This is a genomic window from Tolypothrix campylonemoides VB511288_2, from assembly GCF_045999855.1.
In the GTDB taxonomy this organism is placed as follows: domain Bacteria; phylum Cyanobacteriota; class Cyanobacteriia; order Cyanobacteriales; family Nostocaceae; genus Scytonema; species Scytonema bouteillei_A.
Window position 1 is genome coordinate 807,402 of sequence record NZ_JBFPMW010000002.1, and the last position, 115,343, is coordinate 922,744.

At 41.7% G+C, this 115,343-nt stretch carries 84 protein-coding genes and 2 pseudogenes (2 of these 86 cut by a window edge); 33 read left to right on the forward strand and 53 right to left on the reverse strand.

Annotated features, from left to right (window positions below; all coding sequences use genetic code 11):
• A protein-coding gene (locus AB0756_RS07945; protein WP_050046409.1) for a HEAT repeat domain-containing protein crosses the window boundary here: on the forward strand, window positions 1–450 show its final stretch. Its footprint begins 1,317 nt before the window's first position; only the last 450 of its 1,767 coding nucleotides appear in the window; its start codon lies off the left edge, out of view; the stop codon is at window positions 448–450.
• 284 nt (window positions 451–734) lie between these two features.
• On the opposite strand, the gene AB0756_RS07950 is transcribed toward AB0756_RS07945, so the two are convergent.
• The 3 genes from AB0756_RS07950 to AB0756_RS07960 form a co-directional block, all read right to left on the reverse strand.
• On the reverse strand, window positions 735–2,048 hold the full coding sequence (locus AB0756_RS07950) for a CO2 hydration protein (protein WP_038077930.1): 1,314 nt from the start codon (window positions 2,046–2,048) through the stop codon (window positions 735–737).
• Window positions 2,049–2,147: 99 nt separating this feature from the next.
• A complete protein-coding gene (locus AB0756_RS07955) occupies window positions 2,148–3,677 on the reverse strand; it encodes an NADH-quinone oxidoreductase subunit M (protein WP_050046410.1) in 1,530 nt (509 codons plus the stop codon).
• Between the two features lie 107 nt (window positions 3,678–3,784).
• The gene (locus AB0756_RS07960) at window positions 3,785–5,647 is read right to left on the reverse strand and encodes an NAD(P)H-quinone oxidoreductase subunit F (RefSeq protein WP_038077927.1); all 1,863 of its coding nucleotides are present in this window, start codon (window positions 5,645–5,647) and stop codon (window positions 3,785–3,787) included.
• Between the two features lie 728 nt (window positions 5,648–6,375).
• Here AB0756_RS07960 and AB0756_RS07965 point away from each other — a divergent pair.
• Both AB0756_RS07965 and AB0756_RS07970 read left to right on the forward strand, forming a co-directional pair.
• Window positions 6,376–7,554 carry a sister chromatid cohesion protein PDS5 gene (locus AB0756_RS07965; protein WP_137986476.1) on the forward strand — a complete coding sequence of 393 codons (1,179 nt, stop codon included), beginning with the start codon at window positions 6,376–6,378 and terminating at the stop codon, window positions 7,552–7,554.
• 551 nt (window positions 7,555–8,105) lie between these two features.
• On the forward strand, window positions 8,106–9,521 hold the full coding sequence (locus AB0756_RS07970) for an AAA-like domain-containing protein (protein WP_038077921.1): 1,416 nt from the start codon (window positions 8,106–8,108) through the stop codon (window positions 9,519–9,521).
• 127 nt (window positions 9,522–9,648) lie between these two features.
• Here AB0756_RS07970 and AB0756_RS07975 read toward each other — a convergent pair whose 3' ends face one another.
• Both AB0756_RS07975 and AB0756_RS07980 read right to left on the reverse strand, forming a co-directional pair.
• Window positions 9,649–10,980: an aromatic ring-hydroxylating dioxygenase subunit alpha gene (locus AB0756_RS07975; protein WP_038077916.1), complete on the reverse strand. Its 1,332-nt coding sequence runs from the start codon at window positions 10,978–10,980 to the stop codon at window positions 9,649–9,651.
• A gap of 119 nt (window positions 10,981–11,099) precedes the next feature.
• Window positions 11,100–11,591: a TerB family tellurite resistance protein gene (locus AB0756_RS07980; protein WP_038077914.1), complete on the reverse strand. Its 492-nt coding sequence runs from the start codon at window positions 11,589–11,591 to the stop codon at window positions 11,100–11,102.
• A gap of 298 nt (window positions 11,592–11,889) precedes the next feature.
• Between AB0756_RS07980 and AB0756_RS07985 the strand changes: the two genes are divergently transcribed.
• Window positions 11,890–15,534: an AAA-like domain-containing protein gene (locus tag AB0756_RS07985; RefSeq protein ID WP_038077912.1), complete on the forward strand. Its 3,645-nt coding sequence runs from the start codon at window positions 11,890–11,892 to the stop codon at window positions 15,532–15,534.
• A gap of 100 nt (window positions 15,535–15,634) precedes the next feature.
• Here the strand turns inward: AB0756_RS07985 and AB0756_RS07990 are convergent.
• From AB0756_RS07990 to AB0756_RS08085, 20 genes and pseudogenes are all read right to left on the reverse strand, one after another.
• Window positions 15,635–16,072: pseudogene (locus AB0756_RS07990) on the reverse strand (tryptophan synthase subunit beta); the annotation flags it as partial.
• An 88-nt stretch (window positions 16,073–16,160) separates the two neighbouring features.
• Window positions 16,161–16,643 carry a tellurite resistance TerB family protein gene (locus AB0756_RS07995; protein ID WP_038077910.1) on the reverse strand — a complete coding sequence of 161 codons (483 nt, stop codon included), beginning with the start codon at window positions 16,641–16,643 and terminating at the stop codon, window positions 16,161–16,163.
• A 412-nt stretch (window positions 16,644–17,055) separates the two neighbouring features.
• Window positions 17,056–18,630: a mechanosensitive ion channel family protein gene (locus AB0756_RS08000; protein WP_038077909.1), complete on the reverse strand. Its 1,575-nt coding sequence runs from the start codon at window positions 18,628–18,630 to the stop codon at window positions 17,056–17,058.
• A 17-nt stretch (window positions 18,631–18,647) separates the two neighbouring features.
• On the reverse strand, window positions 18,648–19,079 hold the full coding sequence (locus AB0756_RS08005) for a hypothetical protein (RefSeq protein WP_038077907.1): 432 nt from the start codon (window positions 19,077–19,079) through the stop codon (window positions 18,648–18,650).
• 152 nt (window positions 19,080–19,231) lie between these two features.
• Entirely contained in the window at window positions 19,232–19,714 is a 483-nt protein-coding gene (locus tag AB0756_RS08010) for a TerB family tellurite resistance protein (protein ID WP_038077901.1), read from the reverse strand.
• A 485-nt stretch (window positions 19,715–20,199) separates the two neighbouring features.
• A complete protein-coding gene (locus AB0756_RS08015; protein ID WP_038077899.1) occupies window positions 20,200–22,029 on the reverse strand; it encodes a HEAT repeat domain-containing protein in 1,830 nt (609 codons plus the stop codon).
• Between the two features lie 49 nt (window positions 22,030–22,078).
• The gene (locus AB0756_RS08020) at window positions 22,079–28,288 is read right to left on the reverse strand and encodes an AAA family ATPase (RefSeq protein WP_038077895.1); all 6,210 of its coding nucleotides are present in this window, start codon (window positions 28,286–28,288) and stop codon (window positions 22,079–22,081) included.
• Window positions 28,289–28,518: 230 nt separating this feature from the next.
• Window positions 28,519–30,078, reverse strand: coding sequence for an Hsp70 family protein (locus tag AB0756_RS08025; protein WP_038077893.1), 1,560 nt, complete (start codon window positions 30,076–30,078; stop codon window positions 28,519–28,521).
• Window positions 30,079–30,157: 79 nt separating this feature from the next.
• Window positions 30,158–30,955, reverse strand: a complete 798-nt coding sequence (locus tag AB0756_RS08030; RefSeq protein ID WP_137986477.1) for a helix-turn-helix domain-containing protein — start codon at window positions 30,953–30,955, stop codon at window positions 30,158–30,160.
• A 2-nt stretch (window positions 30,956–30,957) separates the two neighbouring features.
• Complete coding sequence (locus AB0756_RS08035; protein WP_038077890.1) at window positions 30,958–31,176, reverse strand: DUF2997 domain-containing protein; 219 nt, start codon at window positions 31,174–31,176, stop codon at window positions 30,958–30,960.
• 78 nt (window positions 31,177–31,254) lie between these two features.
• Entirely contained in the window at window positions 31,255–31,788 is a 534-nt protein-coding gene (gene cysC / locus AB0756_RS08040; protein WP_038077888.1) for an adenylyl-sulfate kinase, read from the reverse strand.
• A gap of 1 nt (window position 31,789) precedes the next feature.
• On the reverse strand, window positions 31,790–32,659 hold the full coding sequence (locus AB0756_RS08045; protein WP_038077886.1) for an STM4011 family radical SAM protein: 870 nt from the start codon (window positions 32,657–32,659) through the stop codon (window positions 31,790–31,792).
• Between the two features lie 38 nt (window positions 32,660–32,697).
• Window positions 32,698–33,954, reverse strand: coding sequence for a hypothetical protein (locus AB0756_RS08050; protein ID WP_050046412.1), 1,257 nt, complete (start codon window positions 33,952–33,954; stop codon window positions 32,698–32,700).
• A 129-nt stretch (window positions 33,955–34,083) separates the two neighbouring features.
• Window positions 34,084–35,445, reverse strand: a complete 1,362-nt coding sequence (locus tag AB0756_RS08055; RefSeq protein ID WP_050046464.1) for an STM4012 family radical SAM protein — start codon at window positions 35,443–35,445, stop codon at window positions 34,084–34,086.
• Between the two features lie 240 nt (window positions 35,446–35,685).
• Complete coding sequence (locus tag AB0756_RS08060; protein ID WP_237265833.1) at window positions 35,686–36,483, reverse strand: STM4013/SEN3800 family hydrolase; 798 nt, start codon at window positions 36,481–36,483, stop codon at window positions 35,686–35,688.
• Complete coding sequence (locus AB0756_RS08065; protein WP_038077881.1) at window positions 36,480–37,622, reverse strand: STM4014 family protein; 1,143 nt, start codon at window positions 37,620–37,622, stop codon at window positions 36,480–36,482. The genes AB0756_RS08060 and AB0756_RS08065 overlap by 4 nt, the downstream gene beginning before the upstream one ends.
• Window positions 37,623–37,637: 15 nt before the next feature.
• The gene (locus tag AB0756_RS08070) at window positions 37,638–38,816 is read right to left on the reverse strand and encodes a HEAT repeat domain-containing protein (protein WP_408103987.1); all 1,179 of its coding nucleotides are present in this window, start codon (window positions 38,814–38,816) and stop codon (window positions 37,638–37,640) included.
• Window positions 38,817–39,209: 393 nt separating this feature from the next.
• The gene (locus AB0756_RS08075; protein ID WP_202048575.1) at window positions 39,210–39,806 is read right to left on the reverse strand and encodes an IS630 family transposase; all 597 of its coding nucleotides are present in this window, start codon (window positions 39,804–39,806) and stop codon (window positions 39,210–39,212) included.
• Complete coding sequence (locus AB0756_RS08080; RefSeq protein WP_038092057.1) at window positions 39,758–40,156, reverse strand: helix-turn-helix domain-containing protein; 399 nt, start codon at window positions 40,154–40,156, stop codon at window positions 39,758–39,760. The genes AB0756_RS08075 and AB0756_RS08080 overlap by 49 nt, the downstream gene beginning before the upstream one ends.
• A gap of 29 nt (window positions 40,157–40,185) precedes the next feature.
• On the reverse strand, window positions 40,186–41,274 hold the full coding sequence (locus tag AB0756_RS08085; protein ID WP_167844625.1) for a leucine-rich repeat domain-containing protein: 1,089 nt from the start codon (window positions 41,272–41,274) through the stop codon (window positions 40,186–40,188).
• 310 nt (window positions 41,275–41,584) lie between these two features.
• Between AB0756_RS08085 and AB0756_RS08090 the strand changes: the two genes are divergently transcribed.
• Window positions 41,585–42,397: a hypothetical protein gene (locus tag AB0756_RS08090; protein WP_038081354.1), complete on the forward strand. Its 813-nt coding sequence runs from the start codon at window positions 41,585–41,587 to the stop codon at window positions 42,395–42,397.
• A gap of 85 nt (window positions 42,398–42,482) precedes the next feature.
• Here the strand turns inward: AB0756_RS08090 and AB0756_RS08095 are convergent, their stop codons facing one another.
• Window positions 42,483–43,187 (reverse strand): type II toxin-antitoxin system RelE family toxin, encoded by a 705-nt coding sequence (locus AB0756_RS08095; RefSeq protein WP_167844624.1) that lies wholly within the window; start codon window positions 43,185–43,187, stop codon window positions 42,483–42,485.
• Window positions 43,188–43,190: 3 nt separating this feature from the next.
• Entirely contained in the window at window positions 43,191–43,430 is a 240-nt protein-coding gene (locus AB0756_RS08100; protein WP_038081356.1) for a hypothetical protein, read from the reverse strand.
• Window positions 43,431–43,720: 290 nt separating this feature from the next.
• On the opposite strand from AB0756_RS08100, the gene AB0756_RS08105 reads away from it, so the two are divergent.
• Window positions 43,721–44,329 carry a hypothetical protein gene (locus tag AB0756_RS08105; RefSeq protein WP_038081359.1) on the forward strand — a complete coding sequence of 203 codons (609 nt, stop codon included), beginning with the start codon at window positions 43,721–43,723 and terminating at the stop codon, window positions 44,327–44,329.
• A 129-nt stretch (window positions 44,330–44,458) separates the two neighbouring features.
• Here AB0756_RS08105 and AB0756_RS08110 read toward each other — a convergent pair whose 3' ends face one another.
• The 4 genes from AB0756_RS08110 to AB0756_RS08125 form a co-directional block, all read right to left on the reverse strand.
• Window positions 44,459–44,935 carry a hypothetical protein gene (locus tag AB0756_RS08110; RefSeq protein WP_038081361.1) on the reverse strand — a complete coding sequence of 159 codons (477 nt, stop codon included), beginning with the start codon at window positions 44,933–44,935 and terminating at the stop codon, window positions 44,459–44,461.
• 666 nt (window positions 44,936–45,601) lie between these two features.
• The gene (locus AB0756_RS08115; RefSeq protein ID WP_038081365.1) at window positions 45,602–46,900 is read right to left on the reverse strand and encodes a HEAT repeat domain-containing protein; all 1,299 of its coding nucleotides are present in this window, start codon (window positions 46,898–46,900) and stop codon (window positions 45,602–45,604) included.
• Between the two features lie 50 nt (window positions 46,901–46,950).
• Window positions 46,951–48,216 carry an STM4015 family protein gene (locus AB0756_RS08120; RefSeq protein WP_038081367.1) on the reverse strand — a complete coding sequence of 422 codons (1,266 nt, stop codon included), beginning with the start codon at window positions 48,214–48,216 and terminating at the stop codon, window positions 46,951–46,953.
• Between the two features lie 68 nt (window positions 48,217–48,284).
• Entirely contained in the window at window positions 48,285–49,268 is a 984-nt protein-coding gene (locus AB0756_RS08125; protein ID WP_038081369.1) for a hypothetical protein, read from the reverse strand.
• A gap of 317 nt (window positions 49,269–49,585) precedes the next feature.
• On the opposite strand from AB0756_RS08125, the gene AB0756_RS08130 reads away from it, so the two are divergent.
• The 6 genes and pseudogenes from AB0756_RS08130 (at window position 49,586) to AB0756_RS08155 (ending at window position 55,163) form a co-directional block, all read left to right on the forward strand.
• On the forward strand, window positions 49,586–50,470 hold the full coding sequence (locus tag AB0756_RS08130; RefSeq protein WP_038081371.1) for an Rpn family recombination-promoting nuclease/putative transposase: 885 nt from the start codon (window positions 49,586–49,588) through the stop codon (window positions 50,468–50,470).
• Between the two features lie 66 nt (window positions 50,471–50,536).
• A pseudogene (locus tag AB0756_RS08135) lies at window positions 50,537–50,821 on the forward strand (DUF4351 domain-containing protein); the annotation flags it as partial.
• Window positions 50,822–50,882: 61 nt separating this feature from the next.
• Entirely contained in the window at window positions 50,883–52,112 is a 1,230-nt protein-coding gene (locus AB0756_RS08140) for a metallophosphoesterase family protein (RefSeq protein WP_038081374.1), read from the forward strand.
• Window positions 52,113–52,193: 81 nt separating this feature from the next.
• Window positions 52,194–53,111, forward strand: a complete 918-nt coding sequence (locus AB0756_RS08145) for a metallophosphoesterase family protein (protein WP_038081376.1) — start codon at window positions 52,194–52,196, stop codon at window positions 53,109–53,111.
• 4 nt (window positions 53,112–53,115) lie between these two features.
• Window positions 53,116–54,522, forward strand: coding sequence for an AAA family ATPase (locus AB0756_RS08150; RefSeq protein ID WP_038081378.1), 1,407 nt, complete (start codon window positions 53,116–53,118; stop codon window positions 54,520–54,522).
• A complete protein-coding gene (locus AB0756_RS08155; RefSeq protein ID WP_038081382.1) occupies window positions 54,519–55,163 on the forward strand; it encodes a retron system putative HNH endonuclease in 645 nt (214 codons plus the stop codon). The genes AB0756_RS08150 and AB0756_RS08155 overlap by 4 nt, the downstream gene beginning before the upstream one ends.
• Window positions 55,164–55,625: 462 nt before the next feature.
• On the opposite strand, the gene AB0756_RS08160 is transcribed toward AB0756_RS08155, so the two are convergent.
• The 3 genes from AB0756_RS08160 to AB0756_RS08170 form a co-directional block, all read right to left on the reverse strand.
• Window positions 55,626–55,925, reverse strand: a complete 300-nt coding sequence (locus AB0756_RS08160) for a CU044_2847 family protein (protein ID WP_038081384.1) — start codon at window positions 55,923–55,925, stop codon at window positions 55,626–55,628.
• 84 nt (window positions 55,926–56,009) lie between these two features.
• The gene (locus AB0756_RS08165; RefSeq protein ID WP_038081386.1) at window positions 56,010–56,858 is read right to left on the reverse strand and encodes an SWIM zinc finger family protein; all 849 of its coding nucleotides are present in this window, start codon (window positions 56,856–56,858) and stop codon (window positions 56,010–56,012) included.
• Between the two features lie 101 nt (window positions 56,859–56,959).
• Window positions 56,960–60,220 carry a DEAD/DEAH box helicase gene (locus AB0756_RS08170; protein ID WP_038081388.1) on the reverse strand — a complete coding sequence of 1,087 codons (3,261 nt, stop codon included), beginning with the start codon at window positions 60,218–60,220 and terminating at the stop codon, window positions 56,960–56,962.
• Window positions 60,221–60,727: 507 nt separating this feature from the next.
• Here AB0756_RS08170 and AB0756_RS08175 point away from each other — a divergent pair.
• Window positions 60,728–62,881, forward strand: a complete 2,154-nt coding sequence (locus AB0756_RS08175; RefSeq protein WP_038081390.1) for a polyribonucleotide nucleotidyltransferase — start codon at window positions 60,728–60,730, stop codon at window positions 62,879–62,881.
• A gap of 253 nt (window positions 62,882–63,134) precedes the next feature.
• Here the strand turns inward: AB0756_RS08175 and AB0756_RS08180 are convergent, their stop codons facing one another.
• Window positions 63,135–69,113, reverse strand: coding sequence for an amino acid adenylation domain-containing protein (locus AB0756_RS08180; RefSeq protein ID WP_038081391.1), 5,979 nt, complete (start codon window positions 69,111–69,113; stop codon window positions 63,135–63,137).
• Window positions 69,114–69,416: 303 nt separating this feature from the next.
• On the reverse strand, window positions 69,417–70,106 hold the full coding sequence (locus AB0756_RS08185; protein ID WP_038081392.1) for a DUF6875 domain-containing protein: 690 nt from the start codon (window positions 70,104–70,106) through the stop codon (window positions 69,417–69,419).
• 1,519 nt (window positions 70,107–71,625) lie between these two features.
• On the opposite strand from AB0756_RS08185, the gene AB0756_RS08190 reads away from it, so the two are divergent.
• Entirely contained in the window at window positions 71,626–71,892 is a 267-nt protein-coding gene (locus AB0756_RS08190; protein WP_038081393.1) for a DUF3146 family protein, read from the forward strand.
• Between the two features lie 77 nt (window positions 71,893–71,969).
• Here the strand turns inward: AB0756_RS08190 and AB0756_RS08195 are convergent, their stop codons facing one another.
• The 3 genes from AB0756_RS08195 to ntcA all read right to left on the reverse strand — a co-directional run bounded on the left by AB0756_RS08195 (window position 71,970) and on the right by ntcA (window position 74,752).
• Window positions 71,970–72,404 (reverse strand): pre-16S rRNA-processing nuclease YqgF, encoded by a 435-nt coding sequence (locus AB0756_RS08195; protein ID WP_038081394.1) that lies wholly within the window; start codon window positions 72,402–72,404, stop codon window positions 71,970–71,972.
• Between the two features lie 14 nt (window positions 72,405–72,418).
• The gene (locus AB0756_RS08200; RefSeq protein ID WP_038081395.1) at window positions 72,419–73,930 is read right to left on the reverse strand and encodes a DUF3084 domain-containing protein; all 1,512 of its coding nucleotides are present in this window, start codon (window positions 73,928–73,930) and stop codon (window positions 72,419–72,421) included.
• A gap of 153 nt (window positions 73,931–74,083) precedes the next feature.
• Complete coding sequence (gene ntcA, locus AB0756_RS08205; protein WP_033336565.1) at window positions 74,084–74,752, reverse strand: global nitrogen regulator NtcA; 669 nt, start codon at window positions 74,750–74,752, stop codon at window positions 74,084–74,086.
• Window positions 74,753–75,132: 380 nt separating this feature from the next.
• Between ntcA and fabI the strand changes: the two genes are divergently transcribed.
• From fabI to AB0756_RS08235, 6 genes are all read left to right on the forward strand, one after another.
• Window positions 75,133–75,909: an enoyl-ACP reductase FabI gene (gene fabI, locus AB0756_RS08210; protein ID WP_038081396.1), complete on the forward strand. Its 777-nt coding sequence runs from the start codon at window positions 75,133–75,135 to the stop codon at window positions 75,907–75,909.
• A gap of 300 nt (window positions 75,910–76,209) precedes the next feature.
• Window positions 76,210–77,187: an ABC transporter ATP-binding protein gene (locus AB0756_RS08215; RefSeq protein WP_038081398.1), complete on the forward strand. Its 978-nt coding sequence runs from the start codon at window positions 76,210–76,212 to the stop codon at window positions 77,185–77,187.
• A 322-nt stretch (window positions 77,188–77,509) separates the two neighbouring features.
• On the forward strand, window positions 77,510–78,955 hold the full coding sequence (locus tag AB0756_RS08220; protein WP_038081399.1) for an SLBB domain-containing protein: 1,446 nt from the start codon (window positions 77,510–77,512) through the stop codon (window positions 78,953–78,955).
• A 79-nt stretch (window positions 78,956–79,034) separates the two neighbouring features.
• Complete coding sequence (locus tag AB0756_RS08225; RefSeq protein ID WP_038081400.1) at window positions 79,035–79,553, forward strand: hypothetical protein; 519 nt, start codon at window positions 79,035–79,037, stop codon at window positions 79,551–79,553.
• Window positions 79,554–79,826: 273 nt separating this feature from the next.
• Window positions 79,827–81,476 (forward strand): alpha/beta hydrolase, encoded by a 1,650-nt coding sequence (locus AB0756_RS08230; protein WP_038081401.1) that lies wholly within the window; start codon window positions 79,827–79,829, stop codon window positions 81,474–81,476.
• 281 nt (window positions 81,477–81,757) lie between these two features.
• On the forward strand, window positions 81,758–82,639 hold the full coding sequence (locus tag AB0756_RS08235) for an SPFH domain-containing protein (RefSeq protein ID WP_038081403.1): 882 nt from the start codon (window positions 81,758–81,760) through the stop codon (window positions 82,637–82,639).
• A 30-nt stretch (window positions 82,640–82,669) separates the two neighbouring features.
• On the opposite strand, the gene folP is transcribed toward AB0756_RS08235, so the two are convergent.
• The 3 genes from folP to tpiA all read right to left on the reverse strand — a co-directional run bounded on the left by folP (window position 82,670) and on the right by tpiA (window position 86,133).
• Window positions 82,670–83,530 carry a dihydropteroate synthase gene (gene folP / locus AB0756_RS08240; protein WP_038081405.1) on the reverse strand — a complete coding sequence of 287 codons (861 nt, stop codon included), beginning with the start codon at window positions 83,528–83,530 and terminating at the stop codon, window positions 82,670–82,672.
• Window positions 83,531–83,599: 69 nt separating this feature from the next.
• Window positions 83,600–84,928, reverse strand: coding sequence for an RNA-guided endonuclease IscB (gene iscB, locus AB0756_RS08245; RefSeq protein ID WP_038081407.1), 1,329 nt, complete (start codon window positions 84,926–84,928; stop codon window positions 83,600–83,602).
• A gap of 479 nt (window positions 84,929–85,407) precedes the next feature.
• Window positions 85,408–86,133, reverse strand: coding sequence for a triose-phosphate isomerase (tpiA, locus tag AB0756_RS08250; RefSeq protein ID WP_050046418.1), 726 nt, complete (start codon window positions 86,131–86,133; stop codon window positions 85,408–85,410).
• 349 nt (window positions 86,134–86,482) lie between these two features.
• On the opposite strand from tpiA, the gene AB0756_RS08255 reads away from it, so the two are divergent.
• From AB0756_RS08255 to cobO, 8 genes are all read left to right on the forward strand, one after another.
• The gene (locus AB0756_RS08255; RefSeq protein WP_038081409.1) at window positions 86,483–87,961 is read left to right on the forward strand and encodes a GTP-binding protein; all 1,479 of its coding nucleotides are present in this window, start codon (window positions 86,483–86,485) and stop codon (window positions 87,959–87,961) included.
• Window positions 87,962–88,169: 208 nt separating this feature from the next.
• Window positions 88,170–88,832: a hypothetical protein gene (locus tag AB0756_RS08260; protein ID WP_038081410.1), complete on the forward strand. Its 663-nt coding sequence runs from the start codon at window positions 88,170–88,172 to the stop codon at window positions 88,830–88,832.
• A 22-nt stretch (window positions 88,833–88,854) separates the two neighbouring features.
• Window positions 88,855–90,183 carry a four-carbon acid sugar kinase family protein gene (locus tag AB0756_RS08265; RefSeq protein WP_038081444.1) on the forward strand — a complete coding sequence of 443 codons (1,329 nt, stop codon included), beginning with the start codon at window positions 88,855–88,857 and terminating at the stop codon, window positions 90,181–90,183.
• An 87-nt stretch (window positions 90,184–90,270) separates the two neighbouring features.
• Window positions 90,271–91,398 (forward strand): septum site-determining protein MinC, encoded by a 1,128-nt coding sequence (minC, locus tag AB0756_RS08270; RefSeq protein ID WP_050046419.1) that lies wholly within the window; start codon window positions 90,271–90,273, stop codon window positions 91,396–91,398.
• A 119-nt stretch (window positions 91,399–91,517) separates the two neighbouring features.
• Entirely contained in the window at window positions 91,518–92,324 is an 807-nt protein-coding gene (gene minD, locus AB0756_RS08275; protein ID WP_038081412.1) for a septum site-determining protein MinD, read from the forward strand.
• 29 nt (window positions 92,325–92,353) lie between these two features.
• On the forward strand, window positions 92,354–92,731 hold the full coding sequence (gene minE / locus AB0756_RS08280) for a cell division topological specificity factor MinE (protein ID WP_038081413.1): 378 nt from the start codon (window positions 92,354–92,356) through the stop codon (window positions 92,729–92,731).
• Window positions 92,732–93,083: 352 nt separating this feature from the next.
• Window positions 93,084–94,271, forward strand: coding sequence for a DUF4336 domain-containing protein (locus AB0756_RS08285; protein WP_038081414.1), 1,188 nt, complete (start codon window positions 93,084–93,086; stop codon window positions 94,269–94,271).
• A gap of 59 nt (window positions 94,272–94,330) precedes the next feature.
• Window positions 94,331–94,993, forward strand: coding sequence for a cob(I)yrinic acid a,c-diamide adenosyltransferase (cobO, locus tag AB0756_RS08290; protein WP_038081415.1), 663 nt, complete (start codon window positions 94,331–94,333; stop codon window positions 94,991–94,993).
• Window positions 94,994–95,031: 38 nt separating this feature from the next.
• On the opposite strand, the gene AB0756_RS08295 is transcribed toward cobO, so the two are convergent.
• The 4 genes from AB0756_RS08295 to AB0756_RS08310 form a co-directional block, all read right to left on the reverse strand.
• Window positions 95,032–95,616: a hypothetical protein gene (locus tag AB0756_RS08295; RefSeq protein ID WP_038081417.1), complete on the reverse strand. Its 585-nt coding sequence runs from the start codon at window positions 95,614–95,616 to the stop codon at window positions 95,032–95,034.
• Between the two features lie 613 nt (window positions 95,617–96,229).
• Entirely contained in the window at window positions 96,230–97,213 is a 984-nt protein-coding gene (locus AB0756_RS08300) for an RNA polymerase sigma factor, RpoD/SigA family (RefSeq protein ID WP_038081418.1), read from the reverse strand.
• Window positions 97,214–98,314: 1,101 nt separating this feature from the next.
• Window positions 98,315–100,045 carry a helicase HerA domain-containing protein gene (locus tag AB0756_RS08305; protein ID WP_038081420.1) on the reverse strand — a complete coding sequence of 577 codons (1,731 nt, stop codon included), beginning with the start codon at window positions 100,043–100,045 and terminating at the stop codon, window positions 98,315–98,317.
• A gap of 148 nt (window positions 100,046–100,193) precedes the next feature.
• Entirely contained in the window at window positions 100,194–100,991 is a 798-nt protein-coding gene (locus tag AB0756_RS08310; RefSeq protein WP_038081422.1) for a glutathione S-transferase family protein, read from the reverse strand.
• A gap of 298 nt (window positions 100,992–101,289) precedes the next feature.
• Between AB0756_RS08310 and AB0756_RS08315 the strand changes: the two genes are divergently transcribed.
• Window positions 101,290–102,144 carry a fasciclin domain-containing protein gene (locus AB0756_RS08315; protein WP_038081424.1) on the forward strand — a complete coding sequence of 285 codons (855 nt, stop codon included), beginning with the start codon at window positions 101,290–101,292 and terminating at the stop codon, window positions 102,142–102,144.
• A gap of 113 nt (window positions 102,145–102,257) precedes the next feature.
• Here the strand turns inward: AB0756_RS08315 and AB0756_RS08320 are convergent, their stop codons facing one another.
• From AB0756_RS08320 to AB0756_RS08330, 3 genes are all read right to left on the reverse strand, one after another.
• A complete protein-coding gene (locus AB0756_RS08320) occupies window positions 102,258–102,632 on the reverse strand; it encodes a response regulator (protein ID WP_038081426.1) in 375 nt (124 codons plus the stop codon).
• 140 nt (window positions 102,633–102,772) lie between these two features.
• A complete protein-coding gene (locus AB0756_RS08325) occupies window positions 102,773–102,910 on the reverse strand; it encodes a hypothetical protein (protein WP_153021534.1) in 138 nt (45 codons plus the stop codon).
• Window positions 102,911–102,913: 3 nt separating this feature from the next.
• Window positions 102,914–103,693, reverse strand: a complete 780-nt coding sequence (locus AB0756_RS08330) for a hypothetical protein (protein ID WP_038081427.1) — start codon at window positions 103,691–103,693, stop codon at window positions 102,914–102,916.
• A gap of 658 nt (window positions 103,694–104,351) precedes the next feature.
• Here AB0756_RS08330 and AB0756_RS08335 point away from each other — a divergent pair.
• Both AB0756_RS08335 and AB0756_RS08340 read left to right on the forward strand, forming a co-directional pair.
• Window positions 104,352–107,768 carry an ATP-binding protein gene (locus AB0756_RS08335; RefSeq protein ID WP_050046421.1) on the forward strand — a complete coding sequence of 1,139 codons (3,417 nt, stop codon included), beginning with the start codon at window positions 104,352–104,354 and terminating at the stop codon, window positions 107,766–107,768.
• 361 nt (window positions 107,769–108,129) lie between these two features.
• Window positions 108,130–110,544: a PAS domain-containing hybrid sensor histidine kinase/response regulator gene (locus tag AB0756_RS08340; protein WP_050046422.1), complete on the forward strand. Its 2,415-nt coding sequence runs from the start codon at window positions 108,130–108,132 to the stop codon at window positions 110,542–110,544.
• A gap of 112 nt (window positions 110,545–110,656) precedes the next feature.
• On the opposite strand, the gene AB0756_RS08345 is transcribed toward AB0756_RS08340, so the two are convergent.
• From AB0756_RS08345 to AB0756_RS08355, 3 genes are all read right to left on the reverse strand, one after another.
• Window positions 110,657–110,971 carry an RNA recognition motif domain-containing protein gene (locus AB0756_RS08345; RefSeq protein WP_038081429.1) on the reverse strand — a complete coding sequence of 105 codons (315 nt, stop codon included), beginning with the start codon at window positions 110,969–110,971 and terminating at the stop codon, window positions 110,657–110,659.
• Between the two features lie 182 nt (window positions 110,972–111,153).
• Complete coding sequence (locus tag AB0756_RS08350) at window positions 111,154–112,338, reverse strand: ARPP-2 domain-containing protein (protein ID WP_038081431.1); 1,185 nt, start codon at window positions 112,336–112,338, stop codon at window positions 111,154–111,156.
• Between the two features lie 58 nt (window positions 112,339–112,396).
• Complete coding sequence (locus tag AB0756_RS08355; RefSeq protein WP_038085074.1) at window positions 112,397–113,830, reverse strand: hypothetical protein; 1,434 nt, start codon at window positions 113,828–113,830, stop codon at window positions 112,397–112,399.
• Between the two features lie 132 nt (window positions 113,831–113,962).
• Between AB0756_RS08355 and AB0756_RS08360 the strand changes: the two genes are divergently transcribed.
• A complete protein-coding gene (locus AB0756_RS08360) occupies window positions 113,963–114,115 on the forward strand; it encodes a hypothetical protein (RefSeq protein ID WP_153021535.1) in 153 nt (50 codons plus the stop codon).
• A gap of 18 nt (window positions 114,116–114,133) precedes the next feature.
• Here AB0756_RS08360 and AB0756_RS08365 read toward each other — a convergent pair whose 3' ends face one another.
• Complete coding sequence (locus AB0756_RS08365) at window positions 114,134–114,517, reverse strand: alr0857 family protein (RefSeq protein WP_038085079.1); 384 nt, start codon at window positions 114,515–114,517, stop codon at window positions 114,134–114,136.
• A gap of 283 nt (window positions 114,518–114,800) precedes the next feature.
• Between AB0756_RS08365 and AB0756_RS08370 the strand changes: the two genes are divergently transcribed.
• Window positions 114,801–115,343, forward strand: partial view of an NACHT domain-containing protein gene (locus tag AB0756_RS08370; protein WP_167844623.1) — the 5' portion only. It continues 2,511 nt past the right edge of the window; 543 of the gene's 3,054 nt are visible here — the first part of the coding sequence; it begins with the start codon at window positions 114,801–114,803; the stop codon falls past the right edge of the window.

The following is a 115,343-nucleotide window of genomic DNA, read 5'->3' on the forward strand; positions in this document are numbered from 1 at the left end:
GAAGACTACGTATCCGAGGTGCGTTCTGCCGCTGTAGAGGGACTGGGTAAAATCGGTTCAGAAGCGGTTATTCCCAGCTTAATTAAAGTCCTAGAAGACCCTGCGTCTAGTGTGCGTTATGAGGCTGTGAAGGTGTTGGGTAAAATCGGTTCAGAAGCAGTTATTCCCAGCTTAATTAAACTTTTAGAAGATCGCGAATGTGGTGTGCGTTCTGCCGCTGTAGAGGCGCTAGGTAAAATCGGTTCAGAAGCAGTTATTCCTAGCTTAATTAAACTCCTTGAAGACCCTGAATTTGATGTGCGATCTAATACGGCAGATGTACTAAATCAAGTCGGCAAAAAAACTCCTACTTTGGTCACGACTCTTGCTTTATGGATTGAGAATCATCAGGATTCAAAATATATTGGCAGTGCTATTGATTTGCTGTGGGATTTGGTAAAAGGTGAGTAATCAACTCGTGGTTATCAAGTTCACTCGTTTAAGTTTGGGGCTGACGCAACCTTAACGCTATTTAAGGGTTTCACACGTTGTCGCTCCCCTCATTTTCCCCCAACCCCAGAGGGAACCCCTAACACCCCTTTTTAAGAGCGGGGGCTATGCGTAAGTTTTAAGGAAATTAAATTCCCTCCCCAATGCATCGGGGAGGGTTAGGGTGGAGTAACACTCCAGATCGAACTTAGATTTGCAAGCTATTTCAGATTTTTGCTGACCCTGTTTTTTCCAGAGGAAAGATATCAACGGTAATCCTGGCGTTGAATATCACGCAGACGGGCTGCATTGCGAATACCGTATTCAGGACGAGTGAAGCGATTTAACTGAGCCTCAAAAAAGTCTCTATTAGCTTGTAAATGTTCGGGATCGGGATCGTCTAAGGGATGACAAAGCGCCGTCCGTAATGCTTGAATAACAGCCGAGGTAACACAGTACATTGACCGTTGAAAACTAATTCCCAACTGAATCAACATGTCTTCCTCTCCCCGGCAATATTGCTTGTAATAATCAACAAGATATTGTGGTAAGAAGTGCAACATATCTTGCATCAGCAATGTGGGTGGAATGCCTGCAGTACCGACTGGAAAAACGTCTGCATAGAGAATTCCGTAGTGGAAGTCTTTTTGGTCTTCTGGCACTTGATTTGCTTGAGCATTGTAGGATTTTGTACCTCGGAAGGGTGCTGTACGATAGAACACAGCTTCTACGTAAGGTAATGCTGCTTCATACAGCCATACAAATCCTTTAGATTTGGGGATGATTTCGTAGCATTCACCACGGATATAAACATGATGGTAAATCGGACGATTTGCAACTGCAAAAATCCCATTTACGATAAAGTTCATTGCCTCTGGGACAGTTGTAATTTTTCCTTCGTCATACAAATCTGACATTTCAAAGAAGACAGGAGCCATGACTTCCCAGAACAGCCCCAAATTAGCATAGTAAGACATCTGACGGCACTGTTCGAGAAACATATCTGGGAACAGCTTGTAGAGCCCTAACATCAATGGATTGCCTTTAAAGTAAGCTTTAATTGCTCTATCGGCGTTAGCTTTGTATTCTTCTGTATCCAAGTAAGGGTCAAATTTCCCACCCATACCTCTATGCCAAAGCATTGCTCTCATACACGCTTCGGCAAATTCCATGTTGATGCGATCGTGGAATAAATGATGCAATAGCTTTGGCATTTTGAAGGTTTCTCCCTTCTCCATAAATGCCAGCAATTCTGGGTGAGCATTGGCTTCCCCACGCCAAACTCTTAACTCAGCATCATCACCAGCGTAATGATTGTGACGGTCTAAATATTCCTGAGAAATAAAGTATTTAAAAAAGGGAAAAGGATTTAAAAAAACATGTTCGGCAATATATAATAGGTCCCGCCAGTAAAAGTCCATAGGGACTGCATACGCCTTGTAAAGACCGATAATTTGCATTAAGTTTTCTGGCGTATCGGGTAACATTGCACCGCCAGCTTCCAAACGATGAATGATTTCTGCAAATTCATGGGTTGAAGGAGGTAATTTCGCTTGAACTTTCTCTGGAGTTTGTACCATGTTTTTGACTTCCTTGAACTTGACTATATCGTTAATGGTTAGTAGTTATTAGTTAATTCTTCAACAGAAGTTTAAATGACTACCTACTAACCAATCCCTTCATTCTTTAAGAGCGACTTGAGGCGCGATCGCCCTTGGCGCAAGCCGTACCTGGCTTATCGCTCTTTCAATAGGAGGAATAGCAGTCACCATTGCTGTTGTTGGCTCGCTCCAACGCACTAACCACTTAGGCTGTACTCCCAAAAATATAATCAGTGCTGCCAAGACAAGGGCAGGCATTTTCTCAGACCATAAAACTCTGGGATAGTAAGCTAAGTTGTTGTCAAGTTTGCCAAAACAGGTACGGTTGAGAAGAATGACAAAGTAAACTGCGGTCAAACCACTAGAGGCGACACATAACAGCGTTGGAATAGGAAAAACTGAAAAACTACCTTGAAACACGATAAATTCAGAAATAAATCCTGTCATTCCTGGAATACCAGCGCTAGCCATTCCTCCTAAAATGAGTAAGGTGCTAATCATTGGTAACCCGCGTATCGGACTCATTAAACCATTCAGTTTATCCAACTCGCGAGTTCCGACCTTAGCTTCCACAACTCCCACCAGATGGAAGAGTATTGCCAGAATAATTCCATGACTCACCATTTGGGCAATAGCACCAATAAGTGCTAGAGGGGTGCTAGCAGCAGCTGCTACTAATATGTAACCCATGTGACCGATGGAACTATATGCTACCATGCGCTTGATGTCTTTTTGTGCTATGGCAGTTACCGCTCCGTATAGAGCACTGATTGCCCCCCAAATTGCTAAACTTGGTGCAAGAATACTCCAAGCTTCAGGAAACAACGCCATCCCAAATCGCAAAAGCCCGTAAGTTCCCAACTTTGCTAACACGCCACCAAGAAGAATAGCAATGGGAGCTGAAGCTTCAACGTAAGCATCCGGTAACCAAGTGTGTAGGGGGACAAGAGGAATTTTGATACCAAATCCCAGTACGATTCCGGAAAGAAGAATGATTTGCAGCGCTGTGGATAGAGTTTGAGTTGAGAGTGTATTGTAATTAAAATCAGTTGAACCCGTGAGCCATACTGTTCCTAAGAATGTTGCCAGAATTAATGCTCCTGACACAGCCGTATAAATCAGAAATTTGATGCCAGCATAAGCTCGCTTTTCACCGCCCCAAATAGAAATCAGCAGATAGAAAGGGATTAATTCTAGTTCGTAGAACAAGAAGAAAAGCAAGAGATTTTGTGCTGCAAACGCTCCTGCAACTCCTCCACTGACTAATAAAATAAGGGAATAAAAAAGCCGGGGACGTTCGGTCTGTTGACTGCTACTGTAAATAGCAATCCAGGTTAGCAAACTATTTAGTATCAGCATCAATATGGAAAGCCCATCAGCTCCTAATTGATAGCTTAAACCAAGGGTTTCATTCCAAGGTAGATATTCCTGTAACTGTAACCCCGAATTGGAAACATCAAATTTCAGCAGTAGAAAAATATTCCAAAGAAGAACTATTCCTGAAGTGGTTAGGGCTGTTAAACGAATATTACTTGCAGGTATAGTTTTTGGCAAAAGACTAATAACAGCAGCACCTAAAATAGGTAGCCAAATCAAAGTACTCAACATAGATAAGTTCAATCTAAAAGACGTGTTTTTGTTTTTATTTATAGATTGATGGGGTTCGATCGCTTTCTATCAATATCAAGCGTTATTCGTCCCCAAGAATCTTGAAACTAAAAAAACAAGTTCATAAAATGAACTCCCCAGTATTCCCAACTCATCAGCGCTCCTAAAACACCGACTCCTAACAGCACGGTAAATGCATAAAACTGTGTTTGTCCGGAGGTGCTGTATTTCAAACCTTGTCCGCTTAAGATGGAAATTAAGCCAACTAAGTTAACAATTCCATCAAATACGAAACGGTCGATAATGTCTGCTAGTTTTGAAATTAGGTCAACGCTCAAAACTATACTTCCACGATACAGTTTTGGAGTGTAAAAATCGTGTGCCAGGAGATCTTGTAATATCTTGACAGGGAAGCGAATAGGTTTGGCAATTATGTTGCTTAGATACATGACGCCACTGATGCTGCAACCAAAAATACTCGACCAGATAAGTAGTAATGCGACATCTTTATTGAGAGTTGCCCAATCAGGTAGCAGTGATAAACTTTGCAACACCAAAGGTAAATGAAGATTAAAAGCAAACAACACGATTGTGGGTAGAGCCATTTGCCAACTGACTTCTGGCGATCGCTCGCTCATTTGCTTTGGTTTACCACCAAAAATTAAGCTGAATTCCCTCGTTAAGCTGAAACCTGTTAAAGCATTGACTACTATGATAATTCCTACAAGCCAAGGATGAGTTTCCCACAATCCGGAAGCGAGTTTCAGTAATGCCCAAAAACCGCCTAAAGGTGGAAAACCAATTAACCCTAAAATTCCGACTACATAAGCTATGCCCGATACCGGACGGCGCGACCAAAGTCCTCCCAGAAGGGTGACATCCTGAGTAATGCTATTCCATACAACAGAACCAGTACTCATGACTAAAAGCGCTGCGGCTAAGGCATGGGTAAGAACTAACAACAATGCTGCTTCATCTTGTTGAGTTCCTACAGCGATAAACACCAAACCCATATAAGCACTAACAGAGTAAGATAAGCAGCGCTTAATATCAATTTGGGCGATCGCTATCAAAGAACCACCCAGTGCTGTAACTGCGCCAATTGCTACCATAGCAGAGCTTGCTACAGGAGACAAGGTAAGAACAGGTTGCAGCTTAATCAGTACCCAAGCGCCAGTAGCAACGACCACGGAGTTCCGTAGAATCGTACTGGGAATAGGTCCTTCCATTGCTTCATCCAACCACAAATGCAAGGGAAACTGAGCGCACTTACCCATTGGACCTGCAATGAGTGCCAAACACGTTAAAGTCAAAAAAACAGGGTTGACATCAGCTGTCTCTGCCCACCGAGCTAAATCTGTATAATTCCACGTTCCAGCCACAGACCAGATTGCCAGAACCCCCATCAGCAAAAATAAATCTCCGACCCGCTTTGTTAAGAAAGCATCTCGAGCGCCAGTTACAACTAACGGTTGACTAAACCAAAGTCCTACTAATAAGTAAGTTCCCAGTGTCAGGATTTCCAGAATCACATAACTGAAGAACAAAGAGTTGCACAATACAAGAGCACACAGACCAGCTTCAAACAAGCCCAGCAGAGCATAGAAACGCGCCCAGCCCCAGTCCATCTCCATGTAGCCGATCGCAAAAATTTGTGCTAAAAAATTTAAGCCAGTGATTACAATTATCGCACCTACACTTGCAGAAGAGACGGATACGTCAATAGAGAGATTTAAACCAGCCGTACTCAGCCAAGGGATAGATACTTCATACGGTACTTGATTCCAGGTTGCTGGAAATGCTAAAGCCGCATGAACAAACGACAAAAACGTCATTACTAAGTTAATATAACCTGCCGGTCTTGGCCCTGTACGCCTAATGATTCCCGGCGACCAAAAGATGGCTAAACAAGAGCCAACAAGAGAATAGCAAGGAATTAACCAAACACTTTCAAGCAGAAAAGAAGCCATTCAATCTCCTTTAAATTTGCAGCACAATAGAACGCTGTTATCACATAACAACTGTTACTTTTTCTCTCCTCCACCAAAGATGACTTACTTGAATAGACCCCCAAGCATCAAAGGACTCTAAAAAAGAGGAAATCAAAATCGGTCACCTTGTGGTAAGGAGAGTGTTTTCCCGAAAATGCAAATATGCATTGAAAATTTAAGTGTTGTTTAATCTTCTTAATAGATTATCTTCTATTGTCATCAAAAGTAAATTAGTGAACTACACAATTAATAGATGCTTACTCTAAGAAAATCTTATAATTGTAAAATTTCTTATTATTGTTATTGATTTTTCTCTATGGCAGCCATAAGTTATCTATCTTTTGGCAGAAACGCTTTGCACCGAGGCTAATTTTTATATGCTGCCTGAATATACTATGGGACTCTTATGTGATTTTTGCAATGCTAGTAGGGTAAGCAATGCCCATCAAAAGTCTTAGTGGTGGGCATTGTCCCCCGACTATCTTTTAAAAACTTTACTAAAGTTAACAATCAAGAGCTAGCTTTATCATTTATCGAAAGAAATGCGTCAGTTCTTGCGAGGACTAAATACGTGTGTTGACTATAAGAATGCGCCTGAATTTTTAACCACGTCCAAACGCAAAAAGCTACGTAATTATACTAAGAATTTTTATTTAAAAATTTAATTTATACTATTCTTATAAGATTAGGATACCCACGAACATCTCTTGAAACTTGCATATTTCAGTAGACCGACATTACTACAACCAAAGAAGCAGCTCGTTCAGATCGGAGCCATCTTTCTGTGCTTTTTATCACCATTATTGATAGCAGATACAACGCTAGCGCAGCAGCCCGCACAGCAGCAAATTAACTTTTACATTCAGCAGCTTAAGAGAGGTCCGCAGCAACCGGAGGCTGTAAAATATTTGGTTTCTATTGGTAAGCCAGCTGTTCCCGCTTTGATGACAGCATTGCAAAATCAAGATGTGGAAGTTCGTAAGAGTGCTACGAGCGCCTTATCATTAATGGGTGAGGTTGCTGCCGAAGCAGTCCCCGTGCTGATTGTCGCTTTACAAGATCCAGAGCAAGATGTTCGCTTTGGCGCAGCTTTCGCTTTAAGCAGTATTGGAAAAGAAGCCAAAGCAGCTTTCCCGGCTCTCATTCAGGCGTTACACGACAAAGAAACATCCGTTCGTTCTGCTGCTGTCATAGCTCTTGGGAAGATTGGAGTAGAAGCCAAAGTTGCTGTACCAAAAATTATTGCAGCTTTGCGAGACCGGAATGCAGAAGTTCGTGCAACGGCGGCTTTTACTTTAGGTGAAATTGGCGAAGAACATAACCTAGCTGTTCCTGCTTTAATATCGGTATTATATGATAAGGATGACGAAGTTCGTCGGAATACTGCCATTGCTTTCAGCAAAATAGGTAAAGACGCAGCCCAAGCGATACCAACACTTATTGAAGTTTCTCAAAAAGACAACAATTCATCTGTTCGAGCCATTGCTGTCTCTGCTTTAGGGGTCGTTGGGCGAGACAATTCTGAAATTCTACCCGTCGTTATGAACGCATTGCAAGATAAAAATGCAATTGTTCGCATTCATGCAGCTTCTGCTTTGATAGTCGATATTGGTTCGCACACTGAAACCGCATTTGCTTTACTGATGAAGGAATTGCAGGGTCAAGAACAAGGGAATCGTATATACACTACACATATCTTGAGCAATATTGCTCAGAGCTTTCAGCAAAAAGCTAGCCTGCTTCCTACCCCTGAATTAGAGCGAGCGATCGCTAACTTAGACAGTACTCTCAAAATTATCAATAATTCACCCTTACAGTTTTTAGATGTAGCAACGTCTATAGGTAAATCTTTAGAAACCTTAAAAAAAGAAAGACTAAAGCGTTAATTGGTAGCGGATTTCAATTAGGTGAAATACATCAAATAATTAAGGAACCGCAGCCTGTAGCAGATGAACGCAATCTTTTTTAGGTTCTTTGTGATTATTTATCATTGCACTCCAGTTCAATAAAGAAACGCTACAGCGATATAACTAGGAAAGATTGTTTAAAGCCTTTTGAACCATTTTGCAAACTATAGAGCTTTCATCCTCCAAACATTGATTAAACAGTTCAACTGCTCTTGAATCTCCAAGATTACTCAGAGCTAAAGCTGTTCCAGAACAAACATTAGGATTATCATCATTTAGCATCCCATTGAAAGCATCAGGTAAGGTAATTTATCCAAAAAAGTTGAATAATATAATCTAATAATATATTCTGGATTTATTTTAGGAATATAGCAGTAACGACTTTTCCTACTTTTCCTACAGAAAACCGAAAAAGTAGCCTATTTGAAGAAAGTTCAGGCTTTTTTTAAATTTTATCTTTGAAAAAGCTACAACAAAGGCAGTTAAGACAATTAAGATAAATAGGAGGGGTAAGACAATATATTAACAACATGATTCAATCCAAAATCAGACGAAAACGGGGTGTCTCGCTGACCAATGCAGGGTTACAACGGTTGCAAGCTGCAATTTTGGCTCTTGAGATGGCACAAAACAATGGAGAGCGCTTTACCTTAGATGAGTTAAGCGATCGCGTAAAAGTTTCCAATAAAACATTAAGTCGATTATGGTCTTTGAATACAAGTGTGGACCGGAGAACTCTAACACTTTGCTTTAGTGCCTTCAATTTAGAATTACACAAAGAGGACTACAGCATTGTGAGCGAGTTAGATGGGGAGGATGGGACTGAAACGCTTTCACAGGAAGCGGACGAAAAAGAGATAGGTCTACTCGAAGCAAAAGCTCATTCTTCCCTTAACAAAACTCTTGACAGATATCAAGATATATGCCACTATCCCGATGGTCCAGTTCCCCTGGATTCTCCATTTTACATAGAAAATCCACTGATTGAGAACACAGTTTATCAGGAAATATCTCAACCGGGCTGTGTTATCCGCATTCGATCGCCAAGAGGCATGGGGAAAAGTTCTCTAGTATTGCGGTTGTTAAACTTTGCTCAACAGCTAGATTATCATACAGTTAAGCTGGATTGTCAGCAAATTGATTCACTGAACTTGAAAAGTGTCAACCAGTTTTTGCGTTGTTTTTGTTGGCGAATGGCAAAAGACTTAGGGATCGAGCCCAATTTAGATGCCCACTGGGATGAAGAAATAGGCAGTAAGTTGAGTTGTAGCTTCTACCTAAGAAACTACTTGCTCGAGCAATCTAGAAATCCGATAGTTCTTGTCTTAGAACAGGTTGACTGCTTGTTTGAACACCCTCATCTTGCTCAAGAGTTTTTTCCTTTGTTGCGATCGTGGTATGAAGAAGCACGCCGGGATAAGAACTGGCAAAAATTAAGACTTGTTGTGGTTTACTCTACTGAAGTTTATGTTTCCCTGGATATCAATCGTTCTCCGTTCAATATTGGGCTACCATTACGCCTACCAGAATTCACGCAGCAACAAGTTCAGGAACTAGCGCAACGGTACGGGCTGAATTGGAATTCTGGAAAAGAAGCTAGGAATTTGATGTCTCTGATAGGCGGGCATCCAGCACTCGTGAGGATTGCTTTGTATTATATATGTTGTCAAGGAATGGCTTTAGACGATCTGCTCGCCGAAGCACTTGCCAATGGAGGAGTCTACCAACATCATCTCTGGCAACATTGGGTAGTTCTGCAAGAAAAGCCCACACTAATACGAGCATATACTCAGTTGCTTGAAGCAGAACAAAGCATTGCTCTTTCCCCCATTGAAGCCTATAAGCTTCATAGTTTAGGATTGGTTGCATACGTTGGCGAACGTCTGGTTCCGCGTTGCGAACTCTATCGTGCCTATTTTCAAAAACAACTATCTATATTGCATTAGCTATCATTTCATTATTTGCGTTCCCTTTAAGAATTGAAAGTCTAAAAAATATTTTTCAGATATCGGCTAGATATAACGCTTCTTTTGTGATGCGGGCATTTTGCCCGCTTAAAACAGACTAAACTGTCTATCTGCGTGCATGGATGTAATCTACAAAGTAAAATCTCGGATAAAGCCAGAACTTCAGCCAAGCAAAAACTCCCAAACCTAGTAGTGCGATCGCAATTAAGGGTAAACCGAGAGATAATCGCCATTTATCGGGAAGGATAGCAACAGCACAAACATTAACCACAAAGTAGATTAAAAGCACTGCTTGCAAGCGTTGCACAACCAAAAGTGCTTCTCGACAGCTACGACAATGTTGAGTGTGTTGCGTGTAGCGATCGAGGATTTGTTGGCGACGAGCGTTTATACTCCGTGTTTGTGGAACACTGATTCCAACTTCGCTCCAAGGTAGTTGTCCGTGACAATAGCGATCGAACCAATTCCTAAACTCAATGATTAAACGATCTGCACTTGTCGGTAACTGATATGCAGTTTTCCAGCTTTCAGTCGATTGCCTTTGTTGGAGAAAGTACTCTTGCTGCTGTAGAAGAACCATATCTCCATCAATCACCAAATGACGTTCGCTAATATGATCCCACCAACGAGGTTTGAGACGATAGAGTGTTTTGCCAAAGTTTCGGGCAAATTGGATGATAATTCTAGACTTACCCGGACAGACAGGTATACAGTAAGAGACAAACCCAAAGCGTTTGCCATTATTACCAAAACTGAACGCATACTCCAAACGACAAGGTGGTTCAAAAGTAATTGTTCTTTGAGAACTTCCTTTTGTAGTCGCTTCAATTAAATCGGGTGTCGATCGCACAATTTCAAGCGGAATCGGTTTTGCTCGATTGCGATCGCCTTGCACGCCGTGATGGGCAAAAGGAACGTGACTCGGATCTGCCACATTTTCCACAAGAGTTTGCCAGTCGTACTCTAAATCTCGTACAAAAGAAGTCCAAACAAAGCCAATAGTAGCATCTACTTGCGGTGATAAAGGTAAGGGTGTACTAGCGGCTTGTTCGCTTGATTTTGCATCTGGCCAAACCCAGAGTAAATCTTGTTGCTGACGAACTGGTAGTGCCATAGCACATAGATTTTCTTTATTCTTGCTTGCGAGTGCAGGACTTTCTGCTTGGGGAATATGAGCACAGATGCCTTGTTTATCAAATTGCCAACCGTGATAGCTACACATTAAATTCCCCGTTCGATCATCAATGCGCCCTTCACTTAGGGGAGCAAGGCGGTGAGGACATCGATCTAAAAATACTTGGAAAGTTTCAGATGATTTGGGTTTCCAGATGACTAAACGAAGTCCCAAAAGTGTCACTGAAGTTGGTTGCTTGGGATCTAAGTCTTTGACTGGCGAAAGAGGATACCAATGTTGAAAAAAATTGAATTCCTGTTTCATTTAATAAAAATTAGGGTGTTAGGGGTGTGAGGTGTAGACAAACTTTATAGCAACTTGCACTCTATTTGTTTGTAGATTCCCACACTCCACACCCTGGTGGAGATTTTGAATCTACTCAATTAAGCCAAAACTTCAGTCTGTAGTAGCGCTTTACGTAGTGCAGTGACTGCTTCTTCTGTCTCTACCAATCTATGAAGAGCAAGCGCGATGTCATCCTCGACTTTCAAGAGCTTAGCTGCTTTCTTAACAGCTTTTTGCTCTTCAACTGAGTAATTCTCATCGGCGCGAGCCATTTGAATTGCGTGATACAGTAATGACCTCGATTTTGACCAAGTAGGAACATCGACTGTAATCTTAGCAAGCAAATTTTCTAAGTCAGCCTTTTTATATTCAAATGTTTTGTATTTCTCGATTGCATCTTCAGGAGCGCCAGCCATACGCTGGTGATTTAGTAACCAATTAAGTTCAGCTTCTGAGACTTCTCCATCAGCTCCAGCAATAGCAAGTAATGCATATCCATAGTTGAGGTATGCTTCAACAGGAATTTCGGAAATACCTAAGTTCTTTTTTAGAAATTCTGAAGCAGGTAGTACTTCTTTAATGGTGCTCACTAATGACCTCTTTGATATTTTGATAATTGATTGTCTAGCAGGTATATATAAATGAAAGAATTCTTTGCTAGGTTTCTAAGGAATATTCACCTACTGAATTCTTTCTAGAATCGCTGATACGCTGCTACTGGTTCTATAGGTTTAAATATCTCAATATTGAGAGTGAAAATGCAAGGACAGTTAAGACAGTTAAGTAAACTTACAAAAAACAATGACAAATGACATTACTATAAATCTACTGGCTTACGTATAATAGGCTAATGTTTTATAGGACTCATTCTCTAAATCACATTTTTATATGCGATATCAGGTTGGCGGCAGTCTCCCAAGTAACGATCCGACCTATGTTGTTCGTGAAGCAGACGGAATACTGTATAAAGCATTGAAAGCAGGTGATTTTTGTTATGTCTTTAACTCACGCCAGATGGGTAAGTCATCTTTATTACAGCGAGTCAGTTATCATCTGGAACAAGAAGGCTGTGCTTGTGTTTACATAGATGTATCTAGATTGGGTAGCGATGAAACCACGCCGTTGCAATGGTATAAAGGTACTATTCTCAGCTTGTTCCACTCTTTGAACTTAGCACAGCAGATCGATTTCCAAGAGTGGTGGCAACAGCAAACAGACCTTTCACCCATACAAAGATTGCATCAATTTGTGGAAGAAGTGTTGCTCCGTTACGTGCAACATCAGCGTATTTTCATCTTCATAGATGAAATTGATAGCTTGTTGAGTTTAAATTTTTCTGTCAACGACTTTTTTGTTTGGATTCGTCATTGCTACAACCAACGATCTCATAACTCGCAATTTGACCGTCTTGGATTTGCCTTATTTGGTGTAGCCAGTCCCTCGGATCTCATCTCTGACAAACGCCGAACACCTTTTAACATTGGTACAGCTATTGAGTTATACGGCTTTCAAGTGCATGAAGCTAGACCTTTACTCAAAGGTTTAGAAGAAGTGGTAAACCAAAGCGAAACAGTGCTGCGAGAGATCCTAGTCTGGACTCAGGGACAGCCGTTTTTAACCCAAAAACTTTGTCAGTTAGTTTGCCAGGTTGCCTTAGAATCTGCCACGGGAACAGTCGCCTTACCTGTAGGAACTGAGAAGTTTTGGGTAGAGCAACTCGTGCGATCGCGCATCATCCAAAATTGGGAATCACAAGATGAACCAGAACACTTGCGTACAATTCGCGATCGTCTGCTGTTCGACGAACGAAAAGCAGGACGTTTACTAGGGCTTTATCAGCGCATCTTGCAAGCAGAAGAGCCTTATGACGTCACACTGGAAACATGGAGAAGTCAAGAAATCACCAGTTATAACGATACACTTTCCTCTGCTCCTTATCTTCTCGTACCAACTGATGACAGTCAAGAACAAACAGAACTGTTGCTTTCTGGTTTAGTTGAGAAGCGTAATGGCTATCTCCGCATCAAAAATTTTATCTACCGCAATGTTTTTAATGCTGATTGGGTTATCAGGCAATTAGATAATCTCCGCCCTTACTCACAGACATTCAATGCTTGGGTTAAGTCAAGCTATCAAGATAAATCGCGTTTACTTCGAGGACAGGCATTAAAGGATGCTCAACAGTGGGCGCAAGGTAAAAGTTTGAGCGACCTCGATTATCAATTTTTAGCTGCCAGTCAAGAATGTGAAGCCCAAGAGGTGCAAATGGCACTAGAAGCAGCCAGGGCAAAAGCAGTAGAAGCACAACTCGAGCAACAAAACAAAGTGGCTAAACTGCAAAGATTTCTGTTGATTGCAGTGTGTATCGGGTTAGCGATCTCTAGCGTATTAGGGGCAGGAGCCTTTAGTTTATACCGTCAAGCCACCAGTAGTGAATATCAAGCAAGAAACAGCGAAATTCAAGCTCTAATATCCTCTGCTGAAGGGCTGTTTGCTTCAAATCGTAAGTTAGATGCCCTTGTAGAAGCAATTAAAGCTAGAAAAAAACTACAAAAGCTCGGGATGAAAAACACAAATATCCAGCAACGAGCGGAAAATATACTACGCCAAGCCATTTACATGAGCGATGAATATAATCGTTTGTCAAGCCATACAGCAGCTGTTATGGCAGTAGATGTCAGTCCCGATAAATCTCTCATTGCCTCAGTAAGTATGGACAATACAGTTAAGCTTTGGCAAGTTGATGGAATGGAAGTGGCGACTCTCAAAGGTCACACAGCAGGAGTGAGAACAGTGGATTTCAGCTTTGACTCTCAGATGCTTGTTACTGGAGGAGACGATCGCAGCATCAAACTCTGGGAAAAAGACAACAAAAACACCTGGCACGTCATGTCAACTATCAAAGGTCACACTGGAGGGGTATGGGGAGTACAATTTAGCCCAGATGGAAAATTCATTGCCTCTGGTAGTTATGACAAAACAGTCAAAATTTGGAAGCTTGATGGCAGCCTGGTGAAAATGTTTCAAAATGATACTATGGGTTTTACAGGAGTCAGTTTCAGTCCTGATGGTCGAACGATCGCAGCGACAAGTGCAGACCAAACCATAAAAATCTGGAAGCGAGATACTAGAGACTGGCAAACAGCAAAGCTGGTACAAACACTTGGAGGTCATAAAGGTTTTGTTACAGGATTAGCTTTTAGCCCGCAGGGTAATACTATTGCTTCGTCAAGTGACGATCGGACTGTCAAACTCTGGCAGCAAGACGGCACAAATGGCAAGTATCGCCTTTCTAGAACTATTCAAGGTCACAGTGCAGGTGTTTGGGGCGTCGCCTTTAGTCCCGATGGTCAGAAGATTGCCTCTGCCAGTCTTGACAAAACAATTAAAGTTTGGAACATTGATGGTACCGAGCTAAAGACTTACAAAGGACATAGTGCCTCAGTTTGGGGAGTGAAATTTAGCCCCGACAGTAGTTTTATCGCATCAGCTGGAGGGGAAAGCGTTGTTAGACTTTGGCAAAATGAGAATCCATTTCAGAAGACCATCACCGCTCATAATTCGGGAATTTGGTCAATAGCCATTTCTGCCGATAGTTCGACAATTGCTACAGCTAGCCACGAAAAAACCGCTAAATTTTGGAGTCGCGAAGGTACATTGCTCAAAACTTTGACTGAGGATGAGAGTACCGTATTTCAGGTATCATTTGCTGATGATAACCAGTTTATTGCTGCTACTACTGATGAGGTCATCAAACTTTGGCAATCAGACGGTCGTTTAGTCAAAATTTACAAAGATCCTAACAGTCGGCTCTTAGCAGCAGTCTTAAGCCCTAACAGTCAAACAATTGCAACAGCAAATGTTCACAATCTCGTTCAGATATGGCCAAGGAATCGTCCTGTTCCCATTGATATTCGAGGACATCAGGCGGAAGTTTGGGATGTTGTATTTAGTCCAGACAGTCAGATAGTTGCCTCCGTGAGTGCTGATAAGACTGTAAAGTTGTGGACTCTGGAAGGCAGCTTGCTCACCACTCTCAAAGGTCACACGGTATCGGTATGGAGAGTTGCCTTTAGCCTTGACAGTAAAATGGTAGCATCTGGAAGTGGCGACAATACTGTGAAGTTGTGGACGCTGGACGGTGAACCAGCGACTGGGGAAACCCAAAGAGGCAAGTTGCTAAGAACCTTGAAAGGACACACAGGTGCTGTGTGGGGAGTAGCTTTTAGTCCCGACGGACAAATTGTTGCTTCCGGAAGCGTAGACGCCACTGTTAAACTTTGGAAGCTTGATGGCACAGAACTCACAACCCTGAGAGGACATACTGCTGCCATTCGACGGCTTGCTATCAGTCGCGATGGAACTTTGCTAGCTTCAGGAGGCGATGACAATACACTTATTCTTTGGAATTTACAGAAAATTCTCAACCTAGATGCAGTCCATTACGGTTGCAAGTTTGCAAGAGATTATTTTAAAACTAACGTAGCACTAGAGGAAAGCGATCGTCACCTTTGCGACTCCACCTCAAAATAATCGTGTTGCAGACATCTCCAAAAATTAATTATGTATTGCCGGGTGCTTGCCGATACACGTGCATTCCGGGGACACGTTGCACCATCCATCTCCATATCGCTCAAGTCATCGTCAAACCGTTTGAAATGACAGTTTGGACATCTTTATCACCTCTTGCAGAACAGTTAATAATAACGCAAGGGCTATTATCTAATTGAGGACAAAGAGTTTTTAAGTAGGCGATCGCATGAGCTGTTTCTAAAGCTGGGATAATGCCTTCTAATTGCGAAAGTCTTTGAAATGCTTCTAATGCCTGCTTATTAGTCACGCTGTAATATTCAGCCCGACCAATATCCTTCAAATAACTATGCTCTGGTCCTACGCCTGGATAGTCTAATCCAGCACTTATCGAATGCGTTTCGACTACCTGACCGTCGTCATTCTGTAATAGATAGCTCATCGCACCATGTAAAATTCCAACTTTTCCTCGCGCTAAAGTTGCTGCGTGTTTTTTCCTATCTATACCTTCACCTGCAGACTCCACACCAATTATTTCTAAATATTCTTAACTTTTGAAGAAGCAAATAAGCAAATTTTGAATTATTCAGCGTTGGAGTTGAATCTAGTTATTGAAAACACATAAACTCCTAATAAGGGCTTTTCTCCGGATATAGCAGCTTAATACGCTTTTGACGTAATGCTAATTCTTCTTGGTGTAGCTGCTCTAACTGCCCTACTATTTCTTCTTTTACTCCTATAATAGAAGCCATTTCCCGAAGTTTTTTTCTTTCCTGTTCATGAGTTTCTCCATCAGCAGCACAAGCCCTAATTGCTGTGAGAAGTAAATCTCTTTGTGCCATAGACACTTGAGGAGAGCGAGCAATGACCTCTTCTAAATTTTCATCTGCCTCGTATGCTTTTAGCTCTTCAATTACCCAGTCTGCTACTCCCCAGGATGCACAAAATCCAATAGCCCAATTTTTTTCTTCACTTGAGAGAACTCCATCTCCTTTAGCGCAACATAAAACTGATTTCATATAAATACAACAATCTTCATCTGTTGGGACTTCGCTGAAGCCAAAAAACCAATTGAATACCCAAGATTGACCAATTTTTTTGATGTCGGACATAATTTTTTCCCTCTATTTACTAAACTTCTATATGTCTATCCCTGCGTGGAATAATGCTAGAATATTCCCAGTACTAAAGCAAAAACACAAGGATAGTTAAGACAGTTAAGACAGTTAACAAAAAATACCTGAATCTACAAATATTTACCAGTGAAAAGCTTGATATTAAATATATATAGCAATCCTAAATTATTTGTAAAAAATTTGGATTGCTAATTGCTAATAGCTAATGGCTTTTTGACCATTAACCCCTCCGGGTATCTCCTTACGGACACGCTACGAGATGCCGCAGCTATGCCCGCAAGGGCTATACGTACTTCTGCCTTCATGTACTAGTATCTCGGCAGACACCCTTGCCCAAACATCTTAGTAGAGGCGTGGAACGGGTGACCTTAACCCTACTAATGGAATATCAACTCTTAGAAAAACCAAAAATTTCAATTTCTTCTTGACTAAAAGTATCTTTCAATATCCTACGAAGAAGGCGCTGAATATGAAGGTGTTTTCCTGGTTTTACCTTTGTCAGCGTCAGCAGCAATAAATTATTCTCCCCAAAATTTTCTATTCCAGCGACTCGTGTAGGTTCCAGAACATCCTGTTCGTCTATCTTTAATTGCTGTCCTACATTCTCGATCGCTCTATAGACACGATCCAAATTAGAATCATGAGAAACGCTAATTTCTACTCTTGCATATATATACTGTTTAGAGTAATTGATAATCGATCCAATATCCCCATTGCGAACAATCTGTAATTGACCATCAGGATGACGGACGTGAGTCGTTCTCAGTTCAATCGCCTCTACAATCCCCTCAATATTTCTCTCTTCCACTTTCCCGACTTCAACATAATCACCAACCAAGTAATAGTTTTCAAACAGAATCAAAAATCCACATACAACATCATTAATCAGATTTTGCGCCCCAAGACCAACTGCTATACCCACAATTCCTGCACCTGCTAAAATAGGTGCAGGGTCGATACCAATCAGCTTGAGTATAGTTACTCCGGCAGTAAAGTAGACAAAGTACTTGGCAAAACTTCGCATCAAGGGAATAAGTGTCAGCCGCTTTTGTCGCTGTGAGTCATCAAGATCTATAGTTTTTACATAGAACTCATCAAGAATGAAGTAAGCAACTTCAACTAAAACATTGCTGATAAAGAAAATCCCAATAATCTGCACAATTTTAGGAGTATACGAACCGATCCAAGCGATAGGTTTTATTTCTGGAACAATAAAATCTACTATACCGACATAGAGGACGTACTCCAAACATTTCTTGAATAGGGGTATGAGATGACGCAAACGTTCGTATAAATTCAGGAGATTGTTAGAGCTAGAGTATCTCAGACTTAGATCGTCAAGAGTATCAACAATAGTAGCAACAGCTTTGACAATGAGTAAACCGCTCGCGATCGTAATATATATTTTTAAAGCAATGTAAATATATTTGGCAACAACTTCTGGAAGATAAAGAAAGTTAGCACACAAAATAGCAGAAATTCCCCATACACCATGAATAATAATTCTTTTTAATACCTTAAAAAAAGCCTCGACACTCTCATCATTAGCCTTAATTTTATCGACTTTCTTAGCATAATCACCAACCCAGTCTATACCGCGACTTAAAGGTGGTATGCTAACTTTAATTAGCATCAGTAAACTTACAGTCTTCAAACTTGCTGTAAAAAACTTGCTCCAAAACTGAGTAGGAAGATTGCGAATAAGACTGATCTGAAATTCTTGAATGTTTTCACCTCGATAAATAACTGCTCCATTTATGCCAATTAGAGCAAGACATGCGATCGCACAAATAAAAATTAAAATTTTGCTAATATGACGTTGGAGAGAAGTTATATTGACATTCTTTTCTTGAAGCCAAGAGAGTTTAGCAACTTGTTTGAAAACTATGCTAATTAGCCAGTAAAATAGCGAGAAAATAACTATCAAAAATATAACTTCGCCCAGTACAATCAGTATATTCATCTTTTGAGTATAAATTATTAAACTTCGTACAATTTTACTATCTCTAATTCTGGTGGTAGGGGAAATCCGAACTTTTCGCGATCGTGAGAAAATTTAATTACAAAAAGACATAAAGGTTGATTTTGATAAAAAGCAGTTAAATAAAACACCCGGATCGCGACACCTTCTCTATCATCTTCCTTTGACATGGAAAAATTGCCAGGGAAAATCTCGTCAAAGCAAATTTCAAACTGCCTTGCTGTAGCTAAAAAATGCTTTCCAATTATTTTAGCAGCATTATCATAAGCTGGGTTAGGAATAAACTTTCTGTAATGGCTTTCGTCAAATCCTGCTTGCAAAAGAAATTGAAAAAACTCATAAAATAAATTGAATTCTACGCTGCTATTAAAATCTTCCCAACCCTTTGTTAAACTCTCGTTAAGTTTTGCATATATCTTTGAAACTTGCAATTTTCCTCCTAGTTCGGTTTATACAAAAAATCTTTTTCTATCTTCCCAATGGAAGAAAAATGGCATTGCTAATTCAGATATAATTTATAAAAACACGTCTCAAATAGCGTGTTTTCACAAATCATACCTCAATCAGTAGTAAACCTGAATTGTTAATAAGGGCTTTTTTGAGGATATAAGAGTTTAAGACGCTTTTGTCGTAATACTGATTCTTCTTTTTGTAGCTGCTCTAACTGCTCTACTACGTCTTCTGTTACGCCTAAAATAGAAGCCATTTGTCGAATTTTCGCTTTTTCTTTTTCATGAGATTCTCCATCAGCAGCACAAGCCCAAATTGCAGTGAGAAGTATATCTCTTTGTGCCATTGATACTTGAGGAGAGCGAGCAATGACATCTTCTATATCTTCATTTGCTTCATATGCTTTTAGCTCTTCAATTACCCAGTCTTCAACTCCCCAAGACGCACAGAATCCAAGCGCCCAATCCTTTTCTTCTGGTGAGAGAACTCCATCTGCTTTAGCACAGCATAAAACAGATTTCATATAAATATTACTATCTTCATTTGTAGGAGTTTGGTTAAAACCAAAGAACCAATTCATTATCCAAGATGAACCAATTTTTTTGATATCAGACATGAGTTTCGTTCCTAAGATCTTAAGAAGCTAGGAAAATTTTTTGTTCAAGCTAGTGCTTACAGAAGAATACTGAGAATAGGTAATACTAAGCTTTGTGCTTCTTAATATCTCCGACTTTCAATCAAAATGCAAGGACAATTAAGACAGTTAAGCATCACTCAGACAACTTTCCCAATACCTTGGGGAGATACTACAGGTAGTGGGGTTCTAGCGCTTCTGTTAACGGTGACATAAAAATTTGTAAATGGTGGGTGAAATAAGTTGGAAAGCGAGAAGGAAACTCAACTGGTTGGCGCTAATGTAGTTGGTAAGGTAATGGTAAATTCTGTGCCTTCACCTACAACCGAGTAACAAAACAATTTACCACCGTAGGTTTCTTCAACAAGTTTCTTCAACAATTTGACGGGCGATCGCCAACCCCAACCCCGCGATCGAAAGGGGGGCTAGGGGGGATCGAGTCTTATCTGAACCGGATTGCGATATAACTAGGAAAGTTTGTTTAAAGCCTCTTGAACCATTTTGCGAACGATAGAGCTTTCATCCTCCAAACATTGGTTAAGCGGTTCAACTGCTCTTGAATTTCCAAGATTACCCAGAGCTAAAGCTGTTCCAGAACGAACATTAGGATTATCATCATTTAACATCCCAATGAGAGCATCTACAACTCTTAAATCGTTCAGATTTTCTAGAGCTTGAATTACCTCCAAACGGACATCCGCATTAACGTCTTTTAGAAGACGAATCAAGGGTTCAACTGCCCTTAAATCCCGTCGTTCCCCTAAAGATTGAATTGCTGCTTGACGCAACAAAACATCGTCATCTGCTAATCCTAAGATGAGCAAATCTACTATTTGTGCATCTGAGATGTAAGCTAATGCTAAAAGAGTATGAGAGCGAATATCCCTCTCGGAATCCTGAAGCAACTGAGTCAAAATTTCCATCAACTCGGAATGCTGGCGTTTTAAGAGCGTTTTTACACAAAGCTGAGTTACTTGTATCAATTCTTGCCAGGAACTTCCTTGAGCTTGTAAAAGGCTCTGTCGATCTCTCAAAACCTCAACCAAAGCATTTGTTGTTTTGCTATCTTCAATCAAACTTAATGCATTTACTAAAGAAACTCTGACACGATGGAAGCTAAATGCATTTGTGAGATTTTGACCGTTACTACGTAAAACTTCAATGAGGGGAGCGATCGCTCTAGGATCTGCAAACTTTCCAAGTGCTGTAGCGATCGCACTGCAAGCTGTAGACTGATTTTCTTGTCTCAATGCCTCGATTAAAGGTTCGATAGCTTTAACATCTCCTAGTTCTGCAAGTCCCCATGCTGCTTTAACACGTACAAAAAAGTCTGAGTCTTGCAAGCACGCAATTAGCGGATCGACGGCTTGATTTGCGCCCAATTTCACCAATGCTTCAATTGCCTTCGCCCTGACTTCGCTAGAACGATCTTTTAAAGCTTGTAAAAGTGGCTCAACAGCCCTTCTATCTCCCAATTCACCCAACTTTTGTGCTGCTAGAGCATGACCTGCACCATCGTATATGATGTTTTGTAAAGAAGAAATCAGTGGCTGAGCTCCTATTTCCTGAAATAAACCTAGATTGGCAAGATTATCTAAAGTCTTAGCCGCCATAGCTTGCAAAGTAGTAGCATCAGGGCTTAAAGGTGATGCCTGCAGAGCTTGTGTTAGCTGTTCCAAGGCATTTGGATCGGATAGATTAACTTGACTTGCCGCTGTTGGAGGATAGGAATTGTAAGATTCATCTGGGTTAATTTGCTGAGTTACGCGATAGTTATGTTTGCGCTGAATCTCCGCAATCTTTTGCCGATCTTCCTCCAAATATCCCTCTTCATTAAGATAATAAGCGCTTGTATCGTAACACTCTGCTGTTGCTAACATTAAATCAGTCAGGCTGTCCCAACGAATTTCTTTCGTACAGCCCTCTGGATCGATGTACCAAACAGGAGCTGCTTCCTCGCCTACAACAACAGCATACCTATAATCACCATTACCATCCAATATTGGTAGCCAGTGTGGGTTCCACCAGTCCCAACTCAACCAGTATTGATAATCCCTCAAAACTTCTTCTAAAAAGAAAAAATTATCGTAGTAAGGAATTATGTAGCCAAAGCTCGTACAACCGTTATGCCAACCGTAGAATTCGTAGAGTTCTTCTGGAAGTCGAAATGGAAAATTCACGAGCAATGCGTCTATTTGTTCGCGAGTTAATCCTGGCTGTAAACCCAAAGCAAATTCAGGCTGGTTTTTTACAAACCAAGTTTCAATTCTGTTGAGTGCTTCTGTTAACGGTGACATAAAAATTTGTAAATAGTGGGTGAAATAAGTCGGAAAGTTAGAGGGAAACTCAACTGGTTGGCGCTAATGTAGTTGGTAAGGTAATGGTAAATTCTGTGCCTTCACCTAAAACTGAGTAACAATACAATTTACCACCATGGGTTTCTTCAACGATTTGACGGGCGATCGCCAACCCCAACCCCGTTCCTTTCCCCACAGCTTTCGTAGTAAATGAATGGTCGAATATTTTTTGTTGAACTTCTTCACTCATTCCCTTGCCATTATCAGCAATAGCAATTTTTACTATATTATTTTCGACTGAAGTTGTAATTTTAATTCGGTTTGGACTTGCTTGAATTTCTGTCAAAGTGCGTCCATTGTTAGATTCTTCTAAAGCATCAATAGCATTCGCTAAAATATTCATAAATACCTGATTTAACTGACCGGGAAAACATTCAATTTGAGGTACATTACCATAGTTAGTGACAACTTCAATTAATGGATGTTGTTCATTTGCTTTGAGACGATGCTTCAAAATTAAAATCGTGCTATCTATACCTTGATGAATGTTAAATGGTACTTTATAGTCTCGATCGGCACGAGAGAAAGTGCGGAGACTCGTGCTGATGTTTTTTAATCTGTCACATGCTATAGACATGGAATCAAGCATTTTGGGTAAGTCTTCTAAACTATATTCCAAGTCAATTTCTTCAGCATGAACGAGAATTGGCTCGCTCGAATCGGGGAAAGTTTCTTGATAGAGTTTCAAGTGCTCGACAATATCAGTAAACATTGGTTTAGCTTGTTTAATACTAGCAGCAATAAAACCTAAAGGATTATTCATTTCGTGAGCGACACCAGCAACTAAATTACCCAAAGCAGACATTTTCTCACTTTGGACAATTTGTAATTGGGCGTTTTGCAAGTTGTGTAATGCGTGTTCTAATTCCAGTGATTTTTGTTGTAAGGCAAGTTCTGCTCGTTTGCGATCGCTAATATCAATCGTTGTTGTAATAATTCGGCAAATCTGTCCGTTTTCGTTTTTGAGCGGGTTGTGGGTCGCCAGGAACCATTTTTCCTCGCCCTTCATGGTTAACAAATTTTCTGTGGAAATGGGTATCCTACTTTCTACACAATCAACCAAGATGTTTTCGATAGCTCTCCCTACTTCTTCCCCATAAACTTCAAAGGGCGTTTTTCCTAAAACATCAATCTCACGAACTCCGCATATCTTTTCTGCAGTAGGATTCAATCCGGCATAGCGAAAACTGCCATCTTCCATCACATCTGTCACAATAATGAGTATTTCAGATCCATCGTAAATACTGCGGAGAAATTGTTCTTTCTGTTGCAGAGCCGCTTCGGTTTGTTTGCGATCGCTAATATCCCGGAAATACCAAATCCGCCCCCAGTTTTCTTGATTCCCAGAGTTTACAGGAACCGATGTCCGTTCGATCGTTCGTCCATCTTTCAGGAGCAGTTCACAGTGGCTTGATTCATTAATATGCTCGTATAAGTAGAGAACTCGGTCTAAAAAGGCTTGTGGATCGGCAACTTTCTCAACAACAAATGCCAGCATTGCGCGATCGTCACGGGTATTCCTAAGTTCTGGTGGAACTCTCCATAGATCTAGAAAACCCTGATTATAAGAACTGATTTGTCGGTCTTTATCAACAACCAAGATTCCATCCAGAGAAGATTCACGTTGCGCCTCTAGGAAAGCGTTACTTTGCTGGAGCTTGATTTCAGCTTGTTTGCTTTCATAGAATAGTTTGGCATTTTCTAAAGAAATAGCAGCTTGAGTGCAAAGTAAATTCAGGAGTTCGACGCAATTGTTTGTAAACGCTTCCTTTGCTAAATTATTTTCTAAATATAAAATGCCCATCAACTTCCCTTGATGCAAAATCGGGCCACACAAGATACTTTTAGGCTGCTGACGAATGATATACGGGTCGTTGGCTAAAGTTGGATCTGCCATTGCATTATGGAGCACAACAGTCTGCCTGTTGTGCTTGACTTTGTAAATCAGTTTCAAGGGAACCTCTTGAGTGTCCTCAACCACAAGGTGCTCGAATACTACTGGCTCCCTCCCCTGGGTAATCGATCCTTTAATTAGCAGGTGATTATTTTGCAAGAGCATTAACACACACTTCTCGGCTCCCGCATTTTCAATGACGATAGAAAGCAACGATGACAGCAGTTTTTCGAGTTCGATTTCACTTGAGAGAGTTTGGGAAGCTTTGAGAATCGCTTTTAAATCTAGGAGATCTGAGACACTGTTGCTAGAAGTAGCGGAACTAGTGGATATGGCGCTCCCCAATGCGGATATAGTTTCGTGAAGTGAGACGGAAGAACGTGTTTGCTGTAATATAGGAGCCAGCAGTTGGGGATAGCGGCGTTCCAAGTCAGCAACCTTGGCTTTTGCACCCCATCGGGCATAGTCATAATAGGCTTGGGTCATGTATTCCCGAGCAATGCGCTGTTTACCCCACCCCAGGTAAAACTTTGCCGCTAGTTCATTAGCTAAAGCTTCTTCCTGAGTGTATTCGTTGGATTTGGCTCCAGAGATTGCCTTATCGTATAGCTCAATCGCTTGTGCTATTTGTCCTAATACGCGACATTTTTCGGCTTCAACTAAGTCAACTTTATGCTGGTGATTCATCGGAGCATAGTGCGCCCAGTACTGTAACTGCGTTTGGTTTTGCGCTACCCGCTCTAATACCGTCGAGCCGTGATCTGACGGTTGACTCAACTGTGCTAGAGCAATCAAAGAATCGTAGAAATAAAATGCAGGTTCACCAACAAATCCTGCACCTGCAATTAAATAGTTTCTGCCTAAGAGTGCATGGTTGTTAGCTTGCTCAATTTCCCCAAACAAAAAGCAAAGCATCAGCTTAGACACATAGAAACAATACAGGGCAAACAAGTCATTAGCAGCTAGCAGCACTGGCAGAAATTCTGTTTCTTGCAGGGCTTCACCCGATAAAATGGTAGGATGCTCTGCACAACCCAACAGATTTAACACCGATTGCCAAAAGATTCGGCAGCGATTAGCTGATGCCAAATGGTGCAGTTGAGCACAACCATTGCTGTATGTGCGAGCCTCCTGCTCTAAGATGGCAAGCGGCTGACTGCACCAAAAAGAATTGTTACAAAAATTGATCGCATTATTTCCAGCGAACTCCAAGTTTCCAACTTCCAGTCCAATCGCGTAACCCTCTTGCGCTAGTGGCAACATTTCTTTTATATGAGACTTGCGGTGCAGGAGAAATCCTCCCAGCACAGCTAATACTTCGGGCTTAATCGCTTTGGCATCAAGTTTATAGACAACCTGGAGAGCTAACCGACCAAACTTGACTGCTGTCTCTACATCGTTGACCAGATTACACAAAACCATTCCATACATTACATAGGTATAGGCTGATACCGATGTATTGCCGTATTGAATAGATAGTTTAACCGACAACAAAACTAGCAATGGAAGCAATGGAGAGCCAATGATGTGAGCTGTTGAGAGAATGCTACTGGTAACCTGGAGAATTGCCAATTTCTCTGCTTCGGTCATCACGTTTAGATGAACCAAATCTTCAATTTGCTTGTCTGCAATGAGTTCTTCAATCTCTTGTATTGCCTGTTGAATATCTGTCGGTGTAGGTGTGTGAAACGTTACACCTAGTTGTTGCAAAATAGTTTCGCAAATCGCGATCGCAGAGGAAAATTTACTTTGGGAGGCATGAGATTGAATTCTAATGCAGTAAACATGAACCTGTTCAAGTAAAGAGTGCGCCTGGGCGATAACAGCATCAATAAATTGTTCCATCGCCTCAAAGTCACCACATAGCATGGCCACTTCTGCTGCTAATTCATGGAAGGCGAGGGTCATTTCATAATGGTGTTGCCAAGCTTGTTCTCCCAACAGGGACAATCCCACAGCAACATATTCACGCGCAGCTTGATAGGCGGTAGCGGCTCTGGCTTTGCGACAGGCGATGAGGTTCAGTTGTGCGAGTTGCTCTCGTTGTGTTTGTTGGTTAATTAAACTCACTCCGTGATTTAATTGATTCACCACTTCAAAAATCCGCTCTTCTAGTGCTTCTGGGGAGATCTGTTGCAGGAGTAGTTGTCCGATTTGGTAATGTGTTGTCTGTTTTTGGTTGTCAGCAATTAGGGAGTAAGCTGCTTGCTGGACTCTATCGTGTAAAAACCTATATTTAGCTATTTGTTGAGCGCTCTCCTCATGTTTGGGTACCAACCCAATGCCTGCTTCTGTTTGATAAAATTTATATACATCACTTAACGGTACAATCAACCCTTCTTGCAGTGCTTTCCACAAAGTCGCAGCTGTTTCTACTTCTGAGTGTTGGCTGACAATAGCCAAAGTTGCAATATCAAATTGATTGCCAATACAAGCGGCTAGCTGCAACACCTGTTGAGTTGATGCTGGCAGTTTTCCTAATTGCAACGCCATAAAGGCAACAACGTCATCTGTGACTGCTTGAGTTGTCACTTGTGCAATGTCACATTGCCAGCAGCCCAACTCAAAATTAAATTGAATGAGTTCTTCTTGATGCAATGCTTTGAGAAACTGGGTAGCAAAAAACGGATTTCCTTGAGTTTTTTGATAGAGCAATGGCGATAATTCCCATGCTAAAGTTTCCTGACATTTTAATGTTTCGGCAACTAACTGATTGATTTGCTCTCTATTAAGTGGTGCTAGAGTAATCGTCTGAATCTTTGCTCTTGTTTTTTGGAGTTCGCTTACAGTCAACATGAATGGATGTGCTGGGTTGATTTCGTTATCACGGTAGGCACCAATTAACAAGAAATGACCTGTATCAGCCATTAATAACTGTATTAACTTTAATGATGCTAAATCAGCCCATTGCAAATCATCTAAAAAAATCACTAATGGGTGTTCTGCACTCGTAAAAACTTGAGTAAATTTTTGAAACAATAAATTAAAGCGATTTTGTGCCGCAGTTCCTGATAATTCCACTACTGGCGGTTGGCTGCCAATAATTCTTGATAATTCGGGAATGACTTCAATGATAACCTGACCATTTTCACCCACAGCCTCTAAAATCTTATTTTTCCATTGCTCTAGTTGGACATCACTTTCGCTTAACAATTGCCCCATTAAATCCCGAAAGGCTTGTACAAATCCAACGAAAGGAATGTTCCTTTGAAATTGGTCATATTTTCCTTTGATGAAATAGCCGCGTTGCCGCACAATTGGTTTCTGAACTTCGCTGACAACTGCAGTTTTTCCAATTCCGGAACAACCCGCTACCAGAATCATCTCTGTTGCACCAAGGCTAACTCGCTCAAATGTTTCCAGTAAAGTCAAGACTTCGGTTTCTCGTCCATAAAGTTTATCGGGAATCATGAAGCGCTCGCATGCATCCATCTGTGCGATTGCAAAATCTGAAATCCGACCAGTTTCTTGTAGCTGATGCCAACACTTTTCTAAATCTAATCTCAGTCCTAAAGCACTCTGATATCTATCTTCCGCGTTCTTCGCCATTAATTTTCTGATAATTTTTGAGATAACTAATGGAATTTTTGAATCGATTTCATGTACTGAGGGTGCAATTTTGGCAATATGAGAATGTATCAACTCCATTGGCTCAGTTGCTGAAAATGGTAACTTTCCTGTCAGTAATTCGTAGAATGTGACACCCAAAGAATAAAAATCTGTACGATAGTCTATACCGCGATTCATTCTACCTGTTTGTTCTGGAGATATATAACTGAGCGTCCCTTCTAGGATATGAGAATTACTCGGTGTTTGATTTTCTTTCGGTAATAAAGATGCAATACTAAAATCAATAATTTTAACTTCTTTGGTTTCGGGATTAATTAAAATATTGCTGGGTTTAATGTCTTTATGAATAATGCGCTCCCGATAGAGTACATCTAAGGTATTGCACAGCCGGATCGCGAGCACTAAAAATTCCTCTAGAGATAGACGCTTTACCTTGAGGCTCCATTCTTTCAAAGAAATCCCCCCAAAGTCTTCCATTACCAGCGCATAACCATTTTGATATGGTTCTAGGCTATAAGTTTGGACAATCAGAGGTGAGTTAAGATTTTTAGTGATGGTGTACTGATTGCGAAATAATAAGAGTTCGTTAAAAGTGGGATAAGAATTTTTCAGTAGTTTGATCGCTACTCTTAATGAGTCAATTTCTCGGTATCCACGATACACTAAGGTTCTCGAACCATTGTATAGTTCTTCAGTTATGCAATATCCGGGAATACTGACAAGATCGCTGACCATACCGCTAAATTCTCAAGACTTCCAAATTTAGTATTCCCAGAAATTTGAAGTTTCTTAACAAAACTAGATGAAGAAACCAAACTGCGTTTTAACATTGACTGAATTTAATGCCTAGTACGCTTGATATAGACAAATTGTCAATTTGGCTCCAGATTATGTTTTTCCTCATGAGTTTGACGATGTTCCTCTAAGGCGATCGCGGTTACTAACTGAATCTTCCTCTTAGCGATTTATTGAAGTTTAGCGATCGCCTCTCTCTCCACCAATACCTTTTTAGTCAGCAAATCCTTAACCGTTACCACCAAAACCCGTTGTTCGTTCACTTCAAATAACACTTCTATCCTGTCTACTCCCGTTTCCCCTGGTGGATCGAGATGCGCCACACACACTTGTTGGTGATGATTTTCCAAAGAACGATAGGTATCTTGCTTAACCAAATGCGTACTTGTCATTCGTCCGCTAGCATCATAAGTAACCTCCGCCTGTGATACCTCTGCGACTTCCCCTATATCCAGACGTATCTCTCGCTGTCCTTGTGTTGCAACTTGTAACGTCAAAGGTTGAGAACGTGCTCCCGGATAGCGCATCCCTTTTTCAATTAATGTCAGATAAGAATAAGTTTTGCTGTGAGGTTCCCAAAGCCGGATAGCATAGCTGTGACGCAAATAATCATCTACAGCCGCCATCTTGCTCAAAGCTAACGCACCGTGTGCTACCGCTTCAAATGGCTTGTCTAACTTCACCTTTTGTCGCCCAAAATAAGAAGTGACAAGTTGCTGTACTGCGGGAATTTGACAAGTACCGCCTACCAGCAACACCTGTTCGATAGACGATTTGTTAATTCCCTTAGTTAAAGCGATCGCAAGAACTTCATCCAAAGCTTGTCGCAACACCTCCAACAACTGTTCTGCTTCCAAAATCTCTGCTAACTCATCTCGGTTAAGCTGCAATTCATGGGACATAAAATTCTCATCATCAAACCAAGCTTCCTTAGCTTCATCAGCCGTCGATAGCCGAATTTTTAGTTTCTCCGCCACTTCCAGCAAATTTTGCCAACCAATTTCTCCTACCTCAGTTCTTGAAGAACCAATTTGCTTGAGATAATGCTCGACAATCCACGTATCAATATCAACACCACCAACAAAAGCATCAGACTTAGCGAGAACCTCAGCCCGTACTACTTGATGTTCGGAAGTAACACCTACAGTTCTCACAAGACTCAAATCGAGGGTTCCACCGCCAAAATCTACCACCAACACCACAGAACCAGGGCGTTGCACTGCATAACCAAGAGCAGCTGCGGTAGATTCATCCACAATTTGTACTTTAGGAATACTCAACTTGTCTGCAAAAGCGCGAAACCAATCGAGATAACGCTCAAAAGCTCCTACAGGAACCGTAAAAATAACATGGCTGGGTTGCAATTGTTCTTCAACCATCTGCCAAATGTTTCTCACAAACAGTTCCGAAACAGCTTCCGCACTGTAATTGTTACCATCCAACAAACGAGGAGGAGGAACAAAATCTGCAGCTAATTCGCGTTTAAAAGCTCGAAAATATCGCTCCGGTTGAACAAATCCCAAACGCTTAGCCCGTACTTGTTCGCCAAAAAGTATGCGATTTTCCCCTTCTACAAACACCAAACTTGGTACAACACTAACTTGCTCTCCCCCAACTTCAAACCGACGTGAAATTAAGTCAAACTTTAAAGTTCGTGGTGTTTGTGTAATTAAATCAGTTGTACATACAACTGTGTTACTCGTACCAAAATCAATTACTACGGTTGTCATTGGTTAGTTGTTTGTTAGTGGTTTGTTCGCTATTCTTCCTTGTCTCCCTTGTCTCTCTTGTCTCCCTTATCCCCACCCTCTACCTTCCTCCTACAGGCAAAGTGCGGCTGACTTTAGCCGGACAGAGAATGTCTTCTTTATTTCTGTAACCTACAAATCGGATGTAAACCATCTCGCCTTCCGTCATGTCAGACGCATCTGGCTGATGAATTTGAGGATTGTAAGAGACTTGTTCCCAAGGTTTGCCAATCTGTTCGTAATCCCATTCCTTCAACAAGTTCTCTAAAGGAGTAAACATCGAAAGAACATTTTTTGCTGGTAGTTCTGGTTTCACACTCACCATTTGGTAAATGCTGGGGTAGTTGGAGAGCAATGTTTGCAACTTTTCAAACGTGGCGGTACGAAACTCGTTTGTTAGTTCAGTCCGTTGCTGTTGCAATTCTTCATGCAGTCGCATTCCTTCCTGACGCAGTGCGTCTTTCTCTTTTGCAAGCGATTGCAACTGCTTCTGTAACTCCAAACATTCTTTACGCCGTGCTTCTAACTCTGGATGTGGTGGCAATACATCCAGTTTTTCTAGAAAATCATAGAAAGGTATTGACAGCGCTTTGGCAACTTGTGCTAGTTCGCTTAACTTTATGGAAGCCACCTGTCCATCCCTAAGTTGCCAAAGGGTAGTGCTGCTGATTTCTGCTTTCTGCTGCAAAGTTTGCCAGTTGGGAATACTTTCTTGCTTCATCAATCCCAAAAGGAAGGTATCTTGCGGGTTACCAGTAGCGTAAATGGCTTCAAAAAGAACGCGTAAGAATGCGATCGCACCCGTGAATACCACAAGACTCCCAAGCAGAATTATGATGATGTTAAAATCAACAAACATTCTCAACCACCTTTTTGCTCGATGGATTGGTTTTCTGTGGAGCTTAAGTTCTCTTCACCCTCGTAGTACTCAGGCAAAAGCTCTTGGTTTTCTATTTCTCCTAAAGCTTGTTCAATACCTGAAGTTGTTGTTGTACAGCTAGAACCGGAAGCATTCATAACTGTTTCCGTAATTTTACCATCTTTACCAATCCGATATTCCACTTTTTGATACTCAGCCATAGCAGTTTCTCCAAGTATAATTGAACTCTTTGGTGTCAAGAGAAAAAGGTATTCTTTTTCCTCTCACTCAACCCAATATCAGCAATAACCTAATTCTTTAACTTTCGCCAAGACTTTAGTGACACTCTTATCAAGAGTTTCACAATCTGTTTGACATTCAACTTCTGGATGGAGTGGTACTTCATATGGTTCATCAATACCAGTAAAATTTGTGATTTCTCCAGAGCGTACCTTTTTATATAAACCTTTTACATCCCGTTGCTCGCAGACGGCAAGAGGCGCATTGACATAGACTTCGATAAAATCTTTAATGGAATGTCGCATTGCATCTCTTTGAACGCGATATGGAGAGATAGTAGAGACTACCACAACTTCACCTTGAGACGTAAGAGTACGTGCAAGAGAACCAATACGCCGAATATTTTCCTGGCGATCGCTTCTGCTAAATCCCAGGTCCCTATATAGGGTTTGGCGCATCACATCACCATCAAGGGCTGTCACTCTGTAACCTTGGAATTGTAATTCCCGTGCTACAGCTTGACCAATAGTTGTTTTGCCTGCACCACTTAACCCAGTTAACCAGATTGTGAATCCTTGCTGTTTCTGTTGCATACTATACCACAATTTCTCTATCCCAATCAACAGGTATTCTTTCCAAAATGCTATTTCCAAACACTTTATCTAGTTGTAAATACTCTAAATGTACGTAACCAATATGACAGTGACAAGTTGTGTTGGTACAGGGTCGGTCATACAATGCTTCTTCAAACTTGGGGTCGTAAATGTTTCCAATTGGTTCTTTAATAAAGTGGCAGCGTCGTATAGTGCCATCACCATCAACAGAAATCACAGATTTTCCAGCACGACAAGCATAACCAAAGCTGGGGTAATGGTGAATATTTATCTGAAAAAGCGGGTCGATAGACTTGAAAAAATTCATGTCTTCTTTAGACAAATTGCCAAGTTCTCGCTTAACTGCATTAATCCACAAGTAGATGTGTTGTGGTAATTCATGACGTAGAGCAGCAATCTCATCTTTAAATTGAGGGAAACCAACAACACCCGTACTGAAACGGATACCCCGCTTATCAAGTTCCAGACACTTAGCGAGGAAGCGCTGGCGCGACACCCATTCTGGATGAAACGTTGTCCAGAGTGCAAGACGGTTCTTGTTGCATTCTTCCACCCAATCGAGTTGACACGAAAGATTCGTTTGAATTGCTGCCTTATGGACGTGAGGCATTTGTGTTAGTCTTATCAAAGCTTGTTGATACCACTGATGGATCAGCGCTTCACCCCAAGGCGTGAACAAAATTGAGAAATTGTGCTGTGAATGTTGGGCAATCCAATCTGTAAACCTTTCCAATTCTTGTTTATCAACAGCTAATTCTTTTGGTGACTGCTGTCGTTTAGCAAAGGGACAGTATTCGCAACCGTAGTTGCAACTAATTAAAGACCCGCGATAGAGAATAGTAAGATGCATTGATAACCTCACTTATGAGTTTAAAGGTATAATTTAAATTATTCAGCAACAGAACAATAGCGCCAGGTATACTGTTTTTGAGGGATAGCAATCGTTTCAATTTCTAAATCTTGTAATCGAGAAAGCATCGCACGAGTTAAACAATTGTTAGAAACGTTAAGAGTATCAAGTTGATTGACTGCTGGACAATTGAGCAAGGCTTCAGCACCTTCATCTCCTAAATTTCCCATAGAAAGGTCTAACTCTATCAGATGCTTAATAATTGGAGAATTCACTATTGCAAAGGCAATATCATCAGAATATTCGCTGTTACGCAGCCCTAGATACTTAAGTTTAGGAAACACTCCAGAAAGAATTGGCATTAAGTCAGAAATAGATGAACTTCCACCATAGTCATCTCTCCCCAACCATAATTCCAAATACTCCAGGGCTGGTAGTTCAAGGTTGCAAATTTGAGAAACTACTTCATGGCGCAATCCACCAGATTCTACAATGAGCGCTTTTAATTTATCATGTCGAAGTGGCTCGATTTCGAGTCCTCCGTTATAAGGTCCGCGATAGCGATCGCCGCGAATTTTCAAAACTTCTAAATTAGGATACGCTACAAAGATAAGACTGATATTACTCTGCTCTATTGAAGAAATCATGTCTTCCGAATCCTCAATATCACCAATAAATAAAGCTTTTAAGTTAGTGAGTTCTTCACAAGCATCAACCAGTGCATTGACAATAAAAAGGGAACTGTATTCTCCTGTCCCATTGAACCAATTGCCTACAACCAATGCTTCAACTTCGTTTGTACGAGAATCCTGTAGGAATATCTGTAGCTTATCTGTTATATTCATATCGGGTTGACGCCTGTGAACCCTTAAAGCGTATGCAGTTCCAATAGTGTCAGTTATACCTACTGATGGATCGAATTCTATAACTTTTCGGTTGGCAAATGAGGTTGCATGACTTGGTGGAAGACCGTTTAAGCGTTCAAAACTACTCCAAAATTTGTAATTGTATAGCGATAACTTGGCAGATGGTTCGTCTCTTTGCTGCAACAATTGTACTGCTGCGCGTCGTACCTTTCTAAACTTGGATTCTAAAGCCCCAATAATTAAATCTAACCCAGTTTCCCCATAATTCATTGCTTCCTGAAGTGCTGATACTCGTGCTTCAAGGATAGGACTCGATAAACGATTTTTAACACCTTCAATTCCACCCAAGATAGCCCCTTGTACTGGTGGTGGTGCTTTTCCTCCAAGTACTGCGTCAGATTCTTTAGGTTGATTCGATTCATTAATCATTACTTTTAAATTAAGGTTTTTGAATTCAATTTGTAGTTTACTTTAAATTGTAAGACTGAATTATTTGCTGATTAGCTATTAGCCATTAGCTATTAGCCATTAGCCATTAGCCATTAGCCATTAGCTAGTTTACTTCAAATTGTAAGACTGCATTAATTGCTGAACCCTTTGAGAAAATAACCAAGCGCCAATAGTATCTGAACGTTCAATTCCAACTTCCGTCAGGTGCAAGATTTGTTCATTCTGTGTCGCTAGATTAAGCGAGAAGAGTTGAGAAAGTTCTGGAAAATCCTCAAACATATCTGTACCAAATTGTTGATAGTAAGCGTCAAGATTAAAACCTTCATCGGAAAGTAGAGATAATAAAATGTAGCGTCGGCGGCGTTCTTCTTCATCTAGTTCAAAGCCATAGCGAACAAAATCAAAGGATTCATCAGGTGTTTCGATGAACGCTTGGAGAATATGACGAACTTCTTTCGCTCCTACAGCATACTCATTGGAGTAATGTAAGGTGTTTGTGTAAGAACGTGCGCCGCAACCCAGACCAACCATACCATCTGCTTGACAGCAGTATATGGGGCTATCGGGGGACAAGGGAGAGGAGGGGGAAGCTTTGAACATCCGCATGGAAACTTGAGTGTAACCAGAAGATAGGAGCAGCGATCGCCCTTCCCGATAACAAGCCAAACGGATATCATCCCATTCTTTATCGGAACACCCCAATCCTGTTAGGGGTCTTACATAGAGAGGATACAAGTAAATTTCTTCTGGTTGAAAGCGGAGAGCATGATGTATGGTTTGCAACCATGTATCAACAGTTTGTCCGGGTAATCCATATATAAGGTCAATGTTAATCGTGGGAAAGCCAACTTCTTGCATTCGAGTCAGGGCTGCTTCCACTTGAGCGGTGCTTTGGCGGCGGTGAATTGCCAGAACTTCTGATTCAATAAAACTTTGGACACCAATGCTAGCACGGTCAACTCCGCGATCGCGTAACAGTTTAAGTTTATCTTGAGTTGCTGTCTCTGGTGACATCTCTACGGAAACGGGAATATTTTGCAAACTTGCACCCATTGTTTCCTCAGCAACATTAAGAATTGCTTCGAGTTGGTGGATGGGTAACTGAGTTGGTGTACCGCCACCTAGTGCAAAACGAGCAAATGATGCTTCTCCTAATGCAGATCGGACTCTCTGTGCTTGTCGTTGAACCGTGCGGACGTATTGGGTAACAAAGTCCTCATTGTGAGTGACAGTGGTAAACAGGTTGCAGAACCCGCAACGCATTTCACAAAAGGGGATGTGGATGTAGAGAAACAGCGATCGCTTATCTTGTTGGGACCATACTTCGTTGAAGGGTAGAGGTGGGGTAAGAGGACGGTAGGCTGTTTTATGGGGGTACGAGTAGACGTAAGCTTGGTAGGGGGATTTTTCAAGCAGGGTTTTTAGATTTGGGGTTTGGGTTTTGGGATTTTGATTGAGTAGGTTTGTCATTGGTGCATTTAATAATTTATTTTTTTGAACCGCAGAGGACACAGAGGAAAGAGAGAATGGGGATTTTTGGTATTTAATTTAGGTAGTTATTTTGAGGAATGTGATGGATAAAAGTTATTAACCGCAAAGACGAGCCAGTGCATTGCGGAGAGCAGCGCCGTGCGGGGGTTCCCCCCGTTGAAGCATCTGGCGTCGCAAAGAGCACGAAGAAAAGAGGGAAGAGTGAATTTTACGAATGATTTAGGTTGTTGTGGGTAAGATGAACTCCGTGTAAGGAACTGTCCATACTAAAGGGTGACTCACGCGATGACCTGTATAACCATCCTCACCGTAGGTTGTTCCGTGATCTGAGCAGACAATACAGAAAGTGGAAGCACGTTGTTGGAATGCTTCCCAGAGTTTGCCTAATTGACTGTCAACATATTCCAAAGCAGCAGCGTGAGTTTCTAGGGTGTCTGTTTTAGCACCAGGAAGGTAAAAGTAGTTGGGTTGATGCAGGGCTGAGATATTGATAAAGAGAAATACGCGTTGGTTTTGAGGTGTGTTGGCTAAGATTTGTTGGGCAAGTGCTACTTGATTTTCTGTAGAGTTAGGGTTGGTGACTCCCAACTCTGGACTCCAGTGACTTTCAGCAAAGAGGGACGGAAAAACATTTCCCAAGCGGTTAAGTTTGTTGAAAAAGCCAACACCACCAATACAAATTGTATGATAGCCTTTTTCAGCAAATCCACTGATAATATTAGCTCCTTCTAAGACACACGTTTTTTCCGTGGTAGTCGTACTTCCCTCAAATCCCAAAGCAAAGAGCCTTGAATGTATCCCTGGTGTTGCTGGTGTGGGCAAAAAACCTGCAAAAAAGGCTTGATGGGAAGCATAGGTGAAGTTTCCTGGAGAATGGCGTTCTTCCCAACCTCCTTGAGGCATAACGGTTGCTAAATTCGGGGTGCGTCCTTGTGACATCAAGTTTTTAGCAACATCGTATCGTAGAGTATCTAAGGTGAGAAAGAGAATGTCGTGAGTCCCGACGATTTGATTCATGTTAAGCATGGGGTTGTTTTTGCTAGCATTGCTTTGATTTCACTGGTATACGTATCTATTCCATTGCATAAAATTCCCGGTAGTAAATCGCCAAAAGCATTGATTTCCAAAATGGCGCGATCGCGAAAGTTGGGAGCGATGAGTAAATCCACACCACAGTATAAGGTGTTGGGAAACAAGGCGGCTGCGGCTTCACAAGTTCGTTTCATGCTTTCCCAGTTCTCTTGTCCAACTGTGGCTAAAAATTCCTCAGTGTCACCTCGCTCATTTCCCAAATGCAAATTGGTCATGGGACTTTTGCCCAAACGCACAACGACGTGCTGTGCTTGACCGTTAATGACAACCACGCGTACATCGAATCCGCACCCTTGCAGGTGTGCCTTTGGTAACCATTCTTCGACCTGTACGCCCTCAGCTGTTAAGATGTTAATAATGTCACTAATTTCTTCTCTGCTTGTGTAGTGGCGAATTTTACGTGAGTTGTAAAGCAGGGTTTGACCTTCTTCTCGCACTCTTTCTACTGTAGTTATAGCGGATTCACCTCGTGCTGTAGCACGGTAAGCAACCACTCCAGAAGCAGCAGAGCCGTGGGCAAGTTTCACGAATACGCGATCGCACTCTTGCACCCGCATTTGTTCGCGCAGTTGTTCGTAGTTTTTAATTATTCCAAGCGATCGCGGTACTGGAATTCCGTAGCTGCTGAATCTTTCGTGACATCGGGGTTTATCGAACATTACGGCAATATCTTCGGGATGATTCATTGTTGGGCATTTGAGTTGCTTTTCCCATTGTTGCAATAGATACTGCCATCCTAGATACCACTGGCGGTGGTAAAGAATCAGCCCCTTGTCGAAGCTTAATTTTATTGCATCAGCAGGATGGATGCGTTGGTACTGACCGTCATCTAGTACATTTGCACCCGCAGCAATAATAGCTTTATCAACCTCAAAGTTTTTCTCAGGGGAATCAAACCGGATGATGGTGTTGGGTGCATCAAAACGTTCTAATGTTTCTCTGCCTGCGATCGCGTCTTCATAAGATACAACAGTTGCAGGTGGTAAACTGAAATACTCTAGCGCCTGTTGCAAGAAACCAACCCGACGATTTTCTGGATTTGCGATGATGACCAGTTCTAGCATATTCTCGCCTTTGGTTTATTCATACAGGACAGAGTACCGAGCACTTCCACATCCTAGGTCATATACCTCTACTTGTGGCTCTGCAACGACTCGACAATTCAGTTGAGATAATTGTGAAATTCCACTTGCAGACACGCAATTATAAGCAACGTTGACTGTGTGAAGACGATCGATTGCAGGGCAGTTGAGTAAAGCTTCTACTCCCTCATCGGTTAAGTCGCCCATTGATAGATCGAGCACTGATAGGCGATTGATGAGTGGTGACTGTGCAATATAGCTGACAAGTCCATCCGTATAACTACAACTACGCAGTCCTAAATAACTTAAATTAGGAAACAGTTCATCAAAAAGAATTGGAGCGAGATCGAGACGGTCACTTCTGCCAATCCACAACTCAAAATACTCCAGTGCAGGCAGTTGGAGGTCATAAATTTGGTCTAGGGCTGTATCACTCAGGTACAAAGTTTCGATAATGAGTGTCTTGAGATTGTGATGGTACGAACTACACTGTAAATCTCCACAGAAACCCCGAAGTTGCAGCACTTCCAGATTGGGGTACCCGTCTAAAATCAAACTGATATCACCTAACCCAAGGTAAGATTTCATATATCCTTGTGCTGAAGCGTCACCAATGAATAAAGCTCTCAGTTGAGTTAAATGCTGGCGAGCATCAAAGAGAGTCTCGACGAAAGCATAGAATTCGTCAGTAACTTTGTAATAAGAGCGCTCCCACATCTCGCAAATTAAAGCTTCAACCTTGCAAGCTTGGGGATCTTGCAAAAGTAACTTTAGCTGCTCGCAATTGACAACATACGCAGTTCCGCTTGGGTCGGTAATGCCAAAATCGGGGAAAGCCTCAATTTTCCAATCTTGGAACGTGGTAAAAAACAGACACGGGTCATGGTTAAGCAAAGCTTGCTTTCCTTTAACACCTCCATATTGCCGCAGCAACCGCGAAGCAAAACGTTGCACCTGTTCTGCGGTATCCTGCAAAGCATCAATTGCCACATCTAAACCTGCTTCTCCATAGTTGAGTGCTTCGGAAAGAGCTGCAATCCGTGCTTCTAGAGCTGGGTTTGTCAAACGGTGTTTTACCCCTTGGAGTCCTCCCAAAACAGCACTCTCAATTGGAGGAGGTGTTTGTCCGCCCAAAATGGCATCAAACTCTTTGGGTTGATTTTGATTGTCTGGCATTGCCCCCTCACTTGCCCACTACACTAAGGTTATGATTCCCATAACTTATGGTTTGTAACACACCTCTGGTCTAAGATTAATACTACGGTACTCTTCTAATAGTACAATTGTTCTAATTAGAAGTCAAAACCCCCGTTAAACGCTCGGCGATACGGCTTCAGATGTCTCGCTTGTTTATCGCTGTCCTCAAGTCATTAGGAATACCGAGTAGTCGTATCAAAAATAAAGGTGCGATATACGCAGCGCACTGCAGTGCCTGCTTTTACACTTTGAATTTACTCCCATACAGAATCATAGCGGTAGTCATCTTGAGGTTGGGCAATGACTCGACAACTCAACCGAGAAAACCGTTTCACAATTTTCCTTGATATGTAGTTACAGCAAATTCCGATGTTATGAGGTACAATAACAGCACTTAGTGAACCAATTTTTTAAATGTTGAGGATTCATCAAGTCGAGAGCAACAGAGATAACTTTATCAACCATTTCGGTTGTAGTTGGAGAAAAAGTACGTAAAAAAGATTTAAGTTGTGACCACCATAATTCAATGGGATTAAAATCAGGAGAATATGGAGATAAACACAAGACTTTTGCACCTACAGATTCAATCATTGGTTCGATTGATGCTAGTTTATGTGCCGGTAAATTATCCATAACTACTACTGCTCCCGGCCATAATTGAGGCAATAAGAACTTCTCAATAAATCCTTCAAAAGCTAGGCTATCCATTGAGTTATTTATTGTCATTAATGCCACAACTTTTTTAAGACTTATTGCTCCAATCACCGTAACTTTTGCTCCCCGGTAAAATGGCTTCATTTCATATACTCTTGTTCCCTTTTGTGAACGTGCATGCGTTCTTGCTAAACCCAGTATTACCCCTGTTTCATCTAAAAATACCAAGTTTTCTGGCTCTATCTCCTTGACTTTTTCCCAATATTCTACTCTGAGTTTTTGAACTCTTGGAGTTGCTGCTTGGCTACTCCGCAATGTTTTTTTTTGCGATTTAATCCTAATTTTTGTAAAGAACGACACATTGCCGTCTGACTCACCCAATTACCTGTCTTTGCCGCAAATAATTCACAGAATTCCACTATTGTTGCATCCGGATTCTCTGACACTAGTTCTCTTAACTCTAATTCCGCATTTGTCAGATGACTAAATCGTGGCTTACCCGGTTTTAATGGTTGTAAATTACCATGACTTTTTTGTTGCTTTACTAGCTTTTGTACTAAACTTTTGCTCACTGCAAATCTGAGTGCTACTTGACGAATCGAGATTTTTTCCTCAATATGCGCTGCCACTATTTTTTCTCGAATATCTACTGAATATGCTTTCATGACAGTATTATCTTTTGATTTTATTAATACTAACTGTACCTCATAACATCGGAAACTGCTGTATTACTAACATTGAGAGTGTGTAACCGATTGATTGCCGAACTTTTCAGTAAAGCTTCTGCGCCCTTATCACGTAAAGTCCCCTTAGAAAGGTCCAGCACCTTGAGGTGATTAACTATTGCAGAAGGTGCAATAGCATAGGCGATCTTATCGTCATATTGGCTACCACGCAGTCCTAAATACCTCAGTCTTGGAAATAATTTGCCAGAAAGAATCGGCATTAGGACATTAGTAGTATTTTTATTATCGTAACAATTGTTACCTAACCACAAATCAAGGTATTCTAATGCTGGTAGATTGAGACCGCTCAGTTGATCGATATCGTCCACCAAGTTACTTACGTCAAGAATCAGCGTCTTTAAGTTATCGTGCTTCACCTGCCTGAATTCCAAGCCTTTGCTGCCACATACGTGCAGTACTTCCAAATTGGGAAAAGCTTTCACAATAGGGCTAAGATTGCACAGTTTGAGTGAAAAACTCAGGTACTCAGGTTCGTAAAGAGCGCCGATAAATAGAGCTTTGAGACTGGTCAGTTGCTTGTAAGATGCACACAACTCATCAATAAAAAGGTCGGCGGAATGATTGCAATCCCACATCTGACAGATTAACGCTTCTATTTTGCAAGCTTGAGGATCTTGTAAAAGTAACTTCAACTGCTCAAAATTTACAACATATGCAGTCTCGCTTGGGTTGGTAATGCCAATATCAGGGTGAAAATTCTCAGTTTTCCAATCTTGAAATGTAGTGAAAAACAGGTATGGATCGTGGTTTAACAAAGCTTGCTTTCCTCGAACACCTCCGTTTTGCCGCAGCAACCGCGAAGCAAAACGTTGCACCTGTTCTGCGGTATCCTGCAAAGCATCAATTGCCACATCTAAACCTGCTTCTCCATAGTTGAGTGCTTCGGAAAGAGCTGCAATCCGTGCTTCTAGAGCTGGGTTTGTCAAACGGTGTTTTACCCCTTGGAGTCCTCCCAAAACAGCACTCTCAATTGGAGGAGGTGTTTGTCCGCCCAAAATGGCATCAAACTCTTTGGGTTGATTTTGATTGTCTGGCATTGCCCCCTCACTTCTGCATTACACTAAGGTTATGATTCCCATAACTTCATGTTCGTAACACACCTCTAGTCCAAGATTAATACTACGAAACGATATAATAGTACAATTGTTCTATAAAAAAGTCAAAACCCATTTATTCCGAGCGGACAGGATGTTGAAAATAGGTTATCAAGTCCTTGCGTAAATGTCTGTACAATGCTTATTTCACCCCATTTAATGATGGCTAAATCCGTCTAACGATAAGTTAGAGTGGTAAAATTATCGAACAATGCTTCACTTGTAACCGCATACGGTCAGAATAGGAGTCATAGTGGAATCAACGTTCTTGCTTCACAAGCCAGTCAGTTACGGAAGCTCCCTTGCCAACTATGTCTTCTTGACGATGCTTTTACTCCACATCATTGCAGGGGCGATCGCACCGATCTCCGCTATTGTGTCTTTCATAGCGCGAAAGGGCAGCAAATCGCACGTGCGCTCCGGACGCTTTTTTGCTTGGTCGATGGTCGTCGTGGCACTTACCGGTGTCGTGCTCGACGTGGTTCGACTCTGCTTTTTCGTGAAAGAGAACCATACAAAATACGCAGGTTATACCATGCCCAGCACCTATCCGGCACGCTTGGGCTTCCTGTTCGTGGGTCTCTGCATGCTCTACATTTTACGAGAGGTTACACCGCCACGTGTATTCCGTCGGCAGAGCGGTGGTCCGGCTGTCATGGTAGTACCTGCGCTGCTCGTCGCGACCGGGCTAGTACTCACAGTTATCATCACTTTGCGACTCAATCCGTGGACTGGTGCGCTGTGGATGATCTGGACTTTCATCCTCATTGTTGTCGTCGTTGCGCGAACAACCTCATCCCCCAATCATAACCGTGCGACGGCTGTGGCGCAACATCGCTTTGGCACTAGCTGCTTGGCAGCATTCAGTTGGTGGGGTGCGCTTCAGGGGTTTGGACCGGCTATCGGCATCGCGATCGCGGGCGACGATCCAACTACCAACGCATACCTGGGCAACCAGCCTGGTTCGTTTTCGCCAGCGTTTTTTCTCTTCCTCGTTGGCTGGGCACCGTTCTTTTTCCTTGCAGCACATTTAATCCGCCGCTTCACCAAGCTGCGTCACACCTAACAAGTCCTAACTGTCTTAATTATTTCTCGTCCCCTGTCTACCGTATATTTGCGGTTTGTAATGTAGCAATTTTACTTGAAAATGCCTAACACGAGCCCAATGACTGCGTTGCCTCACTCGTATAATACCCAGTAACGTGAGGCTCCAAGCCCTCTTTCAGCACTTCTTCCTGTCCATTCGCTATGATTCGACAATTCAGTTGAGATAACTCTTGAATCATATTTGCAGATACGCAGTTGTTAGAGATGTTAAGAGTGTGAAGTTGATTGGTTGCTCGAGAATTGAGCAATGCTTTTGCTCCTTTGTCTGTTAAATTCCCCATAGACAAGTCCAGTACTGCGAGGCGTTCAATTATTGGAGATTCCGCAACAGCACGAGCAAGTTCATCAGCATTTTTACTACTACGCAATCCTAAATAACTTAAGTGTGGAGAGGACTCATTAAAAAGAAAGGGAAGCAAACTATCAATTAATAAGTTTGATCTGTGTGAGGATTCGTAATATCGACCAAACCACAATTTTAAATACTCTAATGCTGGCAAATCATCTTTCCGACCTGCAACTTTGATAACAATAACTAACAATACATCGTCTTCTATTTCATAAACTACTCGATAACTTCCAATTTTAATTCGATAGGTATTTTCTTCGCCTTTCAACTTTTTCACCCCATTAGGCCGAGGTTCTGTGGCTAAAGCATCTATTTTTGGTTGTATACGGTCTTGCAAGTCTTGAGGTAATTTCTTAAACATCTTTCTTGCACTAGGAGAGAATTCAACTGTGTAAGTCATCAATTAAGCCACGTCTTGTTTTCTCTCTTCAGCAATTTCTTTTTTAATTTCTTCCCAAGAGAATGTACCGTGTAACCGGATCTCTTCTCTGGCTTCTTTAACAGATTTTAAATCTTCTTCATCTTCTTCATCTTCAATGTTTTGTAAGATTGCGAGTATTTCATCTAAGGTACAGTCAGAAGCTTGATTTAGCAGTACGTTGATAGCTTTGATTATTTCTTGTCTTTCATGTTCTGTTTTCATTATTTAATCTCCTTACTTTTTCTATATCCTCCTCTAGTTTTACCTAAGGGGTGTTCATTTGCATCAATGATACCCATAGCTTTCAGAGAATTAAATAAATAATTTTCTAACCAGCTATTAACCAGCATTGTGCGATCGCATTACAGACTACATTTGTATTTTCGTATGCAGTACAAATGTACTCATAATAATCAAAACCCTATTACCCCGATCGCATGATGTTAAGCTTTGCTTATCACTTACCTCAAGTAATTGGGAATACTAAGTAGTAGTGTCAAAAGTAAAGTACAATGCCAGAAAGTACGAATCGACCCAGAGTTGATGACGCTGTCCTTGGTGGTCAAGCAATATCCCCAGCCCCAGTTAATGGTGTTGTGTTAGGAGGATTGGAAGGTGTTAAAAGACGGTTTGCAAATCCAGAGGTCAAGCAAAAAATCGCTGCTCTAGAAGAGGCGCTGAAATATGGCGAAGCAGGTTTGAATTTAGTCATTCAGGCGTTGGAAGATAGATTATGGATGGTCAGGAACGCTGCTTATGTGCTACTTGTCTATCGAGAAGAGCCTGCAGTGAAACAGATACTTGAGGAATACACTCAAAAAAGCAGTAGGTATGACACTTTTGTCGCTATGGGACGTGCTGGAGGAGAGTCTGATGTCGATACATTAATGGAAAGTTTAGAGAATGACCTGAACAGCGCGACTTGTAAGCTTGTTGACTATACTCTCAGTTTGGTCAATACACCACACGGACAAAAACGAATTGAACATTACCTTTTCAACGGTACGCAAAGGCAGAGGAATTATGCAGCACTTTACTTTAAGCGACTTGGTGCTAAAGACATTTTAGCTTCTGCAGTAAAGCAGGGCTGTATTGACCGAGTACAAGCATTTTCTAAATAAAAGAGTTTGGCAGTTATCGATTGTAAACAAAGTCACTGCTGAGATAAATGCCCGTGCGATCGCCTGACTGAGTTTCGCCAATTATGTATAAAAGCATCTACAGTTTACTCTCTCACACAGCACTTCCCTTTATGGTTTGGTTAATGGGACTTCATCAGTTTCAGCACTAAAAGCTGCTACCAGTTCGGGGCTAGAGATGGCAATTGCACTTTCATGCCATTCATGGATGAGCGCGTCAATTATCTCCCATGCTATGGTTGAGGAATCTATCAACCGAAAAGTCTCACTTAGCTCCTTAATAAACTCTTGCAACTCATCTGAATCAAACACGCTCAACCATCCATAAGGATGTTCAAAGCCAATTTCTTTCCCTAGTAATAGAGAAAAAGCTACGGTTAATGCTTCAAAAACAGTTTTACTTTGAGTAGCTACCTTCACCAGAGAAGTTACTTCCTCCCGCCGCAGCAACGCAAAAGACCGATCGTTACGAGTAATTGTCACTGGACGTTCCAAAGCCTTGTCTAGAACTCGTCCAGGCTGACGATTTAACTCAGTGGCAGTAATTAGCTCATCTGAGTAAATATTGCCAAAATTCCCCAGAACCATAGGTTATGCGTTTTCAGCCTACGCTGATTTGCTCGTGCTAATAAGTTAATACGTAGAATGGTACGTACTATTTATTAATAGTCAATAGGAATAAACACTTTAGGTATTTAATACAAAAATATGAAATGAAATATAAATCCTTATTGGAGAAAGAAGTAGTGAGAGTAGAATTTCATCTCAATGGTGGTTACAGTAGGGTAATCTTTGAGCGTATACAGTTTTCTATAGAAATACTTACTAGTTTAATCCCGTCTCATCTTCGAGTAATAGGTTCTCGTTTTTTAGTCTCTTTATATGCTGTTCAACCTGACATAGATGATTCTATCGAAGTAGTGAGGAATGCTATTAAGTTATCTGTCCAACTTGAAGAATTAGAGACTGATAAATCAACCTAGTATTTTGTTCCTGTTTTTATTGCTGGTATGAGCAAAGGGATATCTAAAGCTTGTAGCTACCGAATAACCAGAACATTATTAAAGATCCTCTATCAAGATAAAGTTGTTTTATTTAAACTATTGCTGGTAACTAACGTTTCAAGCGTCGTTATCAATACTACTCTGATAAGAATTTTTGTGGTTTGGAATCGCCATGGAGAAACTCAACAAATGTCTGTAAATGTTGGGTTTCGTTCCTCAATCCAACCTACGTATTTTTGTAACATATCCCTTACTCCCATGCTGTATAATAGCGAGCGCTATCATCATCAAAGCGATAACTGTCATGGAACTGAGAATTAGCAATGACTTGACAATTGATATGAGACAATTGCTCAATTGCAATTGGACGCAAACAATTTTCAGAAACATTGAGAGTGTGTAAGTTCTCGATTGTAGGGCATTTGAGTAAATCTGTAACACCAGCAACGGTCAACTTGCCTTTTCCCAAATCTAGCACCTTTAAGCGTTTAATAATCTCCGAACAAGATATAGCTCTAGCAATTGCATTTGTATTTTCACTACCAATCAATCCTAAGTAAATCAAATTGGGACACGATTTACCTGACAGAAGAGGAGCTAAACTTTTAACTATTTTCTCCGTATCTCTTCTGCCCAGCCACAATTCAAGATATTCTAGAGATGGATACTCAAGCTGGCAAATTTCAGCCACGTGTTCGTCTGTTAAATCTGCTCCTTCAATAATCAATGTTTTTAATTCTGTGTGTGTTTTTTTAGAAACTACTGGAGAACCATCACGATTGCGAATTTGTAATAGTTCTTGCTTTTGTTTGTTTTTTAAAATTGGATTGCTAGCATGACCAAAGAATCCGCAAAGATGCAATACCTGCAAATGAGGAAAGGCTTTAAGAATTGGATTAATATTACTTAGACATATTTGGGAGTATCCTCGCTTCCATTGTTTGGAATCGCTTGGGTCTCCCATAAATAATGCTTTAAGATACGGTAACCTCTCGGGAGTAGCAACCAGGACGTTGACAAAATCTTGAAATTTCCCATATGAACCATTCTTCTCAATTTCACACACTAAAGCTTCTAAAGTGGTTATTTGCGGCTCTTGCAACAAATTTACAAGTTGTTTTGTTGTTCGCACTGCTGTGTATTGATTCCAACCCTCTAATGTTGTGAAAAACAACCAGGGATCGCAATCTATTAATATCTGCTTTTCCTTTTGGCTTCCTTTCTCCCGCAACAGTCGAGCCGCCGTAAGCCGCACTTGCTTTGATTCATCTTTCAGTGTTTCAATTATCAGGTTTATACCTGCTTCTCCATAATTGAATGCTTCGCCAAGAGCCGTAAGTCGTGCTTCTACAACTGTACTTTTCAAGCGACGCTTCACTCCTTCCATTCCTCCCAAAACAACATCTCCTATGGGAAGCGGGGCTCTGTCACCCAATACTACGTCAAATTTACTGGGTTGATTTTGATTGTCTGGTATCACCTTCTGACTCCTTGCCCTCAAGTTGAAATTCTCATAACCTAAGATTGGTTGCACATCTGACTTAGACATGCGATCCGTCAATCGCAGTTTTTGTAGTACAAATATACCATTAAAGGATACTACTCCGAAACAGAGCAGTAACGGGAACTAATGTAGTCGTCTTCGTCTTCTTCTTTTTGCTTGTTGGCGATCGCTTGAACTTCGATCTGAGACAAGCGTTCGATCGTTTCGTCTGAGAGAAAGTTTTCTGAGACATTGAGGATGTCGAGTTCATTCACAACCGGAGAGTTGAGTAATACTTCAGCCCCTTCATCACTCAAAGTCCCCATTGATAAATCAAGTACGCTGATGGAATTCATTAAAGGCGATCGCACAATCGCATGAACCATTTCATCAGAAAACTGGCTGTTGCGGAGTCCCAAGTAAGTCAAATTCGGGAACACTAAATCATCAAGAATAGGGCTCAAATTTTCAACCCAGCAATCTCCACCGTAGTCTTCACTACCAAACCACAGTTCAAGATGCTCTAGGGCTGGTAGTTTCAAGTTACAGATTTGAGCAACTGTTGTCCGACTTAACCCACCCGTTTCAACAATAAGTGCTCGTAAGCGATCGTGTCGTACAGGCGGGCAAAATTCTAAACCATCTCCGCCACGAACTTGCAATATCTCTAGCTGAGGATAAGCCCTTAAAATCGGGCTAATATCCGTTTGCTTAATCCAAGAAATTTCACATTCATCGGAGGGAATATCTCCAATGAAGACTGCTTTGAGATTGGGAAGCTGATTTTTTGCATTCACTAAAGCATTCACAATGCTGGGTGGACTTTCACTATATACTTCCTCACTCCACATTCCAAATACTAAAGCTTCCAATTGTTTTGCTTTGGGGTCTTCTAAAAGACTTGCGAGTTTTGCGATGGCATATTCTTCCGGATCGTAAGTCCATCGAATCGCATAAGCTGTACCAATGGGATCGGTGATGCCAACATTAGGGTCAAAATCCGCCACTTGACGATTGGCAAATCTCGTAGCGTGCATACCTTGATACCCCGGGTACTGAGCTAACCGTTCAACCAAATCCCATGGTGTATATTGTTGTAAAGCAAGCTTGACTTTTTGTTCTTCCCTTGGGCGCAATAGCCGATAAGCAAAACGCTGTACTTGCTTAGCTTCATCCTTCAAAGCCTGAATTACCACATCTAATCCAGCATCGCCATAATTCAGGGCTTCTTCAACCGCAGCCCTTCTAACGTCAACAACCGGATTCCACAAACGACGTTTAACGCCCTCGATTCCTCCTAAAACTGCTCCTTCTACTGGAGGTGGCGATTGTCCTCCGAGTACTGCATCATCTTTTTTGGGTTGCTTGTGATTATCGGGCATGACACTTTCTCACTTCTGTACTTCCTACAGAATTCCCACGATCGCAGGTAAGTTAACATATGCGATTCCTAAGTGTTTCTTGCTTGGCGTTGAAATACAATCATTTCAGTACCAACAACAGGGTTACGCGCTACTAACCTACCTTGAGAGTCGATAATTTCTAAATGGCTAAAATCCAAGTCCTTTGATCGCTGTAGTATATCAGCCGCGAGTTTGTCCTGTTGCGATTGTTTCAGATTGTACCATTCGTTACTAATTTTGACAGTCAGATTGCTGCTGCGGAAGTTAGCTTGAATGGACTGTATCAATCCTGAACCAAAGCGATCGCTAATCTCTGCAACCTGATTTTCGATAGCTGCAATCAAAGTTTGTTCTGGAGTTAATACTATCTCTGGTGTTAGAGTGGGAGTAGGTTCTGGTAATGGGCTTTCCTCAACCTGTGGGGGAACTTCTCCCGTCACTGGTGGAGGTGTTTCTTCTGCTTGTGGTGTTGGAATTTCCTCAGGTTGTGTAAGTGGAACTTCTCCTGTAACTGGTGGAGGTACTTCTTCTGCTTGTGGTGTTGGAATTTCCTCAGGTTGTGTAAGTGGAACCTCCTCTGCAACTGGTGGAGTTGTTATTGTTACAGGAGGTGTTTCTTGAGTTGGTGGAACAGTAGCTACCTCAGTAGGTTTACCAGAGAGGAGAGAGGAAGTTGTCCAGAAGCCAATGACAGCAATCCCAGCAATAATTCCCGTTAAAGCTGTATCTGATAGCTTAGTTGATAAATTTTCTGGCAAGAACGAGCGAATTTTTCCTAAAACAGCACCCCACCCTTGTGAAGATGCTCCACCTCTCGTCTCTACAGCCCCAGCGGGAGATTCAGCCTCCAGTCTGTTCGCTGTTGCTTCTAAAATTCCAATCGTTCCTCTCAGAATTCTGATAATAAAAGATTTCCAAGCGGATTGAACTCTTATGTCCGGCTGAGTGACTTGCTCAACCCTTTGCTGGGACTGGCTCCCCTTTGGTTCGGGAGAAGAAGGTGGTTGTGGATTTGGATTGTCTTGTGACATAAAACTTCAATTAAAGCCACCGCTCAAGGTTGCTACCTCCTCAGCTAATTTAACACTGCTTTGCGTCTGAATATTCTCTCCGCGTCATAGTTAGGGTCATGGTTAGTTTTAGATCGACAATTTCAGTAAAACATCACACAGATAACAACATGTAAATTTTTTTGCTTGTAGTTGCACTTTAGGGAATAGAGCGCAAGAACAAACCAGGAAATTAGTTTTTTTGAAAATAATAATAATTCTTTATAGAACTGATGTTCTAAAGGTATAAACTGTTGAATGCATTGTAAATCAGACAGATAAACTCAGCAAAATGCCTTATGCGTCGAGATTCGATCTTTTACAAACTATTTCAGCAATCCCCAACTTTACTCTTTGAACTATTGACAGATCCTCCAAAAAATGCTGACTCATATCAATTTGATTCCGTTGCTGTCAAAGAACCGAAATTTGAAATTGATGGCGTCTTTCTACCACCAGAAGATAGAGGTGCAGGAGTGGTCTATTTTTGCGAGGTGCAATTTCAAAAAAATGAACGACTTTACGAAAGGCTCTGTGCGGAATCTTCACTCTATTTCTACCGCAACCGTGACAGATTTAGCGATTGGCAAGCGGTGATAATTTATCCGTCACGCAGTACCGAACAAAGCGATAGTCACCCTTACCGCGCATTGCTCAACAGCGACCAAGTACATCGGGTATATTTAAATGAGTTGGGGGATATTCGTCAATTACCTTCATGGGTAGCTCTGATGGTACTCACTACCTTAGAGGATGAACAAGCCATTGAAGAAGCAAGATATCTGTTAACCAGAACCCGTCAAGAACAATCTCAACCATCAAATCGCGCCATAATAGAGATGGTGACAACAATTATGGTGTATAAATTTGAACAATTAAGCCGAACAGAGGTAGAGTCCATGCTAGGAATAACACTAAAGGAAACTCGAGTTTATCGAGAAATCAAGGAAGAAGGAAGAGAAGAAGGAAGAGAAGAAGGAAGGCAAGAAGGAAGAGAAGAAGGAAGAGAAGAAGCAACAGTCAACCTCGTTGTCCGACTGTTGAACAAGCGCTTTGGAGAAATTTCTGAGGAATTGCGACAACGAATTTCCAATTTACCCCTACCCGTTGTGGAAAATTTAAGTGAAGCACTTTTAGAGTTTACAAGTGTGGCTGATTTACAAGCTTGGTTAGAAGCTCGATAAATTAGACCATCACTAAAGATGCGATCGCTTGAGAGTGTTGAGGTCTAAATGACTGACAGCACTAGTAAGTTTGAACAATTAAGCCGAACAGAGGTAGAGTCCATGCTAGGAATAACACTACAGGAAACGCGAGTTTATCGAGAAATCAAGGAGGAGGGAAGAGAAGAAGGAAGAGAAGAAGCAACAGTCAACCTCGTTGTCCGACTGTTGAACAAGCGCTTTGGAGAAATTTCTGAGGAATTGCGACAACGAATTTCCAATTTACCCCTACCCGTTGTGGAAAATTTAAGTGAAGCACTTTTAGAGTTTACAAGTGTGGCTGATTTACAAGCTTGGTTGGAAGCTCGATAAATTTTCTAGGGAAAGACTAGGTTATGGTAGTCCATGAAATTCTTCTTGGACTTAAATTCTAATGCGTTTTCGGCAGTTTTTTCCGCAAATCTTTTTTGGAATTGCTTTGGGGCTGTGCCTTTCTTTAGGATTGCATAGTTGCCAATCGGTTAGATCGCCACAAATACCCGTCGCAGTACAACAACCGCAAGAAACTACTGTTTCCCAAACTCAACCTCAAACAGTTTTACAGTCATCTTTACCTCCAGAAACATCTGCCATTGTCAAGAGTGCTAGATCGGAGGGTTTGTTCAATCCGAAGCGCGGTGATGTGCGTTTGTTAGTTATTAGCGACCTCAATAGCGCTTATGGTTCCACTGACTACGATCGCGAAGTAGATAAAGGTATGGCGTTGATTCCCTTTTGGCAACCAGATCTTGTTCTATGTGGTGGAGACATGGTCGCCGGACAAAAAGCAACCCTATCAGAAAAGCAAATTCGGGCAATGTGGGCTGCTTTTGATCAACATATTACAGCCCCTTTACGTCGTGCCAAGCTTCCTTTTGGTTTTACCATTGGAAATCATGATGCTTCAAGCTCCTTAGGAGCCAAAGGTAATTTTATCTACCAAAAAGAGAGAGATTTAGCAACAGAGTACTGGAACAATCCCATACACGATCCAGGTGTTCAATTTGTTGACCGTTTTGAATTTCCTTTTTACTACACTTTTGAGTACAAAGATATTTTTTTCCTAGTGTGGGATGGTTCCTCTAGCCGCATACCAACAGAGAAGTTGGAATGGGTAGAAAAAACTCTTGCGAGTTCCAAAGCACAAGCGGCAAAAATGCGAGTTTTACTCGGTCATTTGCCTTTATATGGAATTGCAGTTGGTCGTAACAATCCCGGAAATGTGATGGATAATGCAGATCGACTGCGGGCAATGCTAGAACGCTACAAGGTACATACCTATATTAGCGGCCATCAACACGCTTACTATCCCGGACACCGTGGTAATTTACAGCTACTGCACTTGGGGCTTCTTGGTTCTGGACCTCGATCGTTAATTGACACGAGTCCCCGTCTTTTGAAATCTTTAACCGTACTAGATATTAACTTTAATTCGCCAGAATTAACTACTTATACAACTTATGACATTCAAACACTAAAAGTTATTCAATCCGAGCAATTACCACGCTTTTTGGCAGGTCATAATGGTATCGTTTTACGCCGAGATGTGGAATGGAATAAGTTAACATCTGAGGAGAAATCTTTTTGTATCAATCGTTTAAGTAGTAACCTGTGCAGCGCATAAGTTTTTTTCCGGGCAAATCTTATGTTTGTTGAAACGTATATTGTCATTTGTCATTGGTCATTTGTCTACTAACCACTAATCATGAAACTCAAACGCCGTCAATTTCTCTTTTTTGGTAGTTTAAGTACCCTTAGTGCAGGTATTTTCAGTTTTTTAAGGAGTAAAAATAGCAATTATACTTATACTGCTGCTGTGGCAAATACAGTAGTTGCGGCTAAACCAAAAACAAAAGATTTGTTGCTTCGTTTTGTTTCTGTTGCAGATACAGGAACTGGAGATAGCGGTCAGTATTCTGTAGCTCGGGCAATGACTAAATATCACGGCCAAAACCCCTACGATCTCATTCTACTTGCTGGAGATAACATATATACCAACGGCGAAATCGAAAAAATTAATGAAGTTTTTGAGCGTCCCTATGCCTCTTTGCTTCAAAAAGGCGTGAAATTTCAAGCTGTTTTGGGAAATCACGATATTCGCACGGATAATGGCTATCCCCAAATGAAATATGTTAACTTTAATATGTTGGGTCGCTTCTACACGTTTCGTCGCGAGCGCATACAATTTTTTGCTTTAGATACTAACAACAATGCCGATTGGAAAAATCAGCTAGTATGGTTGGAAAATGAATTAAGCATCTCGAACGCGCCTTGGAAAATTGTATACGGTCATCATCCGATTTATGCATCGGGTGTTTATGGTAGTAATCCAGATTTTATTAAAATATTTACACCACTGTTTCAAAAATACGGAGTCCAACTCTATATTAACGGTCACGAACACCATTATGAAAGAACAAAATCTATTAATGGAACAACTTACTTAATTTGTGGTGGGGGTGCGGGAACCCGTCCTGTAGACCATTCAGAATGGACGGATTATTCTGCATCAAAGCTGAGTTTTGCAGCGTATGAAGTTTATCCAGATAGAATAGAAATCAGTGGTATCGACACCGATAACCGCATTTTTGATAAAGGTATTATTTCACTTAAATCTACTTAATGCTATGAAAGTCAAACACCTAAAAATGTCCTCTTTCCGTGGGATCGGTGATTTAACGTTGGATTTTTGTGGAACGGGTCCAACTGTACTTATCGGTGTCAATGGTGTAGGAAAATCCAGTATCCTTGATTGTCTGGCTATCCTTTTGTCTCAAATGACAGGAAGAATTCAAGATTCTATAGAATTTATGCGTTCTTTAAGCGAACAAGACATAAGTAATGGCAGTCAAGAAACCCAGATTGAAATTACAATTTCTCTAAATGAAGGACAAGATTTAACTTGGTCTTTAAGTGAGATTAAAGCACAAGATCTATCTCCTGAAAGTTCAGCAGCCAGGAGATTGGAAGAAATCAAAGCTTTACTAGATACAAGAGAACAACCTTTACAAAAGCGTGCGGGACAGAAAAGTTTAAAACTGGCTTTAGAATCTTTGTTAGAAGACTTTAACCAAATAGAAGATCGGGGGACAAGCGAAGACTTTCTAGAAGATTTAGAAAAAGCAGTTCATGAAATCAGAAATAAGTTGTTAGCAAAGGAAAATGCTAACATACCCTTAGCAATTTACTATCCAGTGAATCGTGCTGTTCTTGATATGCCTTTAGAAATAGCTGAATCATTTTCGTTTCAGCCAACAAATGCTTACGACCAAGCATTAACTGGTGGCAGAATTGATTTCAAAGGCTTTTTTGAATGGTTCCGAAATCGCGAAGATTTAGAAAATGAATTGCGCCGGGATATTTCCGATCGCACAGACAAACAGTTAGAAGCAGTGAGAAATGCAGTTTCCTCAATGCAACCAGATTTTTCTGACTTGCGTGTAGGGCGTTCTCCCTTGCGAATGACTGTCAAAAAACAAGGTAGAGAATTCATCGTCAGTCAATTATCTGATGGCGAAAAATGCTTGCTAGCCTTAGTGGGAGATTTAGCAAGGCGGTTGGCAATAGCCAATCCAAGTTTAGACAATCCACTGCAAGGGAAGGGTGTGGTTTTAGTTGATGAAATTGAACTCCACTTGCATCCAAAATGGCAACGGGAAATTATTCCTGCTTTAACCAGAACATTTCCCAATTGTCAATTTATTATCACAACCCACTCCCCACAAGTTGTCAGTCACGTGCAAGCTGATAATATCTTTCTTTTAGAAACAACACCTGATGGTATTATTGCCCAACAGCCAGAAAGTTCTTTTGGCAGAGATAGCAATACCATTTTAGAAGACATCATGGGTGTTGCTGAAAGACCTCAACAAATTAAAGATGCTCTGGTGCATCTCTTTAGATTAATCGATCGAGGGAATCTCGATAGTGCCAAACAACTGCGCCAAAATTTGGCAGATGAAATTGGAGAAGACGATCCGGAATTTGTACGAGCCGATGTACTGATCCGCCGCAAGGAAATTCTAAACAGATGAAACACATCCAAAAAAGCCGAGAACCAGATAGCTTAACGAAATGGAAGCAAAAGCTTGGGAGCCGAATACCTGACTGGAAATCTTTCTCTAAAGGAGTGAAAGATGATGTGTATTTCTCTCTTTTGCAAGAGCAAGGTTATATTTGTTGCTACTGTGGTAGACCCATTTCTAGAAAGCAATGCCACATCGAACACTATAGACCCAAAAGTGTATACAAACATCTCACATTTGAATACACAAATCTTATAGCTTCGTGTCAGGGAGAAGATGAAGACAGACCTCGCGTACCAGTTCATTGCGGACACAAAAAGCAGGCTTGGTTTGACGAGGAACTGATGATTTCTCCTTTAGATCCAAACTGTCCGGATTACTTTAAGTACTCTGGATTTGGAGAAATTCTGCCGACAGACGATCCACAAAAGCAAACGTCTGCTAAAACAACCATTCAAAAACTGGCACTTGACATTAATAAGTTAAGAAAGTTGAGACGTGCAGCCATTGATGCAGCCCTGCAAGCCACCGATGGCTTAACAGGGGAAGAAATACAATTGCTGGTTCAAGCTTACGATCGGCAAGATTCGAGCGGACGGTTTACACCCTTTTCTGCAGCAATTACGTATATACTCAAGCAGTATTTTTGAGCTTAACAACAAGGCAGTGAAAAGGGAAAATTGGAATTAAGTTCCCCCCTTTTTTAAGCTACGGTGGTGTACACATCTTTAGAGATCTCCCTAAAACTCCCGATAAATTGGGGGACTTGAAAAATTTTCCCCCCTTTTTAAGGGGGGTTAGGGGGGATCGAAACCGCTTTTAATGCACCTAGTACATGAAGGCAGAAGTACGTAGGCAGATGGCAGAAGGCGCAAAAGCCTTTAAGATAAGCTTTTTGTTTATGACAAATGGTTGCCTTATTTACGCCGACTTGTACTAGAAGACTTGTGTACACCACCCCAGCCTAGGAGGAGAGGGACCAATACTTGTCGGATAAGCCGTTTTTTCCTCCCCTGCACAAAGGTGCAACCCCAGCGTAAAGGTAGCTTGTCTCCCGCGAAAATTTTCGAGAGCCCTTGCACTATTAGGAGAGGGGCTTCAAACCCCGATTTCTAATGACCCCATTCCAAAGTAATCTCGATATTGGCATTACTTGCACCCTTGACCACTAAAGCTGTTAATTTACCAGATTCAATAGCAATATCGACACCAAACCTGACAGTTGCTCTATCTGGTTTAACCTTACGTACTGATTCAGCAATTTCCTTCGTTAGAGATTCAATAGCAGTTGCAACTTCCTCAAAAGGTCGAGCCTGAAAATTGATTTTACGATCGCCTATCTGTGTAGCTTCTACTCGAACATTTGTACCATCAGAAAGTTCTACTGTAATAATCTTGGTTTGAAGTTCCATTTTGGCTTTACTGGATGATTATGCCTTTTTACCATTCAATCACCATAAGTTAATATCACTATAGTGTTCAGCAAAATTTTTTCCTCATCCCCCTCCAACGTTCATAGCTGCTAAAAACGCCTTCTGGCTAACATCTTTGTAAACTGCATCTAAATACTTCATGACGACATCAGCAGCAGTCAAGTTTGCAGTTTTTTCCTCTTCTTTGGCTAAAGGAATTGCTCCTAAAGCATCCAAAACAGTTTCGCTACTTGATGGTGCAATCACCACCAAAGAAGATTCAAGGGGTTCGTCATATTGCCAAAAAGAACTCAGTGTGTGTAACCCAAAGATGGTATGTCGGGACAGATCGTGCTGAGTTTCTCCATTATCTGTGTGTAACGTCTCTGCACTGCCATCGCCGCGTAACTCACGCAAATTGCGGATAATCTGCTCTTTAGTACGTCCTCGTAATTGAAACAAAACAAATGGGTCTTCACTAAAACGATCGCCTAACTGATAATACACTGCAGCAACGTGTTTGCACGGATTCGCCTTATCAGGACAAGAACATTTACTGTGAACATCAGACAAGGTAAAAGGGAACAGAGAAAGACCATTGGCAGTAAAAACCTCTTCTATATTTTGCGGCATTTCTCCTGCCAGCAATTTTGCCGGGAAAATTGCCTTTTGAGACATAGTTTCAGCGACGTAACCCCATTCCTCATTACTAAAGGGATTGAGGGAAAGAGAAACTTTATAAGGTTCTGGCTCGCTTCCTTGAACTTGAGCTAAAACCCTTGGACCTTTAAATTCAATACTGCGGACGTTTCCCTCACGTGCATAGATTCTGCCACGTTCCAACCGCTTTTTAAAACGATAAGAATCTAACAAATCGAGCCACCTTTGTGACCACCATTCTCTACTAGCTTGGAGGGTTTGATTTGACTGCATAATTGTTAATTGCTAATTGTTAATTGCTAATTGCTAATTGCTAATTGCTAATTGCTAGTGTTCTATTAGCTATTAGCTATTAGCCATTAGCCATCAGCCAATCACTCTTCATCTTCTTCAATCACGGCATTGCGATCGAGAAGTAGTAAGTTGCGGAGTTGGTTGGTATCCATTTCTGTTAACCAATCTTCTCCTGCGCCTACAACTTGTTCCGCAAGTTGTTTTTTACTTTCAATCATGTCGTGAATTTTTTCCTCAAGAGTCCCGGTACAGACAAATTTATGTACCTGTACGTTGCGTGTTTGACCTATCCGAAAGACTCTGTCTGTTGCCTGATTTTCTACTGCTGGATTCCACCATCTATCAAAATGGAAAACGTGGTTTGCTCTTGTCAAATTTAATCCCACTCCTCCTGCTTTTAAGGAGAGAATCATCACTGGTGGCCCTTGGGGATCGTGTTGGAAACGGTCTATCATTTCCTCTCTTTGTTTTTTACTGGTACTGCCATATAAAAACAAGGTTTCTCTCTTTAATTGTTTCTCTAAATAAGGTTGAAGTAACTTACCCCACTCTGCAAATTGCGTAAATATCAAAGCTCGATCGCCTCCCGCGATCGCAACATCTAGCATTTCTTCCAAACGTTGCAGTTTACCGGAATGGAATTTTGCCAAGGAATCTTGCTTCAAATAGTGAGCTGGATGATTGCAAATTTGTTTGAGCTTGCTTAACAAAGCTAAAATCATTCCTCGCCGTTGCAAACCTTCCGCCGATTCAATTTCAGCTAGAGAGTCTTCCACCACTTTTTGATAAATTTCTGCTTGTTCGGCTGTTAACCCGCAAAATATTGTCATTTCCTGTTTTTCTGGCAAATCTTGAATAATTTCACGATCTGTTTTCAAACGACGTAAGATAAAGGGTTGAACTAACGAACGCAATTGAGTTAATGAAGCAGTATCACCATATTTCTCGATAGGAATAGCAAAGCGTCTTTGGAAAAATTGTTTGTTTCCTAAATATCCGGGATTGAGAAAATCTAAGATTGACCAAAGTTCTTGCAATCTATTTTCTACTGGTGTTCCTGTTAAAGCAATTTTAAATGTTGCTTCTAATTGCCGCGCTGCTTGGGACTGTTTTGCATCAGCATTTTTCACATTTTGAGCTTCGTCCAAAACTATCATTTGCCAAGAAACTGCTTGTAAAGATTTAACATCGCGATGAACTAGTGAATAACTGGTGATGATTAAATCTTGCTTTTTCGCGACTTCTGCAAATGCTTTCCCCTTTGGTCGCTTGTCCCCGTGATATTGTAAAACCTTCAAGTTAGGAGCAAATTTTTTGACCTCCCGTTCCCAGTTTCCCAATACTGATGTAGGGCAAACTAGTAAAATTGGATTTTCTAATGCTTCTTGTTCTTTTAGGTGAAGAACGAAGGCAATGAATTGGATTGTTTTCCCCAATCCCATATCGTCCGCCAAACAAGCACCCAAGCCCCAACGTTCCAAGAAAGCAAGCCACGCGACTCCACGTTCTTGATAGGGTCGCAATTTTCCTTGGAAGGTTGCAGGTGCGGGAATTGGTTCAACGGCTTTGTTATTTGTTAGAGTCGTAACAAGTTCTTGCAATGCCCCAGATGCTTCAAAGCTAACCACTGGTAATTTTTCAATTACCTGCGTATCACCCATACTAATTCGCAAAGCATCTTCTAAAGACAATGCCATTTGTTCTTTGCGAGAGGCAAAAAAGGTTTGTGCTGTTTTGATATCTTGCGATCGCAATTCTACCCATTCACCGTTAATCTCAACCAAAGGACTGTTTAACGCCACTAGTTTGTCAAACTCTTCTTTAGAAAGAGTTTGACCGCCAATTGCTAATTCCCACTTAAAGTTTAATAAACTCTGCAAACCCAAGCGTTCCTTTGCTTTTTTTGGTGTTTGAGCAGTAATTTTTAAACCCAAACGATTTGCGATATTTCCTCGGTTTTCCAAACTAGGGGGTAAAACGATTCCCAAACCGCTATCCTCAAAACGCCAAACCATGGATTTAATAAATTCATAAGCTTGTACGGGATTGAGGCGGCAAAATTCAGGATTTGGAGTTTCTAAACTGGATGCAATAGGTAAATAAAATCGCGAAGCTAACCCCAAGCCCCGCAAAAAAGTTTCTTGTGGTTGTTCAATAGTCCGGTTTTGATAAACCAACTTTTCTACTGACTGGTTCCAAATTGTCGCCGCATCTAGTAAAAAGTTGGGGTCGTCAGCAGCTTGGAGATAATATGCCAAAACCCAATCTTGTTGGTTTAACTCTGGAGGCCTCAGTACAAAACAGGTGCGAAACTGATATTTTGCCCCCACTTGATATTGTAGCGGCAGAGTCCAAGCTTTCAGTGCTGCTGCTAGTCGTTCCACCCCAAATGAATCCCCACTAACTGTGTTAGTGGCGGCTGTTAAAGAATGCAGCCACTGCCGTATTGTGGATGGAAGGGATGCCATAATCCTTACTTCCACAGGCACTTGAGAACCTACCATCTCTCGGATTTGGGAATCTACTGCGCTATTAAGAAAATCTAGCAGCAATTCTTGAGGTTCAATTGGTAAATCAACATAGGGGTAACAGGACAACGTGGAATTTGCTTCCTCATCTCCCCCATATGTCTGGTAAGTTCGGCAAGCGAGTGGCATTAATTGAGAAAACTTTTCCAAGCGAGTTCCATCTTGGGCGCTGTCTAGGAGAGCTTGCCATTTAGCGACTGTAGTATTATCTGATTGCTGTTGAAGTACAGGCAAAAACTTACAGCGAGAAATGAGATCCAAACTCCAGCGAGAAATTTGTCCCCAAAAACGTAAATCTCCTCCTAAAAATTGACTGGTCTCGTCACTTATATTGAGGGGGAGGGAAGTGAGAAATTTTGTTGCTGCTTCGGAGTTAAGACAAAAGCCTTCCACTTTCCAGGGTTGTAAATATTTTGGAGTGTCATTGCCATCTGTCTCAAATGTTGCAGAATGTGTGGGAGAAATCGATAGTGATTCCTCGTGAGCGTCATTTTGAATGCAAGTTGGTAAGGCAATAATTTGGCTGTGAGTCGGTAAATTGATGGCAGTCTCTGTGGATTTTCGCCTTCGCCCATTCTCGGTTATTTTCTGCCCATTTTGTGGCGATGTTGTGTTGAGTGCCTCTAGAGTTATATTGCGCGATCTCAACCACTCGAATAATTCCACTGGTGTCATTGCCAATGGGTGTTGTCGCACTTCTGTAAATGACGAACTTCTACTCGCATCACTTCCAAGAGTGCGCCACGTTTCTCCCCAGATGAATAAACAGCTACCCCGATCTTTTATTAACCAACTACCGTGTAAAATTGCCATTTGACAAATACTTAAGATGTTTACCGAATTAACTTTTGAATTGGCTTAATGTTTTACCAAAATTTTTATTTTTAACGCTTTCAATCAATACTTAAGTAAGTGGGCGAAAATAAAAGTGATTCTGTTAAGCAATGCAAAAACAGCTATAACTCTTACAAATGACGACTTAACTAGTTCACTTTAATTGTAACAACCTATTTATTTTACTCCCTTCCCAGAAGAAGATGACCCAAACGCTACCGCGATGGCAGGCAATGCCCACCATTAAAAATTAATAAAATTTTATAAGCCCCTTTTTCTTGGGACTTGCGGGTAAGCACGATCTCACATTATATATTGAAAAACTCCGAACTTGACACAGACAAACTCCCTGAGTAACGAATTTACATTCAGTAATGGTAATAGTTACACTTGTTTATCTTTGTATGCAACTGACACCAGCCATAATGCATAAATGTTAGGATTGCCACAGAGAGAGATAGCGAAAATAGAAGGAAAAAAAACTGAATGGGAGAATTTGAAAAGTCAATATCCTTTGACGGACGGGATATTCGACTGAAGGTGGGTCAATTAGCTCCCCAATCTGGTGGATCGGTGTTGATACAATCTGGGGATACAGCAGTTTTAGTGACGGCTACACGTTCGGAAGCTAGAGAAGGCATCGATTTCCTCCCCTTAACGGTAGATTACGAAGAAAGACTGTATGCAGCAGGTAGAATTCCTGGGGGCATGCTACGCCGGGAAGGGCGTCCGCCAGAAAGAGCAATTCTGACCAGCCGACTGATTGACCGTCCTTTACGTCCTTTGTTCCCGTCTTGGTTGCGTGACGATTTGCAAATTGTTGCACTGACTCTTTCAATGGATGAGTTAGTACCACCCGATGTACTGGCAGTTACGGGTGCTTCTATCGCTACAATTATTGCCAAAATACCATTTAACGGACCAATGGCAGCAGTTCGGGTTGGGTTAGTGGGTGACGATTTTATCATTAACCCCACTTATGCGGAAATAGAAGCCGGAGACTTGGACTTGATTGTAGCTGGCTCGCCAGATGGTGTCATCATGGTAGAAGCAGGAGCCAATCAATTGCCAGAAAGGGACATTATTGAGGCAATTGAGTTTGGTTATGAAGCAGTACAAGACCTGATCAAAGCACAACAAGATTTGATTGCGGAAATTGGGCTGGAACTCATAACACAAGAACCACCTCAGGTAGACTCGACCTTAGAGAACTTTATACGCGAACGGGCAACCGAAGATATTAAGAAAATCCTGTCACAATTTGATTTGGACAAAACACAGCGCGATGCAGCTTTAGATGAAGTTAAGGCTACCATTGAAACTGCGATCGCCGAATTATCTGAGGAAGATCCCATTCGTATTGCTGCAAAAGCCGATAAGGCGGTTGACAATAACTTTAAGGATTTGACCAAAAAGTTCATGCGCCGTCAAATTATTGAAGACAACGTTCGGGTTGATGGGCGCAAACTGGATGAAGTACGTCCGGTATCTTGTCTAGTAGATCTTTTGCCCAAGAGAGTCCATGGAAGCGGTCTGTTTAATCGGGGGCTGACTCAGGTGCTGTCTGCTTGTACTCTCGGTACACCGGGGGATATGCAGTACCTCAGCGATGATTTGCAACAAGACCAACAAAAACGCTACATGCATCACTATAACTTCCCACCGTTCTCCGTAGGGGAAACCAAACCCATGCGTGCGCCCGGTCGTCGGGAAATCGGTCATGGAGCACTTGCAGAAAGAGCTTTGTTGCCAGTACTACCACCAAAAGAACAGTTTCCTTACGTAATTCGGGTTGTTTCGGAAGTCCTTTCTTCCAATGGTTCTACCTCAATGGGTTCCGTGTGCGGTTCCACACTCGCATTAATGGATGCTGGTGTCCCCATTTCTAAACCTGTTAGTGGTGCAGCAATGGGTTTGATTAAGGAAGGCGAAGAAGTTCGAGTGCTTACCGATATTCAAGGGATTGAAGACTTTTTGGGCGACATGGACTTTAAAGTCGCTGGGACAGATAGCGGGATTACTGCTTTACAAATGGACATGAAAATCTCCGGTTTGCCCTTGGAAATTATTGCTCAAGCTGTCCACCAAGCAAAAGCAGCACGGTTGCACATTCTGGACAAAATGCTCCAGACTATCGAGCACCCCCGTACTGAAATGTCACCTTTTGCCCCACGTCTGATGACCATTCGCATCGATCCGGATATGATCGGTTTAGTTATTGGACCCGGTGGCAAGACAATTAAGGGCATTACTGAAGAAACAGGAGCAAAAATTGATATCGAAGATGATGGTACGGTAACAATTTCCGCTCTTGATGAAAACAAGGCAAAAAGAGCACGTAACATTATCCAAGGTATGACAAGAAAGCTCAACGAGGGTGATGTTTACGCAGGTCGTGTGACACGAATTATACCAATTGGTGCGTTTGTGGAATTTTTGCCCGGTAAAGAAGGTATGATTCACATTTCTCAACTTGCAGATTATCGCGTTGGGAAAGTTGAAGATGAGGTTGCAGTTGGCGATGAAGTGATTGTCAAAGTACGGGAGATTGACAATAAAGGTAGGATTAATCTCACCCGCTTGGGAATTCACCCAGATCAAGCAGCTGCAGCGCGAGAAGCAGCAGCAGTCAATCGGTAATCTGTGACAAGATTTTAGATTTTGAATTTATTGCAAAAAATCTAAAATCTCACAGGAAAGAATTTAACCTTCCCAAGCTAGTGGTTCACCACATTAATTTTGAACTTCCTACCACCTCGTTCCCAGGCTCCGCCTGGGAATGCCTTAAGGGAGGCTCCGCCTCAATACTTGTCGGTTAGCCTAAAAATAGGAAAACTCGTTTGTTGGGTGGAGGAACGAAACCCAACAAACGAAAATTCGAGACCCCTCCCGACTACTCCCGACTTTCAAGACAATGCTTCAATTTTTCCGCTAGCACCTTAACATGAGGTTCCTCAAACAAAGTGAGATGAGAACCGGGAACAAGATGAACATCTATTTCTCCCGTCACTACATCACCCCAACCAAATTGTGGATCGTATTGCATACCGACTCCTTTTTCCTTGTCTCGATGTTTGTCAGAAGTCCGCAAAAGAGTCATTTGACCTAAGTATTTCTTAAAAGTATAGTTCTTGACAGCTTGTACGTTAGCATCCATCAGTGCTACGTGCAAATCGTTTTCAGGCAAAGGTTCGGAAATCCTCAAATGTTCTAAATACTTATTTGTGATGTTGTGTTGAGTCCATTCTGTCCATCCATCAAACTTTTGCCACAAGTAAGCAGGGCCCTGTTCTAACAAATTCGTAAAATGCACTAAGATTCGTTGTAAAAATGGTAACCGACTGCTATATCCAGGAAGACAGGTATCAAGTATAGCTAGCATTCCAATCTCTTCACCTTGTAAGTAAAGTTGCTGCGCCATTTCGTAAGCAATAATACCACCCAAAGAATAACCACTCAGAAAATAAGGACCTTTTGGTTGAACGGACTGAATTTCTCTAATATAAAGTGCTGCCATGTCTTCTACTTTGGTTAAGAAAGGCAGTTTTCCATCTATTCCTTGTGGTTGTATCCCATAAAACGGTCGCTCTAAACCAAGGTGCCGTGCTAATAAGTGGTAACACAAAATTTCTCCACCAAGGGGATGAATGCAAAACAATGGTGGTTTTGAACCTTTGGGTTGAATTGGTACCAAGCACGACCATCGGGCAAATTCTTCTTCTCGATACCGAGAAAGTATTTTGGCAATGTCTTCTACTGTACCCGATTGAAAAAGAGTGGCAAGAGGAAGTTTTTGGGTAAATTTTTGCTCGATCTGCGCGAATAGCTTTACTGCTAGTAAAGAATGTCCTCCTAGCTCAAAAAAGTTATCTCTCACACCAACACGCTCGATACTTAAGACTTGTTTCCAAATCTCTACTAACTCGCGTTCTAACTTGTTGCGGGGAGCAACAAAGGTTTTCTTTTCTACCTCAGGTACTGGAAGAGCTGCGCGGTTGAGTTTACCATTAGGAGTTAGGGGTAGCGCTTCTAGCATTACAAAGGAAGCTGGAACCATGTATCTGGGAAGCTTTTCCGTGAGAAATTGCCTCAGTTGGTTGACAGTGGAACTTTGTTGTTCTTTGAGAACAACATATGCTACTAACTGCTTGTCACGGGGAATGTCTTCTCTTAGAACAACGGCCACTTCTCGAACAGAGGGATATTGACTCAATACAACTTCAATTTCGCCCAACTCAATCCGGAATCCACGAATCTTGACTTGATTGTCAATGCGATCGCAAAACTCAACGTTACCGTTGGGTAGGTAGCGTCCCAAGTCTCCCGTTTTATAAAGTCGGTCGGTAGCAATCTTGGTAAATGGGTTGACAATAAAACGTTCTTGAGTTAATGCATCGCTGCCAATATAACCAGAAGATAAGTAAGGGGTGCGAACGTAAATCTCTCCTATCTCGCCAATTCCAGCTAACTGCAACCCCTGTGTCAAAACAAGTAACTGTACATCCTCAATACCTCGACCTAGAGGGATTAGAGAATGGGGACTGGGGGCTGGGCCACCAACACTACAATCTTCAGGTATAACAAAGTAACCCATAGCTTGGGGGGTTTCAGTAGCACCGTAAAAATTGACACAAGTTACGTTGGGAGCAAAACGATAGATGTTTCTGACATCTTGTTGCTTAAGCATGTCACCAGCAAAAAATACGTAACGCAAGTCCGTGGTTTGGCTTTCGGTTTTTGCTGTCAGCAGTTGTGCCATTGCTGGTGTCAGATGAGCAACACTAATTCTCATCACTCGCATCCAATCAGCTAGCTGATTTAATGTTTCAATCTCCTCTTGCTGGGGAATGCATAAAGTTGACCCCAATGACAAGGGTGTGAAAATATCTCTTAACAAAGGATCGTGAGATAAACCAGAAAGCATGCTAAATTTATCTGACTCGCACAACCCAAAAGTCTTTTGATGCCATTGCACAAAATGAGATAAAGGTCTGTGGCTACCTTTAATACCCTTAGGTTTACCTGTAGAACCAGAAGTAAAAGCAAAATAAGCTAAATCATCTAGTTCCACTGTCACTTCTGGGTTACTTGTGGGATAACTTTGTAATGCTACCAAGATTGAGTCATAGGATATTTCCAAACAGCAAAAACTATAGCGGTTCTCATCCGAATAAAATACAGTTTCATCTGCGTCCTTTGCCATGCATCTGCGGTTCCATGCAGTCAGAACTTGAGAATCTGAAGCAATTTGCAGCCAAGCACGAGGCTGGACTGATTCAAGACAATCCATCAATCGAGAAGTGGGATAAGCCGGATCGAGAATGACAAAAGCGCCACCTGCTTTCAGAACACCTAGGATTGCTACAACTAATAAGGCACTTCTTTGTCCGTAAATGGCAACTACGTCTTGAGATTGGATATTATTTGCTAGCAAGTAGTGAGCCAATTGATTGGTCAGTTCTTCAAGTTTGGCGTAAGTCCAAGCAACTCGTGCATCCACAACTGCCAAGTTTTGCGGTACTCTTTGAGCTTGTTGAGAAAATTTAGTATGAACGGCTGCTTCTGAGAGTATGGAAAGTTTTTGCTGAGGATTTGGTAAAAGTAATGCCGCTGTGTTCGTAACTAGTGATAGAGAAGAAATATTCTGTTGTGGAGTTTCCGCAATCTGAACGAGCAAATGATGGAACTGATCGAGCATTTCCTGCATTCGCTCGGGTACGAATAGGTCAGCATTGTAAACTAATTCCAGTTTGATTCCTTGCTGTTGTTCGGTGATGTACAAGGTTAAGTCAAACTTAGAAGGAGTTTCTGGCATTGAGAAGGGTTCTACAACCAGACCGGGTAATTCCAGTTTAATATCCTTTAAATTCAGCATATTAAACCATACTTGAAATAGTGGGTTGCGGCTGGTATCTCTTTCTGGCTGTAGTTCTTGTACTAACTTCTCAAAAGGCATATCTTGATGGGTATATGCTTCCAATGCCATGCGACGAACGCGATTTAGTAGGGTAGAAAAACTGGGATTTTCAGAACAGTTAACCCGTAAAACTACGGTGTTGATAAAAAATCCAATCAAATCTTCAAGTTCAGCCCGATTGCGACCTGCGATAGGAGAGCCAATGAGGATGTCTTCTTGTCCGGTATAACGGTGCAAAAGTGTTCCAAATGCTGCAAGCAACGTCATAAACAGGGTCACGCCTTCCTGTTGCGATCGCATTGTCAAAGATGCTGCTAGGGTTTGGGGTAGTATCAAAGATTGCATCGCGCCTCGGTAAGTTTGCACGGGAGGACGCGGTTTGTCAGTAGGTAATTCCAGTATAGTATTTGCACCTGCTAGCTGGTCTTTCCAGTAATCTAGCTGTTGGTTGAGAACTTGACCCGATAGCCGTTGACGCTGCCAAATTGCAAAGTCAGCATATTGGATGGGCAGTTTTGGTAACGGATTTGGCAATTTTTGCGCGAAAGCTTCATACACTGTTGCCAATTGCTGCCATAAAATACCCATTGACCAGCCATCAGAAGCAATATGATGCATGACCAGCAAAAGTACGTATTCTTGATGGTCTACGTAACACAATGTTGCTCGCAGCATCAAATCAGACGATAAGTTAAAAGGACGGTGTGCTTCCCGGTTAAGGTAATCTGACAGTTGAGGGTTAATTTCGCTTTTTTGTTCGTGCAAAAAGTCAACGATCTTCAGTTCTACAGAGCGAGGTTCTTGAAAAATTTGTATGGGGCTACCATCAACCGAGACAATAAAATTTGTTCGGAGTGCTTCATGATGGGCAACAATTGCATCTAAAGACTGTTGCAATACGCCTACATCTAATGTCCCCTGTAACCGAAATGCTTGAGAGATGATGTAAGTCGGGCTGTTTGGCTCCAACTGCTCCAAAAACCAAACTCTCTGCTGAGCAAAAGACAGGGGTACCGTTTGTCGATTGGTTAATCGGGGAATTGTATGATTTTCCAAGAGATTGGTGTCTTGGTTTTGAATAACCGAGATCTCACGTGCCAAATCCGCGATTGTTGGTGTCTCAAACAGCAACTGTACTTTAATTTCTACACCTAAAGCCCGACGTATCCGAGACATCACTTGCGTTGCTAGCAGTGAATGCCCCCCCAATTCAAAAAAGTTGTCATAAATACCTACGACTTCCAAACTCAAAACTTCCGCCCAAATGGATGCCAAAACCTGCTCAATTGGATTGCGGGCTTCAACAAAGTTATGTTTGTAACTTTCTCGATCTGGTGCGGGTAAAGCATGGCGGTCTACCTTGCCATTAGGATTTAATGGCATGGTATCTAAAAAGACAAAGCTAGCAGGTACCATGTACTGAGGCAACTTATCCTGCAAAAAAAGGCGCAACTCAGAAGGGCTGGGGCGTTCTACGGAGTTATGTTCTGGAGCTACCACAACATAAGCCACTAATTGTTTGTGACCCGGAACGTTTTCTCGCGCCATAACTAAAGTTTGTTGTACGGCTGGATGCGTACCAAGTTTCGCTTCAATTTCTCCTAATTCAATGCGAAAGCCCCGAATTTTAACCTGATGGTCAATACGACCGAGAAACTCAAGATTTCCATCAGATAAATAACGCACCAAATCCCCTGTTTTATAGAGTCGGTCTGAACAAGTCAATTCAGAAGAATTATTTGCTGTTTTAAAAGGGTTGGGAATAAACTTTTCATCTGTTAGTTCAGGACGGTTAAAATAACCCCGCGCCAATCCTACACCACCAATATGCAATTCACCAGGTTCGCCAACAGGTACGGGTTGCAAGTTTTCATCTAATATGTAAATTTCTGCGTTAGCGATCGGGCGACCAATGGGAGCAAAAATGCCATGAGTTCCGCGCTGACAAGTCCAGAAGGTCGCATCAATAGAAGCTTCAGTAGGACCGTAGCAGTTATGCAGAACATTCTCCAAATTCAGGCGGGTAAAAAACTGTTCTACTAATTCAATGGGTAAAGCTTCTCCGCCGCAAGTTACGTGTCGAAGGCTTTTACAGTTCTCGATTCCCTCTTCTTCTAACAACACGCGGAGTATAGAAGGTACTAAGGCGAGAACGGTAATTTGTTTCTCAATCACAGTCTTTACTAAATACGCAGTGTCTTGATGTCCGCCAGGTGATGGTAATATTAACTGTCCTCCAAACGACAAACACCAAAATATCTGCCATACAGAAGGATCGAAGCTAAAAGAAATCGTTTGTAAAACTTTATCGACTTGGCTTAATCCAAAACTGGTTTGCCTCCAGTAAAGTTGGTTGTATATTCCCCGGTGAGGAATCATCACCCCTTTGGGTTGTCCCGTGGAGCCAGAGGTATAAATGACGTAAATGAGATTATGGGCTTTTGTTTCGCAAACAAGATTGTCTTGGCTGTTGTGGGCTATTTGTTCCCAATCGCTATCCAAACAAACGATTTGTGCTTTACAAGCAGGTAATTTGTGAACTAAGTGCTTTTGCGTGAGCAGTACTGGTGTCTGAGTATCCTCCATAATGAAGGCTAGACGTTCTTCAGGATATGTTGGATCGAGTGGTACATAAGCACCTCCCGCTTTGAGAATTCCTAACAGCCCTATTACCATTTCTAAAGAACGCTCTACACAAATCCCAACTAAAACTTCTTTTTTTACACCCAATGCACGCAGGTGATACGCTAGTTGGTTGGCTTGCTGATTTAACTGTCGGTAAGTGAGTTGTTTGTTTTCAAATACAACAGCAACAGCGTCCGGCGATCGCTCTACTTGAGCCTCAAACAGTTGATGAATGCATAACTCTAATGAGTTATCTATTTGAGTCTTCTGGTTCTTTTCTATTGTTAAGCAATTGTTATAAACAGATGTATTTTGTTTGATATTACTCATGGAGATATAGCGTCTAATGAGAATTACAAGATTTCTAGGAAAAACAAAATTCTGATTGAGATTAATTCAAAAAGTGTTTGCGACAGATAATGGGGGAGTATCTAGTTCAATTGAGGCTTTTGCAATCCAAAATATAAAATCCACGCATCCACCGAAATGGTATGTAGCAATTCCCACTTTATGAGGTACAGGAGATTGAACTAAATGTAGTTTGTAGCAGATGGATGCAGATAAATTTTTACCTCAGCAGGCTGGGAAATGCTGTAGCAAAATTTCTTGATTTATCTTTGAAGACAAGGTTTTTTATGAGTGCTCCCAACATAAATCCAATAACTTCTCATTTTGAAGCTGCTCTTGTGCTAATTTCAAAGCATAACGAGCATTACTAACATTTTTACTTTCGGAATTTTTCCGATCAAAGTGTCGTAAATAAGCTTTGAGATACTTAATGCGAAGTTCCAAATTATCGGCATTTATAAGAAAAGGTAAATCTGATTCAACCATAAAGCGAATCGCTAAAATGGGTATGGGACTTTGAAGGGGGTAAAAATTAGAGTTGTGCAATCCTGGGCTATAATTGCGCTTGTGAAATTCTCCTAACATTAAACCTGAATCTACAAAAAATTCTTTGAGCTTTTGTTGCACGCTATCAATGATACGAGCAGTGTCTTCTAGCTTAATATCGGGAAAAATTAAGATAATACTTTGAGTCAACTCAGTTTCTTTGTTCCTTGGCTCTATTTGCAGAAAAATATCTTTATAGCTTAAAACTAGTTCTTCAATTTCCTGTAACTGTAGATTTTGAGCGCGAATAACTCCTAGTTGAATACCGTTTGTCTTAAGTGCATGAGGTACATAAGGGCATACAGGACCCGATCTACCCAAATTTGGGTGAGGTTTTATCAAAAAATTTTTAATCCACTGCTGGATTTCAATTAAATAGGGAAGGTCTTGTTGAAAACGATCTATTTCAGTAGGTGTGTAGAGTTGCATTGTAATTACATTCCTCAATTCGATAGATGTATTTTTTGTCTTAAGCCAAATTCATTTCATGCAGTATGTAGCGAATTATGCAGAGGCATACGAAAGCAATGCTCATTTTTAATAAGGAATGTTGTCCTTATTTCATAGCCATACAAAGTATTAGAAAAAATACCACCATAGTACTTTTTCAGGAAAAGTCTTTTGTGTCATTCCAAAAGAGTCTAAGTTACTAGAGCGCCGAAACAGTATTCCCAAAAACCCTGTTTCTTCAATTTGAGCCTACGAGAGATCGAGCTTTTCGAGCCAGAGAAACCAGTTTTTTGTCTTCATATTGATTTCTGTACCGATGCTCTAGTACTTAAACCTAATCGTTTATCGTCAATCATGAAGTTTTAGTTTGAGCAGTAGTGATTTATCTCAAACTAAGATGACCATAACCGTATTTGTTCTGAACTTTTACTAAATTACACGATTCTTTTTCAAAAAATGTTAAATTGCTCTTTACATATCACTAAAATTCTTGAAGTTTTTGTATGGAAAAATATTTTTTACTTTAAATCACTCGACATTAACTTAAATACTAAAAATAAAAAGTAGCTATCTCATTTCTAAAACAACTACTGAGTTTTCTCATTCAACTGTTTTTTGTCCGTAACTGATTTGATTAAAGGGTCTTTATAAAGTAAATATTAAATCAATAAATATATTGTATAGGAGGTTACAATACTTGTCGGTTAAAAGTTTTTTTCCTCCCCTGCACAAAGGTTCTGGTCTCATACGGTAATCTTCTTAACCAAGCAGTATGGGGTTGGGTTGAGGAACGAAAACCAACTTACGCTCTTCTTAATGTTTACTTTTTAAATCATCACTGAGGAAAAAAATTAATTTTTTAATAAAATATTTCTGACTTAACAGCAAATTTCTCTTAAAGAAATAACACAGTTGTATGAAAACGGTATGTAGAGATGATGGCAATAAGTTGACAAAGATTTACTACAAATAAAAATAACAAATTTTTCATAAAAAATCTTCATATAGCAATCCTAATTCTTTATCAAAAATTTAATTCCTGTAGAGTGAGCAATGCCCATCAAATCACGCTTCTGTGCAGCAAAGTCCTACTTACACGTATTTTACTAAGGCAGAAGTTTTGGGAAAACGAGTGGTTCGAGATGACTGTATTCTCGCCTCTACCTTCGGGACAGAAAAGCAGGCGTCAGTCAATGCGCTATGTGTTTCAGCCGTTGTCTCTCGGCTAGTTACAAGCACCATCCCCTTGTGCGTGGTGCAATTGACCTGTATGAAATCAACCATGTAAAGATTCAATAAAGTGTGTCTAAAATCTACCTATATAGGAGAAGGGGCTTGCTGTTGAATCAACTACAGAGCATATTGATGGGCAAAAATTGTAAATGTCAGAAAATCTTGATTTGGTTCAATTACTACCATTGAGATATTTGGAACTGTGCTGAGTTAATGTAAAGCTATAAGAAGTTAGTTTTACTCTAAAACTTGACAATTAAGCGTCGTGAGTGCTAAGAACCGTTTACCAGAAACTACTGCCCATGTCAGGATTATCCGTCAATCCTGGCAACAAGGCTATCTTGAAGGTGAAGTCAGAGCAGGCGATTTTGAGTGGCAGTTCCAATGGCATTTCCGTCGCGGGGAACTTGCTGTAAAGCCTTCTCAAGGACGTGCTTTAATTAAAGAACCCTTGGGGCGCTTTTTAGAGCAACAAGACTACCAACTCGAACCGGGCGGAGACTATGCTTTCACAATTAGAGCAGAACTCTAAAAAATTATGAATGATGAATGATGAATGATGAACGGTAGTCTTTAAACTTTCAATTCATAATTTATAATTCATAATTCCTAATTCGTTAGTCGGTTTAGGTATCTTTCAATCAGCAGGATGGCAACAATATCATCTATTGGTCTTGGGGGTTGTCTCATACCACGAGGTAGTAATCTTGTCAATCCTTTAGGAGGATACATCTGCCAGTAGCGATCGCGTGCTTCTAAAGTTGTATATCTCTCATCTATTAAAATAATATTTAATGAATCTGTTAATTCCCCAGTCAGTTGTTGTTTCCAACGCTTGGCTGTTGTTTGGTCTCCCATAACCAATAAGGAAATGGGATACTTTTGTTGCAACGACAAAATAGCAGCGATCGCATGTTCGGAGGGGACAACTTCATGATAGTAAAGTTGCCTATCTACACCCATGACAGCCAAGCCACACTTATCTCGACCTGGATCGAATCCCAAAATAACTGGTTGCGTTGGTGAAAATTCAGGAATAGTCATTGGTCAGTATTGATTCAAGTACTAAAAACAACTTGCCCGTTCTGAATTGCTATCAGTTTTACTTTGAGTGGCCCTGCGGTGAAAGTGTCTTCTGCTGCAACAGCTTTAATATCTAATGGCAGATTATACTGCCTCAATTGGGTAATGAAGCGGTAGAACGTACTATCTATTTGAATACTGTCTAAGATTCCAGCATTTCGGGCACGAAATTGCGAAGCAGAAATGAGTAATTCCAGTCGCTGACGTAATTGGTAGGCTGTCATCTTTTGAGGATCGGCTGTTGTGGCTGCTAACACCTCACCTCCTGTAAAGACTTTTTGATTGAGGGTTGCATCGGCAAAAAACTGAATACCATTTTCTCCTCTGACGTAGTTACCAGCACTAAACACTCGGACTACATATTCTCGACCATCTTTTATTTGCTGACTGAGTTGCTCAATTTGCTCTTTAGTCACAAATAACATCTGTGAATTTTCTGTATTTGCACCGGGTTCAGTAAGTTTGAGGATAGCTGTTCGGTTCGCTTCTTGTAACAGTTGAACGATCGCCTGACGCGCAGCTGTTGGTTGTTCAATACGAACAACTCCAGCAGCGAGAACTTGACCCCGAACCAAGGCTAGTTTTCCCAAACGCAATTCGCGGTAGGACTGGTAGAATTTTTCCAGCCTTGCCACTTCCTGTTCTAGCTCATTCTGCTGCATTTCCAGGTCTTTAAGGCGAGACTCCCTTTGAGCAATGACTTTTTCTCTTTCCGCAATGGTTTGATTGCGTTCTTGAATCAGCCGATCTAGGTTATTAATTCTTTTGTCTCGCTGTTCAATACCCTCCTGTCGGTTAGCCAGTTCGCGATCCCGTTTGTCGATCGCTTCTTGCGCTTGGGCGATCGCTCTTTTTGCCTCGGCAAATAATTTTTGCCGCCCTATCTTAAGTTTTTCTACTTCTACCAGCAGCTTTTTTTTCTCAACATCAACGTTTTGCAGTTCAGCTACAGTTTGTTTGTAGCGTGCTACTACTTGATCCAGTTGGGTCTCCGTATTTTGGAGTTGAGCTTGAATTTGGGCTTGTTGGCTGAGAGTGCGGCTGAGTTGTTCTGTCGTGCGATTCAGTTGGTTTTGCGTTGCTTGTTGTTTTGCATTTGCCTCCTTTAATGACTCATTGGTTTTTTGCAAGCGTTCTTCTTTCTCTTGTTGTTCTTTTCTAGCTTGCTCTAATTCTTTCCGCGTGACATCCAGTTGTTGAGTTGTGGATTCGAGACTTTCGCGCTTGCGACGAAGGTCTTTTTGTATATCCTCTAGCTCAAATACTCCTTTACGCAACCCTTCGTCAGCAGCAAACAAAATTGCCAAAGTTGATGCCGAGACTAAAGTTCCTGTCAGAATAGTCACTAGTACTGCTGTGTTTTTGGGACGCAGATTGAAGAGTGAGAGCCGCGCCTTGCCAACTCGGGTGCCAATACGGTCTCCCACTGTGGCGATTGCGCCTCCCAAAATTAATATTGCCAATATTAGGATGTACCCGGTGGTCATCTTTTAGCTACCGACGAAATCCTTCCAGATACAGCCTACTACTTCAAGCCATCATCTGTGGAGAAATTAGAGGATAGTGCTGAGTTTTTTAGAGAGCTTTCAGCATAGGTACACAATTGCTTCTGCCCTCTTAACTCAACACTCAGAACTATTTTAGGTGAATTGCCGACTTAAGGTAACGGGCTTGTGGACAGTAATCTTTTTCTTATGAATGGAAATCATCTTTTTCTCCCGCAGGTCACCTAGTAGCCTGGTAACAGTCACGCGAGTAGAACCAATTGCTTCCGCTATTGCTTGATGGGATAGCTTCAAATCAATTGTGATTCCATCAGCACAAGGAACGCCAAAATCACGACAGAGAATTAGTAAAAAACTCACCAATCGCGAACCCATATCTCGGTGAGCAAGTGTTTCAATCATCATCTCTGTTTGTAAAATTCGCGAAGACAGTCCGCGCAGCATTAACATTGACAATTCTGGATTTTCCTTGAGTGCTTGTTCTACCTGTTCTATTGGGGCTGACAGCAGTTCAACAGGCGTAAAAGCAACTGCATGGTAAAACCTATCTGATTTGTTTCCTGTTAACAAGGACAAAACGCCAAAAACACTATTTTCCCGAAGTAGTGCTACGGTTATTTCTTCTCCTGCCTCGTACACCCTGGAGAGTTTAACAGCTCCTTTCAATAAGAAATAAACTCGTTCGGCAGGATCGCCGGGGAAAAAGATGGTTTTATTGCGTTCAAACGTCTCTACAACAGGAGGAAACGCTCCTGTTGCCATCTGACGAAAAACATTTGCTAGGGCCTTATCTTGTGTCATCATCTCCCTTCCCCTACCCAATGCCGGAAAAAATAAAACTAATTCCCTAAGAATACACCCGAAAAATCAAGAACACATTGTCAACCTTTTTGTTCTTTCCTATACTTATCCTCTGGTGCTCATAGTTAATTGTTCATCATGATACATAATTTTTCATGTTTAGATCTAGTACTTTTTAAATAGTTGATTGCAAAAGTTTTTCCAAAACAGTTTTTTGACAAAAAACCGAAGATATATTGAGATTGCCCGATGCTTCCAGTAACAATTTTCTGGTAGCTAACAGGTACCCGGATCGTAATATTTACTAATACTGCTCAAAACTCCAGACAACTAGCCTCAGATTCTAGTATGCTCAAGCATGAAAGTTCACATTAAGAATTAATATGCTTGACCTGACGGGAAAAAAAGCTATTGTAACAGGAATTGCAAACAACCGATCCATTGCTTGGGGGATCGCCCAACAACTCCATAAAGCAGGAGCCGATCTGGGAATTACTTACTTGCCAGATGAGAAAGGCAAAATGGAAAAGAAAGTTGCAGAACTGGTAGAACCCCTCACTCCGAGCTTGTTTCTTCCTTGTGATGTCCAAAACGACGAGCAGGTTAGGTCAACCTTTGAAGAAATCCAGCAAAAGTGGGGTAAGCTAGATATCCTCATCCATTGCCTCGCCTTTGCCAGTAAAGATGACCTGAGTGGAGACTTCAGCAAAACCTCTCGTTCCGGCTTTAATCTGGCAATGGAAGTGAGTACTTACTCTCTAGTACAGCTTGCAGGGATCGCTAAACCCTTAATGACTGAGGGAGGAAGTATTGTCACTCTGTCCTACCTGGGTGGTGTACGAGCAATTCCCAACTATAATGTCATGGGAGTTGCCAAAGCAGGGTTGGAAGCTTGCGTGCGCTACCTAGCGGCTGAAATGGGTTCTGCCAATATTCGGGTAAACGCCATATCCGCAGGTCCTATTCGTACTCTCGCTTCTAGTGCGGTAGGAGGTATTTTGGACATGATTCACCATGTTGAGCAAGTTGCGCCATTAAAACGCACTGTCACTCAGCTCGAGGTGGGCAATGCAGCCGCTTTTTTATGTAGCGACTTGTCTAGCGGAATTACCGGGCAAGTCCTGTACGTTGATGCAGGGTACGAAATCATGGGCATGTAAAAATAAATTATTGTGAAATTAGGTAGGCTAGCGCTCGGTGACCGGAAAATTGAACGATTACCTTGATTTGTGTCAACCTACCTAATTGTGTATTTACCATTAGAGATTGGTTGTTGGCAAATGGCTCTGACCCATTATTTGCGAAAAAATACAATCTCTCACCCCCAAGTTTCGCCTCAACAAAGGTTAACAGCCTCCCTGTATATCGATCGCTGGTCATCGGTCGCTGGTCAATGTTATTATTGGGAGTCAACTGGGTAACCTATAGATTAAACGTATTGCTGTTGCCCGAAGCACAAGATGAAGTCTGTTGCAGACGCCCCGAACTCCGAACTAAATACACGAGACAGTCCGCCAGTTGTTCTAACCTCTGAGTTGCGAAAGGTCTATCGCACTGGCTTTTTTATGAATCAGAAAGTTGTCTCTCTCAAAAACTGTTCTTTGAAAGTTTACAAGGGAGAAACTTTTGGGCTGTTAGGACCAAATGGTGCTGGTAAAACAACACTATTGAAATTGTTACTGGGAATTATCCGTCCGACATCGGGGCGGGGATTGCTTTTGGGAAAGCCGATTGGAGATCGTGGTGTTAAAGAACGTATCGGTTATTTACCTGAAAACCCTTATTTATATGACTATCTCACGGGTTGGGAATTTTTACAGTTAGTCGCCGGACTATTTCAAATTCCTAAAAAGGTTCAACGCCAACGCATTCCTCAATTGCTGGAATTGGTAGGATTGCCTCAATCTGACGCCCGCAAAAAACTCCTGCGCCGTTATTCAAAAGGAATGTTACAACGTGTCGGAATGGCACAAGCACTCATTAACGATCCAGAACTGGTATTCTTGGATGAACCCATGTCAGGGCTCGACCCTGTGGGACGCTACCAAATGAGAGAGATTATCTTATCTTTAAAAGCGGCAGGTAAAACAATTTTTTTCAACAGTCATGTTCTCAGTGAAGTGGAACAAATTTGCGATCGCGTTGCCATTCTTGCCCAAGGTGAACTTATTTGTTCTGGATCTCTTAATGAACTTTTAGGAACAACTGACGTATATTCTGTCAAAGGACACGGTGGAGACTGGGAAATTATTGAAAAATGGATCGCTAATTTGGAGTACCAGCCAGATGGGTCTTGGCAAGGGGAACTCAATGGAGATTATTATGATTTTCTGGCGAGCCTGCGTTTGATGGGAGGGCAATTAATAGCCATGAATTTGTCACGTCCATCTTTAGAAAAGTTTTTTGTGCAACAAATTCAAAACCTGAAAAATCAGTAATTAGAGCGTAAAAAGTAGAAGGTAGTCATTATTGGCTTGTGAAACAAACCTGACTATCTATTCTTACTTTTCATACTTATCGTGCTTGTGAAAATATTGATTTCCAATATAGGAGCAACAAAATTTACAGTAAATTTACATAGAACCGAGTTGAACTTTAAATAAAATTCAAATAAAATTTAAAGTTATTAAATAATTTCGTTCCGGAAGGATAATTTAATTGAAGAATGTGTGAACATCAGGGAACTAGAATACGTAAAAATAGTCAATCAGGCTAAAAATGTTTAAACAGTATGTAATTAATAGTAATCTTAGGTAAGCAATGCATAATACGAGTGTGGTGAAATTGCTCGCCCATCCAGCTGTGGGTATGGTGTTATTAACATCTGTAAGTATCGCTATTCCAACCGTTAGTTTAGCGCAAAGGCAGCCAACAGCGAGAACGACACAGGTAGACACAAACTACACCCTTGGAGGCGGCGATCGCATTAGAGTGAGTGTATTTGAAGTTCCCGAATACTCAGGAGAGTATCAAGTTCCACCAGGTGGAGGAATTAACTTACCTTTGATTGGCAGTGTTAATGTTCTGGGACTAACTACGGAACAATCTGCTGACTTAATTGCCCAAAGATACTCTCGGTATCTAAAACGTCCTATTATTTCAGTTAACCTATTATCACCTCGTCCCATTAACGTTTTTGTCGCTGGAGAAGTCACCCGTCCGGGAGCTTATACTCTCAGCTTGCAAGGAGGTGCAGGAGACAATCCTGGGGTACAATACCCAACAGTACTTGCTGCACTCACCACCGCCCAGGGTGTAACTTTGAGTGCGGATGTCACTAGAGTGGAATTGCGGCGCAAACTTGGCAGAGGACCAGAACAAGTTACCAGTCTCAATTTAGATGAACTCAGACGCACGGGAAGGTTACCCCAAGATATCACCTTGCGGGATGGCGATACCATTTTCGTACCCACAGCAAGTACTCTAGACTTAGCAAATGCACGTAATTTAGCCGCATCTAGTTTTGCTGCCGATCCCACAAGACCCCGTACAGTAGCAATTATTGGTGAAGTTTACCGTCCTGGGTCATATCTAGTGACTCAAGGTGCTACAGAAGGTGGTACCACCGGTCAAACGAATGCACCAAGTATTACAGGTCAACCCACTTTGACACGAGCACTTCAGCTAGCAGGAGGAATTACACCACAAGCTGATGTTCGTAATGTCATCATCCGCAGACCTACAAGAACTGGATCGGAACAATCTATAAATATTAACCTGTGGCAACTGTTGCAAAGCGGTGATATCAATCAGGACATCATCGTACAAGATGGAGATACAGTTGTTATCCCAACGGCAACTGAAATCAACCGTGCAGAAGCAACACAATTAGCGACAACGACTTTATCTCCCACGCGCATACAAGTGGGTGTCGTTGGTGAAGTGAAAAAACCGGGGCAAATAGACCTTCAGCCCAATAGCACTTTAAACCAAGCATTACTAGCAGCTGGTGGATTTAATGATGCCAGAGCAAGTAGTAAAGCTGTAGATTTGGTTCGCTTGAATCCAGACGGTTCTGTGACCAAACGTCAAGTTAAGGTAGATTTTAAAGCAGGAATTAATGAAGACACAAACCCAATACTCCGTAATAATGATGTTGTGGTAGTGTACCGATCTGGTGGAGCAAAGGCTGGCGATACAGCCGGTTTGGTTATTAATCCTCTAGGTGGTCTTTTAGGTATTGTTAGAGCTTTATTTGGCTTCTAAAAGTATTACCATCCAGTTTTTTTACTCCCTTTAGCCCGCTTTTGCGGGCTTTATTTATTAAGTAAGAGGAAGAAAATTTATGAGAATTAACTTATTCCCGATAGCAGGTAAAGGTATTACCTCTGGCGTACATAACTTGATAAAAATTATTCAAAAATATCAAGAACAATTTTATGTTTTACTGTGGCTGCAAAATCGCAGCGATCTGGGTTTTGATTCTGGAGTCGCTTCATTTATTGCTCTTTTTAAAGAACCCAATTCCATTTGTTTGTTTACAGGTGCAGTCAGTGATATGGTAACAATGCCTTCACCTCCTAAATACACAGATGAGGGTAGTAGTGGTTATGATGTGATAGTAAAATTTATTCATTCTCTTGAATGGGTGAAAAAACGAACTCTCAGAATTGACCCTGAAGATGTTCTTGATGGTGCTACCATTCGCACTCAAGATTTATGGGAGGAATTGTGTACTCAGTCTGAGGATTATCGAACAGTAACACAACGGATGACTGCTTATGAAGAACTGATTTTAGAAATCTCTACTAATAAATCTGGAATGTTATTTCTAGAGGAAACTTTTTTGAATGAAGAAGAGTGATAAGCGGGTACTTTTCTCCAATGAAAGACAACATCGAATGTGGGGCATAGCCCTACCTACTTTACTCTTTATTTCATAAATAATACCAATTTGAAAAAAGAATGTGACAGATAATTGGGTAAGATTCAATCTAGTAAGGGCTTTCTCAATCCAAAATCTAAAATCTAAAATCCACTCATAGTATAAGATTGTTCCAATGAAACTGTATTTCACAGAACAACGTCATGGATAAATGCGCTACTAATAACTCATGACCAATGACTCGTGACTTATATGCGGTTTCCACTTAGCAAACGTCAACCCAAAGCATCCTGGATGAAAGGATTGCTGTGCAGCTTAACCCTAGCTTTTAGTTGGGGTGTAGGAATTTCCTCTACATTGGCAGCAGAAACAGTGACTATCCGCTTGGGTCCTTTTCAGCAGTCAGTAGCGATCGCAGACTTGGAAAAGTTTGCTAAAACTGGTAAATTGCCGGAAGGGCTAGAAGTTTTGTCACCCTTCTTAACATCAGAAATACGAGACTTTTTGACCAAGCGTTTTAGTGTAGATCCCGCTTTTGCCGATAAATTTGTTGATGAAATACGGCAAACACCAATAGGGAAACAAATCTTATCTTCCTTGGGATCGGCAATTCCCGGCAGTACAGTTGATACCATTCAAGTAGCACTCAACCTTGCACTTAAACAAGTAAACGGTTTGAGCCCCCTTGGTTTCTTACGAGCTTACCCACAGGAAAATGTGACAGTGGATGCAACTCAAGTCATTGGTTTAGCAGTTGAGCTAAACCCCACTCGCATCGAGAGTCAAGCCCTCGGAGTTTTATTGGAAAGGGAGTTACCTGCTACAAGTAATACACCCTTTAAAACGACCTTTGACCCATCTACAGTGGGAAATGAAGCCGTACAGGAACAGACTCTAAATTTTTATGACCGACAGCGCAACCGTACATTACCTGTAGATATCTATTGGAGTAGGGCTAATGCCGACAATCCTTTGGTTGTTCTTTCCCACGGTTTTGGTTCCAATCGAAGATCTCTAAGATATTTAGCTAATCATCTTGCCTCTCATGGTATAACAGTCGTTGCTCTCGAGCATCCAGGTAGCAATGCCATATCAGTTAATAAGGCGAACGATGCTGCTAATTTAGGAAAACTGCTACCACCAACTGAATTTATCGATCGCCCGCGAGATGTGAGTTTTGTCCTTGATGAGCTCGCAAAACTCAATACTCAATCGGGAGAATTTCAAGGAAAGTTTAACACGGAGAAAGTTTCTGTCATCGGTCATTCTTTAGGAGGTTACACTGCTTTGGCTTTGGTCGCCCCTGAGGTGAACTTGGAAGACTTGCGGAAATTCTGTAAAGACTCTCTCAATCTTGACAAATCTCCCGCAGATTGGTTGCAGTGTTCTGCTGCTTCGTTGCGAGATAAAAAACTGCGATTGCAAGATAAGCGAGTGAGTCAGGCGATCGCTCTCAATCCTGTCATTGGAGAAATTTTCGGGAAAAAAGGTCTAAGTCAAATTACCAAACCAGTCCTCATCTTAGCAGGAACCGAAGATGCGATCGCTCCAGCATTGAAACATCAAATAGCACCTTTTAATCAACTACAGGGCGAAAAATATTTGTTAACTGCCATTGGAGGGACTCACTTAAGTATTAGCGATCCTGCAAGTACAGCCTACTCTATAGTCAAAGAACGACGAGGTGAAGAAGCCAGCTCCTTGAGACGATTGACCCAAGGTGTGAGTTTAGCGTTTGTCAAACAACTGACACCAGAAGCAAGAACTTACCGAGAATTTTTGACTCCAGCTTACGCACAGTTTCTTTCTACTTCTGAGTTACCATTGCGTCTTGTTTCTGAATTACCTACCAGTATCAAACCTTGGGTAGAAGGGAGTCTCGAGCGCAATTATATTAAGTAAAGTTACGGACAAATAAAATACTTGCAAGCGAAACCACTTAGTGATTTAATAGCGATGTCCTACAGCTAGGGCTTAACAGATCCCCGACTTATTCGAGAACTCGGGGCTCTCAGCCAAAAGAAGTTACTGTAACTTTTTGTATTTAATTGAAAAAAGCTTGCTTATTCATACGATTTGTGATAACAACATACTCATTCTGAGAGAATATCCTAAATTTAGGGCATCATCATAGTAGTGTGTCATTATAATAAATTCTACCAAACACTTAGTTAGGAGATTACATGGAACCAATTATTGCAATAGTCTTAGTGCTTATAGGGTACGCATTAGGATCTGCAAAACTAATCAGCCAGGGAAATGAAGCCTTAGTCGAACGTTTAGGGAAGCAACACCGAAAACTCAGTCCTGGTTTGAACTTTATTGTGCCTCTAGTCGATCAAATAGTGATGGAGGACACAACAAGAGAGCAGTTTTTAGATATCAAACCTCAAAATATCATAACTAAGGATAACGTTTATTTAGAAGTCGATGCTGTAGTGTTTTGGAAAATCAAAGATATGGGCGATAGCTACTACAATGTAGACGATCTTCAAGGCGCTCTCACCCAGCTAGCTACAACAACTATCCGAGAGGTTATTGCTCAAAATACTTTACAGTACGCTAACACTTCTGGAAGTTCTTTGCGTGAAGAGATTAAGAAACAGTTAACTGATGCAACGAGAAAGATAGTAGATCCAGCAACGAAAGAAGTAGTGCAGCCCGGTTGGGGAATTGAGATTATAAGAGTAGATATTCAAAGGATTACTCCTCCAGAAAGCGTCCAGAGGTCATTGGAAGAACAGAAAGCAGCTGAAATCAGGAAAGATGCTGCAGTTAAAGAGGCTGAAGGAGCGCGGCAAGCAGCTATTGAGAAAGCAGAAGGAGCTAAAGCTTCTATGCAAATTATCTCTGATGCTTTGCGTGCTAGTCCAGAAAGTAAGGAAATCTTGCGCTATCTTGTCGCTCAAGATTATATCAATGCCAGCTACAGACTCGGTGAAAGCGAAAATGCCAAAGTCGTCTTCGTCGATCCAGGTAAAGGTGGCGAAATGATGGATTTGATATCTGAGAGTCTCTATGAGGAAAAAGGCAAGAAAGCTGAAAATGGTAATGGTTCTACCTAAAGCGATAAGCGAAACTTAAAGGCTAAAGCCTTATCGCGGCTCAATTTGCGATTGCCGAAAGATAGCATCAGCAACCAATGAAACGTCACGCATCTCTGTCACATCATGCACTCGGAGAAGATCTGCTCCATTAAAGATTGCAGCACAGCACGCCGCCGCCGTTCCCCAGACTCTTGCTTTCGGAGCGCTTTGGTTGAGAATTCGACCAATAAAACTTTTACGGGACGCTCCTACTAAGATAGGGCAGTTAAGTTGACGCAATTCCGGCAAGCGGCGCAAAATTTCTAAATTGTGCTCGTAATTTTTAGCGAAGCCAATGCCCGGATCGATAATAATTTTTTGGCGATCGATACCACAAGCCGTTGCAGCAGCAATTTGCTGTGTCAGAAAACTTAAAATCTCCCCCATCACATCCTGATAATCAGTTAGTTTTTGCATATTCTGTGGATTTCCCCGGATATGCATCAGTATAATAGGCACATTTAAACTACCCACAGTTGGCAACATTTCTGGGTCAAAAGTACCACCAGAAATATCATTTACTATGTCTGCTCCTTCTTCCACAGCTGCCTTTGCTACAACTGCCCTCGTGGTATCCACAGAAATAGGAACTTGTAGCTCCCTTCGTAACAAGCGCAAAACTGGCAAGACACGACTAATTTCTTCATTCAGAGAAATTTGCTCTGCTCCGGGTCGAGTAGACTGACCGCCAATATCGATAATATCCACACCACTTGCTACCATAGCCCGTGCTTTTGCTACAGCAGCAGAGAGCGTATAAAAATCGCCACCATCGCTAAAGCTATCTGGTGTGACATTTAAAACGCCCATTAAGTAAGTTCGCTGTCCCCACTGAAAACAGCGTTCTCTAACGATCAACTCGTTTGTCATAATTTGGGGGTAGAAACTGTAACTTGATTGCTATACATCTTTGTAAAAGTCTGGTCATTTTGTACAGGTTCACGCGTAGTCGTAACCGTCCCTTCTGTGAACAGGCGTTAAGTAGTTCAACTTAATTGACCTCCGTTTCTTGTCAATAACAAACTCACCGTAACCATGCGACATAGGACAGACTCGCGCCGTGAAAGTCCCGGCGTACTTACCTTTTGGAACCGAGGCACGAACAATGTCACCAGTTGAAAAACCAAGTATTGGACGTAATGGACGATGTTTTTGTGGATAACCAAACTGATCTGTCTGACATCGCTGTCTACCACCAAAACCAGTTGCTCTTACCTTCAAAATTTTAGTGGTAACAAGTTTGATGGTTTCGACGATACCCTTACGGGTTCGGCAGTTGCCTGCGACGGGAAACCCGTCTACAGCACTGCACTCACCAACACAGGCTGCATCAATCCAGTGTGCTTTTGGTAAGTCAAATCGAATCCGGTTGAACTTGGTTTGACCTCCAGTTCCTGTTTTAACTGGCAATCCTGTCTGTTTAAGAGTGTTGAGCAGTGACCACCTTGTTGAATTTACACAAGCAGCATCTTTTAGCGGTGTTTTAGCTTGTCGCAATACTCGATTTAGGACATCTGGCTTACCTTTGAGAAATTCTTGAATATCTTTGCTGCCTTTACGCTGATTGCACTTGTGACAAGCTAAGCAAAGATTAGATATCCGGTCTGAACCACATGCCGACTTTGGTTGAATATGCTCAATCTCTAACGGAACATCTTTGATTCCGCAATAAGCGCACTGACGATTCCACTTTTCTAAGAGATATTCACGACATTCATAACCATGCAAAGTCCCCTGCTGGTATTCCGCCCCAGAGATCTCTGGATTTTGAATTGCTTGAGTATCAAACTTCACTAACTCCTGAACGATGGAACCAATTGGCGCGAACTTTTGAAGACGCTTTACCCAAGTTTCGCTGGTAATAACACGATGCCTCAAAGATGGAGCCAACCATCCATCAGGGCGTTTGCGATTAAGAAATCTGGCTTGCCGGTACCTGGTATTACGACTTCTACGTCCTCTACGCACTGCTCTACGATGTTCTAGAGCATCTTTGATTTGTTGACCACGGTGCTGCAACTCCATTCCCCAAATGACGTTTCCTTGGTTAGTAACCAAAGCGATACCCGTAAATTTCGAGCCTGGATCTATTTTGAGAATGAGAGGGTATACATTTGGATTTTCAATGACTCGTTTGAGTATCAAAGTAAATGGATATCTACGAAACACAGCAGCTTTACCAGAATCTAATAATTTCCGTGCTTGTGCTGGATGTACTGGGTTCAGTGGAGTTTTGTTTTTGTCGATAAGAAAAACGTAGTTTGACATATTCTGCCATCTTTATTACTAAGTAAAGTTTGCCTCGACAATGATTTAAGAGCTTTTTGAGGAAGTGGCACTACAGCTATAAACCTGTTTACTGATTACTTAACCACTTCCGACAGTGCATAATGCTGGCGTTCACATTCAGGTGTCATGACTCAAAAATCGTAGACCTCGAAGGTCTTAGTCTGCACGTTCCGACTTTGTACAGCTTTGTCTATAGTTGACTAGTTCTGTATAGGTTTTTCGGAGCGGGTAGAGATTGGGAATCGGAAGCTAGGGACTAAGGGGTCAGAAAATTATGCTGTGCTTAGTGTCAGTATTCCTCGTTACCAGGCTCAGCCTAGTAACGCTCTTATTTGGAGGCTCTGCCTCTTCAATATATAAAAATATTGATAGAAAGCAGAGCCGCACTGATTGCATTCCCAACTTCTAGCTGGGAACAAGAAAAAACAACGAACCCCCTAACCCCTTAAAGCATCAATTTACTGATAGTTAACAATTCGAGCAAAGCTTGCGGGTTCAAGACTTGCTCCCCCCACTAAAACCCCATCAATCTCCGGTTCAGCCATGATTTCATCGATAAGATTTGGCTTTACAGAGCCGCCATACTGAATTGGTACATCAGGATTGCTCAACAAGCTGCGAATTAAGCCTGTGACACGATTGGCTTCCTTGCATTCACAAGTATCGCCAGTGCCGATCGCCCAAATGGGTTCATAAGCAATCACCAAATTCTCCTGATTCACATCCACCAAATCTGTTTTTATTTGGTTCGTAATCAGCGATTCTGTTTCCCCCGCATCTCGTTGTTGTTTGGTTTCACCCACACAAAGAATTGGGGTTAAACCAAAGCGTTGAGCTGCTTTAAGGCGGAGATTAACGGTTTCATCCGTTTCCCCAAAATATTGTCGCCGTTCGCTATGACCGACAACAACATAACGTACCCCAATTTCAGCCAGCATAGGTCCGGAGATTTCACCCGTGTAGGCTCCAAATTCCTCCCAGTGGATATTTTGCGCCCCCAATTGTACTCGACTGCCATGTAAATTTTTAGACAAAGCGCTTAAGTCAGTGAAGGGGACGCACAAAACCACTTCTCGCTCATCAGGGGTTGCGTCCAAAGCAGGCAAGAATCCTCTTAAAAAATCTTCGGATTCTGCCTGGGTTTTATACATTTTCCAGTTACCGGCAATAACTATTTTTCGCACAAGTGATTTCGTCTATATCTTACTGCTACAGATGCATTCTTCAGTTTAGGATGTTTTGTTGGACATTGGCTAACAGTGACTGGTAACTAGTGACCAGTTACCAGTGGTGAACCCTACTTTTACATCTCACTCTAAGTTGTGAGGTATTTAAGTTTCTCATGCTGGCTGAGGGGGAGAAGGGGGGAGTGGGAGAGAGGGAGAGGGTTTTACTCAGTTTTTCCAAAATCTTAGAATATAGAAATTATATGCAAGGGCAGCTTAGAACCAAAAGTGACTACGATGGAAGGCAGAGCATATAAAAATCTAAAATCTAAAATTTAAAACCTAAAATCTAAAATCCAAAATTGATATGGCTTCGACATTACCCCTACCCGAACCTAGCGGTGGTTCATCCAGTACGGATAACTCTCCCCAATGGGAAGAAGAACTAGATAGTGCTATTTTCACCTTTGAAGACATTCAAGCAGAACTCAACTACAAACAAGCACAAACAGCACTACAAAATTTGGTCAACCATCTCGACCTTACCCCTCAAGAACAAGAAGGGCTAGAAACAGAAATTGCTGACTTAGAAACCATGTTGGGAAAACTAGAACGCATGGTCGTTCAAATAGCAGCTTTTGGCTTGGTTGGACGCGGTAAATCCTCTTTACTGAACGCATTGGTAGGACAAACAGTCTTTGAAACAGGTCCCTTACACGGTGTCACGCGCAATACTCAAACAGTAGACTGGAGCTTTTCTTCGGAAGAAATTGGCAAAACAGAACACGCTTTGCGAGTCACTTTACCTGGAATAGGTCAATCTCAAGTCCAATTAATTGACACTCCCGGTTTAGACGAAGTTGATGGTGATACCCGTGCAGCACTAGCAGAACAGATCGCAAAACAAGCGGATTTAATTCTGTTTGTGATTTCCGGTGATATGACCAAAGTCGAACACGAAGCCCTTTCTCAGTTGCGCGAGGTGGGTAAGCCGATTTTGCTGGTGTTTAATAAAGTAGACCAGTACCCAGAAGCAGACCGAATGGCAATTTATGAAAAAATTCGGAATGAGAGGGTAAGAGAACTTCTTTCACCAGATGAAATTGTGATGGCAGCAGCATCGCCCATCGTGAGGACGATGGTTAAACGTCCCGATGGCACTCGTGGCGTACAGTTACGCTCGGGAACTGCTCAAATTGAGGAACTCAAATTGAAAATTTTGGAAGTTTTGCAACGTGAAGGAAAAGCTTTAGTTGCTCTTAACACAATGATTTTTGCTGACACTGTGAACGAACAATTGGTGCAGCGCAAGCTCAAAATTCGTGCTGAAGCCGCCAATCAACTTATTTGGAAGTCAGTCATGACAAAGGCAATTGCGATCGCACTCAATCCGGTCACGGTAGTAGATTTTTTGAGTGGAGCAGTCATTGATGTTGCTCTCATTATGGGTTTATCAAAACTATACAGCATTCCCATGACAGAAACAGGCGCGGTCAACTTACTCAAACAAATTGCCTTGGGGATGGGTGGCATTACGGCGAGCGAATTACTGGCAAACTTGGGTTTAAGTTCCCTCAAAACACTGCTTGGACTATCTGCACCTGCAACTGGTGGTATTTCCCTCGGTCCCTATTTATCTGTAGCTTTAACGCAAGCAGGGGTTGCAGGTGTTTCTTCTTACGCCATAGGGCAAGTCACCAAAGCATATTTAGCTAATGGAGCATCATGGGGAGCGAGCGGACCTAAAGCTGTGATTGGGAAAATTTTGGCAGACCTTGATGAAAGTTCTATCCTCAACCGAATCAAGGATGAATTACGCAGTAAGGTAAACTTAAATAAAGTATAATTTTTAACAAATACTGGATTGAGAATTTCCAAATCCAAAAATATTGCAAAATTTCTCATGATGCAGTCTTCTAGAGCGCCACTCCTCTGAATCGCCCAGGACATAGAGCTTGACTTGGACATACCTTGACGATCGCTGTGTTTTTCAGCGATCGCATTTCTAAAATACTATAAATACGTATATGGCGGTATAACAGGAGTAATAATCTGTGCAGCCAGATTTAATGGGCTTGGAAATTACGAAGGGCGAACTAAGACGCTTGATTGGGTTAGACCCAGATGACGTGTTTCGACCTTCTATTATGAACGATCGCGAGAAGCGATTGGGTTTTCTTATAAATGAAATGATAGTAGCACTCGCTCTCACACCGATTGTTGTCGGTGGAATTTACGCATTTATTATTTTGCCTATCTTTGGTTCCTCGATCCCTCTAGGGCTACTCTTGTTAATTTTAGTACCCGTGACTGTAGCCATCGGGCGGTGGGTTTGGCGACGTTTTACCTGTCCAAAAACATTAACAACACTTTTAGATGAAGTTGATAAGTATCATTCTGTTATCAAAGCGATAGATATTCACGACCAACTCACAACCTCGGGCAATGACACCCATTTTAACGATAGAGAGAAAGCGCTCGCCGCTTTACAACTTATTAGAGAAGATTTAGTCCGGGCTTTGAAAACGGAACGAATTTTGCGAGATAATAAAAAGCTGCTTGCTAACAACCAAGAGCTATTTGTTAATAATTTAACGAACGTGCAAACTTTGCAACTGAGCGCTCAAGCTAGCGAATACGCTCAATTTCTCAATCAGTCGTTGCAAATTGCCCTTGATGTCCAAGCAGAAATCAGAAAATTGCAGTCTCCCCACTAAGTGAGGAGTAGGTGACATGAATATGACCACAAAACCAAAAATCATTGTCCTGGATGACGACCCCACAGGTTCTCAAACAGTTCACAGTTGCTTACTGCTCATGCACTGGGATGTAGATACTCTGCGCTTGGGATTACAAGACGATTCCCCGATTTTCTTTGTACTAACTAACACAAGGTCTCTCCCCGCAGATAAAGCAGCGTCGGTGACTCGGGAAGTTTGCCATAACCTGAAGCTAGCTATCGAAGCTGAAGAAATTCATGATTTTCTGATCGTCAGTCGTTCTGATTCCACTTTACGGGGACATTATCCCATTGAAACCGATGTCATTGCTGAAGAACTCGGTCCTTTTGATGCTCATTTCCTTGTACCTGCGTTTTTTGAGGGCGGACGTATCACGCGTGACAGCGTACATTATTTGATCGTCAATGGTGTTCCAACCCCCGTCCATGAAACTGAGTTTGCACGCGATTCAGTTTTTGCCTACCAATATAGTTATTTACCCAAGTACGTAGAAGAAAAGACGACAGGACGTATTAGCGAGGAGTCAGTAGAACGCTTTTTACTTGCGGATATTCGAGAGGGAAGTTTGGAACGCTTGATGCAACTCAGCCAGAATCGGTGTGTGGTTGTAGACGGAGAAACTCAAACAGATCTTAACCGTTTTGCACGAGACGTACTAGCAGCAGCAAGCCAAGGAAAAAGGTTTTTGTTTCGCAGTGCTGCCAGCATTTTAACAGCTTTGGCAGAATTGCCTCCCCAACCTATTGCAGCAGAAAATATGGCACAGTATGTCAGAGGGGGTAAACCGGGCGTAGCGCTCGTAGGCTCACACGTTAAGAAAACAACCGAGCAACTAAAGATGCTCTTGCAAGAAGAAGGAACAGAAGGTATAGAAGTTGATGTTTCCCAACTGGTGAATGCAAGCGTAGATGAATCTGCTACACTGCTAATCAAGGTTGTTGACAGTGTTAAAGCAGCACATGAGGCTCATAAGACACCAGTAATTTATACCAGTCGTCAAGAGCTAACATTTGAAAATGTGGAAACTAGATTGCAATTTGGTCTGAAGGTTTCAGCTTTATTAATGGATATTGTACGGCATCTACCATCAGATATTGGATTTTTAATTAGCAAGGGTGGCATTACTTCTAATGATGTTTTAAGTACTGGTTTAGCTTTGACTTCAGCACGTTTGCTCGGTCAAATTCTAGCTGGTTGTTCAATGGTGAAAACTCCATCAGATCACCCTCAGTTTCCCGATTTACCAGTGGTATTATTTCCCGGAAATGTGGGCGATGCCCGTGCTTTAGCAACGGTTTATCAAAGATTAAAAGCAGTTAGTAGTTAGTGGTTAGTAGTTAGTGGTTAGTAGTTTTTACCACTAACTACTATTGACTAACAAGTATTTACTAACAATATTTAAAATGTAAAGTCAATGGCTACTTACTTTAATGCAGAAGAAAATCCTATCCTCCCCGAATCAGAAGTCAATTCTGTTCTCGTGTATTTAAAATCAAATTCTGTAGAGGGCAGTGCGGAAGTGATTTCTGTCAGTACCAGTGAAAAGTCACCTTCTGCTGTTGCTGAAACAGCGTCACATGTTGTAACTTCTGATGAAGAATCACAACCGACAGTTGTGGATGTAGATCCGAATTCTGTTGCGGCTGATTTAGAAAAAAATGTTCTTCCTGAGACAGTCTCTGATTCTATTCTTACCGATTTGGAGTCAAATGTTGTTCCTATCAATGCTGAATCCAAACCCGAGCCACTCACTATAGATTTGGATGAATTGTCGTCTCTAGAAAATACGGTAAATCCAAATATTCAAGTCCAACTGAAAAGTGATAAAGAAAGGCTGTTATTAATTTTACCAACAGAATCCCAAGTGCCTTCTTCAGAATACAATTGGACTGATATCTGGCAACAGATGAAATTACGACTTTTAGCTTGCAATCGCTCTTTCTCACCAAATACTCCCGTGTATTTAGAAGCGCAAGATCGATTGTTAGATGGCAGACAACTACAAGAACTGGCTGAGAGTTTAGCTCAATATCAAGTTCATCTAAAATTTATTTCCACCAGTCGCCGCCAAACTGCTATTGCTGCTGCGACTGCAGGCTACTCTGTAGAACAAATACAACCTACAAAAACGCTTCGTTCGGAACCCAAACCAACTAAGCTACCTCTAGTGGAGCCTCTCTATTTAGAAAAAACCGTTCGTTCAGGAGAGGAAATTCGCCACCCAGGTCATATTATTCTTTTAGGAGATTTAAACCCAGGTGGTATTGTAATTGCAGATGGGGATATTCTCGTGTGGGGTCGCCTGCGTGGAATTACTCATGCAGGTTCTAGTGGCGATCGCGATTGTTTGATTATGGCTTTACAAATGGAGCCAACCCAATTGCGGATAGCGGATGCCGTGGCTAGAGCACCGGAAAAATCTCCGACTCAGTATTATCCTGAAGTGGCTTATGTCACATCAGAAGGAATTCGCATCGCTCGGTCTACGGATTTCTCTAAAATCTTATTAAGTAGGCTCAGCCAAAAAAAGGATGAGGGATGAAAATGGGATTGGGGATTAATAATTTTCCAGTTCTCAATTACCAGTCCCCAGTCCCCAGTTCCTATTTCATCCTTGTTTTTGTTGTATATTTTTAATCACCAATCGAGCGCATTTCCATCATGACTCGCATTATTGTCGTTACCTCTGGAAAAGGAGGGGTGGGTAAAACCACGGTAACAGCAAATCTGGGTATGGCTTTAGCCAAAATGGGACGTCAAGTAGCTTTAGTTGACGCGGATTTTGGTTTGAGAAATTTGGATTTGCTACTAGGACTAGAAAATCGAATAGTATACACTGCAGTTGAAGTTTTGGCTAGAGAATGTCGTCTGGAGCAAGCTTTAGTCAAAGACAAACGTCAACCCAATCTAGTTCTGTTACCTGCAGCACAAAATCGTACCAAAGATGCTGTCACTCCCGACCAAATGAAGCTTTTGGTAAATGCGCTGGCACAGAAGTATGAGTACGTTTTGATTGATAGCCCAGCCGGAATTGAGATGGGGTTTAAAAATGCGATCGCCCCAGCAAAAGAAGCTTTAGTGGTATCCACACCAGAAATAGCCTCAGTCCGTGATGCTGACAGGGTTGTGGGGTTACTAGAGGCACAAGGTATTAAGAAAACTCATCTCATTATCAACCGTATCAGACCGGCAATGGTACGGGCAAATGATATGATGTCCGTTCAAGACGTTCAAGAACTTTTAGCTATTCCCTTAATTGGGGTAGTTCCTGATGACGAACGCGTCATAGTCTCTACCAATCGCGGCGAACCTTTAGTACTGTCGGAGAATTCTTCTTTGGCTGCCACAGCTTTTGATAACATTGCTCGCAGATTGGAAGGAGAATCAATCGAATTTCTCGATTTAGATTCAGATCGCGACAACCTCTTTTCTCGTCTGAAGAAGTTGTTCCGAACAAAGATCGTTTAACTTTCCAACTGTCTGCCCTTCTAGCCGCAATGATTGTCGAACTTTTAGAAAAACTTTTTTCGCGCAGTGCTGACACCAGTCGCACTCAGGTTAAACGTCGTCTGCAATTAGTTATAGCTCACGATCGCGCTGACCTCAGCCCCCAAATCTTAGAAAAAATGCGGCAAGAGATTTTAGAAATTGTCTGCCGTTATGTAGAAATTGACAAAGATGGATTGGAGTTTTCCCTCGAAAGCAATCAACGGACAACTGCTCTGATTGCCAACTTGCCAATTCGGAGAATCAAAGAAAATTTACCGGAAGAGATACTGAAACCTGAGGTTGTTACAAAAGAAGCAACTCCAAAAGAAGCGACGCCAAAAGAAACGATACCAGAAATAGAAGTTACCGATAAAGTTACCGATTGAAGCCTGCTCTGTCAAAGCAAAGGTAATCTTTTTCACTTGGTTTAACGTTACTCTCCCCCTCTCGTTTTAAGAGGCTCGGAGGTTAAGCTTTATCGAACTTACGATAACCTGAATATAGCTGTAGTTGAGAACTTCTCACGAAGAAGGGCTATGAGATTAGTGGTAATTGTTTCACGAGCAAGCAATGCTCGTGACGTTGCGTAGATTTGCCCTTAGATATATTCATGTTTCATGAAACTAAATTTTTCAGCTTTTAAATACTCTTCTGGAGAAAGATAGAGGTGAGATTGGTTGAGAGTCGTACAAAGTAATTATTATATTTATTCTTAGTGAAGTGCTACAGGAGCAAAAAATGCATTCCTTATCCAATCCAAAAGATTGGTCATGGCCGTTCTGGCCAGTTGTACCGCTTTATCCCTATGGTAGGAGGCGCACACTCTGTAGGGAAGTCGTTGAGGGAACTATCTGGACATTCGAGCAAGTTCAGGGCATTCTCTACACTGTTGTCCCGATCCGCATGACTGTTGTAAAGCTTTCTGGTGGTGGTCTTCTCATTTATGCCCCTGTTGCCCCAACTCCTGAGTGTATCCGTTTGCTCAAGGAAGTAGTTGCAAAGCATGGTGATGTTAAGTATATCATCCTGCCAACCAGTTCTGGTTTGGAGCATAAGGTTTTTGTTGGTCCCTTTGCCCGTCGCTTCCCTCAAGCCCAAGTCTTTGTTTCTCCCCATCAGTGGAGTTTTCCAGTCAACCTACCTTTGAGTTGGCTTGGCTTTCCTTCTAAAAGAACTTACATCATTCCGGAAAATAGCAGTGAACTTCCCTTTGCTGATGACTTTGATTGTGCTGTATTGGATATCAACTTGGGAAGGGGTTCTTTTGTAGAAGTTGCTCTCTTTCACAAGCGATCGCGTACCCTACTCTTGACCGATACTATACTTTCAGTACCCGAAGATCCGCCCGCCATCGTCCAGTTAGATCCATATCCCCTGCTATTTCATGCCAAAGACAGCGCACTTGAAGCGATTGAGAACAACGAAACAAATCGCCGTAAGGGATGGCAACGCATTTCATTGTTTGCTATTTACTTTCGTCCCAGCGATTTGAAAATGTTGGAATTGGGAAAGATGGTACGCGATGCTTTTAAAGCACCAGATCGATCTGCAAAGGCATATTTTGGTTTTTTTCCCTTTCAATGGCAAGAAAACTGGAAGTATTCCTTCGATGCTTTGCAAAGTGGGGGGCGTCCCTTTGTAGCACCCATTTTACAAACCCTAATTCTTCCTCAAGCACCAAAACAAGTTCTCCATTGGGCTGATAAAGTTGCTACTTGGGATATTCACAGGATAATTTCTTGTCACTTTGACTCGCCGATTGAAACAAGCCCGGAGCAATTTCGACAAGCATTTGCGTTTCTAGAAAAACAACACTCTCTGGATGGATATCAGTCTTTACCAGAAAAAGATTTGAAATTTATTAAGGAACTTGAAGCGAGTTTAGTCCGTAGTGGCATTGCAAAACCAGCTAAGGAAAATTTGTAATTCAGCACAATGTTCCCATCCTTTCGATAAAATGTAGTCACAATTTCAAGGCGATCGCTATGGCAACTAATGAAACTTGGGAAACAACCAGTAATGTTTCTGTAGGAGAAAATTCTTCCCTAACACCAGAGCAGTATCGTAAAAAGATGCAGCGACGTAAAGAAATTCAAGAACAAAGAGTTGCTCAAGCGTCAACCGAAAAAGGATTAATTATTATTAATACTGGGAATGGCAAGGGTAAGACAACAGCTGCATTGGGAATGGTGTTGCGATCGCTGGGCCATGGTTATAAAGTGGCGATTATTCAATTTATCAAAGGAGCTTGGGAACCTGCTGAGAAAAACGTGCTCGGCATTTGGCAGGGAGATTTGCTAGAATTCCACGCTTTAGGCGAAGGCTTTACCTGGGAAACTCAAGACCGCGATCGTGATATTGAAAAAGCGGTTGCGGCTTGGCAAAAAGCACTAGAGTACATTTGCAACCCAAATTATAAGTTAATTTTGTTAGATGAGATCAATATTGCTCTAAAACTAGGTTATTTAAGAACTGAAGAGGTTTTGGCAGGATTAGAACAAAAGCCTTATGACACCCATGTTATTCTGACTGGTAGAGGTGCGCCTCAGGCATTAATTGAACAAGCAGATCTCGTGACGGAAATGACGTTAGTCAAACACCCTTTTCGGGATCGAGGCATTAAAGCACAGCCAGGAATCGAGTATTAATTATGAATTATGAATTGTGAATTATGAATAACTACCATTCATAATTGATTTTTGCACATTTGCAAAATTCTGCGATCGTCTGCACTTGCGTTTAGTGGATGATATGTTTGTAGTGCGATTGAGTGGTCATAAGTGGTAACTTCATCATCTATCAGACGAGGTACGCTACTGCTAGTCGCTATTTGAGCCGGGTTTTTGTCACCGGGGTAACCAGTTACAGTCATTGCCAACTCACCTCTGGAGTCAAGAGTACCGTTAAAACAACTAAATTCCGAGTGAGGCATATATAAAGCGCCTAACACTTTACCCTGTTGCTTTTCAAACACAATGTAACCCTGTCCGAGTTGACTTGGTTTTGGTGATTCACCATAAAGGTAAATACCATCCTTTTGAGGAATTTTTGCTCTACTCAATGCAGATGTAGAGTTTTTTACCAATCTTTGAGAATTGGTGCTTGGTGTACCAAGACCAAGAGCATTGACTTGTTGTAAATTATTTGTTACTTTAACCGGAGTAAAATCGTTACTGAATGCTGCTTTAGTTTGGCTGGCGAAGGTGCCAAGCATGAGAACTAAGCCAACAAGGGGAAATCCCATCTGACGTAAAGGAAAGTGCTGTTTCATATTTTTAGGCACCCTACTTGCCTACTAAAGTTTACAATCGTGTCTTGATGTTCTGTGACTTATATTTAACGTACTTGAGTCGTAATTTGTTTGTCTCCGCCAATAGTTGGATTTGTATTTTTCTGAAAAATCCTCTAGTAAAGAATTAAATTACTACTTTTTTTGGATTGTTAATTTTAAGTATCCATCTTTAGCTCATCCTACTTCTACTGTTGTAGACCATATGTGGTAGTGTGCTCTGGACAAGAGGAACTACAAAAGCAAATTTATGAATTCCGGATAAGAACCAGAAATTTTTCCAATTTCTTTCCTTATTCCTTATGAGTACTGATAGATAAGGAAATATATAAAAATATTGGATTTTTCAAATATTAAATAGGGTAGTATCTATCAAAGTTTAAAAATACGCCCTAGATTTCATAAATTGCATAAAAAGCTAAATTTGTAAAGCTTAGAATTGAGTATATGTTAAAGTTTTTATGAATAAAAAATAACCTCCTAAGTCAGGAGGCATACTACTAATGGATCGATTGTTTAGTTGGTTCAGAACCCCGACTTCTTTGAGGAAGCCAGGATTCTTTTTTGCAACTTATGGAATGAATGCAGTCAGTGACTAGCTAGCAACATATTCTTTAACGTTAGCGCGGCGACGGCGCAGGTGAGCCAGAGCTTGATGCTCTAACTGACGAACCCGTTCCCGGCTGAGGTTAAGGCGTTCGCCAACCTTAGCCAAAGACATTTCGTTCCCATCAACTAAGCCAAAGCGCAGGGCGAGAACTTCTCTCTGCTGAGGAGTCAGTTCTGCAAGCATATTGTTCAAGTCTTGGCGCAAGAATTCCTGAGTGGTGTAATACTCTGGTGATGGACCTTCATCTTCGAGCATCTCTTGTAATTCAGTGTCTTGGTTGTCGCCAACTTTTACGTCTAAAGACACAGGCTGACGCGCCATATTTAAATACTCTCGAATTTGCGCGGGTTCTAATTCGAGTTCTTTGGCAATTTCAGCAGGAGAGGGAGATCTTCCCAGTTTTTGTGCAAGTTCCCTCTGCACTTTCTTGATCTTGTTCAGTTTTTCTGTAATGTGGATGGGTAAGCGAATAGTACGACCTTGTTGGGCGATCGCTCTTGTAATTGCTTGACGAATCCACCAGTAGGCGTAGGTTGAGAACTTATAACCCCGCGTTGGATCGAATTTCTCTACACCTCGCTCCAATCCTAGAGTCCCTTCTTGGATCAGATCCAGAAACTCCATATTCCGCTTCTGGTATTTTTTAGCAATAGCAACCACTAGGCGTAAATTCGCCTCAATCATCTTCTGCTTAGCCCGTTTGCCTTGGTGAACAACTTGCTTAACCTCAGCTTCTGACTTGCGGACATGAGCAGCCCACTCTTGTAATGTTGCTTCGTGACGCAGTTTTTTCTCTAAAGCTTCTTTCGCTTCGACAAGCGTCATCATTTGTTGTACCTGCTTCCCGAAGACAATTTCTTGCTCACGGGTTAACAATGGTACACGACCAATCTCGCGCAGATAGGTTCGCACCATATCAGCCGTGAATTTGGCGTTTAGGTTTTCGGTTTGGGCATCAACTGTAGGCATCGGTGCGTTTTCCTCTATTCCGTAAACAAAGTTAATAAATAATGAAGACAAAAGGGGATTGCAATGCACTCCTTATTACGTATGCAGGAAACTACCAATAACAAACTGTTATATACAGGTTTTGTGGTGACGGTCATCCCTTAAGGTAAGTTCCCCATCTTTTCCACATTTTGGAAGCGCTCTTAAGCATTCTCGTAATTATCAAGAATTCTTTTGTCTGTTAGTCGCTGGCGGCAACGGATATAATATGAAGTCGATATGAGTTTTACTTACATTATGGTACGACAGTTTTTGTCGAACGTAAAGTACTGGAGTTAAATCTTTCAATTATAAAACAAAACGTTTTGGTTACACGAAAACTCTGACATTATTTTTCATATATTTATAATGACGCTAAAACCCCCCTTCCGGTCTTCCTCCAATAGCCGGATAACCGAACTGAATCGCTTCCTATTATGGAGGGATGTCACGAAATCTCAAAATTGGAAATAGAGATTTAACAATTGGTAGTTACTTCCTCTATTTCACAAATACCTACCATCACAAGAAACAGAGTTGGGCGTCGAACCTTTCTCTATTAAGGTACATGACAATCATTACAAACATCTGTTAGTCAGAATGCGTTTTCAGAGTGAAGTTACCTTTTTTAGCATTATGCAAGGTCTCCTTCAATAAGCCCGTACAGCGATCGCCCGCAATTACTGTGGTTCTTTGCTTCTTTCCAAGGACAAACCCGAACATAATCTTTATTTACTGGTAACCCTTACAACACACTCTTCAACAGGTTTTTTACATCAAAGCGCTTTTGGTTTTTGCTCAAATCCCTAACTCGCTCAATGTAAACTGCCCCTACAAATTTTTTAATAAGTCTTTCTTTTTCATTATAGCTCATTCCTAATACAGATGAAAAGATCTTGTTCCTGCTTGCCGATCCTCTAAAGTTCCCAATTGTTGTAGGACTGACACTGCCTGCCCTACGCCTGATGGCGAGAAGAGAGTATGTCAGTTGACCGCACCTCTTATCAACCATTCAGGCTTTTATTATAATACAATATACTACATGAGTAGTATAAAAATCAATACTGGGCTCAGCCATTGCTTCTAAAAACCCAGATCTGCTTTAGCAAGTTCAGCCGCAGCAAAAACTTCTGCATCCGGCTTTTCTTCCCAATCGGTATCACCAATTTCCTCATAGAATTTGGCATCATAGGGACGAGTCCGCACGACAACTGGCATGGGAACAGCATGACCGAGAACCAAAGCTTGTTGCTTTGAATCCAACTTTGCCAAAACTGACTTCAAACTACCAGCACCGGAAACACCAGTAAAAATTGCGTCTATATCTTTTTCATCATTTAACAAAGCGGTGATCCGAGTTCCAATCTGAGACATCACTTCATTGTCTATACCCGATGGGCGTTGATCGACTACTAAAAGGGTGACAAAATACTTACGCATTTCCCGAGCGATCGTACCAAAAATAGTACTTTGTACGGTCGCAGGGTCTAGAAAGCGGTGTGCTTCCTCAATGGTAATCATCAGTTGGGTCGGTTTATCGAGGGGATTTTTTGACTGTAAAAACTTTTCTGCCTTACTTACATAGTGTTGGTGAATCCGACGGGTAATCATGTTAGTGACTAACATATAGGAAAGCATATCCGCCTGGGAACCAAACTCCACCACAATGTTTTTACCTGCTTCCAAAGAACGTAACATCTGATTGACATAGTTCTGAGGGCAGGCAGCACGCATATACTTTAAGTTATCCAGTCGTAGAAGTTTTCGCTGCAAAGCAGTAATGGAACCCTGGTGTCCCCGCTTTTCCTCACAAAACATCTTTATTTCCTCATTTGTCATATTTAACAACTGAAGAATCCAAGACTTGCCAAACTCAGCGTAGAGAATGTTCGCGTTATCGATACTGGCTTCGGAGAGCCCTAAATCTCTAGCGCATAACTTTACGTCTTCAACTTCAATTTGTTCGTAACTCAAATAAAGTTCTTGTGCGTGAGGAACTCCCCGACGCTTGGTTGATTCTGGATCGAGAGTATAAACCTCTACTTTTGAGGGAAATAGCTGCTTTAAACCTTTGACAGTACTAAATTGTTTGCCTTCCGAAACAGCTTCCCAGCCATATTCGGAGTGCATATCAAAAATCAAATTGACTGCTGCGCCTTTACGGATTGTTCCAGCCAAAAGTAACCTTGTCAAAAAGGATTTTCCAGTACCCGATTTACCAAAAACACCGTTACTCCTTTCTACAAATCTGTTTAAATCGATACAAACTGGCACATCCATATCGAGTGGTCTGCCCATGGAAAAGTTTTTCCTCTGGGGGTCATCTTCCCAACCAAATACTCGCCGAAAATCGTCAACAGAAGCCTCATAAACTTGGCTAAAATGGCTTGGAATTGTTTTTACTGGTAGCAATTCCATCGTCGTACTGGTTTGAGGTTGAAATGATGCTAAACCTGTCGTTGATGGAACAAATGGATTGATAGATTTACCGTTAGTTGGAGAAAAAGATTCTTCCGATTCCGGAGTAAACATCAGCATGGGAGCAAGGTTAATTGTGCCATATGTACCTCCTCCCGCTAAAACTTCTCGTAAAAAAGTGTCATCCCAATTAGGAGGGTTAGCAGTGATTCTCTGATTGGCTATTCCCAAAGAAACATCTGTGAGCATGCAGAAGAAACGCGATCGCACCCCTTGTACCACCAAAAATTTACCTACCCGCATATCTTCCACAGAAATATCGGGGTGCAATCTTACTTCCAATCCCCCTATGAGAGAGCCTTGTATAACTGAACCTAATGGCTGTCCCAAACTCATTTTTACATTTTCATTTCTTGCATATGTTGCATTGTAAATGCAAACTATATAATTTGCGAAAAAATTTTGCGAAAATTGCTAATTGCTAATTGCTAATTGCTAATTGAGATTAACCATTAGCCATTAGCCATTAGCCATTAACCATTAGCTATTCAATTTGAATTGAAGTTGGTGAACTTGGTGTTGTTGGTGTAGTGGAACTTAATAGAGGTTTGCGAAATTGAGCATAAAGCCTGTCACGCCAGCTAAAAAATGGTTCATAAGCTGGATTTTCTGCAAATAGAGGGACTCCTTGTCCTCTCAGAGTTGCTGGTAAATCCAAATAAGGACCATCGGGAAATTTCAACAATATAGATAAACCCGCCACGGCAAAATCAGCTAGGGTTGGTTCATCTCCTGTTAAATAGGGGCTATCTGCCAGTAATAGGGTGAGAGCTTCTAAATCTTGCTTTAAATCCGCGATCGCACTTTTGATGACATCAGGGGTATAACCAACTCCTACACCCATAATTTGCAGCAATTCTGCAGGTACGCCTTGGACGACAGTTTTTAGAAGATCTGGTGTTGTGCTTGGCAGTAGAGATTTGCGAAAATTCTGATTTTGGCTAATAGCAGAAAATAATGCTTTGCGACTTTTTGTCCCTATTGACTCATCTGCCCATTCTTCTATTAATAGAGTGAGACCTCTTTGCTTGGAATTTTTTGGTAGCAAGGGGCGATCGGGATACTCCGAGTCTAAATACTTAGCTATTTCTGTAGAATCTGCTATATACCTAATTCCATCTTTTAGTACTGGCACTTGCCGTTGACCTGTCAAACGGAATAACTCTACCTGTCCGATTCCGGGTGTTACCTCAATTTTACGGTAATCCAGACCCTTGTAATCTAGAATCAGACGCACTTTCTCTGAGTACTGAGACAGTTCAAACTGGTATAATTCCAGCATTCTTCAGTTCCTGTGCTTAGTGTACTTATTGATTCTACAATCTTTACTTGAGTAGTCCAAATAATCACTGTTAATTCTTGGGAACTTTAGAGGTGATTAAAACGTCTGTGGGGTTCTTTGGCAAGTCAAATAACTCATTGATAATAAAATACTATACTTATCTCCTGTTCAATTTTCAAACAAAAATAGAGATAGTCAATTGGTGAAAAAATCTTACTGCTTTTGTGGGATTTTCTGTGTAACAAAATGATATAAATCAATAGTGGTGATATGTGAAAATAAAAGCCAAGTAAGTTTTATGAAGGTTGAATACGGCAATTTGCTGAAGCAATTGGCTAGCATCGTAGGAGTAACGGGTGTGAGCCTCCTGCTTGGGTTACCTGTTGGGGCAAACGAGGTATTAAATCCCAACCCCAGTATTTTCAATGAAACGCCTTATAACAAGAGTCTGCGTTTTGAGGTTAACCCACAGTCTACACACAAAATACCTGCATCAGAAGTCACAAAGTCCACTAAGAAAACTCCAGCTAAAAATGTAGTGGCGCAAGGTGGTGTGACAAATCCCAAACCAAGCATTTTACAGGAGTGTCCCTATAACCGTGCTGCTTGTCCTGGAGGTGGGAGCAGTCCCACACAAAGTCCATCCAACACTCCTGACACTACACCTCCTTCTAGTCCAACAGAAACACCCACTACACCGACTACACCTCCAGAGCAGCCTTCCTCCGGTACTTCTGAGGGGAGAAATATAGTCGCAGTAGCAGAATCTAACGGGTCTTTCACAATGCTTACCAAGGCATTAAAAGCAGCTGGGCTAGTAGAAACTTTACAAGGCAAAGGACCTTTCACTGTTTTTGCGCCTACTGATGCCGCTTTTGCCAAGTTGCCACAAGACGCAGTACAAGATTTGTTAAAGCCTGAAAACAAGGAAGTACTGACGAAAATTTTGAGGTATCACGTTGTTTCTGGTTCAGTACAATCTAGTGATTTGAAATCAGGCGAAGTTAAAAGCGTTGAAGGAGGTGCTATTAATGTCAAGGTTGAACAAGGTGGTGTCATGGTTAATGATGCTAAGGTCGTTCAACCTGATGTTAAAGCTAGCAATGGCATTATCCACGTAATTGATAACGTCATTTTACCTCCTGATTTATAAGTAGTTGGGGGTTAGTAGTTAGCAGTTAGTAGTTGACTTGCTAACTACTAACCCACACGGCTATAGTTTCTAGGATTTTTAGAAAAAGTACGATATGAAAATTTTTTCTGAGGTTAATTCCAAACAGAGTTGATTTTAGCTAACAAGCGATCGAAGTTAATTGGTTTGCGGATAAAATCATCTTCTTTTATCTTCAATTCATCTATAACACGAGTGTCATCAGAACCAGTTACAAGTAAAATTGGAATAAAAGGTAAATTCTCATTTTGACGGATACATTGAGTGATTTCATAGCCATCCATTCCCGGCATCATCACATCTAGCAACACTAGATCTGGAGGAGAAGCCTCAATTTTAGCTAAAGCCGAATTTCCATTTGTTGCTGTATCGACTTCATAACCTTCAGCTTCTAAAGCAGTTTGAAGTAACGATACATTAAGTGCAAAATCATCTACAACCAAGATTCGGCGACGCTGAGCACAGTGCATAAATGTAATACCTAAATTGTTAAAAAGTTCCGTTAAAAAAATTAAGTATATATGCTTAAACGTTAATATGATTACATATTATTTTAATATTTAAAACCAACTTTTGATAGTTGACATATATCTTTAGGTAGGAAGCACTGTTACGATCGCTTTTGCTCCTTCTTTTTGTACTGGTACAGCACGCTGTAAATAAGACAACCATTAGCAACAGATAAAAAGCGGAAATTCAGAGCTTTTGCGCCTTCTCCCCCAGAAGCAGTACTTGGGGCTGCCTTCACGTACTAGGTTGATTCTTGTAAAGTGTTTCTAGCCCCTTTTTTATTGCCAGCTGAACCGCGAACAACCAAGCGATCGCCCACCACTTCCACCTCATCTACCTCTACGGGTAAATTTTCCAATTTCTTGGCAACTTGTTGGTTTAATCGTTCTTCTGAAAACCCAAAGCGTTTAGATAAATCTAAGAGAGAAAAACTGATACTACCAAGCTTAATGCGAGTTGTGTCATCTAAGCTGACTTGTTTGTTGCGGAGAGTCGGTTTTCCTTCCACTTCCACATAGACGGCATGATACCTCAAGATTGGTATAGCTGAGAGTAACTTAGAAACGACTATTTGTTCTCCCTTTTGCAACTCGTTGAAAGGAATTGCTCTTAAATCAATCACTGCACCTGTCATAATTTTACCGTTTTCAATATGAGTCTTTGTGCTGACAACAGCTTGAGCAAGATGACTTTTGTTAGTTGATTGAGCAATTCCCGAATCAATCAGAGCATTCACTTCATCCGCATCTAGTTGCACTTCACCTTTGGCTTTTGAGCTTTTGAGATGGTTGGAAATTTTATGCAACACTTGCTTTTGTGCTTGTTGTTTTTGCGCTTTTTGAAGTTGCTTGGTTTGGTCAGTTGGGGGAGCCACATTAGCAGACTGGGGCGGGCTAGCGGATTGAGTCTGTGAAGTTTTATACCAATCTGGTAGTTGCGTTACCTGATACCAAAAAAAGAAGAAAACAGCACCAGTGCCAGTCACACTAAGGCTGATTAGAAATAATAGTCGCTTGAGCATAAGCGAATAATAATAGTTATAAGTTGTATTGATTTTGATACATCCCCAATTTCTTAGCGTCGAGGTACAATTCACTATCCAAGAGAGTATTAGAAGTATCTAGTATCGCTAAGTTGCAAAGGAGACGCTATGCGATAAGCTAGGTACAACTTGTACCAAGGGCAATAAGCTGGGTATGGCTTGAGCTTCGCGAATCGCATTTGTCAAAAGTCCAGTTGTTTACTGTTTTGTACACTAGGGGGCTTGCCATACTGTACTGTGACAATCTTTGACAAGGTCGTGTCTTTATATTCTTGACAAGATATAAGATTTACGCATTATGAATTTATGATAAAGAGCACAACCTTTATAACACGCAAATAAAATCAATGACATAGAACACCTGTACTGACTTTTTATAGTTTAACATCTTCCCCTGTGCTTTTCTGCTCGTAAGTGCATTAGACTCATCGCTATTAAAGCAGCCCGAGCCAGAAGAAATCGACAAAGCAGAAGTCCCATCACAACGCCAAAAAACAAACTTCAACAAGTCAAACGGTGACTTATTTTAGTTACCACGTAGTTGGTTACTCCGCACTCTTCAGGTGATTCTCTTGTAGAACGCACTCGGACTTATAATATATATCAACAGCCGTATAGGTATACGGGTAAAACCTCCATGAAACGCGATCGAACGGGAAAATTTATCCACAGCTGGGAAACGGAACCGAAGCAGGCGGTCAACTTATCCCTAACTAAGACGGCTTGGCGAATTCTAAAACAGCAGGCACTTGAACGTGGGTTTTCGCGTTCTGAGTTGGTGGAACGGTATGCTCGTAATTTGCAATCAGATTTGTCTTTGAACAACCCCAGATCCAATAACGACAAGCTGAAAGTTTGCCATTCAATAGAGGAAAAGGAAACACAACAAAGAGCCGATCGGGGCTTAGAAGAACTTGTGGCAGAACGAACGTCCCAATTGTGCCAAGCTAATGCAAAACTGCAACTGCAAATTGTTGAACTGCAACAAACTATTGAAGCTTTGCAGTCATGCCAGCAATGGGAACAACGACTTCAGCAGAACGCACAAGCTCAAGTTAATCAACGCCAATGGTTGGAAGCAGTTCTCAATCTGCTGCCCATTCCGCTGGTATTTGTTGAACCCCAAACGGCTTGCTTCACCTTTGCCAATCAGGCTGCAAATGAAATGGCTGGCGGTGAAATTCCTGACAATCGCCCCGCAGGGGTCTATGATACAGAGTTTTCCTGCACCGATGCTACAGGGCAACAAATTCCCCCCGACCAACTTCCAGCCGTCCGGGTGGCTAGAGGTGAAAAGATTCATGGGGCGGAGTTAAATTGGCATACTCCAACTGGTGTTTACTCTCTGCTGGTTTATGCAGATACCTTACCCGCAATGTACGATCAACCAGCAACTTGCCTGATGGTGTTTCAAGATATTCGCGATCGCAAACAACTTGAAGCGGAACTCCGCCGTCGAGAGCAAAGGTTTAAAACTTTAGCTGAAAATTCCCCAGATATCATCAGTCGAATTGATTCAGAGTTTCGCCATCTTTATGTTAGTCCTGCTATCGAGCAGGTGACGGGCATTCGAGCCGAAGAGTTCATTGGCAAAACCAACATTGACTTGGGTATGTCACAAGAGAATTGTCAGATCTGGCATGAAAACTGGCAAGAAATATTCACAACCGGGCAAGGTCGCTCGATAGAGTTTAGCTTTGAGACACTGAAGGGTACGCGTTGGTATCAATCTCGTTATATACCTGAGTTTGCAGCCGACGGCACGGTCGAATCAATCATTGGCTATAATCGCGATGTCACGGAGTTCAAGCGGATTGAGCAACAAGAGCGTTTTCTCGCTCAAGCATCGCAAACCTTTGCAGCAGCAAGTTTGGATTTGCAAACGGTTTTGAACACTATAACTCAACTTGTTAGTAAATATACAGGTGATGTCTGCGTACTGAGCCTTCTCTCAGAAGATGGACAGTGGCTTAACCCAGTCTCTGCGTATCATGCAGACTCAGAGGTACTAGAATTCGTTAGTGAACTGTTGAAAAGTTATCCTCGCCGCGCTGATGAAGGAATTGGGGGGCGAGCAATCCAAACTGGAGAACCCCTGTTGATGCCAGTCACATCACAACAGGAATTTCGTGCCATTATCAAACCAGAGTATCAGCGCTACTTGGATCGCTTTAGGGTTTACAGCATATTGCTTGTGCCACTGAAAGTACGAGGACAAGCGATTGGAGTGTTGAGCCTAACTCGCCATCGTGTCAACGAATCTCACAATATCAATGACTTGAGCTTATTTCAAGATTTAGCAGACCGGGCGGCATTGGCGATCGCTAATGCTCGGCTCTATCAACAAACCCAACAAGCACGCCTGATAGCAGAGCGCACTGCCGATCGTACTGCTCGCCTCCAATCAGTCACAGCGGCACTTTCAGAAGCACTCACTCCATCTCAAGCTGCAAAAGTCATTGTCGAGCAAAGTACTGCCGTATTGAACGCAGGTTCTGCGATGGTAGCAATTCTCAACGATGAAGGTACAGACCTTGAAATCATCCATTCTATTGGCTACGAGCAGAATTTAATTGAGGCATGGCGTTCCATTCCTCTGAAATCATTCGTACCACTGGCAGAAGCAGTACGCACTGGCATACCTATATGGGAAGAGCCACTCGAAGAAAGACTTGCTCGCTATCCCCACTTAAGAGATGCTTATACCCAAAACAATTTTGCAGCTTGGATTTCGCTCCCCTTAGTAGTTGAGGGTCGGGCTCTAGGTGGTATAAGTTTCGGCTTTGTTGAATTTTGCCCATTAAGTGATGGCGATCGCTCGTTCATCCTGGCTTTAGCTCAACAATGCGCTCAGGCCATCGCCCGTGCTAAACTCTATGAAGCCGAGCAACGAGCAAAAGCTACAGCCGAAGCGGCAAACAGAATCAGGGATGAATTTCTTGCTGTTCTTTCCCACGAACTGAGAACACCAATGAATCCAATTTTAGGTTGGACGAAATTACTCCAAGGGGGTAATCTCGACGCTAGCAAAACAGCAGCGGCTCTGTTAACCATTGAGCGTAATGCCAAGTTACAAGTCCAACTCATTGAAGATTTACTCGATATTTCTCGCATTTTGCAAGGCAAACTAAGTTTAAATTCAAGTTTGATTGACTTAAGATTAACAATTGAAGATGCGCTCAAAACAGTTCAATTGGCAGCCCAAGCTAAAGCAATTCAAATTCAAACTTATTTTGAACCAAATGCAGTGAATGTTTTGGGTGATGCAACTCGTGTGCAGCAAGCCATTTGGAATATTCTATCTAACGCTATTAAATTTACTCCCAATAGGGGATGTGTAGAAATCCATCTCAAGCAGGTTGGCAACCAAGCCCAGATCGCCATCAAAGATACAGGCAAAGGTATCAAGTCTGATTTTTTGCCCTACGTCTTTGATTATTTCCGTCAAGCTGATAGCAGCATAACTCGAAATTTTGGAGGTTTGGGGTTGGGGCTTGCAATCGCTCGACATATTGTTGAGCTACATGGTGGAACTGTCAAAGCTGACAGTTCAGGAGAAGGACAGGGAGCTACCTTTACCATCATCCTTCCTCTGATGTCAGCATTAAATTCAACAAATCAGGAGATGACATTTATGCAAGACACACTTACGTTGCAAGGAGTTCAAATCCTGGCTGTTGATGATGATGCAGACAATTTGGAATTAGTGACTTTCGTTTTGGAACAAGCTGGTGCTGTTGTGACTTCTGTGTCTTCTGCTCAAGAGGCGATTGCAAGACTTCAGAAAACCCAGTTCGATATTTTGCTGACTGACATCGGAATGCCTAAAATGGACGGCTACACATTATTGCGCCAAGTTAGAACCATGGAACCAGAAAGAGGATTAATTCCAGCGATCGCTCTGACTGCTTATGCAGGAGAAATGAATCAGCAGCAGGCATTAGCTGCAGGATTTCAGTTACACATCCCCAAACCAATCGATCCAGAAGTTTTGATTGAGGCAGTTGTCCGCACTGTGTCGGATCGTTCTAAGATGGTGTGGAACGATCGCTAATCAATGGCTTAAAACCTTTGTCAGCGTCAAATCCAAGTATAGGTTAAAGGGAAGTTCTATCTAAAGGTAGAGAAGCACTTGTGCAATATTTGGGAAGAATATTAAGTACGAGCACCTGACGTCTAGTTGTGGCAAAGGCAACCAAAAGTGAGCAAACTAACTTGTTAACTCTGGCAATTGACAACTGCATGAGATGTCGCTTGTGGTACGGGTGAAAATTGGGAAAACGGTCGCGTGCAACCATCACTTTTAGTTCTGATACAAAGAGCAGAGTTAAACAAATCGGGCAATTTATGAGAATCAAGCCTGCGGGAGATGGTAAAAACCTCATCGAATATTCTTCAGAAGCGGAGCCTAGAGCGTGAGCGATTCAGAAAAAGCAACTGACCCTGAGGCAAACCGTGACCAAATCACCAAGATTCTTGAAAGTATTACAGATGCCTTTGTCGCTTTTGACTCGCAGTGGCGCTACACATATGTCAATCAGCAAGCCGCAAAGCTTTTAAACAAAACCCGTGAAGAACTCCTTGGCAGACAGGTATGGGAAGAGGTTTTTCCAGAGGCAGTTGGAAATTTGGCATACCAAGAACTTCATCGTGCTGTTACTGAAAAAGTGACTGTTGTATTTGAACACTTTAGTCAGTTGCTGGGTAAATGGTTTGAAATTCACGCTTACCCTTCAAGTGATGGTCTTGCTGTTTATTTTCGTAACATCAGCGCTCGCAAGCAGGTTCAAGAGGTACTTGAAGAACAGGAAAGAAAATACCGCTACATCTTTGAAGCTACAGGGGTCGCGATTTGGGAAGAAGATTTTTCTGCTGTCTTTGAAGCGATCGAGCATTTAAAAGCGCAAGGCGTCCAAGATTTTCGAGCCTTTTTTGTGGAACATCCTGAGTTTGTACAACAGGCAATTGGCATGGTGAAAATTGTCGATGTAAATGACATGGCGGTACGGATGTTTGGCGCTCTCCACAAACAGGAACTTTTGAATTCCCTTCACCAAGTCTTTGTACCAGAAACTTTAGAGGCATTTGTTGAAGAACTTTTAGCATTTGCTAGCGGTCAAACTTACTTTGAATCTGAAACCATCATGCAAACCATAGATGGAGAGCGTCTCAACGTCCTGTTTACGATTACATTACCGCCCCAAACCAGAAAAGTAAATAACGTGTTGGTGAGCATTATGAATATTACTGCTCGCAAGCAAGCTGAGAAAGCACTGCGCCAAAGTGAAGAGCGATTTCAGGCCTTTATGGACAACAGCCCAACCGCAGCATGGATTACTAATGTAGATGGATGCATACTTTACCTTAATCCTACTTATTATCGAACCTTTAAGCTACCAACCAACAATGCGATCGGCAAAAGCATCTTCGATGTGTATCCGAGTGAGATCGCTCAGCAATTCCTCGATAACATTAGAATGGTTGCTCAAATAAATCAAGTGCTTGAAGCGATTGAGCTTGCTCCTCGCACTGATGGTACGCTTGGTGACTTTTTAGTCTATAAATTTCCCCTAACAGATGGGTCAGGGCAATGCTTGGTAGGAGGTGTTGCGGTTGACATTACCGAACGAGAACGCGCACGTCGGGAAAGCGAACGTGCAGAACAAGCACTCCAAAAGCAGACAGAACAATTGGTTCAAGCTAACCGCATCAAAGATGAATTCTTGGCAGTTCTTTCTCACGAACTTCGGACACCACTCAATCCCATACTTGGATGGTCAAAGTTACTCCGAACAAAAAAGTATGATGAAGCAACCACTGTTCGGGCTTTGGAAATCATCGAGCGGAACGCCAAACTTCAGACCAAACTGATTGAAGATTTGTTAGATGTCTCTTGCATTCTGCAAGGCAAACTCACTCTGAATATTGGTACCGTCGATCTTGCATCTGCGATCGCAACAGCAGTAGAAACTGTAAGTTTAGCAGCCCAAGCCAATTCGATTCAGCTATTAACCGTGCTTGAACCAAATGTAGGACAGGTTAGGGGCGATTCAGTTCGCTTACAGCAAGTGATTTGGAATCTGCTGTCTAACGCTATTAAATTTACCTCCTCTGGCGGAAAAGTAGAAGTTCGTTTGGAGTCCCACGGTTTAATGGCTCAGATTCAAGTATGCGACACGGGTAAAGGAATTAGTCCTGAGTTTCTGCCCTACGTGTTTGACTACTTCCGACAAGCTGACGGCACAACGACCAGGAAATTTGGTGGACTCGGTTTGGGATTAGCCATCGTCCGCCACATTATAGAATTGCATGGCGGTACGGTTAAGGCAGAAAGTTTGGGTGAAGGACAGGGAGCAACTTTTACCGTCATGCTACCACTGATGAAAATGCCCTTACAGAGCGCTCCCAAGCTCAAGCAATCTGTTGAATCTCTCCCTTTCAATGGGGTAAAAATTTTGGTGGTGGATGACGAGGTTGACACGCGGGAGTTAATCGCTTTCATACTAAGGGAGTCAGGAGCAGAAGTCACGCAGGTGGGCTCGGCTTGCGAAGCACTACAAGCTCTGACGCAATTTCAGCCTGACTTGTTGTTAAGCGATATTGGAATGCCAGAAGTAGACGGTTATATGCTGATACGTGACATCAGAGCAATGCCACCAAACCAGGGAGGGCAAATTCCAGCACTTGCTCTGACTGCTTACGCTCTTGAGGGGGATTCTCAACAAGCGATCGCTGCTGGATTTCAGCAACATATTGCCAAGCCGATAGATCCCACCGCTCTAGTTACAGCCGTAGCTAATCTTACCAGACGTTGTAGCCAGAGGATTTGACCCGCAACTATCAAAGCAAAAAAGGACAGAACTAGTCTGTCCAAAATCTGCTTAAGTTAAATTGTGTATTGGAATGAACCGATGGCGGACATCTCCAAAACTCATATTAAGCTTAGTAGCGTCCTCTAGAGTAGCCGCCCCCACTGTTTCCACGTCTGTCGCCACCAAAGGAAGAACGCTTGTCTTCGCGTGGCTTAGCCTTGTTAACTTTCAGGCTGCGACCCATCCACTCTGCACTGTCAAGAGCTTCAATAGCTGCAGTTTCTTCAGCTTCTGTTGCCATTTCTACAAAGGCAAATCCCCGGACGCGACCTGTTTCCCGGTCTGTGGGGACTTGAACGTTTTTAACAGTTCCGTATTCTGAAAAAACTTGTTTGAGGTCGTCTTGTCCGACTTCATAAGATAGGTTACCAACATAGATTGACATAAAAGATCTCCGAAATTACGCGGTGTTGAGAGTTAAATTCGGAGAGACACTTGTAAATAGATAAAGACAAATTGCACAACCGAATATAATCCTAGTTACTAATAATAACACAAATTTTCTAATGTGTTGAAAAATTTCAAAATATTGCTAAACTTCAAGCTTGTCAAAAATACCAGACAGCATCATTTCATCTTACGTGCTTTCTTCCGTGCTGCATCCCGCACCTGTTGATTCAATAAGTAACCAAAACCAGCTTTTTCCAGACGATATACAAACTCCTCACGAGTATGATTCAATGCTGCTGCAGTAGCATCCACATTCCAATTGTGTTTGGCTAATACACTCAGTAAGTAAACTCGACGAGTTTGTGCAGCTGACAGACGATAAGTTTTAAGGTATTCCAACTCTCCGCTGTCACGTGCGATCGCTTCCCCGATGTGATTTTCCTCTTTAGGATTCAAATCAGAAATAAATCTTTGCAGAGAAAAAGGACCAGCACTATAGACTCTTTTAGATGTAACGCCACGTCCCAGCAAACCAGAAGCCATAAAACCTTGAAACGATGCCCAATCAGAACGCATTGTTTGTATAGCTTGCCGCAAATCTGCCAAGCTATTAACCTTAGACTCCTCTACAGACACATCCATTGGAAAAGTCGTATCGTACAGCAAGCCATACTCATAGAGCAATTCCCCATAAAAGTCTTCCAGCAAACTCGTATGAAGCAGTCGGTAATCTTGCGGAGTCGGAACCACAAACGCAGAAGCGAGGGCTTCGGCAACAAACACCAACACCCCTACCTGTTTTTCATGAATCTCAAATACCCGCAAAGCTTCTTCTAGCCCAGCAATGTCACGTCCATTCACAGAAGTTTCATAACGGCATCCCAAACCATAAGAAAGAGCATACTTAGAATATTCACTCCAAGCAATATCAGGTCCAGAGAAAAACATTGACAAAAAACCTTCCATTGCCAAATGCAGGGGTAAAAAACGCAATTGGTTGTTCCCTTCCCGCTTCGCCATGCGATGCATCAAGCGCACGCTTACACAACCACAGTCCATCCGTTTTCCGTCACTGTTAGCCATCTGTCCCCCATAAGCAGCAACCGGGCTACCATCATTTGTCCAAGACATAACCAGTCCGTGAGGTACATAAGAAAAGTACTTCATTCCCGGTTCTATCATTTGCCCTTTTAAAGAGACAGCTGTGAGGTCTTCGTCATAATTACGGCGTAGCAAGCGCAAGTCACCATGCACCTGACGGCGCAACAGAGGTACAAGCCGCACCGAACCCCAAACTTGTGAAGGTGCGATGTCTAATCCTTTTAATGATATGTTGGCGATTAAGTTAGTTTTTTTTGCCATAAGAATATTTGATGATTGCTAATGGCTAATGGCTAATTGCTAATGGCTAATTGCTCTATTAGCCATTAGCACACAACATCAATTCCACTCGTTTTGCTAGATATGCTTCGAGTTCTGATAAAGGTGCAGAACCATCAGCAAAGCGAGCAAAGCCAAGCAAGGTAGGTAAATCTTCTGCGTCTCTCAGCCCCACAGTAGGAATGCTAGAACTGAGGGAACGCAACGAGTAATCTTCTGAAGTGAAAACTGGATTGCAGTGAACTATAGAAGTTTTCTGCATCGGATCTAAACGGGTACGGTAGATACGCAAAATTTCTGCAGCACCACGAGGGGGATCGTTCTCACAACCATCAGAAACAATAATGACTAAGTCTGCTCCCCACTCTAAAGCATCTAGTAAGGGGGAGGCTAAGTCAGTTTGTCCGCGAGGATGCACCAGGAGAGCATCTTTTATGGGTGTCGTCCAAAAATCTTGGTATTCTTGAGATGCAGCTTTTAATAAATAATGTGTAGCTAATGCCACGCCTAATGGACGGCGGCGCTTTTCTAAAGATCCAGAACTAGAATAGCTGCAATCCAATACCGCTGCCACTCGCCCCAGTTTTAAAGGTGCTTTTTTTAATGCCAACCAAGCAGATTTTTCTAGCGCTCGATTTAAAGTTTGCCATTCTTGCTGTCGAGTTTCTATAGGTAAGGAGAGAATATATAATGCCAAACGAGTTAGGGGAAGACGACCCAAATCGAGGTTAATTTCTATTTCGTAAGTGCGTTCTGCTGTATTCTGAAAACGTAGCTTTTCAGTTACAGTCATGCGTTCTTGAATGCGAGACAAAAACACGTCACGGGGAATTTTATGCTTTGCAGCCAAACCTTCTGCAATCGTAAATGGTAAGTCATAAACAGCTTCAGCGCTATAATGTGCCTGACGAAACTTTTCAAATAATTCTGTTTCGTAAACTTTTTGTTTCCAGTTTTGAAAAAGAAAGTTTCCTAGTTCGCCTTGCAGTTTGAGGTGGGCATGAGAAACAATTGCTCTTACCTTGGAACGATATTTGACAGCATCAAAGCTGATATCTCGACGCTGTTGAACATACTCGCGTGCGATCGCTCGACTGCGGCGGTTATTAATTCGCTGTTTCCGCAACTGTTGCAATACTCCCCAAGCCCTTTGTGGAGGTAATTGTTTTAGTGCTGCTGCAATTAATGCGCCTTCTTCTTTACGGTAATCTGTTTTAACATCTCGCCCCGTTGCTAATAGTTTTAAAATAATTTGTGCCTGATTAAAGTGATTGATACCAGACGCTAAAGTGCGTGTATAGAGCAAGCGGTAATTACCTATAATATAGTCATGTAAAAAATTGATAGAAACTTGCTGACCGAAGGCATCATCATAAAATTCTTTTTGTCCGGTGCAGGCAAGACAAGCATTAATAAACATAACTAAATCTTCTCGTGCTACCTGCTCGACTCGCTGATTTGAATTAGCAGCCATAACCTAAGATAAAAAATATAATTAACAGAATCTTTGAAATGGATGTTTGAAAAGTTTTTGATAATGTATCAAAGTTTCACAGATCTCTCTAAATTCCCCTTTTTAAGGGGGATTTTTAGAGTATCCTACTAGATGATTCCCATAAATGAGGATGCTGTTTGGGGAAAGGACGCACGACTTAGGTTGAACAGCTTAACAGGCTATGACGGAAGTCGCACAAAAGTCCCACAAACAGCAAGACTGAATATTTTGGATGAGCGATCGCGTTCTCAATCCAAAATTTAAAATCTCAAATAATATCAGTTAACCGCGAACGGATGACTGATAACAGGTTACTGATAATTGCGACAGTCGCTGCAACAATAATTCTGTAGATGGTGAAAGTGCAGCCACAAAAACACCTGTTTCACTTTCTACATCTGATGTCACCCAAAGACCTTTGAGAACAACCTCAACAAAGTCAGCATCACAAGGGTAAATTTTTATACTATCTTCCTGAATTGAGCTTTCCATCTCAAGCAAGCAAGAAACTTTAATCCCGAGCAGAAAAGAAGCAGTAGTGGGTTCAACGTGGATACCCGTGGCTAAGCGTACAGCCAGTGCGACTCTAATGTTAAGCCAATCTTCCAAAGATTCATTTAAACGCTCTAGGGTGAAGTTATTTTCAGTATAAGTTAGTTTCAGCATATCAACTTCCAGACATACGGTTATAGAATCTTTGGTGTTTCCTTTTCTATACATCACTTTACTTGGAACAAATTCCCTAAAGCTAACAAAAGTCGCAACAGTGAAAAAGCTTGTAAAATCTGGATTAGACTCTTAGGGGAAGTTGTTAAACTTGGGGGAATCCCCGAACTTTTAAGTCAATGGAAACTAGGAGAAAGAGCCCTATTCCATTTTCCAACCTCCATGCCCCTAATTCCGACTTCGTGGACGTCCCGAGTTCCCCATTCCCCAGCCCCTAACAACGATGGCAAGACCAAGCTATGGCCCAGAAGCAAAAAAACGAGCAAAGCGCTTGTTAGAAGTACTGTTAATGTATGCTACTGATGAATTGGGTGAGTTCAACGAAGCAGCATTGGATGCGCTTCGCCCTCAAGTTCAGATACGATGGCAAACAGAGAATCGCTTGGTTGTAAGAACGAAAGTTAGATTTTTGATAGCGTTGACAAGTTTGGAGTCAGAGCAAAATTCGTTAAACGGCGAACAAATTAAGGAAGCGTTGAAGCGATTTGAGGATTTTTTGGAGATTCTGGAAGATAATCGTGCATCGCGGGGTGGTTCGGAAACTTGGCACTTTACACTCAAGCTGTGGTACAGCCGTTGGGATAAGGAAGCTAACTTACGACAGTTTGACACGGAGTGGGAAACCCGTCGCCCTGAAAAGTCGAAGTTGGGGGACAAGGGGGAGAGGGGGGACAAGGGGGACAAGGGAGAAATTTTCCTCTGTTCTCCCCCTAGCTCTCCATCCGTGTCTCCCAACTGGCAACAACTATGCCGCAGTACCCTAGAG

Excerpts from the sequence above, each read along its gene's own strand:
- AB0756_RS08355 (WP_038085074.1), bottom strand. The coding sequence starts at position 113,830 with ATGGCTGCTAATTCAAATCAGCGAGTCGAGCAGGTAGCACGAGAAGAT.
- AB0756_RS08320 (WP_038081426.1), bottom strand. The coding sequence starts at position 102,632 with ATGCACTGTGCTCAGCGTCGCCGAATCTTGGTTGTAGATGATTTTGCA.
- AB0756_RS08130 (WP_038081371.1), top strand. The coding sequence starts at position 49,586 with ATGCGTCGAGATTCGATCTTTTACAAACTATTTCAGCAATCCCCAACT.
- AB0756_RS08050 (WP_050046412.1), bottom strand. The coding sequence starts at position 33,954 with ATGATTAATGAATCGAATCAACCTAAAGAATCTGACGCAGTACTTGGA.
- folP (WP_038081405.1), bottom strand. The coding sequence starts at position 83,530 with ATGACAAACGAGTTGATCGTTAGAGAACGCTGTTTTCAGTGGGGACAG.
- AB0756_RS08195 (WP_038081394.1), bottom strand. The coding sequence starts at position 72,404 with ATGACTATTCCTGAATTTTCACCAACGCAACCAGTTATTTTGGGATTC.
- AB0756_RS08015 (WP_038077899.1), bottom strand. The coding sequence starts at position 22,029 with ATGTCACCGTTAACAGAAGCACTCAACAGAATTGAAACTTGGTTTGTA.
- AB0756_RS08110 (WP_038081361.1), bottom strand. The coding sequence starts at position 44,935 with ATGGTTCTGGGGAATTTTGGCAATATTTACTCAGATGAGCTAATTACT.
- AB0756_RS07970 (WP_038077921.1), top strand. The coding sequence starts at position 8,106 with ATGATTCAATCCAAAATCAGACGAAAACGGGGTGTCTCGCTGACCAAT.
- AB0756_RS08125 (WP_038081369.1), bottom strand. The coding sequence starts at position 49,268 with ATGTCACAAGACAATCCAAATCCACAACCACCTTCTTCTCCCGAACCA.
- AB0756_RS08105 (WP_038081359.1), top strand. The coding sequence starts at position 43,721 with ATGCCAGAAAGTACGAATCGACCCAGAGTTGATGACGCTGTCCTTGGT.
- cobO (WP_038081415.1), top strand. The coding sequence starts at position 94,331 with ATGGCAACTAATGAAACTTGGGAAACAACCAGTAATGTTTCTGTAGGA.
- minE (WP_038081413.1), top strand. The coding sequence starts at position 92,354 with ATGATTGTCGAACTTTTAGAAAAACTTTTTTCGCGCAGTGCTGACACC.
- AB0756_RS08140 (WP_038081374.1), top strand. The coding sequence starts at position 50,883 with ATGCGTTTTCGGCAGTTTTTTCCGCAAATCTTTTTTGGAATTGCTTTG.
- AB0756_RS08020 (WP_038077895.1), bottom strand. The coding sequence starts at position 28,288 with ATGGTCAGCGATCTTGTCAGTATTCCCGGATATTGCATAACTGAAGAA.
- AB0756_RS08185 (WP_038081392.1), bottom strand. The coding sequence starts at position 70,106 with ATGCAACTCTACACACCTACTGAAATAGATCGTTTTCAACAAGACCTT.
- AB0756_RS08065 (WP_038077881.1), bottom strand. The coding sequence starts at position 37,622 with ATGCTAGAACTGGTCATCATCGCAAATCCAGAAAATCGTCGGGTTGGT.
- AB0756_RS08365 (WP_038085079.1), bottom strand. The coding sequence starts at position 114,517 with ATGCTGAAACTAACTTATACTGAAAATAACTTCACCCTAGAGCGTTTA.
- minC (WP_050046419.1), top strand. The coding sequence starts at position 90,271 with ATGGCTACTTACTTTAATGCAGAAGAAAATCCTATCCTCCCCGAATCA.
- AB0756_RS08150 (WP_038081378.1), top strand. The coding sequence starts at position 53,116 with ATGAAAGTCAAACACCTAAAAATGTCCTCTTTCCGTGGGATCGGTGAT.
- AB0756_RS08215 (WP_038081398.1), top strand. The coding sequence starts at position 76,210 with ATGAAGTCTGTTGCAGACGCCCCGAACTCCGAACTAAATACACGAGAC.
- AB0756_RS07955 (WP_050046410.1), bottom strand. The coding sequence starts at position 3,677 with ATGTTGAGTACTTTGATTTGGCTACCTATTTTAGGTGCTGCTGTTATT.
- AB0756_RS08235 (WP_038081403.1), top strand. The coding sequence starts at position 81,758 with ATGGAACCAATTATTGCAATAGTCTTAGTGCTTATAGGGTACGCATTA.
- AB0756_RS08295 (WP_038081417.1), bottom strand. The coding sequence starts at position 95,616 with ATGAAACAGCACTTTCCTTTACGTCAGATGGGATTTCCCCTTGTTGGC.
- AB0756_RS08230 (WP_038081401.1), top strand. The coding sequence starts at position 79,827 with ATGCGGTTTCCACTTAGCAAACGTCAACCCAAAGCATCCTGGATGAAA.
- AB0756_RS08175 (WP_038081390.1), top strand. The coding sequence starts at position 60,728 with ATGGGAGAATTTGAAAAGTCAATATCCTTTGACGGACGGGATATTCGA.
- AB0756_RS07960 (WP_038077927.1), bottom strand. The coding sequence starts at position 5,647 with ATGGCTTCTTTTCTGCTTGAAAGTGTTTGGTTAATTCCTTGCTATTCT.
- AB0756_RS08220 (WP_038081399.1), top strand. The coding sequence starts at position 77,510 with ATGCATAATACGAGTGTGGTGAAATTGCTCGCCCATCCAGCTGTGGGT.
- AB0756_RS08085 (WP_167844625.1), bottom strand. The coding sequence starts at position 41,274 with ATGCCAGACAATCAAAATCAACCCAAAGAGTTTGATGCCATTTTGGGC.
- AB0756_RS08285 (WP_038081414.1), top strand. The coding sequence starts at position 93,084 with ATGCATTCCTTATCCAATCCAAAAGATTGGTCATGGCCGTTCTGGCCA.
- AB0756_RS08330 (WP_038081427.1), bottom strand. The coding sequence starts at position 103,693 with ATGCTCAAGCGACTATTATTTCTAATCAGCCTTAGTGTGACTGGCACT.
- AB0756_RS07995 (WP_038077910.1), bottom strand. The coding sequence starts at position 16,643 with ATGTCCGACATCAAAAAAATTGGTCAATCTTGGGTATTCAATTGGTTT.
- AB0756_RS08265 (WP_038081444.1), top strand. The coding sequence starts at position 88,855 with ATGACCACAAAACCAAAAATCATTGTCCTGGATGACGACCCCACAGGT.
- AB0756_RS07975 (WP_038077916.1), bottom strand. The coding sequence starts at position 10,980 with ATGAAACAGGAATTCAATTTTTTTCAACATTGGTATCCTCTTTCGCCA.
- AB0756_RS08170 (WP_038081388.1), bottom strand. The coding sequence starts at position 60,220 with ATGGCAATTTTACACGGTAGTTGGTTAATAAAAGATCGGGGTAGCTGT.
- AB0756_RS08255 (WP_038081409.1), top strand. The coding sequence starts at position 86,483 with ATGGCTTCGACATTACCCCTACCCGAACCTAGCGGTGGTTCATCCAGT.
- AB0756_RS08035 (WP_038077890.1), bottom strand. The coding sequence starts at position 31,176 with ATGGCTGAGTATCAAAAAGTGGAATATCGGATTGGTAAAGATGGTAAA.
- AB0756_RS08315 (WP_038081424.1), top strand. The coding sequence starts at position 101,290 with ATGAAGGTTGAATACGGCAATTTGCTGAAGCAATTGGCTAGCATCGTA.
- minD (WP_038081412.1), top strand. The coding sequence starts at position 91,518 with ATGACTCGCATTATTGTCGTTACCTCTGGAAAAGGAGGGGTGGGTAAA.
- ntcA (WP_033336565.1), bottom strand. The coding sequence starts at position 74,752 with ATGATGACACAAGATAAGGCCCTAGCAAATGTTTTTCGTCAGATGGCA.
- AB0756_RS08115 (WP_038081365.1), bottom strand. The coding sequence starts at position 46,900 with ATGTCTAAGTCAGATGTGCAACCAATCTTAGGTTATGAGAATTTCAAC.
- AB0756_RS08310 (WP_038081422.1), bottom strand. The coding sequence starts at position 100,991 with ATGCTGGAATTATACCAGTTTGAACTGTCTCAGTACTCAGAGAAAGTG.
- AB0756_RS08120 (WP_038081367.1), bottom strand. The coding sequence starts at position 48,216 with ATGCCCGATAATCACAAGCAACCCAAAAAAGATGATGCAGTACTCGGA.
- AB0756_RS08055 (WP_050046464.1), bottom strand. The coding sequence starts at position 35,445 with ATGACAAACCTACTCAATCAAAATCCCAAAACCCAAACCCCAAATCTA.
- AB0756_RS08025 (WP_038077893.1), bottom strand. The coding sequence starts at position 30,078 with ATGACAACCGTAGTAATTGATTTTGGTACGAGTAACACAGTTGTATGT.
- fabI (WP_038081396.1), top strand. The coding sequence starts at position 75,133 with ATGCTTGACCTGACGGGAAAAAAAGCTATTGTAACAGGAATTGCAAAC.
- AB0756_RS08155 (WP_038081382.1), top strand. The coding sequence starts at position 54,519 with ATGAAACACATCCAAAAAAGCCGAGAACCAGATAGCTTAACGAAATGG.
- cysC (WP_038077888.1), bottom strand. The coding sequence starts at position 31,788 with ATGCAACAGAAACAGCAAGGATTCACAATCTGGTTAACTGGGTTAAGT.
- AB0756_RS08305 (WP_038081420.1), bottom strand. The coding sequence starts at position 100,045 with ATGAGTTTGGGACAGCCATTAGGTTCAGTTATACAAGGCTCTCTCATA.
- AB0756_RS08010 (WP_038077901.1), bottom strand. The coding sequence starts at position 19,714 with ATGTCTGATATCAAAAAAATTGGTTCATCTTGGATAATGAATTGGTTC.
- AB0756_RS08045 (WP_038077886.1), bottom strand. The coding sequence starts at position 32,659 with ATGCATCTTACTATTCTCTATCGCGGGTCTTTAATTAGTTGCAACTAC.
- AB0756_RS08345 (WP_038081429.1), bottom strand. The coding sequence starts at position 110,971 with ATGTCAATCTATGTTGGTAACCTATCTTATGAAGTCGGACAAGACGAC.
- AB0756_RS08060 (WP_237265833.1), bottom strand. The coding sequence starts at position 36,483 with ATGAATCAAATCGTCGGGACTCACGACATTCTCTTTCTCACCTTAGAT.
- AB0756_RS07950 (WP_038077930.1), bottom strand. The coding sequence starts at position 2,048 with ATGGTACAAACTCCAGAGAAAGTTCAAGCGAAATTACCTCCTTCAACC.
- AB0756_RS08160 (WP_038081384.1), bottom strand. The coding sequence starts at position 55,925 with ATGGAACTTCAAACCAAGATTATTACAGTAGAACTTTCTGATGGTACA.
- AB0756_RS08200 (WP_038081395.1), bottom strand. The coding sequence starts at position 73,930 with ATGACCACCGGGTACATCCTAATATTGGCAATATTAATTTTGGGAGGC.
- AB0756_RS08225 (WP_038081400.1), top strand. The coding sequence starts at position 79,035 with ATGAGAATTAACTTATTCCCGATAGCAGGTAAAGGTATTACCTCTGGC.
- AB0756_RS08180 (WP_038081391.1), bottom strand. The coding sequence starts at position 69,113 with ATGAGTAATATCAAACAAAATACATCTGTTTATAACAATTGCTTAACA.
- AB0756_RS08350 (WP_038081431.1), bottom strand. The coding sequence starts at position 112,338 with ATGGCAAAAAAAACTAACTTAATCGCCAACATATCATTAAAAGGATTA.
- AB0756_RS08360 (WP_153021535.1), top strand. The coding sequence starts at position 113,963 with ATGATTCCCATAAATGAGGATGCTGTTTGGGGAAAGGACGCACGACTT.
- AB0756_RS08080 (WP_038092057.1), bottom strand. The coding sequence starts at position 40,156 with ATGAAAGCATATTCAGTAGATATTCGAGAAAAAATAGTGGCAGCGCAT.
- iscB (WP_038081407.1), bottom strand. The coding sequence starts at position 84,928 with ATGTCAAACTACGTTTTTCTTATCGACAAAAACAAAACTCCACTGAAC.
- AB0756_RS08000 (WP_038077909.1), bottom strand. The coding sequence starts at position 18,630 with ATGAATATACTGATTGTACTGGGCGAAGTTATATTTTTGATAGTTATT.
- AB0756_RS08165 (WP_038081386.1), bottom strand. The coding sequence starts at position 56,858 with ATGCAGTCAAATCAAACCCTCCAAGCTAGTAGAGAATGGTGGTCACAA.
- AB0756_RS08070 (WP_408103987.1), bottom strand. The coding sequence starts at position 38,816 with ATGCCAGACAATCAAAATCAACCCAAAGAGTTTGATGCCATTTTGGGC.
- AB0756_RS08145 (WP_038081376.1), top strand. The coding sequence starts at position 52,194 with ATGAAACTCAAACGCCGTCAATTTCTCTTTTTTGGTAGTTTAAGTACC.
- AB0756_RS08335 (WP_050046421.1), top strand. The coding sequence starts at position 104,352 with ATGAAACGCGATCGAACGGGAAAATTTATCCACAGCTGGGAAACGGAA.
- AB0756_RS08095 (WP_167844624.1), bottom strand. The coding sequence starts at position 43,187 with ATGACTTACACAGTTGAATTCTCTCCTAGTGCAAGAAAGATGTTTAAG.
- AB0756_RS08100 (WP_038081356.1), bottom strand. The coding sequence starts at position 43,430 with ATGAAAACAGAACATGAAAGACAAGAAATAATCAAAGCTATCAACGTA.
- AB0756_RS08030 (WP_137986477.1), bottom strand. The coding sequence starts at position 30,955 with ATGTTTGTTGATTTTAACATCATCATAATTCTGCTTGGGAGTCTTGTG.
- AB0756_RS08300 (WP_038081418.1), bottom strand. The coding sequence starts at position 97,213 with ATGCCTACAGTTGATGCCCAAACCGAAAACCTAAACGCCAAATTCACG.
- AB0756_RS07985 (WP_038077912.1), top strand. The coding sequence starts at position 11,890 with ATGCGATATCAGGTTGGCGGCAGTCTCCCAAGTAACGATCCGACCTAT.